The 111,968-nt window shown below is 61.8% G+C and carries 110 protein-coding genes (2 of these 110 running past the window's edge); 68 read left to right on the top strand and 42 right to left on the bottom strand.

Features of this window, described 5'->3' with window-relative positions:
- The 5 genes in view from nosZ to RBH20_RS04975 are tightly spaced (at most 30 nt apart) and all read left to right on the top strand, a layout consistent with a single transcriptional unit that may run on beyond the window.
- On the top strand, positions 1-1,663 hold the 3' portion of the coding sequence (nosZ, locus tag RBH20_RS04995; RefSeq protein ID WP_306706148.1) for a TAT-dependent nitrous-oxide reductase. It extends 317 nt beyond the left edge of the window; the window shows 1,663 of its 1,980 coding nt (coding positions 318-1,980); its start codon lies beyond the left edge, outside the window; its stop codon occupies positions 1,661-1,663.
- A gap of 30 nt (positions 1,664-1,693) precedes the next feature.
- A complete protein-coding gene (locus RBH20_RS04990; protein WP_306706147.1) occupies positions 1,694-2,485 on the top strand; it encodes a hypothetical protein in 792 nt (263 codons plus the stop codon).
- Positions 2,482-3,873 carry a nitrous oxide reductase family maturation protein NosD gene (nosD, locus tag RBH20_RS04985; RefSeq protein WP_306706145.1) on the top strand — a complete coding sequence of 464 codons (1,392 nt, stop codon included), beginning with the start codon at positions 2,482-2,484 and terminating at the stop codon, positions 3,871-3,873. The genes RBH20_RS04990 and nosD overlap by 4 nt, the downstream gene beginning before the upstream one ends.
- A complete protein-coding gene (locus RBH20_RS04980; protein WP_306706143.1) occupies positions 3,860-4,867 on the top strand; it encodes an ABC transporter ATP-binding protein in 1,008 nt (335 codons plus the stop codon). The genes nosD and RBH20_RS04980 overlap by 14 nt, the downstream gene beginning before the upstream one ends.
- On the top strand, positions 4,864-5,808 hold the full coding sequence (locus tag RBH20_RS04975) for an ABC transporter permease (protein WP_306706141.1): 945 nt from the start codon (positions 4,864-4,866) through the stop codon (positions 5,806-5,808). The genes RBH20_RS04980 and RBH20_RS04975 overlap by 4 nt, the downstream gene beginning before the upstream one ends.
- Positions 5,809-5,816: 8 nt before the next feature.
- Here the strand turns inward: RBH20_RS04975 and RBH20_RS04970 are convergent, their stop codons facing one another.
- The 3 genes from RBH20_RS04970 to RBH20_RS04960 all read right to left on the bottom strand — a co-directional run bounded on the left by RBH20_RS04970 (position 5,817) and on the right by RBH20_RS04960 (position 8,862).
- The gene (locus RBH20_RS04970) at positions 5,817-6,713 is read right to left on the bottom strand and encodes a hypothetical protein (protein WP_306706139.1); all 897 of its coding nucleotides are present in this window, start codon (positions 6,711-6,713) and stop codon (positions 5,817-5,819) included.
- A gap of 39 nt (positions 6,714-6,752) precedes the next feature.
- On the bottom strand, positions 6,753-7,856 hold the full coding sequence (locus RBH20_RS04965; protein ID WP_306706137.1) for a hypothetical protein: 1,104 nt from the start codon (positions 7,854-7,856) through the stop codon (positions 6,753-6,755).
- 172 nt (positions 7,857-8,028) lie between these two features.
- A complete protein-coding gene (locus RBH20_RS04960) occupies positions 8,029-8,862 on the bottom strand; it encodes an MBL fold metallo-hydrolase (RefSeq protein WP_306706135.1) in 834 nt (277 codons plus the stop codon).
- A 197-nt stretch (positions 8,863-9,059) separates the two neighbouring features.
- Here RBH20_RS04960 and RBH20_RS04955 point away from each other — a divergent pair, with 197 nt between their 5' ends.
- Positions 9,060-9,509, top strand: a complete 450-nt coding sequence (locus RBH20_RS04955) for a universal stress protein (RefSeq protein WP_306706133.1) — start codon at positions 9,060-9,062, stop codon at positions 9,507-9,509.
- Between the two features lie 112 nt (positions 9,510-9,621).
- Here the strand turns inward: RBH20_RS04955 and RBH20_RS04950 are convergent, their stop codons facing one another.
- Positions 9,622-10,020 carry a YlbF family regulator gene (locus RBH20_RS04950; protein ID WP_004593080.1) on the bottom strand — a complete coding sequence of 133 codons (399 nt, stop codon included), beginning with the start codon at positions 10,018-10,020 and terminating at the stop codon, positions 9,622-9,624.
- Between the two features lie 293 nt (positions 10,021-10,313).
- Between RBH20_RS04950 and RBH20_RS04945 the strand changes: the two genes are divergently transcribed.
- From RBH20_RS04945 to RBH20_RS04935, 3 genes are read left to right on the top strand one after another with little or no spacing between them, the layout of a single operon-like run.
- Positions 10,314-11,630: a methyl-accepting chemotaxis protein gene (locus RBH20_RS04945; RefSeq protein WP_306706130.1), complete on the top strand. Its 1,317-nt coding sequence runs from the start codon at positions 10,314-10,316 to the stop codon at positions 11,628-11,630.
- Positions 11,631-11,684: 54 nt separating this feature from the next.
- The gene (dph2, locus tag RBH20_RS04940) at positions 11,685-12,731 is read left to right on the top strand and encodes a diphthamide biosynthesis enzyme Dph2 (protein WP_306706128.1); all 1,047 of its coding nucleotides are present in this window, start codon (positions 11,685-11,687) and stop codon (positions 12,729-12,731) included.
- A gap of 3 nt (positions 12,732-12,734) precedes the next feature.
- Positions 12,735-13,616 carry a cytochrome-like protein gene (locus RBH20_RS04935; RefSeq protein WP_306706126.1) on the top strand — a complete coding sequence of 294 codons (882 nt, stop codon included), beginning with the start codon at positions 12,735-12,737 and terminating at the stop codon, positions 13,614-13,616.
- A 1-nt stretch (position 13,617) separates the two neighbouring features.
- On the opposite strand, the gene RBH20_RS04930 is transcribed toward RBH20_RS04935, so the two are convergent.
- Both RBH20_RS04930 and RBH20_RS04925 read right to left on the bottom strand, forming a co-directional pair.
- Positions 13,618-14,379, bottom strand: coding sequence for a hypothetical protein (locus tag RBH20_RS04930; protein ID WP_306706124.1), 762 nt, complete (start codon positions 14,377-14,379; stop codon positions 13,618-13,620).
- Positions 14,379-14,960 (bottom strand): LemA family protein, encoded by a 582-nt coding sequence (locus tag RBH20_RS04925; RefSeq protein WP_306706122.1) that lies wholly within the window; start codon positions 14,958-14,960, stop codon positions 14,379-14,381. Before RBH20_RS04925 ends, RBH20_RS04930 begins: the two co-directional genes overlap by 1 nt.
- Positions 14,961-15,181: 221 nt before the next feature.
- On the opposite strand from RBH20_RS04925, the gene RBH20_RS04920 reads away from it, so the two are divergent.
- The 5 genes from RBH20_RS04920 (at position 15,182) to RBH20_RS04900 (ending at position 20,957) form a co-directional block, all read left to right on the top strand.
- The gene (locus RBH20_RS04920; RefSeq protein WP_306706120.1) at positions 15,182-17,110 is read left to right on the top strand and encodes an ATP-binding protein; all 1,929 of its coding nucleotides are present in this window, start codon (positions 15,182-15,184) and stop codon (positions 17,108-17,110) included.
- On the top strand, positions 17,103-17,549 hold the full coding sequence (locus RBH20_RS04915; RefSeq protein WP_306706118.1) for a response regulator: 447 nt from the start codon (positions 17,103-17,105) through the stop codon (positions 17,547-17,549). The genes RBH20_RS04920 and RBH20_RS04915 overlap by 8 nt, the downstream gene beginning before the upstream one ends.
- A gap of 2 nt (positions 17,550-17,551) precedes the next feature.
- Positions 17,552-18,625: an ATP-binding protein gene (locus RBH20_RS04910; protein WP_306706116.1), complete on the top strand. Its 1,074-nt coding sequence runs from the start codon at positions 17,552-17,554 to the stop codon at positions 18,623-18,625.
- Between the two features lie 96 nt (positions 18,626-18,721).
- A complete protein-coding gene (locus RBH20_RS04905) occupies positions 18,722-20,287 on the top strand; it encodes an ATP-binding protein (protein WP_306706114.1) in 1,566 nt (521 codons plus the stop codon).
- A gap of 43 nt (positions 20,288-20,330) precedes the next feature.
- Positions 20,331-20,957 carry an METTL5 family protein gene (locus RBH20_RS04900; protein WP_306706112.1) on the top strand — a complete coding sequence of 209 codons (627 nt, stop codon included), beginning with the start codon at positions 20,331-20,333 and terminating at the stop codon, positions 20,955-20,957.
- Here RBH20_RS04900 and RBH20_RS04895 read toward each other — a convergent pair.
- Together RBH20_RS04895 and RBH20_RS04890 are read right to left on the bottom strand one after the other, a co-directional pair.
- Complete coding sequence (locus tag RBH20_RS04895) at positions 20,954-22,612, bottom strand: rhomboid family intramembrane serine protease (protein ID WP_306706110.1); 1,659 nt, start codon at positions 22,610-22,612, stop codon at positions 20,954-20,956. The genes RBH20_RS04900 and RBH20_RS04895 overlap by 4 nt on opposite strands.
- A gap of 115 nt (positions 22,613-22,727) precedes the next feature.
- Entirely contained in the window at positions 22,728-23,147 is a 420-nt protein-coding gene (locus RBH20_RS04890; RefSeq protein WP_306706108.1) for a DoxX family protein, read from the bottom strand.
- Positions 23,148-23,283: 136 nt separating this feature from the next.
- On the opposite strand from RBH20_RS04890, the gene RBH20_RS04885 reads away from it, so the two are divergent.
- Positions 23,284-23,634 carry a helix-turn-helix domain-containing protein gene (locus tag RBH20_RS04885; RefSeq protein ID WP_306706106.1) on the top strand — a complete coding sequence of 117 codons (351 nt, stop codon included), beginning with the start codon at positions 23,284-23,286 and terminating at the stop codon, positions 23,632-23,634.
- Positions 23,635-23,680: 46 nt separating this feature from the next.
- Entirely contained in the window at positions 23,681-24,007 is a 327-nt protein-coding gene (locus tag RBH20_RS04880; protein WP_306706104.1) for a hypothetical protein, read from the top strand.
- 1 nt (position 24,008) lies between these two features.
- Here the strand turns inward: RBH20_RS04880 and aglJ are convergent, their stop codons facing one another.
- Positions 24,009-25,055: an S-layer glycoprotein N-glycosyltransferase AglJ gene (aglJ, locus tag RBH20_RS04875; RefSeq protein ID WP_306706102.1), complete on the bottom strand. Its 1,047-nt coding sequence runs from the start codon at positions 25,053-25,055 to the stop codon at positions 24,009-24,011.
- A 249-nt stretch (positions 25,056-25,304) separates the two neighbouring features.
- Between aglJ and RBH20_RS04870 the strand changes: the two genes are divergently transcribed.
- Positions 25,305-26,147, top strand: coding sequence for a TrmB family transcriptional regulator (locus tag RBH20_RS04870; protein WP_306706100.1), 843 nt, complete (start codon positions 25,305-25,307; stop codon positions 26,145-26,147).
- Positions 26,148-26,249: 102 nt separating this feature from the next.
- Here RBH20_RS04870 and RBH20_RS04865 read toward each other — a convergent pair whose 3' ends face one another.
- Entirely contained in the window at positions 26,250-27,986 is a 1,737-nt protein-coding gene (locus RBH20_RS04865; protein WP_306706098.1) for a carbamoyltransferase C-terminal domain-containing protein, read from the bottom strand.
- Positions 27,987-28,204: 218 nt separating this feature from the next.
- Here RBH20_RS04865 and RBH20_RS04860 point away from each other — a divergent pair, with 218 nt between their 5' ends.
- Both RBH20_RS04860 and RBH20_RS04855 read left to right on the top strand, forming a co-directional pair.
- A complete protein-coding gene (locus tag RBH20_RS04860) occupies positions 28,205-28,780 on the top strand; it encodes a hypothetical protein (RefSeq protein WP_306706096.1) in 576 nt (191 codons plus the stop codon).
- Between the two features lie 2 nt (positions 28,781-28,782).
- Positions 28,783-29,895 carry a glycosyltransferase family 4 protein gene (locus tag RBH20_RS04855; protein ID WP_306706094.1) on the top strand — a complete coding sequence of 371 codons (1,113 nt, stop codon included), beginning with the start codon at positions 28,783-28,785 and terminating at the stop codon, positions 29,893-29,895.
- Between the two features lies 1 nt (position 29,896).
- Here RBH20_RS04855 and RBH20_RS04850 read toward each other — a convergent pair whose 3' ends face one another.
- A complete protein-coding gene (locus RBH20_RS04850; protein WP_058996385.1) occupies positions 29,897-30,868 on the bottom strand; it encodes an alkaline phosphatase family protein in 972 nt (323 codons plus the stop codon).
- A gap of 379 nt (positions 30,869-31,247) precedes the next feature.
- On the opposite strand from RBH20_RS04850, the gene RBH20_RS04845 reads away from it, so the two are divergent.
- The 3 genes from RBH20_RS04845 to RBH20_RS04835 are packed head-to-tail and all read left to right on the top strand — an operon-like array spanning position 31,248 to position 35,460.
- Entirely contained in the window at positions 31,248-32,633 is a 1,386-nt protein-coding gene (locus tag RBH20_RS04845; RefSeq protein ID WP_306706091.1) for a sulfatase, read from the top strand.
- Positions 32,630-34,072, top strand: a complete 1,443-nt coding sequence (locus tag RBH20_RS04840) for a polysaccharide biosynthesis C-terminal domain-containing protein (protein ID WP_306706089.1) — start codon at positions 32,630-32,632, stop codon at positions 34,070-34,072. Before RBH20_RS04845 ends, RBH20_RS04840 begins: the two co-directional genes overlap by 4 nt.
- Before the next feature lie 35 nt (positions 34,073-34,107).
- A complete protein-coding gene (locus RBH20_RS04835; RefSeq protein ID WP_306706088.1) occupies positions 34,108-35,460 on the top strand; it encodes a sulfatase in 1,353 nt (450 codons plus the stop codon).
- Here the strand turns inward: RBH20_RS04835 and RBH20_RS04830 are convergent.
- Together RBH20_RS04830 and aglG are read right to left on the bottom strand one after the other, a co-directional pair.
- Positions 35,448-36,641 carry a glycosyltransferase family 4 protein gene (locus RBH20_RS04830; RefSeq protein ID WP_306706086.1) on the bottom strand — a complete coding sequence of 398 codons (1,194 nt, stop codon included), beginning with the start codon at positions 36,639-36,641 and terminating at the stop codon, positions 35,448-35,450. The genes RBH20_RS04835 and RBH20_RS04830 overlap by 13 nt on opposite strands.
- A 3-nt stretch (positions 36,642-36,644) precedes the next feature.
- Entirely contained in the window at positions 36,645-37,580 is a 936-nt protein-coding gene (aglG, locus tag RBH20_RS04825) for a glucosyl-dolichyl phosphate glucuronosyltransferase (RefSeq protein WP_306706084.1), read from the bottom strand.
- Between the two features lie 96 nt (positions 37,581-37,676).
- Here aglG and RBH20_RS04820 point away from each other — a divergent pair, with 96 nt between their 5' ends.
- The gene (locus RBH20_RS04820) at positions 37,677-40,493 is read left to right on the top strand and encodes an oligosaccharyl transferase, archaeosortase A system-associated (protein ID WP_306706083.1); all 2,817 of its coding nucleotides are present in this window, start codon (positions 37,677-37,679) and stop codon (positions 40,491-40,493) included.
- Between the two features lie 133 nt (positions 40,494-40,626).
- Here RBH20_RS04820 and RBH20_RS04815 read toward each other — a convergent pair whose 3' ends face one another.
- The 4 genes from RBH20_RS04815 to RBH20_RS04800 form a co-directional block, all read right to left on the bottom strand.
- Entirely contained in the window at positions 40,627-40,806 is a 180-nt protein-coding gene (locus RBH20_RS04815) for an HEWD family protein (protein ID WP_004593110.1), read from the bottom strand.
- 128 nt (positions 40,807-40,934) lie between these two features.
- The gene (locus RBH20_RS04810; RefSeq protein WP_306706081.1) at positions 40,935-41,390 is read right to left on the bottom strand and encodes a hypothetical protein; all 456 of its coding nucleotides are present in this window, start codon (positions 41,388-41,390) and stop codon (positions 40,935-40,937) included.
- Positions 41,391-41,495: 105 nt separating this feature from the next.
- Complete coding sequence (locus tag RBH20_RS04805) at positions 41,496-41,939, bottom strand: acyl-CoA thioesterase (protein ID WP_306706079.1); 444 nt, start codon at positions 41,937-41,939, stop codon at positions 41,496-41,498.
- Between the two features lie 57 nt (positions 41,940-41,996).
- Positions 41,997-42,272 (bottom strand): PadR family transcriptional regulator, encoded by a 276-nt coding sequence (locus RBH20_RS04800; protein WP_004515723.1) that lies wholly within the window; start codon positions 42,270-42,272, stop codon positions 41,997-41,999.
- A 247-nt stretch (positions 42,273-42,519) separates the two neighbouring features.
- Between RBH20_RS04800 and RBH20_RS04795 the strand changes: the two genes are divergently transcribed.
- The 3 genes from RBH20_RS04795 to purM are packed head-to-tail and all read left to right on the top strand — an operon-like array spanning position 42,520 to position 45,794.
- Complete coding sequence (locus RBH20_RS04795; RefSeq protein WP_306706077.1) at positions 42,520-44,049, top strand: TraB/GumN family protein; 1,530 nt, start codon at positions 42,520-42,522, stop codon at positions 44,047-44,049.
- Positions 44,049-44,723 (top strand): metalloprotease, encoded by a 675-nt coding sequence (locus tag RBH20_RS04790; RefSeq protein WP_306706076.1) that lies wholly within the window; start codon positions 44,049-44,051, stop codon positions 44,721-44,723. The genes RBH20_RS04795 and RBH20_RS04790 overlap by 1 nt, the downstream gene beginning before the upstream one ends.
- 60 nt (positions 44,724-44,783) lie before the next feature.
- The gene (gene purM / locus RBH20_RS04785) at positions 44,784-45,794 is read left to right on the top strand and encodes a phosphoribosylformylglycinamidine cyclo-ligase (protein WP_306706074.1); all 1,011 of its coding nucleotides are present in this window, start codon (positions 44,784-44,786) and stop codon (positions 45,792-45,794) included.
- A gap of 27 nt (positions 45,795-45,821) precedes the next feature.
- Here purM and RBH20_RS04780 read toward each other — a convergent pair whose 3' ends face one another.
- The 3 genes from RBH20_RS04780 to RBH20_RS04770 all read right to left on the bottom strand — a co-directional run bounded on the left by RBH20_RS04780 (position 45,822) and on the right by RBH20_RS04770 (position 47,072).
- Positions 45,822-45,968: a hypothetical protein gene (locus RBH20_RS04780; protein ID WP_306706072.1), complete on the bottom strand. Its 147-nt coding sequence runs from the start codon at positions 45,966-45,968 to the stop codon at positions 45,822-45,824.
- Between the two features lie 119 nt (positions 45,969-46,087).
- Entirely contained in the window at positions 46,088-46,630 is a 543-nt protein-coding gene (locus tag RBH20_RS04775) for a CBS domain-containing protein (RefSeq protein ID WP_306706070.1), read from the bottom strand.
- Positions 46,631-46,700: 70 nt separating this feature from the next.
- On the bottom strand, positions 46,701-47,072 hold the full coding sequence (locus RBH20_RS04770) for a DUF555 domain-containing protein (protein WP_004515717.1): 372 nt from the start codon (positions 47,070-47,072) through the stop codon (positions 46,701-46,703).
- 273 nt (positions 47,073-47,345) lie between these two features.
- Here RBH20_RS04770 and RBH20_RS04765 point away from each other — a divergent pair, with 273 nt between their 5' ends.
- The 6 genes from RBH20_RS04765 to RBH20_RS04740 all read left to right on the top strand — a co-directional run bounded on the left by RBH20_RS04765 (position 47,346) and on the right by RBH20_RS04740 (position 52,010).
- Complete coding sequence (locus tag RBH20_RS04765; RefSeq protein ID WP_306706064.1) at positions 47,346-47,516, top strand: hypothetical protein; 171 nt, start codon at positions 47,346-47,348, stop codon at positions 47,514-47,516.
- A gap of 95 nt (positions 47,517-47,611) precedes the next feature.
- Positions 47,612-48,334: an archaeal proteasome endopeptidase complex subunit beta gene (psmB, locus tag RBH20_RS04760; RefSeq protein WP_306706062.1), complete on the top strand. Its 723-nt coding sequence runs from the start codon at positions 47,612-47,614 to the stop codon at positions 48,332-48,334.
- A gap of 191 nt (positions 48,335-48,525) precedes the next feature.
- Positions 48,526-49,326: an FkbM family methyltransferase gene (locus tag RBH20_RS04755; protein ID WP_306706060.1), complete on the top strand. Its 801-nt coding sequence runs from the start codon at positions 48,526-48,528 to the stop codon at positions 49,324-49,326.
- 44 nt (positions 49,327-49,370) lie between these two features.
- On the top strand, positions 49,371-50,738 hold the full coding sequence (locus tag RBH20_RS04750; RefSeq protein ID WP_306706058.1) for a phosphopentomutase/phosphoglucosamine mutase: 1,368 nt from the start codon (positions 49,371-49,373) through the stop codon (positions 50,736-50,738).
- A gap of 64 nt (positions 50,739-50,802) precedes the next feature.
- Positions 50,803-51,189: a cytidine deaminase gene (cdd, locus tag RBH20_RS04745; RefSeq protein ID WP_004962275.1), complete on the top strand. Its 387-nt coding sequence runs from the start codon at positions 50,803-50,805 to the stop codon at positions 51,187-51,189.
- Entirely contained in the window at positions 51,186-52,010 is an 825-nt protein-coding gene (locus tag RBH20_RS04740; protein WP_306706053.1) for a nucleoside phosphorylase, read from the top strand. The genes cdd and RBH20_RS04740 overlap by 4 nt, the downstream gene beginning before the upstream one ends.
- A 233-nt stretch (positions 52,011-52,243) precedes the next feature.
- Here the strand turns inward: RBH20_RS04740 and RBH20_RS04735 are convergent, their stop codons facing one another.
- Positions 52,244-53,413, bottom strand: coding sequence for an NAD(P)/FAD-dependent oxidoreductase (locus RBH20_RS04735; protein ID WP_306706051.1), 1,170 nt, complete (start codon positions 53,411-53,413; stop codon positions 52,244-52,246).
- A gap of 145 nt (positions 53,414-53,558) precedes the next feature.
- Complete coding sequence (locus tag RBH20_RS04730) at positions 53,559-54,092, bottom strand: Rrf2 family transcriptional regulator (protein ID WP_004515710.1); 534 nt, start codon at positions 54,090-54,092, stop codon at positions 53,559-53,561.
- A gap of 110 nt (positions 54,093-54,202) precedes the next feature.
- Between RBH20_RS04730 and RBH20_RS04725 the strand changes: the two genes are divergently transcribed.
- Together RBH20_RS04725 and rocF are read left to right on the top strand one after the other, a co-directional pair.
- A complete protein-coding gene (locus RBH20_RS04725) occupies positions 54,203-55,120 on the top strand; it encodes an NAD-dependent epimerase/dehydratase family protein (protein ID WP_306706048.1) in 918 nt (305 codons plus the stop codon).
- 63 nt (positions 55,121-55,183) lie between these two features.
- Positions 55,184-56,098 carry an arginase gene (gene rocF / locus RBH20_RS04720; protein ID WP_306706046.1) on the top strand — a complete coding sequence of 305 codons (915 nt, stop codon included), beginning with the start codon at positions 55,184-55,186 and terminating at the stop codon, positions 56,096-56,098.
- On the opposite strand, the gene RBH20_RS04715 is transcribed toward rocF, so the two are convergent.
- The 3 genes from RBH20_RS04715 to gyrB form a co-directional block, all read right to left on the bottom strand.
- Positions 56,099-57,145, bottom strand: coding sequence for an FAD-binding oxidoreductase (locus tag RBH20_RS04715; RefSeq protein WP_306706044.1), 1,047 nt, complete (start codon positions 57,143-57,145; stop codon positions 56,099-56,101).
- A 74-nt stretch (positions 57,146-57,219) separates the two neighbouring features.
- Positions 57,220-59,670 carry a DNA gyrase subunit A gene (gene gyrA, locus RBH20_RS04710; protein ID WP_306706042.1) on the bottom strand — a complete coding sequence of 817 codons (2,451 nt, stop codon included), beginning with the start codon at positions 59,668-59,670 and terminating at the stop codon, positions 57,220-57,222.
- Positions 59,667-61,595, bottom strand: coding sequence for a DNA topoisomerase (ATP-hydrolyzing) subunit B (gene gyrB, locus RBH20_RS04705; RefSeq protein WP_306706040.1), 1,929 nt, complete (start codon positions 61,593-61,595; stop codon positions 59,667-59,669). The genes gyrA and gyrB overlap by 4 nt, the downstream gene beginning before the upstream one ends.
- A 138-nt stretch (positions 61,596-61,733) precedes the next feature.
- Here gyrB and RBH20_RS04700 point away from each other — a divergent pair, with 138 nt between their 5' ends.
- Both RBH20_RS04700 and RBH20_RS04695 read left to right on the top strand, forming a co-directional pair.
- A complete protein-coding gene (locus RBH20_RS04700; RefSeq protein WP_306706038.1) occupies positions 61,734-64,124 on the top strand; it encodes a DNA topoisomerase VI subunit B in 2,391 nt (796 codons plus the stop codon).
- Position 64,125: 1 nt separating this feature from the next.
- Entirely contained in the window at positions 64,126-65,232 is a 1,107-nt protein-coding gene (locus RBH20_RS04695) for a DNA topoisomerase IV subunit A (protein ID WP_306706036.1), read from the top strand.
- Between the two features lie 27 nt (positions 65,233-65,259).
- Here the strand turns inward: RBH20_RS04695 and RBH20_RS04690 are convergent, their stop codons facing one another.
- From RBH20_RS04690 to RBH20_RS04660, 7 genes are all read right to left on the bottom strand, one after another.
- Positions 65,260-66,543, bottom strand: coding sequence for a PQQ-like beta-propeller repeat protein (locus RBH20_RS04690; RefSeq protein WP_306706034.1), 1,284 nt, complete (start codon positions 66,541-66,543; stop codon positions 65,260-65,262).
- A 135-nt stretch (positions 66,544-66,678) separates the two neighbouring features.
- A complete protein-coding gene (locus RBH20_RS04685; RefSeq protein WP_306706032.1) occupies positions 66,679-67,158 on the bottom strand; it encodes a hypothetical protein in 480 nt (159 codons plus the stop codon).
- A 98-nt stretch (positions 67,159-67,256) separates the two neighbouring features.
- Positions 67,257-68,003 carry an MBL fold metallo-hydrolase gene (locus RBH20_RS04680; RefSeq protein WP_306706030.1) on the bottom strand — a complete coding sequence of 249 codons (747 nt, stop codon included), beginning with the start codon at positions 68,001-68,003 and terminating at the stop codon, positions 67,257-67,259.
- 64 nt (positions 68,004-68,067) lie between these two features.
- Entirely contained in the window at positions 68,068-69,732 is a 1,665-nt protein-coding gene (gene ligA, locus RBH20_RS04675; protein WP_306706028.1) for an ATP-dependent DNA ligase LigA, read from the bottom strand.
- A 38-nt stretch (positions 69,733-69,770) separates the two neighbouring features.
- Entirely contained in the window at positions 69,771-72,218 is a 2,448-nt protein-coding gene (locus tag RBH20_RS04670; protein WP_306706025.1) for a type II secretion system F family protein, read from the bottom strand.
- A gap of 1 nt (position 72,219) precedes the next feature.
- Entirely contained in the window at positions 72,220-73,842 is a 1,623-nt protein-coding gene (locus RBH20_RS04665; RefSeq protein ID WP_306707474.1) for a type II/IV secretion system ATPase subunit, read from the bottom strand.
- A gap of 133 nt (positions 73,843-73,975) precedes the next feature.
- On the bottom strand, positions 73,976-74,476 hold the full coding sequence (locus RBH20_RS04660; RefSeq protein WP_306706023.1) for a TIGR04206 family protein: 501 nt from the start codon (positions 74,474-74,476) through the stop codon (positions 73,976-73,978).
- A 102-nt stretch (positions 74,477-74,578) separates the two neighbouring features.
- On the opposite strand from RBH20_RS04660, the gene RBH20_RS04655 reads away from it, so the two are divergent.
- Positions 74,579-75,004: a DUF5793 family protein gene (locus RBH20_RS04655; RefSeq protein WP_306706021.1), complete on the top strand. Its 426-nt coding sequence runs from the start codon at positions 74,579-74,581 to the stop codon at positions 75,002-75,004.
- Positions 75,005-75,019: 15 nt separating this feature from the next.
- Here the strand turns inward: RBH20_RS04655 and RBH20_RS04650 are convergent, their stop codons facing one another.
- Positions 75,020-75,802 (bottom strand): NAD-dependent deacylase, encoded by a 783-nt coding sequence (locus tag RBH20_RS04650; protein ID WP_306706019.1) that lies wholly within the window; start codon positions 75,800-75,802, stop codon positions 75,020-75,022.
- 222 nt (positions 75,803-76,024) lie between these two features.
- On the opposite strand from RBH20_RS04650, the gene sucC reads away from it, so the two are divergent.
- The 5 genes from sucC (at position 76,025) to RBH20_RS04625 (ending at position 80,893) form a co-directional block, all read left to right on the top strand.
- The gene (gene sucC, locus RBH20_RS04645; RefSeq protein ID WP_306706017.1) at positions 76,025-77,173 is read left to right on the top strand and encodes an ADP-forming succinate--CoA ligase subunit beta; all 1,149 of its coding nucleotides are present in this window, start codon (positions 76,025-76,027) and stop codon (positions 77,171-77,173) included.
- Positions 77,170-78,042: a succinate--CoA ligase subunit alpha gene (gene sucD / locus RBH20_RS04640; protein ID WP_170097961.1), complete on the top strand. Its 873-nt coding sequence runs from the start codon at positions 77,170-77,172 to the stop codon at positions 78,040-78,042. Before sucC ends, sucD begins: the two co-directional genes overlap by 4 nt.
- Before the next feature lie 43 nt (positions 78,043-78,085).
- The gene (locus RBH20_RS04635; protein WP_306706014.1) at positions 78,086-79,078 is read left to right on the top strand and encodes an ATP-binding protein; all 993 of its coding nucleotides are present in this window, start codon (positions 78,086-78,088) and stop codon (positions 79,076-79,078) included.
- A 245-nt stretch (positions 79,079-79,323) separates the two neighbouring features.
- Positions 79,324-79,560: a hypothetical protein gene (locus RBH20_RS04630; protein WP_004593153.1), complete on the top strand. Its 237-nt coding sequence runs from the start codon at positions 79,324-79,326 to the stop codon at positions 79,558-79,560.
- 262 nt (positions 79,561-79,822) lie between these two features.
- Positions 79,823-80,893 carry a HAMP domain-containing sensor histidine kinase gene (locus RBH20_RS04625; RefSeq protein WP_306706007.1) on the top strand — a complete coding sequence of 357 codons (1,071 nt, stop codon included), beginning with the start codon at positions 79,823-79,825 and terminating at the stop codon, positions 80,891-80,893.
- A 20-nt stretch (positions 80,894-80,913) separates the two neighbouring features.
- Here RBH20_RS04625 and RBH20_RS04620 read toward each other — a convergent pair whose 3' ends face one another.
- Positions 80,914-81,345 carry an SRPBCC family protein gene (locus tag RBH20_RS04620; protein ID WP_306706005.1) on the bottom strand — a complete coding sequence of 144 codons (432 nt, stop codon included), beginning with the start codon at positions 81,343-81,345 and terminating at the stop codon, positions 80,914-80,916.
- A 60-nt stretch (positions 81,346-81,405) separates the two neighbouring features.
- On the opposite strand from RBH20_RS04620, the gene RBH20_RS04615 reads away from it, so the two are divergent.
- From RBH20_RS04615 to RBH20_RS04595, 5 genes are read left to right on the top strand one after another with little or no spacing between them, the layout of a single operon-like run.
- Complete coding sequence (locus RBH20_RS04615; RefSeq protein WP_306706003.1) at positions 81,406-82,308, top strand: ABC transporter ATP-binding protein; 903 nt, start codon at positions 81,406-81,408, stop codon at positions 82,306-82,308.
- Positions 82,309-84,183 (top strand): PrsW family intramembrane metalloprotease, encoded by a 1,875-nt coding sequence (locus RBH20_RS04610; protein ID WP_306706001.1) that lies wholly within the window; start codon positions 82,309-82,311, stop codon positions 84,181-84,183.
- Positions 84,176-85,264, top strand: coding sequence for an ABC transporter permease (locus RBH20_RS04605; RefSeq protein WP_306705999.1), 1,089 nt, complete (start codon positions 84,176-84,178; stop codon positions 85,262-85,264). Before RBH20_RS04610 ends, RBH20_RS04605 begins: the two co-directional genes overlap by 8 nt.
- Positions 85,265-85,307: 43 nt before the next feature.
- Positions 85,308-86,285: an aldo/keto reductase gene (locus RBH20_RS04600; RefSeq protein ID WP_306705994.1), complete on the top strand. Its 978-nt coding sequence runs from the start codon at positions 85,308-85,310 to the stop codon at positions 86,283-86,285.
- A gap of 57 nt (positions 86,286-86,342) precedes the next feature.
- On the top strand, positions 86,343-86,636 hold the full coding sequence (locus tag RBH20_RS04595) for a hypothetical protein (protein WP_306705991.1): 294 nt from the start codon (positions 86,343-86,345) through the stop codon (positions 86,634-86,636).
- Positions 86,637-86,643: 7 nt separating this feature from the next.
- Here RBH20_RS04595 and RBH20_RS04590 read toward each other — a convergent pair whose 3' ends face one another.
- Positions 86,644-87,144 carry a macro domain-containing protein gene (locus RBH20_RS04590; protein WP_306705989.1) on the bottom strand — a complete coding sequence of 167 codons (501 nt, stop codon included), beginning with the start codon at positions 87,142-87,144 and terminating at the stop codon, positions 86,644-86,646.
- A gap of 119 nt (positions 87,145-87,263) precedes the next feature.
- Here RBH20_RS04590 and RBH20_RS04585 point away from each other — a divergent pair, with 119 nt between their 5' ends.
- The 12 genes from RBH20_RS04585 (at position 87,264) to RBH20_RS04530 (ending at position 94,826) form a co-directional block, all read left to right on the top strand.
- Positions 87,264-87,968, top strand: a complete 705-nt coding sequence (locus RBH20_RS04585) for a YqjF family protein (protein ID WP_306705987.1) — start codon at positions 87,264-87,266, stop codon at positions 87,966-87,968.
- A gap of 21 nt (positions 87,969-87,989) precedes the next feature.
- A complete protein-coding gene (locus RBH20_RS04580) occupies positions 87,990-88,664 on the top strand; it encodes a DUF2071 domain-containing protein (protein ID WP_306705985.1) in 675 nt (224 codons plus the stop codon).
- A gap of 80 nt (positions 88,665-88,744) precedes the next feature.
- The gene (locus RBH20_RS04575) at positions 88,745-90,130 is read left to right on the top strand and encodes a response regulator (protein WP_306705977.1); all 1,386 of its coding nucleotides are present in this window, start codon (positions 88,745-88,747) and stop codon (positions 90,128-90,130) included.
- 36 nt (positions 90,131-90,166) lie between these two features.
- Positions 90,167-90,961, top strand: coding sequence for an HAD-IIA family hydrolase (locus tag RBH20_RS04570; protein WP_306705975.1), 795 nt, complete (start codon positions 90,167-90,169; stop codon positions 90,959-90,961).
- Positions 90,962-91,027: 66 nt separating this feature from the next.
- On the top strand, positions 91,028-91,618 hold the full coding sequence (locus tag RBH20_RS04565) for a DJ-1/PfpI family protein (RefSeq protein ID WP_306705970.1): 591 nt from the start codon (positions 91,028-91,030) through the stop codon (positions 91,616-91,618).
- A 182-nt stretch (positions 91,619-91,800) separates the two neighbouring features.
- Positions 91,801-92,028, top strand: coding sequence for a zinc ribbon domain-containing protein (locus RBH20_RS04560; RefSeq protein WP_306705968.1), 228 nt, complete (start codon positions 91,801-91,803; stop codon positions 92,026-92,028).
- 2 nt (positions 92,029-92,030) lie between these two features.
- Complete coding sequence (locus RBH20_RS04555; RefSeq protein ID WP_306705963.1) at positions 92,031-92,201, top strand: hypothetical protein; 171 nt, start codon at positions 92,031-92,033, stop codon at positions 92,199-92,201.
- A gap of 155 nt (positions 92,202-92,356) precedes the next feature.
- On the top strand, positions 92,357-92,605 hold the full coding sequence (locus RBH20_RS04550) for an MTH865 family protein (protein ID WP_306705958.1): 249 nt from the start codon (positions 92,357-92,359) through the stop codon (positions 92,603-92,605).
- Positions 92,606-92,734: 129 nt separating this feature from the next.
- A complete protein-coding gene (locus RBH20_RS04545) occupies positions 92,735-92,884 on the top strand; it encodes a hypothetical protein (protein WP_004515676.1) in 150 nt (49 codons plus the stop codon).
- A gap of 82 nt (positions 92,885-92,966) precedes the next feature.
- A complete protein-coding gene (locus RBH20_RS04540) occupies positions 92,967-93,659 on the top strand; it encodes a metal-dependent transcriptional regulator (protein WP_306705956.1) in 693 nt (230 codons plus the stop codon).
- Positions 93,656-94,363 carry a TMEM165/GDT1 family protein gene (locus tag RBH20_RS04535; RefSeq protein ID WP_306705955.1) on the top strand — a complete coding sequence of 236 codons (708 nt, stop codon included), beginning with the start codon at positions 93,656-93,658 and terminating at the stop codon, positions 94,361-94,363. Before RBH20_RS04540 ends, RBH20_RS04535 begins: the two co-directional genes overlap by 4 nt.
- Positions 94,364-94,427: 64 nt before the next feature.
- Positions 94,428-94,826, top strand: coding sequence for a hypothetical protein (locus RBH20_RS04530; protein WP_306705954.1), 399 nt, complete (start codon positions 94,428-94,430; stop codon positions 94,824-94,826).
- A 75-nt stretch (positions 94,827-94,901) separates the two neighbouring features.
- On the opposite strand, the gene RBH20_RS04525 is transcribed toward RBH20_RS04530, so the two are convergent.
- The 3 genes from RBH20_RS04525 to RBH20_RS04515 are packed head-to-tail and all read right to left on the bottom strand — an operon-like array spanning position 94,902 to position 97,764.
- Entirely contained in the window at positions 94,902-95,876 is a 975-nt protein-coding gene (locus tag RBH20_RS04525; RefSeq protein ID WP_306705951.1) for a metal ABC transporter permease, read from the bottom strand.
- Complete coding sequence (locus RBH20_RS04520) at positions 95,873-96,676, bottom strand: metal ABC transporter ATP-binding protein (protein WP_306705950.1); 804 nt, start codon at positions 96,674-96,676, stop codon at positions 95,873-95,875. Before RBH20_RS04520 ends, RBH20_RS04525 begins: the two co-directional genes overlap by 4 nt.
- A 2-nt stretch (positions 96,677-96,678) precedes the next feature.
- Entirely contained in the window at positions 96,679-97,764 is a 1,086-nt protein-coding gene (locus RBH20_RS04515) for a metal ABC transporter substrate-binding protein (RefSeq protein WP_306705948.1), read from the bottom strand.
- 154 nt (positions 97,765-97,918) lie between these two features.
- Between RBH20_RS04515 and RBH20_RS04510 the strand changes: the two genes are divergently transcribed.
- The 3 genes from RBH20_RS04510 (at position 97,919) to RBH20_RS04500 (ending at position 103,081) form a co-directional block, all read left to right on the top strand.
- Positions 97,919-98,509, top strand: coding sequence for a winged helix-turn-helix transcriptional regulator (locus RBH20_RS04510; protein WP_306705946.1), 591 nt, complete (start codon positions 97,919-97,921; stop codon positions 98,507-98,509).
- Between the two features lie 129 nt (positions 98,510-98,638).
- Positions 98,639-101,275 (top strand): heavy metal translocating P-type ATPase, encoded by a 2,637-nt coding sequence (locus RBH20_RS04505; RefSeq protein ID WP_306705944.1) that lies wholly within the window; start codon positions 98,639-98,641, stop codon positions 101,273-101,275.
- Between the two features lie 51 nt (positions 101,276-101,326).
- Positions 101,327-103,081 carry an AarF/ABC1/UbiB kinase family protein gene (locus RBH20_RS04500; RefSeq protein ID WP_306705937.1) on the top strand — a complete coding sequence of 585 codons (1,755 nt, stop codon included), beginning with the start codon at positions 101,327-101,329 and terminating at the stop codon, positions 103,079-103,081.
- A 34-nt stretch (positions 103,082-103,115) separates the two neighbouring features.
- Here RBH20_RS04500 and RBH20_RS04495 read toward each other — a convergent pair whose 3' ends face one another.
- Positions 103,116-104,642 (bottom strand): cryptochrome/photolyase family protein, encoded by a 1,527-nt coding sequence (locus tag RBH20_RS04495; RefSeq protein WP_306705935.1) that lies wholly within the window; start codon positions 104,640-104,642, stop codon positions 103,116-103,118.
- Positions 104,643-104,812: 170 nt separating this feature from the next.
- Here RBH20_RS04495 and RBH20_RS04490 point away from each other — a divergent pair, with 170 nt between their 5' ends.
- Entirely contained in the window at positions 104,813-105,409 is a 597-nt protein-coding gene (locus tag RBH20_RS04490; RefSeq protein WP_306705932.1) for a halocyanin domain-containing protein, read from the top strand.
- Between the two features lie 21 nt (positions 105,410-105,430).
- On the opposite strand, the gene RBH20_RS04485 is transcribed toward RBH20_RS04490, so the two are convergent.
- Complete coding sequence (locus RBH20_RS04485) at positions 105,431-105,733, bottom strand: hypothetical protein (protein ID WP_306705926.1); 303 nt, start codon at positions 105,731-105,733, stop codon at positions 105,431-105,433.
- Positions 105,730-106,092 carry a helix-turn-helix domain-containing protein gene (locus RBH20_RS04480; protein ID WP_306705920.1) on the bottom strand — a complete coding sequence of 121 codons (363 nt, stop codon included), beginning with the start codon at positions 106,090-106,092 and terminating at the stop codon, positions 105,730-105,732. The genes RBH20_RS04485 and RBH20_RS04480 overlap by 4 nt, the downstream gene beginning before the upstream one ends.
- Before the next feature lie 316 nt (positions 106,093-106,408).
- Between RBH20_RS04480 and RBH20_RS04475 the strand changes: the two genes are divergently transcribed.
- On the top strand, positions 106,409-107,227 hold the full coding sequence (locus RBH20_RS04475) for a halocyanin domain-containing protein (RefSeq protein WP_306705918.1): 819 nt from the start codon (positions 106,409-106,411) through the stop codon (positions 107,225-107,227).
- A gap of 24 nt (positions 107,228-107,251) precedes the next feature.
- Here the strand turns inward: RBH20_RS04475 and RBH20_RS04470 are convergent, their stop codons facing one another.
- Entirely contained in the window at positions 107,252-108,025 is a 774-nt protein-coding gene (locus RBH20_RS04470) for a fumarylacetoacetate hydrolase family protein (protein WP_306705915.1), read from the bottom strand.
- A 163-nt stretch (positions 108,026-108,188) separates the two neighbouring features.
- Between RBH20_RS04470 and RBH20_RS04465 the strand changes: the two genes are divergently transcribed.
- The 4 genes in view from RBH20_RS04465 to RBH20_RS04450 are tightly spaced (at most 36 nt apart) and all read left to right on the top strand, a layout consistent with a single transcriptional unit that may run on beyond the window.
- Positions 108,189-108,923 carry a prephenate dehydrogenase/arogenate dehydrogenase family protein gene (locus tag RBH20_RS04465; protein ID WP_306705913.1) on the top strand — a complete coding sequence of 245 codons (735 nt, stop codon included), beginning with the start codon at positions 108,189-108,191 and terminating at the stop codon, positions 108,921-108,923.
- Positions 108,920-110,380, top strand: a complete 1,461-nt coding sequence (locus RBH20_RS04460; RefSeq protein WP_306705911.1) for a small ribosomal subunit Rsm22 family protein — start codon at positions 108,920-108,922, stop codon at positions 110,378-110,380. Before RBH20_RS04465 ends, RBH20_RS04460 begins: the two co-directional genes overlap by 4 nt.
- Positions 110,381-110,416: 36 nt before the next feature.
- Positions 110,417-111,226, top strand: a complete 810-nt coding sequence (gene surE / locus RBH20_RS04455; protein WP_306705908.1) for a 5'/3'-nucleotidase SurE — start codon at positions 110,417-110,419, stop codon at positions 111,224-111,226.
- 7 nt (positions 111,227-111,233) lie between these two features.
- Positions 111,234-111,968, top strand: the 5' portion of a protein-coding gene (locus RBH20_RS04450; RefSeq protein ID WP_306707472.1) for a DMT family transporter. The gene runs 189 nt beyond the window's last position; only the first 735 of its 924 coding nucleotides appear in the window; its start codon is at positions 111,234-111,236; the stop codon falls past the right edge of the window.

Here is a 111,968-nt window from a genome sequence, read left to right as displayed (position 1 = left end):
CTGGTCGGGCGGACATTCCGGCGAACTGCGGGTCATTGGCATCCCGTCGATGCGCGAGCTCACCCGCATTCCGGTGTTCAACACCGACTGTGCGTCGGGCTATGGCTTCACCGATGACACGAAAGAGCTGCTCGAAGAGGGCGGCGGGTATAGCTGGGGTGACAACCATCACCCGAACCTCTCGGAGACGGACGGCGACTACGACGGCGAGTATCTGTACGTCAACGACAAGGCCAACGGTCGCATCGCCCGCGTGAACCTCACGTACTTCGAGACAGACGCGATCACTGACGTCCCGAACATGCAGGCCATCCACGGCTGTACCGTCCTCTCCCCGGACACCAAGTACGTGCTGGGCAACGGCGAGTTCCGCGCGCCGCTACCCAACGACGGGACCGACGTGAAGAACCCGGACAACTACACGTCGCTGTTCGTCGCCGTTGACCCCGAGTCAATGGAGACCCAGTGGCAGGTCAAGGTCGACGGTAATCTCGATATCGTCGACACCGGCAAAGAGGGTCGGTGGGCCATCTCCTCGGCATACAATAGCGAGGAGGCTACCGACATTCAGGGCATGACGAAGGACGACCGGGATAACGTCAAGGCCTTCGACATCCCGGCCATCGAGCAGGCCGTCGAGAACGGCAACTACGAGGAAGTCAACGGCATCCCCGTCATCGACGGCACGCAGGGAAGCTCACTCAATCAGGGCGACCGCCCTATCGTGAAGTACATTCCGACGCCGAAAAGCCCTCACTGTGTCGAGGTCGGGCCGAACGGCGACTACGCCTTCATCGCGGGGAAGCTCTCGCCGACGGTGACCATGCTCGACCTGAACGCGTTGGCCGACTCCTCCGATCCCGAAGAGGTTGTCGCCGGACGACCGCGTGTCGGGCTCGGCCCGCTGCACACGACTTTCGACGGCAACGGCCACGCCTACACGTCGCTATTCATCGACTCCCAGGCGGTCAAGTGGGACATCGAGGCCGCTGTCGAGGCTGAGGAGGGGTCCGAAGACCCGATCATCGAGAAACAGGACGTTCACTACAACCCCGGTCACATTCAGGCGCTTGAGGCGATGACGACCGACCCGGACGGAGAATGGCTCATCAGCCTCAACAAGCTCTCGAAAGACCGGTTCCTCCCGGTCGGTCCGATCATGCCCGATAACGACCAGCTCATACACATCGGGCAAGGTGAAAAAGAGATGGAACTGGTCGCGGACCACCCGGCATATCCCGAGCCACACGACTGCGTGTTCGCCCATAAGGACAAGATCGACGCCAAGAAGGTCTACGACAAGAGCGACTACGACGAGACCTATATCACCGAGGAAGACTCCGGCGTCGAGCGCACGGGTGAGAACAGCGTCCACGTCAAGATGACGACCAAGCGCTCGGAGTACGGCCTGCCGGACTTCACGGTGCAGGAAGGCGACGAAGTGAAACTGTCCACGACCAACATCGAGGGCGTGCAGGACATCATCCACGGCGTTGCCATCCCCGAGCACGACATCAACTACGCTGTGGCGCCACAGGACACTCGTGAGGTTACGTTCACGGCTGACGATCCCGGCGTGTACTGGATCTACTGTACGTTCTTCTGTAGCGCCCTACACCTGGAGATGCGCAGCCGGATGATTGTCGAACCGGCGGAGGGGTAGCGACACAACCCACTTCGGAGGTGTTCAGCCATGCAACGACCCACCATCGACGACTTCCGTGAGATCCGGCGGGGTCTCCCCGTGGCAGCAGCAGCGCTGTTCGTCGCGGCGCTCGCGTTCCCGATGTGGCGCATCAGCGTCGACGCCGTCCAGTACCCCAGCACGACGCTCCGCGTCTCTCTGTACGCCTACCCCCACCTGACCGGGGATTTCATCGAGATGGCGCGGCTGAACCACTACGTCGGGTTCTACTTCCCCGACCCGGTGTTAGTCGAGCCGAACTTCCCCGTTGAGGAGAACGCCATCGACGTACCCGAGTGGGCGCTCGGGCCGGTCGCGTTCATCGGCGTGTCACTGCTGTCAGTATTCGTCGCTATCGCGCCGACCGTCAAGAAGCTCAAACGCGGCCTGAAATACCAGTTCGGCGGCACCGTGCTGGTGTTCACCGTGATGCTGGCCGACATCCAGTACCGGCTCTGGCAGGCCGGCCACACGCTCGACCCCGGCGCACCGGTGATGGGCGTTGCCGGCTTCACACCGCCTCTGTGGGGCCAGTACCAGGTCGCCAACATCACGAGTGCCTCCCGGTTCGGCCTCGGCGCGTACATGGCCGCCACCGCCGTTGGACTGCTCGCGGTTTCGTACTACTACCGCGATCAGGCAGTGACGTTCAACGAGCTCCCGGCCCGAATTCGCGACAGGGCCACCGGGCTTCCCGACGCCGTTCGGGACCGTGACGGCGACTCCGACGACGAGGAAGATGCCCCGCACCGCCCGACAACCACCGCGGCTGAGTCTGACCAACCAGAAATTCACTCATGAGCCCACTGTCCCACGATTTCGAGCGAGTGTTCGCCGTTGGGACCGCGGTCCTACTCGTGCTGTCGGTCATGGCTGTCGGAATGGCCAGCGCCGGCGAGACCGACGGAACCCACGATGACCTCGCCTTTGATCCCGACGTGCCAGATACGGACTCGTTTATCGCCCCGTCAGCCGACGGCACCGCGACAGTCGATGGCGAAACGTACGACAGCGCGCAGGCGGCGGTTGACGCCGCTGACCCCGGCGATACCGTCACGCTCGACGGTCGCTTTAACGAGACTCTCGTCGTCACGACGCCGAACGTCACTCTCTCCGGGAGCGGTCCCGGGTCGGCGCTGCTGCACGGCGACGGGGAAGGTGACGTTCTCGCCATCGAAGCACAGGGTGTCACCGTATCGGATCTCTGGGTCCGCAACAGCGGCTACAGCACCGCGACGAATGATGCCGCGATATTCGTCAACGCAAGCGAGGTCACTGTCCGTGACAGCCGCGTGACCGGCATGACCTTCGGCATCTGGCTTGACGGGGTCGACGACGCCGACATCCGGAACAACACCATCGTCGGCCGCGAGGAGATTACGCAGTTGACCAAGCGCGGCAATGGCATCCAGATCTGGAAGACCGAGGACAGCGTCATCCGGAACAACGACATCACCACTGTTCGGGACGGGCTCTACTTCAACTGGGCCAAGGACGTGAACGCGACCGGCAACACCATGTGGGACCTCCGGTACGGCGTCCACTACATGTACTCCGACGACTGCCACCTGCGGAACAACACCGCTTTCGACAACGACGTCGGGTACGCGCTGATGGTGTCGAAACACCTCATCATCGAGGACAATATCGCGGTGAACAACAGCGGGCAGTCCGGTCACGGCATCCTCGTCAAAAGCATCGACGACACGGACATCCGCGGGAATCACCTCGTCGACAACGAGAACGGGCTGTTCGTCTACAACTCCGTCAGCAACCGCATCGTCGGCAACCTCATCGTCGGCAACGACATCGGCGTCCACATCGCTGCGGGGAGCACCGACGGCACCGTGACCGAGAACAGTTTCATCCGCAACAACAGGCCGGTGCTCGCGGTGATGAGCGACCAGGTCCACTGGAACGAGAGCGTCGGGAACTACTGGTCCCGGGCGAACCCAACGGACATCGATGACGATGGCATCGGAGACACCCGCTATCAACCGGCCGGGGCTGTCCAGCAGGTGACTGCCGAAAAGCCCGCCGCGCGGGTATTCGCCAGCAGCCCGGCCTTCGATGCCGTTCGGCTGGCCGAGTCGTCCGTGCCTGTGGTCAAGTCGCCCGGCGTCGTCGATGCCCGCCCGCTCACCGAACCACCCCACGAGAACTGGAGGAGCTACTATGAACGTGATTGACGTCGACGACGTATCGAAAGCCTACGGTGACGTGCAGGCGCTCGACGGACTGAGTCTGTCTGTCGAGCAGGGGGCCACCCTCGGCGTGTTTGGCACGAACGGAGCCGGCAAGACGACGCTGTTCAAAATGCTCGCCGGGCTGAACCGGCCGGACGAGGGGAGTATCTCCGTCGCCGGTGCGGACCCCACCGACGGGACCACCGTCCGCGAACGAGTGCGCTATCTCCCCGAGCATGCCGGCTTCCCGCCGAGCCTGACCGGCCGCGAAATACTCAGTTTCCACGCCCGGATGCGCTCGGTGCCCCGCGAGAACCGGGACCACCACGTCAAGCGTATCCTGCACACCGTCGGGCTCGCGGACGCCGCGGACCGCCGGGTCGGCGGCTACTCCAACGGGATGAACCGCCGGCTCGGCCTCGGCACCGCGCTCGTCGGTGAACCGGCCGTACTGATACTCGACGAACCGACCGCGGGGCTCGACCCCAACGGTATCCGGGCATTCCACGAGGTCGTGGAGTCTCTGGCGTCGGAGACCGACGTGACCATTGTTTTCTCCTCGCACGCGCTCGGGGAGATTCAGCGGCTCTGCTCGGAGGCGGTCATCATCGCCGACGGACAGGTGGCGACTGCGGGCCCAGTCGAAGAACTTCGCCGCGCCGCCGCCGACGAGGTGACGCTGGCGCTGTCGCTTGCGTCCGAGGCGGCTGCGAGCGATGTGGCAACCGACTTCGAAACCCACGAGGCAGTGTCCAGCGTCAGTCGTTCAGGCGCGGACGTGACGGCACGGACCACGCCAGCGGAGGCCTACGACCTGCTGACCGCCGTCGGTGAGGGGTACGACATCGACCGTTTCGAGGTCCGGGAACCCGGCCTTGAGGCCGCGTTCCACGAGGCCGTCGAGGCGGACGACGGCGGCAACTCTGGCTCCGACAGCACAGCGGCGGCATCGGCTTCGGAAACAGCGTCCGAGGACTCAGGCGGTGAGCCAGCATGAGCGAAGACGACTCCTCGACGGACCCTGCCCCCGACGGCGGCGTCGTCGCAGTCGACGCGCCAGCCACCCGGTTGCACGACGGCGGAACCGAGATGGAGACGGCGACGGACGCGGCCGACAGATCGGCGCTCGAAGGACTTGCCGACAGCAGTCTACTCACCATCGCTCGTCGAGAGTACCGGCTGGCCGTCCGGAGCCGGTGGGCACTCGGCGTGGCGCTGCTGTTCGGCCTCTTTACCACCGCAGTCGTCCAGTTCGGGGCGAGTTCAGTTGGCCCGGGTCGCTTCGATGCAGTCATTGCAACCATCGCGGAACTCGGCGTCTACCTTGTGCCGCTGACGGCGCTGGCGGTCGGCTACGACGCCATCGTCGGTGCCGACGAGCGCGGCTCGCTCGAACTCATGCTCGCGCTTCCGGTGACGAAAGGCCGTGTCGTCGTCGGGACTGCCATCGGCCGAGCGGCGGTGCTGTCCGGCGCGATGTTACTCGGTTTCGTTCCCGGTGCGCTGTTGACCGTCCGCTACATCGGCCTCGCTAGCGTCGGCCAGTACGCGGCGGTCGCCCTTGTTGCGGTGTTGACCGCCTGTGCGATGCTTGGCGTGGCGGTGCTGATCTCGACGGTTGCGCGGACGAAGACGCACGCGCTCGGTGCGACACTGGCCATCTGGCTCTGGGTCGCGCTGTTGCACGACCTCGTCGCGCTGGGGGCTGTCGCAGGGTTCGATCTCGGATCCGGCGCTATCGCCGTGGCGATACTCCTCAACCCAGTGGACTGCTTCCGCGTGCTCGCGCTCTCACAGGTGGACGTGGTCGCCGGTGGTTTCGGCAGCGTCTTGACACAGGCCGGGCTGACCACGCCGATGGTCGCCGCGGGGCTCGTCGCGTGGGTCGTTGTACCCGTCGGCGTCGCTGCGAAGCTCATCCAGCGGCGGCGTCTCTGAAAACGGTTTTAGACCGACTGCAGCGCTGTTTCTTCTGGTTCCTCGAACAGACTGGCGACCTGTTTCGTCCTCTCGGTACGCTCGTGGGCGTTTTCCAGAAGTACGGTTTCACTGGGGAACAACTGCTCGCCCAGTTCAAGGCCATGGTCGCGCGCGGTCGACCCCGTGACGGTGAGGTAGACGCCGAGGCCGGTCGCCGCGATGTCTGCTTCCTCTTCGCCACCCTCAGTCGGATAGGTAAAGGAGACGCCATCGAGCGCGCTCGTCCCGAGGACGGCTTCGACGAGCCGTTCGTACCGCGGTGAGATACAGAGTTCGCCCTCGTAGTTGGTGACGAAGGACCGGTCGAGGGGACCGTCCTGTGTGTCCATAACCTCCGGCGTCGCCAGCAGCGTGTGGTACACCGTGTCGCCTAGCCCGGTCACGACCCGGACATCCGTGTCCAGCGGATCGATGCGGTCGTTGATCTCGTGGATAGCAGTCAGCGGTTCGTCCCGGAGCTGAACGACTTCTTCGAGTACGAGGTCGGCGCTGTCGAACCCGAGCGCAAACTCGTGTGTCCGGAGCGCCCGAAACGGTTCCTCGCGGCCGATCAGCTGGACATCACCGTGTTCGGTCGGCACGGTGACGCTGTCGAAGACGATCCGTCGCGGCATCCCGTCGCGGTCGTCCCGCAGCAGCGTGTATTCTGGCTCGTATGGCGCATCGAGCGAGGAGTAATCGCTAATGCGATGGTACACATCGGCGACCGCGTCCTGATTGCCCTTGGTGACGGCCTTCTCGTAGCGAAGCGTCGAGATGATATCGTCGGCCAGGTCGGTCGTCCCCGTGCGTCCGGCGAGTCGCTCCAGTACTGCTTCGAGAGGCCGGCCCTTGCGCGGAACGGCCACCCTCGTCGTCGTCATTATGCAGGCACAGACGGGGGATCGGTAAAACGAGTTCGGTTATTCGCCGCCGCCGATAACCGATGACAGCTGTTCGCGCCACTGTTTGAGCTCCTCGATCTCCGATTCGGTTTCGTCGATCCGGTCAGCGAGTTCTCCATCGTCGATCTCCTCGCGGACGGCTTCGATATCGTCTTCGAGGTCGTCAAGCTGCCCTTCGACGCTCTCGACTTCCTCGGAAAGGTCGTCGACCTGGTCGGAGGCCGAAGTGGCTGTGTCCGTCGCCGACTGGACTTCGTCCTGGAAACCCTCCAGAGCCTCCTCGAAAGAGTCGAGGCGCTCGCCGAACTCCTGAATCATGTCCTCGCCAGTGCCGTTCTCTTCGAGGAACTCTTCGAGGGCATCGGTGTACGCACGGAGGTCTGCGACATCGCTCTGGATGCGCTGGATCCGAGCGTCGTTGACGCCACCGGTGTCACTGTCGTTGTCATCTTCGGAGACGGCGTCGAGCGCACGCTTGAGGAGCTTCACGTCTTCGGGGGAGACGTTCTGGTCGCGGATTTCCTGTGCCATCGTCGCGACGACAGCGCCGGATTGGACCTCGGAATCTGCCGGCGCAGCGTTGCTCTCTTCGGGGGCTTCGACGCTTGATTCTGGGTTGTTCGGATCTGAGAGGTCCAGCGTCTCAATGTCCTCGTCGTCATCGTCTTCCAGACCGGGAACGCTGTCGGCGTCACCGGCGATGACATCCCGAACAGCCTCGTCGCCACCACCGACGAGGTCCTCCTCGTCCTCGTCCAGGGGCGGGTCCACACTCTCGATTTCGGGTTCCGTCAGGAACTTCTCGACGTCGTCGGTGCCCGTCGCACGGATGCCGTAGACGGTCGTGTAGTCGGCTTCGGCTTCGAGTTCCTTCTCGAAGGCGATCCGGTCTTCGTTGATGTCCCAGTACTCACTGCCGTACTCGGGATGGAAGCCCAGATCCTCGACTGCTACGTCGTCTGGAACAGTGTCGACCAGTCTGACTGTCACCGGGACGGACCGTCGCGAAGTGAGATTAAACGCTATCGCGGGCACGGGGAACTCGTCCGCTTCGAACCGCTTGGTCACTGTCACGCCATCGGCAGCGACAGTGACTTCGTCGTAGGCTTGCGAATTGCTCATGGTCTGTATGGTCTCAGCAATAGTATTAAAGGTACGTACCTGACCAACATTTACACCTTTTTTCTATACTGTAGTAGTTAATATAATTCTACAGACGTAACCTCAGTAACACGAACAGAGCGTGAGGGCAGAGAGATAGACGATCCGTCCGCGCGGCACTGGCAGACCGCTTTCAGTCTAGGTCGTACCGGTCGCCGATTTCAACGATTGAAAGTGCCGAAGGATACGCGAAGCTGTTGGCGTGGTTGTGCAGGACGGTTGGCTCCGTCGTCATCCCCTTCCACATATCCCAGTGGGTCGGGATGAGGGTGTCCAGTTGGAGTTCGTTCGCGGCTTCGATAATCATGTTCTCGTCGTTGTACCACTGGGTTCGCGTGGGTTCGCCGGTCTCCTTGTCGTCGATCAGCCCGACCGTCCCGAACGCGAGAACGCCGACGTCGATATCGTAACGTTCGCCGACAGACTCGAACTCGCCGGGGCGGGCGTCGCCGCCGTGGAAGAACGTGCCGGAGTCGTGTTCGAACACGTACGACACCGGGTGCTCAGCGTCGGGGTCATTGGCAGGTTCGACGTGAATTGTCAGGTCGCCGATTTCGAGCGTGTCCCCGTCCGCGACTTCGTGGAGCTGGTCGTCGGTGACACTGTCGTTCTCCAGCCACGCCTCCTCTTGGATAACGTCGTGACCGCTGTCAGTCGTGTAGTAGTCCGCGCCCGTCCCAGCGAGAATCGGGACCTGTGACGGTCCGTGGACGTGGTCGGTATGCTCATGAGTGCCCAGAACCGCGTCGCATTCGGTGATGTCCTCGGGGTTGAACGGGACCGGGATCATCCGGACGGTTCGCGGCGGGTCGCCAATGCCGAGATACGGATCGATGAAGACGGTCGTCCCGCCGCTCGATTTCACGATGAAGCCGTTACAGCCCAGATACCAGATTGCCAGTCCGTCAGGCGTCGCTGACTCCACCGCACGCGGGAGCCAGTCATCCCAGTCAGATTCGACTGTCATGTCGAGAGATGCCACGCCTGGTCGCTAAGATGTTTCGAAGACGCCGGACCGTCGGTCGCTGGCTGCTGTGCGGATACTTCGGCTGCAATTCGGACCCAGTTCTACGGTCACCTGTGGCGTTTCGTGATCGTGGCGCCTCTCGCTATCTGAGAACGGAGCCCTCGGTTTATTTCCCAACTGCGAGAAATATAACCTGTATGTACGATCACATCCTCCTCGCCTCGGATGGGACAGAAGCTTCAACCAACGCCGAGTCCCACGCGATTGCCCTCGCAGCAGAACATGGTGCGGCCCTCCACGTGCTGTATGTCGTTGACGAGGACGTGTACACGGCCTACAGCGGTGACGAATACGTCGACGAATCCGAAGGGCCCGAGCACGGCCTCGAAGAAACGGGTCAGGAGACGCTGGCCCGGATACAGGCCGACGCGGAGGCGTCCGGCGTTGACGTAACGACGACCCTGAAACACGGACGGCCGGCCGAATCCATCATCGAAACCGCCGATGAGGCGGATGTCGATCTGCTTGTGCTTGGGACGAAGCGGCGGCCAGCGGAGTACCGCAGTCTCCTCGGTAGCATCACGGACAAGGTGCTCAGGCTAAGCGAACGACCAGCGGTCGTGGTGAAAACCGAAGTCGAAGGGTAACCGCCCAGTCTACCGGATGTGTCGCTGACTGATGATAGCTGTCGGCGGCATCGGCAGCCTCGACCGGCGGCTCCAGAGTCGGCGAAAAGTACGACCGCGAGAAATACGAGGGTCAGTCCTCGCAGCAACCGCCGGCTTTCTGGCCGAAGTCCACGGCCAGTTCCTCGGACACGATCTCGTTGAGTTCCTGCAGGCGCAGTTCGAGTTCGTTCTGGGCCTCCAGATAATCACTCATTACCGGGATGTCGTGAAGTTCCTCCTGCTTCTGCTGGACCTTCCGGAGGTCCTCCTGAGAAGCGTTACCAGTCTGGCGGGCGAGCATGAACTCCTCGCGAATCTGCTCGAACTCTTGGATGGCCGCCTGCGCCTCGTCGTGGTTCTCGACGGCGTCTTTCGTCTCCTTGAATCGCTGGTACACCGGTAGTTCGGCGATCGCTTCGCCGAACTCTGTAGCGAGCGCTTCGACGTGGTCACCGTCGATGTCAGCGGCGGTATCGGTCTCGATACTCATCAACAAAACGTATGAACTCGGGCGGTATAGGCCTGCCGAAACCGGGTTGCTACAGGCAGGATATCGGTCCCTGGCAGCGTTCCGGCCGTGTTGTTGCTTGCATCGGACCGCCAGACTGGCAGTTGTTTAAGATTGAGTCGGGAATCCGTGTTTATCCCGGTCGTTGTGGTATGCAGGAGCGCCGCTATACTGGTCGGGCTGTGGCTTCGCTCCTGCTGAGATTCGCTCAATCCAGTTATCAACTGATGTAATCGGTCGAAAACCGTATATTAGTTTCTAAGATAGTTCTTACAATGGCAAAAACTGCATCTGAAGACGGTCTGCTACCGGAGTCCGTCGACGACAGCGGAGATTTCTGGCTCCACACGTTCGAATCACTCGTCGAGGACTTACCGGAAGCGGCGTTCGTGGTCGATGCGGACGGCGACATCACACACTGGAACGATACGGTTGAACGTATGCTCGGACTGCCGGCGAGCAAGGCGGTCGGGATGAACGCATACGACGTGTTCGGCACAGAGGGACAGGACGAGACGCTTGCTCAGGAGGTCATCAGAACGGGAGAGCCAGTCCGCGAAAGCGAGTTCCGCTCGGCCGAGCGACCTGACGGGACGATGGCACACGCGCGGGCGGTAGCAATTCCGCTAATGGGTCCTGGCGGCAATGCTATCGGTGCGCTGGAGCTACTGATCGATTTCAGTGAGATCGTCGAACAGCGTGAGGCGCTCCAGAACCTCCAGTCACAGATGGCGACAGACGTCGAGTCAGCGGTCGGCGAAATCGGCGACTCCGCCGCCGCCGTTACCGAGCAGTCCGACGAAATCAAGGAGATGGCTGGCGAGCAGTCCGACAACCTCGATGAGGTCCAGTCCGAAGTCTCCGGGTTCAGCGCGACCGTCGAGGAAATCGCCTCCAGCGCCGAGGAAGTGAGCAGCCAAAGCGGTGAGGCCAGGGAACTCGCCGAGGAATCCGTCGAGACGGCCGAGGAAACAATCGAACGCGTCGAGGATGCGACGGAGTCCGCCGAACAGGTCGCGTCGGACTCGACAGAACTCCGGGGCCATATCGAGGAGATCGATGAGTTCGTCGAGGTCATCAACGACATCGCGGACCAGACGAATATGCTGGCGCTGAACGCCAACATCGAAGCCGCGCGAAGCAACAGCGACAGTGACGGGTTCGCGGTCGTTGCCGACGAAATCAAAGAGCTGGCCGACGAGTCGAAACAGCACGCCGACGAGGTCGAGCGAATCGTCGGGGAGGTCCGCGAGATGGCCGACAGCACCGCCGAGAACGTCGAAGAGACGACGGGCGCGATTCAGCAGGCGCTCACTGACTTAGAGACGGTGCTCGACAACCAGCAGGCTATCGTCGACGCGACCTCAGAGACGGAACAGGGTATCGGCGAAGTCGCGGCGGCGACGGACGACCAGGCCGCAAGCGCCGAAGAGATTGCTAGCATGATCGATGAAATCGCCCAACGTGCCGCCGAGGTATCCGAGTCTATCGACGAACTGGCTGGCGCAAACGAGACCCAGCACCGGATGGCACAGGACTTAGAAGAGAACGTCGAGCGGGTCGAGCGCCGACTTGCCGAGATTATGGAGTGACTGTCGCTCATCGAAACACGGGGGTTATGCCGCTCGAACCGATACAGGGTTGCAATGAGTCAAGAGCGGACTGACGGCGACCTCCGGAACACTGGACTGTCGCTCAAACACGACCGCGAGTGGGATTACGAGCTCGAGCGAATCGTCGAAGCCGTCGAGGAGCGCGACGCCGAGAAGGTGGGACTGCAGTTCCCCGAGGGACTGAAGCGCCGCGGCCCGGCCGTGGCCGATGACCTGCGTGAGAACCTCCCCGACGACGTGACGGTGCTGCTCTCGGGCCAGCCCTGTTACGGTGCCTGCGACCTCGATACGTACATGATGCGCCGGACGGACGTGTTCGTCCACTTCGGCCACTCGCCGATGAAGGAATCGGACAAGATCATCTACGTGCCGCTGTTCTCCAACGTCGACGTCTTCCCCATCATGCAGCAGGCTCGCGAGGAACAGCTTGCTGATCCGGAAGAAGATCCCGACGTGGGGCTCGTGACGACGGCCCAGCACATGAACAAGTTCGACGAGATGCGTGAGTGGCTGGAGGAGCGCGGCTACAACGTGCACACACGGCGCGGCGACGAGCGGCTGACCCACGAGGGCCAGGTGCTCGGCTGTAACTACGCCAGCGCCGACGTTGACGCCGACCAGATGCTGTACGTCGGTGGCGGAAAGTTCCACCCGCTCGGGCTGGCGATGGAGCACCCCGACAAACACGTTGTCATCGCCGATCCCGTGAACAACGTCGTCACCGTCGCTGACACGGAGAAGTTCATGAAACAGCGCTACGGTGCAGTCCATCGCGCGATGGACGCCGAGTCCTGGGGCGTCATCTTCTGTACCAAAATCGGACAAGGCCGCTGGGATCAGGCCCAGGAAATCGTCGAAAACAACGAAAACGCCTATCTCATCACGATGGACGAGGTGACGCCGGACCGGTTGACGAACTTCGGGATGGACGCCTACGTTAACACTGGCTGTCCGCGCATCACCACCGACGACGGCCCGCAGTTCAAGAAGCCGATGCTCACGCCCGGCGAGTATGAAATCGCCATCGGCGAGAAGCCACTTGACTCGCTGGAGTTCGACACCTTCCACGGCACTTGGTGACCCATGGGCCGGAGGGGGGAACGCGAACCACTCACAGTCGCTGCCGTCGGCGCAATAGAGCGAGAGACACTTGAACTCGCCGTGGATGCCGTTGAGGAACACTTCTCGCTGACCCCGCGCGTCGATCATAGGCAGTTTCACACCGACGGAATCCCCGACAGCGCCCAGCCTACCGGTGATAGTGATCAGTACGACGCAGTTGAGCTGGCGAAATACGTAGCCAGTGAGACGGATGGCAGCCGAACGCTTGTTGTGACGAATCAAGATGTCTCACAAGGCCGGCGGCAGTCGCTGTTCGGAATTGGAATCCGGTACGGCCGGACATCGTTACTCTCGACGTTCCGTCTGGGTGGGGACAGGTTCGACGACCGGGTTCGAAAACTGGCTATCAGTGAGGTCGGGTACATGCTGGGGCTTGAGCTCTGTCCAAACGAGCAGTGCCCGTTCAGGAGAACAGACTCAGTTGCGACGCTGGATGCGGTCGACGAGTCTCCCTGTGAGGCCTGCCAGACGAAACTTGCCGAGGCCATCACGTCTGGCGATGCGACAGCGGACTCCGAGTCGGCAGATAATGGACGCACTGAGAAATCGGTGGGCCAATCAGATAACACACCGCAAGATCGTTCGACGGATCAATTGACACACCTCCTCGCTGGCACTGCTCGCTTCTGGACGTCAGTACTCGGCTACGGCGTCGCATTCATCGTGACGCTCCTTGTTCTGATTGGTCTGCTTGAAGAAGTCGTCGGATTCGCCATCACGGACTCGGATGCAGCTACCTGGGTGATTGTCGTCATCACTGCTGCTGTTGCATGGGTCGTCTACAGGAACTGTCGAGCGGGTATCAAGGTAATCAGCCGTGTAGTTATCGAGAGCATCCGGTAATCTACGCGCCGAGAAATATCTGTGCGATACCCGTCAGCCAGAGGAACACAGCCAGCGAAATGACTGCAACGGCGATGCCGAGCAGCCCGTTTTTCGCAAGCACGAACCGTCGCTCCCGGAGCAGTTCGTCCGGATCTTGGTCGGAGAGGAAAAACAACCCATCGCGGCCAGTCAGTACGAGCGGTTTCGATTGCTCCCCGGACAACGAGTTGTCCAGTTCAGCCGTCCCGTACGCATACACGGTATCGCCGGGTTCGATGTACGCCATCTCATAACGTCGGTCGTCACCGGCCCGCAGGTCCGGGATTTGCCAGTCGCGCTCAAAGCGCGCCAACTGATCGTCAGGCGAGGTGTGGCTCTTGCGCTTCTCGCTCCAACGACGGTCCTCGGAAACGTGGAAGTCGAACTCCGCGTTGCAGACCCGGACCGAGCCCTCATCAGTCACAATGTCGAACGGTACCGCTTCCGACTTGTTGACGTGTGTCCTGCTCGAATCGCCTCCCGTGTCCTCAATTTTGAGTTCGTAGGCAACACAGGCCTCGCAGTCGTACAGCGTTCCGATATGTCGACCAGCAGGTTCGATGCGACCCTGGACTGCTGTCGGACCAGCAGCAACTGAATCGAGTTCCGAAAGCGGTGTCGTTCGAATTGCGTGTTCTTCCTCGTAGCGGTCAAATCCCATCAGTATTGATCCGATTCCCCAGAGAACACCAAACCCCGAGAGTGCCAGAATACCGAGATACAGCAGAATGGCAAACAGCATCAGTTTTGAAGACGGTCACGTACGGAGAATTCCCCTTTTGCAGCCTCGTCAGCTTCAAATGAGTCACGAGGCTTGTATCCCCTATGAGCCGCGAGATACCGCTCTGGGATCTGTTGTAACAGCGCGTTGTACCGTCTCACAGTGTCGTTGTAATACTCCCGACGGTTTTCCAGCCGCTGCTCGATGGTTTCGAGAGCATCGCGAACGTCGTCGAATTTCTCGTCGGTTCGCAGTTCTGGCGTCTCCTCGGCAATCGAGTAGAACTCGCGGACAGATTCTCGGACGTCAACTTGGGCCATCGCTGCCTCCGCAGGAGTGCTTGCATCAATCGCGCTCTCGCGAGCCTCGACCATGCCAGCGAGAACGTTCTGCTCCATGGACATGTACTCGTCAGCGATTTCGATGAGGTTTCCGACCTGATCGTGACGGCGCTGAAGTAGCACTTCGACGTTCCCCCAGGCAGCGTCACAACTTTCGCGGGCCTCGACAAGATTGTCGTGTGCCCGTCGAAAGTACGAACCGACCAACCAGGCAGTGAGGAGGACACAGAACCCTCCAACGATGGATACATATAGCGCCATATTCCTTCAGGTTATCTTCCACCATGATATAATTTTACCGATATAATCGAGGACAGAAATAGTACGGTGAACCAAAATAAAGTGTTCATTGAATAGAATATAACCCCCCCAATCTTGGTGGACTCTACCTCGGCCCGCGTATCTATCGAATCAGTGGGGATAAGAATCACATATGATAACAGAGAGGGTACAGTCTTGTAGCCTGCTATCCCAACCTTCGTATGGCTTCTACGGAGGACACTGCTCTCTTCCGCGACGTGTTCCAGGCGAATCCGGACCCGATTATGGTCCACGACGCTGACACCGGGACAGTCGTCAGGGCTAACGAGGCAGCGGGTGCGTTGCTCGGGCGTCCTCCGGCGGATGTCGTCGGAATGCACGTCGGCGAGTTCAGCCCGCCGGGGTTTTCGACGGCAGACGCAAACGCTCTGATTACGGAGGCAGCCACATCGGGGTCGGCACAGGTCGAGTGGTCGACACAGGGTCCGGACGGTGAGAGCCGGCTGGTCGAAGTTTCGCTCGAACGCGCCGTCATCGACGACACAACCCGCGTTGTGGCGTTCATTCACGACGTGACTGAGATCCGCCAACAGGAGCGAAAACACACTGAACGGAGCAAGCAACTCCAGACGTTGATCGAGAACCTCCCAGTCGTCGTGTTCACACTTGACCCTGATGGCGTCTTTACCTACTCGGCCGGAAGGGGGCTGGACGAACTGGGGATAGAGCCCGGCGAGCTCGAAGGGGTCTCGGTGTTCGAGGCCTACAGCCAGTATCCGGACATCATCACCGCCGTCGAGCAAGCGCTGGACGGCGAAGAGGTCCGTGTGACCCAGGACCTCGACGGCCTCGTCTTCGAGACGTGGTATCGGCCGGTGTTTGACGACGGAGAGCTAACGCAGGTAGTCAGCGTCTCCCGCAACATCACTGACCTCAAACAGCGCGAAGCGCGCGTCGAAACACTCAGCGAGGCGACGAACGAACTGCTGTACACTCGGACGGAACACGCGGTCGCGGATACGGTGACGCAGATCGCACAGCGCATCATCGACCAGCCACTGGCGGCGATGTGGTCCTACGACAGCGACGACGACACCCTCTATCCGATCGGTGCAACAAGCGAGGCGGCAGACTTTGCGGCGGTGGAGACGGCATCTGACCTCCCACCGATGGGTCCCGAAAGCGACGAAAACCGCCTGTTCCACGATGGCAGTCCGACCGTCGTCGAGGACTACCAAGCGCTATCGAACCCATCAGTCCCTCAGACACCGCTGCGGACGGTACTGTTTCTCCCCCTTGAGGACTACGGGTTGCTGTGTATCGGCTCGCCGACTGTCGAATCCTTTGACAGCCACGAGCGGTTCTTGCTCGAGATTCTTGCGAGTACCGGGGCCGCTGCGCTGGACCGGGTCGAACGGGAGACGCGGCTCAAGTCCAAGCAGACGGAACTCGAACGATCGAACGAGGCACTTCAGCAGTTCGCCTACATCGCGTCGCATGACCTGCAGGAGCCTCTCCGGATGGTGTCGAGTTACGTCGACCTACTGGACAGCGAATACGGCGACGAGCTTGACGACGAGGCGGCCGAGTACATGGCCTTTGCCGTCGACGGGGCACGCCGAATGCAGGAGATGGTCAACGCCTTGCTCCGGTACTCGCGAGTTGAGACAAACTCGGGCGACTTCGAGGAAACAGACCCGGAGGTGGTGCTCGACCGGACGGTAGACGCCTTGCAGATGCGAATAGCGGAGGTGGACGCGACCATCACAGCGGAGTCACTGCCACCCGTCGAAGCCGATCCGAACCAGGTCGGGCAGGTGTTCCAGAATCTGCTGGAAAACGCCATCGAATACGCCGTGGAAGCCGACATCGAACCCTGCGTCGAGGTCAGCGCCGAAGAAGACGACGACATGGTGACGTTCACCGTCTCGGACAACGGACCGGGGATTCCGGCGGCGGACCACGAGGAGGTGTTCGACATCTTCCACCGCGCCGGAGCCCACGACACGGAGGGAACCGGCATCGGGCTGGCCGTCTGCCAGCGAATTGTCCTGCGCCACGACGGGCGTATCTGGGTCGAACCGTCAGACGACGGTGCGACGTTCAAGTTCACATTGCCTGCGGTGACGGAGGTGAGCGGCGATGACTGAGTCCAGTGAGGGGCGGCCGGTCGAGATTCTGCTAGCGGAGGACAATCCCGGCGATGTCAAACTGACCGAGAAAGCGCTTGAGAAGGGGAAAGTGCTGAACAACCTGCACGTCGTCAACGACGGCGTCGAGGCGCTGGCGTTCCTCCGGCAGAAGGGTGAGTACGACGACGCACCGCGGCCTGACCTGTTGTTGCTCGACCTCAACATGCCGCGCAAGGGAGGGCAGGAGGTCCTCGAGGAAATGAAAAGCGACGAGTCGCTCCGCCGGATTCCGGTCGTCGTGCTGACCAGTTCCGAGGCAGAGGAGGACATCATCGAATCATACGACCTCCACGCGAACGCCTACCTGACGAAGCCTGTCGATTTCGACGGCTTCGTTGACATCGTGAGTAGCGTCGAGGAGTTCTTCCTCACGGTGGTCAAGCGGCCGCCGAAATAACGATGTCTGAGACGATACAGCTCGATGTACTCCTCGTCGAAGACAACCCGGGCGATGCCCGCCTCGTCGAGCACCACCTGAATTCGCCGGCTGTAGCGCATTTCGTCGATGACGTGACGATTTCCCACGTCGAGTCGCTGGCGCCGGTCGACGAACAATCAGCGGCAGCCTACGATGTGCTACTGCTTGACCTTGGACTCCCCGAGTCAACAGGGCTCGCGACACTCGATCGGGCGACCGAGATGATAGATGAGGTGCCGATCATCGTCCTCACAGGCATGGAGGACCGGGAGATGGCCATCGAAGCGATCAACCGGGGCGCACAGGACTACCTGCCGAAGGCAGATCTGGACGGCGACCGGCTCGTGAGAGCACTCCGGTATGCAGTCGTCAGGAGCCGCCAGCAGCGTGCCATTCAGCGCCAGACCGACCAGATGGACTTCTTCAACAGCATTCTGCAACACGACATCCTCAACGGGATGAACGTCATCCGGGCGCGGGGCGAACTCCTCGAGGACACGCTCGACAGTGAGGAGCGCGAGTACGCGTCGACAATTGTCCAGTGGAGCGACGACCTCATCGAACTCACCGAGAAGGTCCGGTCGGTGCTTGAGACCGTCACCGAAGGCGGCGGGCGGGACCAAGAGCACCGGGAGCTACAGGCCGTCCTCGACGATGCGGCGGACCGCGCCCGGTCGGTCAGCGACGATTGTACCGTCACAATCCAGACACAGGGGGTCACTGTTGTCGCTGACGAATTACTCGATGACGTGTTCGGGAACCTCTTTCTCAACGCGGTCGAACACGGCGGCGACGACGTGACCATCGACGTGACGACGGCGGTTGCGGACGGCACCGTGACTGTCTGTCTCGCGGACGACGGAGACGGGATTCCGAGCAGCGCCGCTCGCCGTATCTTTGAGCGAGGCGAAAAGGGCTCCGAGTCCGGCGGCACTGGCTTCGGGCTCTACTTCGTGGACACGATGGTCCGAAGCTACGGCGGCGACATCTGGGTTGAGGACAGCGACCTCGGCGGGGCAGCCTTCTATGTTGAACTCCCGCGTGCAACTCTATAGGGATGGGCGATCGTCACACCATTATTGCTCGGCCGCATTTCAGCTTCTGAGAAACGGGTCCGAATCTTCAATTCCGGGGAGGTCGACTCACCTGCTATGGATGATCCGCTGGACGGGACCGAGGGTAGCGATTCGGAGGAGCGAGATCGCTATCTGGCAGCTATGCAGGACCTCACTGCAGCGATGGCGGCCAGCGGAACTACCTTTCAGGAGCGTGTAGAACCGGTCTTGGCCGTCGGGCGAGAGCATCTGGGGTTCCCGAACGGCCACATCACGGTCGTCTCCGGAGACGAACACAAAGTCGTCGCCAGTAGTGGTCTGCCATCAACGATTGCAGAGGGCGTCGAACGCCCACTCTCCAAAACATACTGTAAGCACACCCTCAACGACTCCGGGATTCACATCATCACTAACGCGAGCGAATCGATGGCGGCTGACCCTGCATACAAGGAGGCCGGACTGGAGGCGTACGTCGGCACGACGCTTCGGGCGAACGGGTCAGAATACGGGACGCTGTGTTTCGTCAACGATGATGAGGCGATTTCGGAGTTCTCGGACTGGCAGCAGACGCTGCTCAAGCATCTGACGCAGTGGGTCGAAGCGGAGATTGAACGCGAGATCGCTGTCGATTCACAAGAGGAGAGCCAGCGGCTGTTAGAAGCGACGTTCAACTCACCGGAGACATTCATCGGCATCCTTGAGGCCGATGGAACCCTCATCAGGGCAAACGAAACAGCACTCGGGTTCATCGAGGCTGACGCTGAAGACATCTCGGGAAACGCGATCTGGGAGACGCCCTGGTGGGACCACGATGCGACGACAGCACGCCGTTGTCGGGATGCTGTCGAGCGAGCGGGAGAGGGGGAGATGGTCAGGTTCGAGGCCGAGCATATCGGCATGGACGGCCAGCGTATCTCGACGTCCGTCGTGGCCCGACCGGTAACGGCCGATGGCGTTGTCCGAAAGATAATCGTCGAGGGGACAGATATCACGGACCTCAAGCGCCGCGAAGAGCAGATGGAGTTTTTCAATAGCATTCTCAGACACGACATCCTCAACGGGATGACTGTCATCGAAGCACGCGCAGAGACGCTTGCAGATACGCTCGACGGTACACAGGCGAACTACGCAGAGACGATTCTGGACTGGAGTCATGACATTGTCGACCTCACACAGAAGGTCCGGAGCGTCCTGAGCACGATGTCAAACGACGGGTTGACCGAGGCAGAGACGATCGAACTAGGGCCGGTCATCGAAGGGGCAACAAGAAAGGCGGCCTCGATGGACGGAAACTGTACGCTCAAAACAGACATCCACGACGGTATCGAGGTCGTGGCTGACGACCTTCTCGACGATGTTGTTGGGAACATCTTGACGAACGCTGTCGAACACGGCGGTCCAGACACCACAATCGAGGTAACGACAGAACGCGTTGGTTCGATGGTTCACCTTCACATCGCTGACGACGGACCCGGGATACCACCCGCAGAGCGCGAGGCAATCTTCGAGAAGGGGGAGCGTGGAACCGAGTCGACTGGGACCGGGTTCGGATTGTACTTCGTGTCGGTGATGGTCGATAGCTACGGCGGCGCCATCTGGGTCGAGGAGAGCGACTTCGGTGGCAGTGAGTTCGTCGTTGCACTCCCTCAGAATAACTACTGAGTATTTCCAAACGTTTTTGAATGAATCCTGCGTATATCGAGTAATGCCGACAAAGAGTGCGCTCGCCCAACAACTCGCCGTTGTCGCCGGGTTCGACAACCCGCGGGCCAGTCTCGAACAGTACCGGACACCGCCGGATCTGGCGGCCCATCTGGTCCATACTGCGGACCTCCAGGGCGATGTTCAGGGACAGACTGTCGTCGATCTGGGCTGTGGCACCGGGATGCTGTCGCTGGGTGCAGCGTTGCGGTCGCCGGCGCGGGTGGTCGGACTAGATATCGACCCCGCACCGCTGTCGACGGCGCGCGAAAACGAGCGGAAGGTCGGGTCGACGACGCCAGTGTCGTGGGTGCGAGCGGATGCCACCACAGCCCCGCTGTGTCCGCCCGCCGGAGAAACTACAGTCGTGATGAACCCTCCCTTTGGTGCACAGTCGGACAACGAACACGCTGACCGTCGGTTCCTCGAAACTGCCGCATCCATCGCGGGCGTTTCGTACTCGATTCACAACGACGGAAGCCAATCGTTTGTCGAATCCTTTACCGACGACAACGGCGGCGAGGTGACCCACGCTTTCGAGACGGAGTTCGACCTGCCGCGACAGTTCGATTTCCACGAGTCGGACCGGCAGGCGATTACCGCAGAAGTGTACCGCATCGACTGGACCTAGCTCCGCGCCGCTTGCTGGCGACGCTCCGCGATCTTGACACGAGTACCATCTGTCCGTGCGTACAGCTTCGAGCGGTTCCGCTCGAAGGTCAGCCCGCCGATCCGCGTCCGCGTCATGTTCGCTGGGAGCGGTGCCTGCCCGACCGTTTCGTTCCCCCGTGTTACGACCACGTCGAACCCGTTCTGCCGGGCCGCCACTGTCACGTTCCGTCCGTCGAGCATCACATCCGCCGTTGACGGCGCTGATGTGTACGCCGTCCGGGGCTGGCCGCCCTCGCGCCTGAGCTGGACCCGGTAGACGCTGGAATTGCCGAGTACTGACCAGTCCATTCGGTTCGCATACACCGATTCGCGCCAGGTCGGCCCGCCGACTGTGACCCGCTCCTTACCGTTGACGGCGAGCCGGCCCGGCTGGATAGCGGCGATCCAGACCTCCCGCTCTGCGCTGGCGACGATGACACCGCTTTCGTTGACGCTCGCCCCGCCCCGCTGTGTTGGGACCCAGATACCTTCGAAGTACGCATTCGGGACGTTCTCGTCGTAGGTCACGACGTAGTCTCTGATTTCGATTCCGTCTTCGGGGAGCTGGTCTGCCTGAAGGTCCACGACGTTGGTTGGGACGGCAGCGAGACTCAGTGCCCCGAGGACGATGAGCAGAACCATCACTGCGAGTGACGCCGGGCGGCGGTCGAACGACGGGTAAAAACTCCGGCCAGCACCGACGGTCGCCGCAGCAACGACGAGCGCCAGAACGAATACCAGCGCCGTTCCGGCCCACCGGAACAGCCGAAATCGGCCGCCGCCGAGCGGTATGTACACCGCCCACAGTCCCTGGGCGACGGCGAACACGAGCGTCGCAAAGAACACCCGCAGCGTGTCGGGGCGTTCGTCCCGACTCCGAAGTAGTGCGAGTGCCACGACGACGCCTGCCAGAATGCCGATGGCGTGCCCCTGAATAGCGATGTTGGACCACCACGGCGTCACAAAGCGGGTCTGACCCGAGGCTGTCGACACCGGATAGCGAAGCGCCGAATACAGGAGGTCGAGCACGCGGTTCCCGAGAAAGGCGCCGAGAAACAGCGTCGGCCGCGTCACGAGCGCGAACCCGGCAATGGCAAACACCACGCCCGAAAAGCCCACAATCGGCCCGATAGCGAACACCGCGGAGAACACGCCCACAACGAACATGGCGACGGGGACAGCCAGAATTCGGGTAAACGGGTTCGTCCGTAGCGACGTGAAGGTCTGAACCCCACGCTTGCGAGGGTAGTGTCCCCAGACGTACTCGGCGACCGTCCCGTACACCAGCGTACCCATGAGGTTCCCCGTGATGTGGCCCTGACTGCCGTGGGTGAACGCCCCCGTAAGCATCCCAAACGGGTAGAAGTACGACCACGTCCGGAACGGGGTTACAAGCGGGTTCCGTGGATGCCACCACGCGCCCTGCAGGAACAGGTACACCGCCGCGACACCCACAATCGTCAGCAGCGTTCCCCACGGGACCCCGAGGAAGAGTCGCGCCCGTATCTCGTCGCCGAGTCGCGCATCCGAGAAGCGTCGGACGGCAAGGAGGACAGCGATCACCACGGCGAAGACGACCGCTTCCTGCCACGGGAGCCATGCGGGCATGGCCGGCATCGGCAGCGACTGCATCATTCACGCACAGTTCAGGTACGGGACGGCTTATCGATGACGGCAGGTGTCACTCTCCAACAGTGACAAACAGGGAACGGGCCACGGTCAGGCAACTCTGTCCAGCGAATGCGTCACCTCAGAACAGAGACATACCGACGCTGTATGGCCACGACGTGCCGGCCACTGCAAGCAGTGACACCGCGCCGCCGGCGAGGGCGATGTTCTTGAGGAACTGCGTCATCTCGTCTTGCATCTGATCGTCCGGGACCGCCCAGAAGTTGTGCATCATGACGGCGGAAGCGACGAGGAACGTCGCCAGCGCCCCGGCCGCGATGACGGGGTACGCACCGAGGATGACGAGGACGCCGCTGACGAGGAGTAGCCCGCCGCTCCCGTAGACCGACGCCGCAGGTGCTGGGAGCCCCTTCGCCTCCGCGTAGGGGGCCATCTGCCCGGCGTTCTGGAAGTGGTTCAGGCCCATGAAGGCAAGTACCCCGCCGAACAGGAGTCGGCCGAGCAGGAACAGTTCGCCCGCCGCCGCAGACTCAAACGCCATCAGGCGCTCACCGCCGGAGCAGTCGTCGTTTCGCTACGAAGCTGTCGAACCGCGATTGGTGGTTTCATTACGTTACTTGGTTCGTATGCGAACCTATTTGTACGTTCCCGGACAACGAAGATACCAGATAGCACCGATGTCATCTGAAGTATTCACTGCCGCGGACGAGGAGGAAGAGAGCGGGCCGTGTGCCGTCATTGAGTCGCTGGAACAGATCGGGTCGCGCTGGCGCCTTGTCGTACTCCACGAACTCCAGAACGGCGAACAGCGGTTCAACGAACTCAAACGCGCCACCGACGCCAGCTCTCGCACCCTCTCGCGGGTCCTCGACGACCTCCAGGAGATGGGCTTTGTCGACCGGCGGCTCGAAGAAGACGCACCCGTCGCGACGTACTATCAGCTCACGCCCAAGGGCGAATCCCTCTGTCCGGTGTTCGCCGAAATCGAGGGCTGGGCCGAGGAGTGGCTGGCCGGTTGCGAAAGTTAAGCCGACAACGCAGACTTTTCTATCCCCCGGCCCCATCGGTTTAGCAATGGGAGTACGGCCACCAGCCGATAACAGCGACGAGCCAGACGTCATCGAGTTCGGTATCGCGGCACTCGACGCCCGCCTGTCGGACGTGGACATCGAGTATCCCGCGACCGCGAGGGAGGTCCAGGACGCCGCCGGACACATCGCGGTCCCGTTCGACGCGTCGGGTCACTCGATGACGCTATCCGAGGCGCTCGACGAGACGACCGCCACGGAGTTCGACAACGAGCAGGAGCTACTCAACGATCTCCATCCGATATTCGAGCGGAAACGGGAAGCCACCAGAAACAGTATTCTCTCCCAGCTACGCGCGCTGGTCCCGTTCTAAATTACTTGTCGGACTGGTGCGGAGATACCGCCGGCTCTGTCTCTGTGTCGCTGTCTTCGGTGCCCTCCGTGCCGCTGACCTGCTGGTCGTCAAACACGTCCGCCGACTGATTGCGGCTCTCGTGTGTGAGCTGGACGGCGATGTCCTCCAGCCGGCGCGTCTGTTCGCGGTTCACCGCCACGAGCATATCCGACAGGACGCCGAACATGAGAAGCTGAATCCCCAGTAGAATAGCGAAGGAGCCCACAACTGCAATCACCTCGTGTGAGATGCTGTTGACAACCCAGTCGTAGGCCACGTACGCCCCGAGGAGGAACCCGACTACAGTGCTCCCGAGGCCGACGCTCCCGAAGTAAAAGAGCGGATTATTGGTTTTTGCCATCTGGTACAGCGTCAGGATGATCGTCGCACCGTCTCGGAACGGGCGAAGGTTCGTGTCGGACTCGTCGGGACGGGGTTGATAGGTGATTGGTACTACCGCCGTCGAGATGTTGTGTTTGACACACTCGACGGCCATCTCCGTCTCGATACCGAAGCCCGAGGCCGTCAGCGAACTCCGCTGGAAGGACTGGCGCGTGAACGCACGATACCCTGAAAGAATATCAGTGAGGTCCCGTCCGTGAATCGTTTCGAAGGACCTGTTGATGATACGGTTGCCGACCTGGTTCAGCTTCGTCATCGCGCCGGGTTGCATATCCGCAAACCGGTTTCCGATGACGTGGTCGGCCTGGCCCGACAACAGCGGTTCGAGTAGCCTGTCCGCCTCGTCGGGCCGATAGGTTTCGTCGCCGTCGGCCATCAGGACGTACGGCTGCTTGATGTGGCGCGTCACCGCCTCCCTGACAGCCTGTCCCTTTCCCGAGCCAGACTGTTCAACGACTCGTGCGCCGACTGATTCGGCGAGATCCGGTGTCCCGTCAGTCGAACCACCGTCAATGACGAGGACGTTGTCGAACCCTTGCTCACGGAACCCGGACACGACCGACTCGATAGTTTCGGCCTCGTTGAATGTCGGCAACAGTATACAGACGTCGTCTCGGTCGGCCATCGACTCAACGTCATCCACGCGAAGGCAAATAAATGCGGGTCTGGACTCAGTCGTCGCGCTGCTCGCTCATGTGCTCCCAGACCTCTGCACAGCCACAGCCGTCTTCGATGTCTGCCAGGTGCTCGTCTTCTTCAGTCTGGGATGTCGCGGTCATGTTACTCACTCTGCGAGTAACTACTTGCCGCCACCCACTAATAGATTTGGGCGGCGGGCGACGCGTTTTACATCCCGTGCCACACATGGGCGTGTATGAGCGACCCTGCGGACGTGTTCGACCTGGTTGGGCTGACTGAATACGAGGCGACGGCGCTGGAACAGTTGCTCTCGCTCGGCCGAACGACGGCTCCGAATCTCGCCGAAGCGAGTGGCATCCCCAAGGCCCGCGTCTACGGCGTACTGGAGTCGCTGTCCGACCGCGGCTTCATCAAGGTGATACCCGGCCGCCCCAAGGAGTACCAGCCAAAATCTCCCAGCGACATCCTCGACCGGGCCGTCGAAAACCGCAGGCAATCATATGAATCGTTCGCCGCCGACATGGACTCCTACCGCGACGCCTTTCTCGCCGAGTACCAACCGCGGTTTGAACAGGCAAGCGAAGACATATCACCGACGGCCGAACTGTTCCACGTCGTCGACGTCGGCGAACCGAGCGAACGCGAGACCCGACGGCTGTACGACGACGCCGACGAAACGCTTCGGGTGATCACCAATAGCTTCGCCTATCTGGACAGTGTCAGCGAGGCGCTGGAAGACGCTCTTGAGAGGGGCGTTGACGTCTCTGTTCTCTTCCTGCACCCGGACAATCTTCCGCCGGAGAAGGCCGCAGTACAGTCGAATATCGTTGACCGACTGGCTACAAACTTCCCCGCCGTAGACGTACGCTTCAGCCCCGAGAAACTGCCCTGGCGCGGCACCCTGATGGACCCCAGTATGGACTACGAAGGCGGGGAAGCTATTCTGCTGGTCGAGGAACCCGATGTCCCCAACCACATGCGGCAGGCCGCCTTGACCGAGAACGGTTCCTTCGTCGCCGGGATGAAGCGGTACTTCGATTTGGTGTGGGAGTACGAGAGTGTCGCGGACTCCCAGTGAATCGAGCGAAAGTGGATAGTGACACGACTCGTCCAGAACTGAGTGGCTTGGTCCGTCAATCAGTGCCCTCGTGGGTGGCCGTAGACAAATTGCCGCCCTCGGTCACTTTTCGATCATCACGTCTTCGACGAACAGTACGTCGAGTCCCATGGAGTAGAAATCCCGTATCGCCTCCTGTGGCGACCGTACCATCGGTTCGCCGCTGTCATTGAAACTGGTGTTCAGAACGGCACCGACGCCAGTTCGGTCCTCGAACGCAGAGATAAGCGAGTGATACCGGGGGTTGGCATCCGCCGTCACGATCTGTGGCCGGGTGGTGTCGTCCGCCGGGTGTAGAGTCGCCGGAATCGCTTCTCTCGCGGCAGCAGTTGTCTCGTAGGTATCTATCATGAACCGTGCGGCCTTCGAGAGTTCGCCTTCGAGATACTGCTCGCCCGCCGAGCGCAGCATCGATGGGGCGAACGGTCGCCACTCCTCCCGGTGTTTCACGTACCGATTGACGCGGTCAAGCGAGTCAGGTGACCGCGGGTCCGCCAGTATCGACCGATTGCCGAGCGCCCGGGGACCGCCTTCCATTCCGCCTTGGAACCAGCCGACCAGCTCGCCGTCGGCGAGTCGCTCTGCAGCCCGTTCCGGTGGGTCATCTACTACGTCGTAGTCGACTTTCAGTTCATCGCAAACAGCTGTCACCTCCTCGGTGGTGTACGCCGTCCCGAAGTACGGGTGGTGCATCTCGGCGATACTGTCGCCTGCCTCGACGCTGTCGATGTAAGCGGCACCGAGTGCGCCGCCCGCGTCGTTGGCCGCAGGCTGGACGAACATGTCCTCGACGGCGTCTAGCTCCCGAATTCGTTTGTTCATCTTGCAGTTGAGTGCGACGCCGCCGGCCAAACAGACCTTCGACAGGCCCTCGCGCTCGAGATAGAACTCGGACAGTTGCGAGACGATGTCCTCGACGGCTCGTTGTAAGTGGAACGCGACGTCTTTGTGACGTTGCTCGATTTCGTCGCGCCAGTATCGCTGGTCGAACCCGAGGTCACGTTCTAGTTTCGCGACAGCGTCGCTGGGCTTACGATAGGTCAACGCCTCGACATCGTAGTGCCCATCCTCGACGGTGTAGTAGGACTCCACCACGGAACCGATGTGTTCATTCGGTTCTCCGTAGGGGGCCAGTCCCATGACTTTCCCTTCACCATTAGACCGACGGAAGCCCAGGAAGGCGGTGAAGTCACCGAAGAACCGACCCAGAGAGTTGAACCGCGGGAACGACTCCAACATCCGCAGTTGAGACCCCTCACCGTGGTACACGCCACCGGATAGGTGACCGCCGTAGTTGTCCAACGAGACGACCAGTGCTTCGTCGAATCCGCTGGGCAAAAACGCGCTCGTCGCATGGGTGTGTTGATGGTTGCGGCAGCGAATCTCGGGGAGTTCGGACTGGTCAATGTCGAAATGGGTGCTCAGTTTCGAGGCCGTCAGCGACCGGAGTTTCTCGTTTGTCAACTGCGTGCTCTGTTTGAGCGGTAACATGACAGTGTCGTAGAGCCGTTCGAAACGGCCCGATGTTGTCGAGTTGTACCCCCGACGGGCGAGACGGCCAAGCGCTTTCCGTCGGTTGTCGTAGTTCCGCGAAAGCGAAATCGTCGAGACATCGCGGATAGAGATAGACGCGATAGAGAGGACCTCTTCGATGGCTTCAAGCGGGAACTGCCCCTCGGCGTGTTTGTCCCGACTCATCCGCTCTTGTTCGACGAATGCCCGTACTTCGCCCCGCTCGACGAGACAGGCACTCGGGTCGTGATGTGACCCATCATTGGCGGGAACGATACCCAGATGCATACTTAGTTGGCTACAACACGAATATAAAAAACACTCTGTTTTCCTCGCCACCTCGGCGGTGTCGTCCGCCGTTTGCGGGCACTCTCGGCAGTCAGACGCCACACTGAGACGCCGCTCTCGTGTGGTTTGAACCACAACGGTTAAGAATTTTCCTGCGGCAAGGCCAGTAGACGCTTGATATCGCGAACTGCGAGCGTCCGCTTGGAGTGGGCCGTGGTGTGAGTTCACTCGCTGCAGTAACCGATGTCTGTCAGGAGCCCTCTGAAGCCTATCGGCCATGTAGACCAATGCTAGGGAAGATATTCAATACGTACCAGCTGTTTGGAACTGACGAGCCACCGGCCTCCGGCTCTTTACGGGAGCCGTTGACTTATTCGGCGTGGACGTGGCTCTCGAAAGACCTCCCGGAGACATGCTCTCTGAGCCTGTTCAAACGGTTAGAGGCAGTCGATTGGGACGGACTCATCATCCCCGATATGTGTTGGTACGACACGCTGTCGGAGATGGTGACAGACGCCGTCGTCGGCCATGCTCGGTCACCGGCGAGTGCGACGTGGGAGTTTATACAGGCCGTACAGTCGGTGGGGTTCGAAGATACCACCTATGTTTGTGCGAACCCGGACTCCGACCAGGGGTCGCCAAGCCCCAACTGCGAGCACGTTTCGGTCCACGATAGCGGTTGGAACGACCCGCTGGTGACGGTGCCGGAGGTAGTCTTCGAGCCCGAGACCTCTGTCGGGGCCGCCGACTACGTCTCGGACCGACTGGCGGCGTTGGGGTACGCCGAAGAGTGAACATGACCGGGACCAGCCCACGCGTCTGTTTCGTCGTCAACGCAGTCGGCGAGACGAGCGTCCCAGCCGATATCGCTACGGCGGTAGTGAAATACACCGACGCCGAGGTGGACATCCTCGCGTGGTTCGACGCCGAGTCCTTCGACGGCGACGACCGGGTGGGTGTCACCTGTCTTGACGCGCCGGACACGACGGTCGGGGCAGACGTACAGACCGTCAGACGCACCGCGGCGATACTCCGCGAGTACGATGTCGTGCAGGCTCACCACAACCACTCCGGGTCGTTCGCGAAGGCCATCGCACGGTGTCTCGGGGTCCCGTCGGTATCCCGAGAGGGGAACATGCGGAAGGGGTTCAACAGACTGGGGAGGGTAGCGAACGGATTCACGAATCCGCTGGCTGACCGCGTCGTCTGTAATTCACGGGCGGTATACGACTCGTTTACTCGCTGGGAGGACATCCTACTCCCCGAAGACCGTGTCAGGTTCATCCCAAACGGCGTTGACTTCGCCCGAATCGACGCCGGTCGAACAGTCGATTGGAGCGCCCGCGAGGTGGCCGGCATAGATGACGACACCGCTCTCGTCGGTACCGCGGGGATGCTCACCGAACAGAAAGACCAGGCGACGCTCGTCCGCGCGCTCGCTCTTGCCCGCGACCGCTCGGCCACCCCTATCGAGTTGGTCATCGCCGGCGACGGTCCGGAGGAAGACGCCCTCAGGAGAGTCACAGCAGAACACGGCGTCACCGACGCCGTCCACTTCCTCGGCTATCTCGATCGTCGATACGTCTACAAGATGCTCGACGAGATAGACATCTACGCGATGCCGTCGCTATGGGAGGGGTTCAGTGCCGCGGCCGTCGAGGGTCTGGCCACCGACAATGCGGCTGTCTTCTCTGAGATTCCACCGTTCACCGAGCCCTACAGCGACGTGGCGCTGTTCCACCCGACCGGGGACGCCACCCGTCTCGCAGACCATCTGGTCACGCTGGCCTCCGACATCGAACGACGCCAACGTCTCGCCACCGCGGGTCGAGAGCTGGTCCAAGAGAAGTACGAGATACGCACTGTTGCGAACGCGTATCGGGAGCTGTACGGCGAGCTAGTGGACTGAGTTACATATACCCGAGGTCTTCAAGTTGCGAGGTGACGGCGTCATTCTGCCCCATCGAGAGTCGCTGCCCGCGGCCGCTGCCGTCGTGGTCGTGGGCGTCCAGTTCGGACTCGATGGCCGCACGGACATCCAGTACGCTCCCGACATCGTCAACGAGACGGTTGTCCGTCGCCGCGACCATTGCCTCGTGGGTGTGGACGCCGTCCTGTAGCCCGTGGTCGCTCACGAGAAGAAGTTCATCGTCCTCGTGGAGGTCATCCCGCAGTTCACCCACGAACTCGTCGAGTTCGTCGTAGGCCTGCATCTGGAGAGTCGGCTGGTCGTAGGTGACGTGGCCGATAAGGTCAAGTCCGCTCGTGTACGCGAAGACCAGACTCTTTTGGCCGCCTCTGAGTGCTCTTCGCGCCCGGGCGAGGCGAATCATTGACATCTCCAGACACTGCTCGTAGAACGCTACTGGGTCGGATGAGGTATGACCACCCCGGGCGCTCTGGTCGCGTTCGAACAGGTCTCCGAGGTTCCGCCGAAGGCTGTGTTCTCGGTCCTCGATATCGGGATCGACAACGTAGTTCGGGATGCCGATGGTCGCGGCCTCACGACCGTCGAATACCGTCGATATCCCTTCGTTCTGGTAGTAGGTCGCTGGAACACGGAACGCGTCTTCGCCGGTATTGTTGAGCAGCCACGCACCAATTCTGGTTTGAATCCCGTCGGGAAGCAGGTAGCTCGCGGCCGCGCTCCCGTACCGTAGCAAGGGGTTCTCCCAGGCCACACCGTCCTCGAGTTCGAGCCCATGCTCTTCGGGAGAAAGACCGGTGATAATCGTCGGCCACAGTTCGTGGGTACTTGGCTCCCCTTCAACGCTGTTTATTGTCTCGATAGATCGGTAGCTATCGAGCGTGAGGTTCGGATGGTCCGCAGGGTCTACCAGCTCCGGATCCAGCGCGTCGATACCAAGAACGACCAGCACCATGATTGTCTTACTTCGGCTACGTGTATATTTAATACTTATTTACTTTGACTACTCAGCATAGCCCAAGGTCTCCAAACGGTCTTTGACAGTCCTGTCGTCGGCCGTCTCAGGCTGGGAGGACTCGAACTCGACCCACGGGACAGCCGTCAGTGGTCGAGTTCCCACCTTCGAGGGGTGTTCGTATATTGTTGCGCCGGCAGTCGTGGTGACGTGCTGGAGGCACACTTCCTGAGCCAGTAGGAAATTTCTCGCTAGCGCTGGTGTCTGCCGTCATGCTCTCTGGTGTGCCTCCGGCTCTCACAATACGTCAGTAATCCACCTTCTCCGTCTGGAACCGGAATATAAATTACTGGAGGGCAAATCAACAACGGTATACCGTATGTCGACGCCGAACATCGTCTGGATAACTCTCGACAGCCTTCGGTCGGATCACACGACGATCGGGGGATACGAGCGCGACACGACCCCGGAGATGGCCGATATAGCTGCTTCGGGCCACGGGTTCGATACGTGCATCGCTCACAGTAAATCCACACTGCCCTCCAGTGGCGCCATCTTGACTGGCTATGCTCCAACCCACACGAATATCGGCATCAAGGGGAACGCAGTCCCTGACAGCATTACTACTGTCGCGGAACGGTTCCAAGACGCCGGCTACCGGACGGCCTGCCTGTCGCGCAACTCCTATCTGAGCTCGGCGACCAATCTTGACCGCGGCTTCGATCGGTTTCAGTGGCTCGCGTCCTCAACAATTCATCAGGCCGGTGCAAAGACCCTCGCCTCGTACCTCTGGAACATCCGGAGCCACTCGGCCGGGCTGACGATGGACACGTCAAAACACGCGTCGCCACTGCTGATGAACGGTGTTGCGAAGCGATGGCTGGGCGACTTCGAATCCGAGTCCAAGCCATTCTTTTTTTATCTCCATTATAATGAACCCCACCGACCCTATTATCCGCCGGGAAAATACCTTGATACCTTTACTGATGATCTTGAAATGTCCGGACGTGAGGCCGCTGAACGTGCGCTCGAGATCCACTACAACCTCGATGAAATCATCGCAAACGGCTGCGAGCTGACCGATGAGGAGTGGGCCGCCCTGCGTGCGATGTACGACTCGGAAATCGCCTACACCGATGAGATGGTCGGTCAGCTTGTCTCGAATTTGCGCTCGCTCAACCTCGGTGACACCATCATCGTGATTACGGGCGACCATGGCGAATTATTCGGCGAGTGGGGATTGCTTTCGCACAGCTACGTCCTGAACGACGCCGTTACCCGCGTCCCGCTCGTTATTGACGGACTCGAGGATCCGTTAGCCGTCGGCGACGACGACATCATCCAGCATAGCGACGTAATGCGGACGCTGCTTGAAGTCGCCGGCGTGGACGGTTCAGATACCATCGGAGTCGACCTCCGTGAGGAAGGTCGTGAGTTCGCCGTTTCCCAGCGGGGCCCGAACACCTACGAAGAACTACTCACACACAACCCTGACTTTGATTACTCAGCGTTCCACACCGCGACGCTGAGCGGGCTCCGGACAGAGGAGTGGCGCTATCAGGAGAGCGAAGCAGGTTCAGAACTGTTCGAGGTAACCGATGAGGAAACCGACGTGCGTGAGGCGCACCCAGAGGTGGCCGAGTCGCTACAGTCCGATTTAGCGGACTGGATTGAGGCGAACGGCCAGCCAGTATCGGGGGGCCAACAAGAGGAGTTCTCTGGTGCGGTCCAGCGCCAGCTTCGGGACCTTGGCTACATGGAATGAAGCTTGGGAAAACCGCCTTCTCACACTTTGTCTCACAGGCCGTCGTCACGCTGGCCGGCTTCGCCGCAAGATGGCTCATTGCTATCGTTCTGGGTGCAGGCGGTCTTGGACAGTATTCTGTTATCGTCGCGCTGGGCTTCTTTTGGCTGGTAATTCCGGGTAACGCTGTCGCGAACGCGATGAAAAAACGGATTAGCGAGGGTGACAGTCCTGCCGGTTTCATCGGCGGCGGTATCCTGCTCAACGCGATTACGACTGCCGTGCTCGGCGTCCTCGTCTTGGCGGCCGGCGAACTCCTCGGAGGGATTGTCTCCCGTAACCGCGAGCTAATGCGGGTCCTCATCGATTACGACGTGGAGATCGTGGTGATGTTGATCGCGGCAGTGGCATACCGGACGACACAGGGAAGCTTGCAGGGACAGAAACGAGTCGCTGCGACAGGGTGGCTCAAGGCCGGCGAGCGCGTAACGCGGACCGCTCTACAGGTCGGGGCGCTTCTGGCGGCGATGGGGGTGGCCGGCATCGCGCTGGGCCACGCCTTGTCGCTAGCCATCGCCGCCGGGGCTGCTTTCCTGCTGAGTAAGCGGCGGCCGGCGCTGCCCACCGTTGATCAGCTCCGGAGCCTCATCGACTACGCCAAGTATGCGTGGATGGGGGCACTCCGAGGCCGAGTCTTCGGCTGGCTCGACACGATCTTTCTCTCGTTTTTCGTCAGTGCATCTCTCATCGGTATCTACGAGGCGGCGTGGGGTATCGGATCGATGCTTGCGATTGCAAGTTCTTCGATCAGCCAGACGCTCTTTCCTGAGGTTAGCGACCTGAGCACGGCGGACGGCTACGACCGCATCGTTCACTACCTCGACGAGGCACTGGCGTTCAGCGGTATCCTCGTCATTCCGGGACTCGTCGGTGCGGCCATCATCGGCGAACGGGTCCTTCGGTTCTTTGGCCCGGAATTCGGCCAGGGCGGGACGGTGTTGCTCATCCTCATTGCAGCATATCTTGCTGACGCGTTCGCTTCCCAGTTCACAAACGTCATCAACGGGGTCGACAGGCCTGACGCAGCGTTCCGTGTCAACATGGTTTTTATCGCCTCTAACGTGATTTTGAACGCAGTTCTCATCTGGCAATTCAGCTGGACAGGTGCGGCCATCGCTACCGCGCTGTCGTCGCTACTTCGAGCACTAATCAGTTACTGGGTGCTCGGGAACATCGTCGGATCCATCCAAATTCCGTACCGGACACTCGGCACTCAGGTCGCCGCTGCCACGGTGATGGCCGCTGCAGTCTCCCCCGTCGCCATGCTGATGCCCCCGGGTCGACTGGGGACGCTGCTGCTCGCCGGCTTCGGCGGGGTCGTCTACGCTGTCGTCCTTGTAATCATTTCGACGCGGGTCCGTGCGAAAGCTCGATTACTTATGCCGGAAACGACACTATAGCAATCCTTAATTGTGCCACTGGCGGACGCAGTAGCATGAACAACGTCCTCCTCGTTACTATCGATTCGCTACGAGCGGACCATGTGGGGTACCACGGATACGAGCGAGATACTACACCACAGATTGACGCTTACGCCGAAGAAAGCAGCACGTTCCTGAATGCCTTCTCTCATGTCGGCGGCACCCGTTTTTCATTTCCCGGCATCCTCTCGGGCGTGACGCCGATGATGTACGGCGGCCACGAACGCATTTCCGAGGAACAGACCCTTATTTCTGAAGTGTTCGACGATGCCGGCTACCGCACCGGCGGGTTTCACTCGAACCTCTACGTCTCCGGGAAGTTCGGCTACGACCGGGGTTGGGACGAGTTCTACGACTCGGCGCCCGACGAGTCAACTACCTCGAAGCTCCGCAAGTGGGCCAAGACGAACCTCGACGGCAGACTGCTCTCCCTCCTGAGGCGAGGCTATGATTTCCTCGAGTCCTCACAGGGTCTCAACGTCGGGTCCTATCACGTCCCGGCCGATGAAATTACAGACCGGGCGATTCAGTTCATCGAGGACAGCGACGATGAGACGCCGACGTTCGTCTGGGCACATTACATGGACGTCCACCATCCGTTCCTCCCACCCGAGGAATACCAGCGGGAGTTCCGGGACGAAACGGTGTCGGACAACGAATCGATCCAACTTCGCCGAAAGTTCATTGAGGAGCCCGAGGCAGTGACACCGGAAGAGCACCAGACGTTCATCGACCTCTACGATGCGGAGATACGGTTCAACGACGCAGAAGTCGGCCGTCTCATGGACGCCGTCAAATCAACGTGGGGAGACGACTACGTGATGGCGTTGACGGCGGACCACGGCGACCACTTCCTCGAGCACGGTTACTTCGGCGGCGCACGCCTCCTTGACGTGAAAAACCACGTCCCGCTCTTGATTAACGGCTGGGACGATACGGGAAGCTACGACGAGCTAGTCGGGCTGACTGACCTGCCCTGCACGCTCGTCGACACCGCTGGGCTCGATGTGCCGAACAACTGGTTCGGACAGAGCCTCCGGCGACTCGCTTTCGACGGGGAGTGGGATCGCAACGAGATTCTGGGCGGCTACCGCGATGACGACGGCGACGAACACGTCCGCGTACGTGAGCCCGAGTGGAAGCTCATTGCCCACGAGGACAAGGATGACGAGCTGTATGACCTGACAGCGGATCCTGAAGAGCAGGTGAACGTCATCGAGGACCATCCAGCTCAGGAGCGGCGGCTCCGCAAACAGCTCAATGACCACCGGCAACTCGTTCGGGCAACGGAGGCGGACGACGTCGAGCGCCCGGACATGGATGAGGATGTCAAGGAACGGCTCCGACGGTTGGGTTACGACGAGTAGCCGGCGACAGAACGAAGGATACCGCGGTATCGCTCACAGGCCGCATCGAAACTGTACTCGCGTTCGATCAGGGCGCGTCCGTTCTCGCTGATTGTTGCCAGATCATCTCTGTCGAGAATCCGCTCGATACCCGCCGCCAGTGCTGTGGGCTCGCGTGAGTTAATAGTGAAACCTGTCTCTCCGTCCCTAACCACATCCGGGACACCCGAGACTGGGCTGGCATATACTGGCGTTCCGCAAGCCAGCGCCTCCAGAATAGTCGTCGGGAGTCCCTCAGTCGGCTGGGAGGGCAAGATCAGGAGTTCGAGGTCATTCAGAGCGTGTGGGACCGCATCGTGGTCTACCCAGCCGGTCAATTCCACGTGACCGGCCTCAATCTCCGCGGCGAGGTCCTGTTCCAGCCACTCTCGGAGGGCGCCGTCCCCGACGAATCGGAAGGTGATGTCGTCGGGGAGTTGCGTGGCAACTGCTGCCAGTTCCCGGACGCCTTTTTCTTCGTCAAGCCGCCCGAGGAACCCGACGACGCGGTCGCGGTCAGCGTAGGGACGCTGGACGCGAAATTCGTCCGTCCGGACGTAGCGCGCCCCTGTCGGATACACGGTCGGAGCTTCCGGATGCAGGTCCAGCTGGCGAGCCATCTCCGGCGTATAGGTGATGACGCCGTGAGCAACGGCGAAGCCAGCTCGTTCGAGTGCACGGACGGCCCCAGCGAGTACAGCCGCCACCAAATCGGGCAACTGCTGTTCCCAGTTCAGCCGGAGCGTCAACGGCACGTCGCCGCGGGGTTCGACGAGGACAGTCTTCCCGAGTAACCGAGCCACAATAATGGGTAGCAGGTACGACGTTGCGCCGAAAAACAGGACCACGTCTTCGTCACGATCAGCAATAACGCGACACATTCGGAGTTGGTTCAGCAGAAACCGGAACGCGGCGGTGACGATGGAGTCGCCCGCGCCTTTCCGCGTGACTTCAACGAGTTCGTGCCGGTCGCGGATCTCAGAATCGACTGGCAGGTCAGCCGTCACGAGTGCGACCGATGTGATCGCAGAGAGGATATCCAGCAGGCTCCGTGTGGCGTTCTCGCCGGCCGCGGCAAGTGGGTGCGTGACGACACAGACGTTCGGCAGGTCCGCTTCCTGTGTTTCCGTCTCACACTTTTGCTGACGTGTTGGGTCCGTCATCTGTTACCTCCAGACAGTCATCCCGTACAGGTAGCCAAAGCCAACGAATGCCGTGAGGGCGAACAGGAACACGAACTGTAACACGCCGGCTACAGAGGGAGCGCGGATGAGGCCCCCGATCCTTTCGGGGGCAAACCGGAGCAGGAGGTCGCCGAGAAAATCGGACTCTTCACCGGTCGATTCCGGTACGAACACCTCCATGCCGCGTTTTGAGTAGCCTTGCCAGAACGCGCGGTCTAACAGCCACCCAGGGTCAGTTCGGTAGTCGAATATCTTGTGGGCGACGAGCGCGTCCGGGGTGTAGTACACACCTTTGTCGTATTCAGTTCGCAGGCGCGCACAGAGTTCCGTCTCGCCGCCCTGCAGGTTCTTTTCGCCCTGTCGACCGCCGATGTCGTCGTCGAAGCCGCCCAGTTCGAGAAACACGTCCCGGTTGAAGGAGATGTTCGAGCCGAAGGTGTTGCGAACGACGCCGGGTTCGTCGGGGTCGCCGTTCGGTCCGAATCCTCGGTGGGTCACGCCGATGAGCCAGTAGAACTCCGCCGGCAAGAAACTGGGTTTGCCGGCGACCCACGCTGGCGTCATCCGGCCGCCGACCGCGAGCGCGTCATGCTGTTCGTAGGCATCGACTAGCACCGCGACCCACTCCTCGTCAGCGATTGCGTCGTCATCAATGAACGCGACGACGTCTCCGGTAGCGACTTCGGCCCCGTTGTTCCGGCTCTCTAACAGCCCGACGTTTGCATCATTACAGTGAGTCAGGACATCGTCTCGGTCACCGAAGTCGGATTCGTACTGTTCGTACACTTCTCGGTTCCCATCCGAGACCAGTACGAGTTCTACGTCGCCGTAGGTCTGGGCTAAGATGCTCTCGGCCGCCGCTTGACAGTCGTCATATCGCTCCATCGTGTGCGTACAGAGCACGACCGAGACTCGCATGGTCGGTGGTGTGCCACCGGTGCTGTTAGGCGTTTCCATCCTGCGCTCGAATAGAGGTCAAAAGGCTTATGCGCGCCTTGGCAGTTTTTCCGTGCAATGAGTCAATCACGGGGCTATCTTGACGACAACCCCGAACTCGAGTCCGCCCTGGAGTGGGCCGAGCGCTGGTACCACGTTCCGGTCCTCCTGGTACTGCTCGGGTTCATGCTGTGGAATCGTGTCCGGAGTTGGCAGAACTTTATCGTTGACGGCGAAGTGCTCTTCAGCGGGAACGACGCTTGGTATCACTACCGTTCGACCCAGTACGTCGTTGATCACTGGCCCGCGACGATGCCGTTCGACCCCTGGACATATTTCCCGTACGGGACCAGCACCGGGCAGTTCGGGACGCTGTTCGATCAGATCGTCGCAACGGTCGCCCTGATTGTCGGTCTGGGGTCCCCTAGCGACCAGACCGTTGCAATGACGCTTCTGTTTGCACCTCCCGTATTCGGAACGCTCGTTGCGATTCCGACGTACCTCATCGGACGGCGACTTGGCGACCGCATCGGCGGGGTGACCGCAGTCACCGTACTCGCATTCTCGACTGGTACGCTCCTCCGACGGAGCATCGTCGGCTTCTCTGACCACCAAGTCGCTGAAGCGCTCTTCCAAGTACTCGGAGTCCTCGGCGTCATGGTGGCAGTTAGCGTCGCCGCGCGGGACAAGCCGATCTATGAGCAGTTCCTCGAGCGAGATATAGATGCACTCCGAGATACCATCAGCTGGTCCATGTTGGCCGGTGTGGCAATCGCGATGTACCTCTGGGTCTGGCCGCCCGGTGTGCTCCTTCTCGGGATCCTCGGTGTCTTCTTCCTGCTCCGGCTATGTTTGGAGTACGTTCACGACAGCAGCCCAGAACACACAGCCATCGCTGGTGCAATCACGATGGCGACTGCCGCCGTGGTGAGTGTGTCGAGAATCAACGTTCTGGAGATCACAGCAACCTCTCAGTCGCTGCTACAGCCGGGGCTGGCGTTGGCTGTTGGCTTCGGTTGTGTGTTCATGGCATGGCTGGCCCGATTCATGGAGCAGCGAGAGTACGGCCAGTACGTGTATCCGGCGACTGTGTTCGGAGTCCTCGCGTTTGGGGCCGTTTTGATGGCAGTATTGACCCCCGATCTGTGGAGCTTCTTCACAAACAACGTCATGCGGGTTATTGGGCTTACAACCAGTGAAACGGCCAACACTGTTGGGGAAGCCAGCCCACTGCCGGGCGCTGGTGTCCTATTCGAGGCGCACGGATTCGCTGTCATCGTTGCGGCGATCGGTGGTCTGTTTTTGCTCGGAAAGCAGTTCCTCTCTAACGATGCGCCCGCAGAAGAGCTACTCGTCGTCGTCTGGGCACTATTCATTCTGCTAGCTACGTTTACCCAGCGACGGTTCGCCTACTATCTCGTCGCGCCGATTGCAGTGCTGTCGGGGATGTTCGTCGGCCGGTTTATTCGCTGGTTCGATTTCAGTGCCGACGATGGCATCGAGTATTATCAGGTCCTGACAATTCTCACGGTACTTCTCGTCATCGTCGTCCCGCTGTTCGCGTTCGGTACGACGCCGGTCGAAGCGGGTTCGACCGGTCCCGGGCCGAGTATTCAGGGCTGGGACGAGAGCCTGCAGTGGATGGAAGGGAACACGCCTGCGGAGGGAGCGTACGGCTCCGGCGGTGACGCGACACTCGAGTACTATGGCACCTATGATCGACAAGAGGACTTCGACTATCAGGAAGGGCAGTACGGTGTTCTGTCGTGGTGGGACTACGGGCACTGGATTACCACCAGAGCAGAGCGCGTGCCGAACGCGAACCCGTTCCAGCAGGGAACTGAGACTGTGGCCCCGTTCCTAGTCGCACAGAATGAAACACAGGCGAACAGCATCCTCGACAGCGCAGACGAGGACGACGCGAAGACCAGATACGTCGCTGTCGACTGGAAGATGGCTGAAACCAACGGCAACCTCAATGGCAAATTCTTCGCGCCAGCGACGTACGCTGACGGCGTGGGGCCAGGAGACTACTACAGCCGAATGTACATCCAGTCCCAGGACGGCGGTGCCAGACAGATAACGTTCCAGCAGCAGGCCTACTACGAGACGATGACCGCTCGGCTGTACCGGTTCCACGGCAGCGCTAAAAACCCGCAGCCGGTTGTCGTCGACTGGGAGAACAAGCAGACACGCCAGGGAGGTCAGTACCGCGGTGCGCCGACCAACGAACAGGAACCAGAAGGCCAGCAACAGGGACGGGTCATCCGACAGTTCGAGAGCATGGAGCAGGCCCGTCAGTACGTCGAAGAAGACGCGACCTCACAGGTCGGTGGGTTCGGCGACAACCCATCTGAACGGGTTTCAGCAATGGAGCACTATCGGCTGGTCGGTTCAAGTGAGACTGAGGCGTTCCCGAACAACCCGCGGTATCAGTCCTCCGCTTGGGCAAAGATATTCGAGCGAGTCCCCGGCGCAACGATTGAAGGGACCGGACCGGCGAACGCGACAGTCCGGACCGCCGTCCAGATGCGCAACCCGGCCACGAACAAGACGTTCGTCTACCGCCAGCGGACCCAGACAGATCAGAACGGGAACTTCGAGATGACTGTTCCCTACTCGACCACTGGGTACGACGACTGGGGGACTGACGAGGGCTACACGAACGTGAGCGTCCGTGCCGAGACCCAGTATCAGTTCAGCGCAGTCGGGGCTAACAACGGCACCCGGACCGGCTTTACCGGCGCGACCGAGGTCACTGAAGGGCAGGTCATCGGCCAGGACGCCGCCGCCGCAACCGTCGAACTGGAACCGGTAACGATTCAGCAGGGCAATGAGACCAGCGGTGAATCGCGCGCACCGATGACCGAAGACGCAGCTGAAGCAGGAGCGTAGCGGAGTCCCAGCGGTCGTTCGCTGGCTGACCGATGTTTGATCTGCCCGAGACTCTTTGTAGATTCCATCAGCGGAGTACGTTCTAGCGGCGACACCTACCAGTCAAAAGGTCGATAGCAGCGGAGCGGCGAACTCACTCGGCCAGCGGATTGAACGTGCCGTTGATGTCCCACTCGTGGAGACAGTGTGGGTCGCCGGATTGTTTGGTCCCGTCGTCGGTGACGATACGCCAACTGTGTTGGTCCGGGTCCCACTCGTCGACCCGCCCACACCGCTCACACTCGCGTTTGCGTGGGGTGACGATTTCAGCCATATCTGGTGCAAGCGCGTGGGTGATTATCAGGCTGCCGGTCCCTGACTGGTCCATCGGAACGATTCACAGCCGACGATGTGAGAGTGCTGCACCGACGCTGACGCCAGGTAGTGCAACCGCTGCAGTGCTTAAAAGTCCGGGAGGTCGTCCGCGTCGACCTCCTCCGCTTCCCAATCGAGGTACTCGTCGGCCAGTACCTCGCAGACGACTTGGCCGAATTCGGTCAGTCCGGCGTTGATACCTGAAACAGTGCCCCAGGAGTCGATGTCCGGATGAATTTCCCGCTCGCGCCAGTCCTCGGGCAAGCCCGGGGCGTGGTAGCCGACGCGGCCCGCAAAGGAGTCCCAGAAGAAATCGAACTCGTCGATGAGTCCCAGATCCGTGACGATTGCCCACTGGTCGGTATCAAGCGACGCGTCAGCGGTCCACTCCTCGAAAGCGTCCGCCCACGCGCCGTCATCGAGGGCTTCGGCAAGCTCCTCACGTCGGTATTCGTCGCCCTGTACCTCCGCGTCATCGTACTCGTCGGCAGCGACGCCGGTGGACAGCTCCGGGCGCTCCGGCGTCTCGACATCGAGTGTCATAATCGTGGTATGCGGCGGAGCCGAATAAAGCTCATACTGTTGGCTGCTCCTTCCCGACGGTATTCCCACTCCATGGTGCAATACCTTTCACGTGACTACAGCAGATCAGCGGTTCGCTTCCCCGTCGAGGGCGCGCTGTCGCAGTTGTTCACCGCGGTCAGTCTCGGTCATCACGTCGGGGACAGGAACCGGGTTCCTGTCCTCGTCGACTGCGACGTACACCGAGTACGACTCCGCTGTCGACTCTGTCTCGCCGGTTCTGAGGTTCTCTCGGGCAACCTGGAGTCGAACTTTGACACTCGTTTCGCCAGTGTCGTAGACGAACGCCTCAATGAGGGCCGTATCTCCGACAGGGATGGGCCGTTTGAAGTTTACTTGGTCCATCCGTGCGGTAACGCAGGTTTCGCCGGCAAAACGCATCGCCGACATCGCCCCGAGTTCGTCCATCCACTTCAGTACGTTCCCTCCGTGGGTCGAACCGAGGTGGTTCGAATGGTTGGGCTGGACCATCCAGCGGTTCTCGATATAGGTTTCTAGTACCGTTGGCATGGCGCGAGGTTGGCCAGCACCGGGGTTGAGTCTGTCGAACGGAGTTGAAAAACGTGACTATGCCGAAACGTATTGTGCTTCCCACTCCTTCCGGGCGTCAAGTTCGCGCTGGCCACGCTTGGTCAGCGTGTAAAAGTTCGTTCGGCGATCGCGTTCGCCCTTCTCGATGAGTGCCTTCTCAACGAGCGTGTCGAGGTTCGGATACAGGCGGCCGTGGTTGACCTCGCTCTCGTAGTAGTTTTCGAGCTCTTCCTTGATCGCTAACCCGTGGGGCTCATCAAGGCCTGCGATGACGTACAGCAGGTCCCGCTGAAATCCAGTCAGGTCATACATCGTATATCGGATACAGTTCGACCCCGTACATATCAGTCTTTTGAATCAGCAAATCTATTACGTATTTACAAATACTGCCTCCGTCCAGTAGTTACCACGATGTCTGTGGCTGTATTAATACAAGAGTTGGTAATAGCTTCGGCACGTACAGAGAACATACAACGTCACGGACATGATTTTGGTCGCCGTTTCTCGGCGGTCATCCGGACCCGACAAGGGTAAAGGAAACGAATGTGTAACGCGGGTGATGACCGAACACGCGGAGTCGGCGGCAGACGAGTTCCCGGAACCGTCAGGGGCGGGACGCGTCGATGTCGTCGGAACCGCTCACGTTTCCGAGCACAGCGTCAAAGAAGTGGAATCAGCGATTGAGGAGTCCGAACCCGATATCGTCGCTGTCGAACTCGACGAGGGCCGGTATCGCCAGATCAAGGGGGAAACTCCTGATGATCTCGATGCGAGCGACCTCCTGCGCGGGAACACCGTCTTTCAGTTCCTCGCGTACTGGATGCTGTCGTACATTCAGACCCGGCTTGGCGATCGGTTCGATATCGAGCCGGGTGCGGACATGAAAGCGGGAATCGACACCGCCGAACGGCTCGGCCTCGGCGTCGCACTCGTCGACCGAGATATCCAGACGACTGTCCAGCGGTTCTGGGCGCGGCTGACGGCCGTCGAGAAACTCAAGCTCGTCGGCAGTCTCGCAGCCGAGATGGGGCCGCCGTTGACCGTCGGGCTGACCATCGGCGCTGTCTTCGGCGGGCTGTTTGCGGTCGTCGCCGGGGCCTTCGGCGGCCCGTTTATTGTCCCGAGTGGGGGTCTTTCAGTTTTGCCAGGGGGTCTCGGTGGGACCGTCGAGGGCTTGCTCGATACTCTGTTGCTCATCTGTACTGTCGCGGCCGGTATCGGGATTCCCATCGCCTCACTGTTGGTTCGGTTCCGCGGTGAGGCCGATGTCGAGGAGTTCGACATGGAGAAGCTGACCGACACTGACGTGGTCAGTGCGATGATGGAGGAGTTCCGTCAGTTCTCCCCCGGAGGCGCAGAGGCGCTTATCGACGAACGCGATGCATTCATTGCCCACCGACTTATCGCCCTCCGTGAGGCCGGCTATCACGTCCTTGCCGTCGTCGGTGCGGGCCACCGTGAAGGCATTCAAAACTATCTCGACAACCCGGAGACGCTCCCACCGATGGAGTCGCTCACCGGAACCGAGGGCGGGCGTCGCGTTTCGCTGTACAAACTCGTCGGCTACGGCTTCGGCGTCGTCTTTCTCGTCTTCTTCGGTCTGCTCATCCTCGGCGGGGCAAGTCAGGCTGTCCTACTGCAGCTGTTCGTCGCGCTAGTCGCCGTTAACGCGGTACTGGCCGGCGGGCTGGCGAAGGTGGCCGGCGCACACTGGTCGAGCGCGGCTGCTGCCGGCGCGTTCGGCTGGCTGACGAGCCTGTTTCCGCTGCTAGCCGCCGGCTGGTTCGCGGGCTACGTCGAACTGCGGTACATCTCCGTCAATATCAGCGACATTGCGACGCTCAATGAGATACTCAATGACCAGGAATCACCGGTTATGGACCTCGTCAGCCGGATGCGTGCAGTACCGCTGTTCCGCCTGATTCTCGTCGTCGCGCTGACGAACGTCGGCAGCGCAATCGCCTCCTACGTCGTGTTCCCGGTTCTGATTCCGTATATCTCCTCGGACATCGGCGGGATGCAGGGTGTCTCGAACCTGCTCTGGCAAGGTGTCCGCGAAGGGACCCAGATACTTGTGGGGGTGCTCTAATGGCGGGTCGACGACGGCGACCCACCACGGAGCGAACTATCGGTGGCCTCAGCTTCAGCCAGCGCGAACTCCGGGACCTCCTCGTCGCCTGGCTTGCACTCGGACTGGCGTTTACATTCTTCCTTGAACGACAGTTCCGCCGCATCGTCTTCGGCCAGTTCGGCGGCCTCTCGGGTGCCGAAATCGCCAGCACGTTCGCGATCAGTCTGCTGACCGTCGGCGTCGGCTTCCTGTTACACGAACTGGCTCACAAGGTTGTCGCCGTCCGCTTCGGACAGATCGCTGCGTTCAAGGCCGATTACCGGATGCTCGGGTTTGCAGTTCTGGGCGGCCTCGCTGGCTTCCTGTTCGCCGCGCCGGGGGCGGTCGTCCACCGTGGTCGACTCACAGCGAAGCAACATGGCCTCATCGCCGTCGCCGGACCGGTGACGAACCTCGCGCTCGCTGTCGTGTTCCTCGTTCCGTTCGTCGCGGCACTACTGTTGAGCACGGGTGGCTTCCTCTGGGAAGTCGCCCGGATGGGTCTGCAGATCAATCTCCTGCTCGCTGGCTTCAACATGCTTCCTTTCGGCCCGCTCGACGGTCGAACGGTTCGGGAATGGAGCACGCCGGTGTTTCTCGCCGTCGCAGTGCCGTCGATTCTGCTCGGGGTCGGCGCGCTGTTCGTCCTCTGAGCGGCCGGAGCGCTCCGCCGGAACGACGCTCTTTTGCCTGCGCCACGCACGCTCTCGGGTATGACCGACAGTGAGTCCGAGGCTGACGACGCCGACAGCGAGGAGGGACTGACCTACGCGGAAACTGGTGTGGACATCGACGCCAGCGAGGCGGCCACGAAGGCGCTCATCGGTGCAGCCGGCGAGTTCGAGGGCGACTACGCGGGACTGGTAGACATCGGCGACCAGTACCTCGCACTCGCAACGGATGGCGTCGGCACAAAGCTCCTTGTCGCCGAGGCCGTCAACGACTACTCGACAATCGGCATCGATTGCATTGCGATGAACGCCAACGATCTCATCGCGACCGGTGTCAAGCCGGTCGCTTTTGTCGATTACCTCGCGGTCGAAACGCCCGACGAGGAGACGAGCGAGGATATCGGCACGGGGCTCCGGACAGGAGCCAAGCGGGCCGACGTGGCGCTTGTGGGTGGCGAAACCGCTGTGATGCCTGACGTGATCAAGGGACTGGACATCGCCGGGACCTGTGCCGGACTGGCACCGAAAGACGATGTTTTCCCCGGCGAGGCCGAGCCCGGTGACGCTATCGTCGGCTGGCCGTCCTCCGGGATTCACTCCAACGGCCTCACGCTCGCTCGCGAGGCAGTCACGCAGGACCACAACTACACCGACTCGTTCCCGCCGAACCCTGACAAGACCATCGCCGAGGCACTGTTGACGCCGACGCGGATCTACAGCGAGGTGCTTGCGCCCCTTCGAGCCAGCGAGACCCATGCGGCCGCACACGTCACCGGCGGCGGCTGGACAAACCTCACCCGGATGGGGAGCTACCGGTACGAGATTACCGACCCCTTCGAGGCCCAGCCCGTCTTCGAGTTCGTCCAGGCGGAAGGTGAAGTCTCTGACGAGGAGATGCACCGGACGTTCAACATGGGGACTGGGTTCGTCGCTGCGGTCCCCAAGGCCGATGCTGCGGAGATTGTCGCCGACAGCGAGGACGCTCGCGTGATCGGCGAAGTGGCTGACGGGGATGAGACGGTTGCGATTCGCGACCTCGAACTCACCGAGTAAGCGATCCGTGGCGCTGACAGAAGCCGATCAGGCGGACAAGATGTCTTTGCCGGCAGTCTCCTCCGCAATCCGAATCTGGAGCGCCTGTCGGATGTGGTATCTGGCAGCCTCGCTTTCGGCGTTCTCGAGGGCCTTTTCGAGTTCGGCATACAGCGGGTCGCTGGGATTGGCCATGTGTGTATATCTCTCATTGGTGAGAATAGATATATAGCCCTGACACTGTTTTCGGTATTAAGTCCCTCCTACGGGGAGTACGGGGCAACTATCCTGATTTGCGTTTGTGAGAATTGGAGTTAGCTGACCGTACGCGCGATATCCGCTTCGGTTATGACACCGATAGTTTCCCCATCTTCAACGACCATCACAGCGGCATTGTGGTTCAGGTAAGCGTCGACTTCGTCAATGGGTGCGTCGGGCTCAACTGTTGCGATAGATTCGTTCATCACTTCAGCCACTGGGAGGTCGCCGACGTTCTCTTCGGGTCGCTGGCGGATGTCGGAGTTACCGATGAGTCCCTGCGGTGCCCCATCCCGAATGACGGGAACCTGCGAGTACCCTCTCTCGTCCATCAGGTCTTTGGTCTGGTGGACGGAGTCGTCGGGTGCGACGCCAACAACGGGAGAGTTCATCAGATCGCGGGCCTTGATGATGCCGCCTTCGGCCTCTTCGAGGGCGGTCACGATCCGCCGAAGCGTCGACAGCCGCGGGTCCACATCGCCACCTTCGATACGAGCGATAAGGGGTTGAGAGACGTCAGCCCGTTCCGCCAGTTCGCTCTGAGTTAGCCCAAGTTCGTTGCGGCGCTCCCGCAGATCCTGTGGCGTCGGTAAGTCCATATCCGCTAATTACCAGAGGTAATATAAAAAGCCCACGGCTACTGCGGCGGGCGACTCACGTGGAACGGTATTATGCTTCGGCTTCGGCTTCGTCCTCGTCGGCTTCGGTCTCGAACACCTCAACGACTTTCAGCGGGACATCCCGGAGTGCGCCGCCGATTTCGCTCTTGGCAATCCGCTGAGCGTGTTCGGGGGATTCGGCGTTGAAAACATCCATCTCGAGTACCAGTCCGACGAGTGCCGTGTCGGCCGCAATGAACGCCGAGTCGAACGGTTCGCCACAGGCCGGGCAGCCGGTCGCGCCGACTTCGACCTCAACGTAGTCCATCTCGGCCTCGTTGAGCCGCTTCCCCGCTTCACTCACTGCTACACCGATAGCGTCGTCAATGTCGTCTACGTCACGAACCAGCCAGGCTGCTTCCATCGCCACGAGGTAGTTCATACACTAGCTCTCGTGGTCCGACTATTCGATAGTTTTGATTCGCCGCTGTTGCGCACGTCATCATTACTATCTCTATAACTTATGCAAACCAGCCATCTGACCCATACCCCAATTATATCTGATCAGGAGATCGGTCGGGCACCAGTCCTGTCTTTCAGGCATCTCGATAAACCGCAAGACAGCGGCCGATTAGCCAATCACGATCAATGATCTGGAACTGAAATGTGGCGACAAGACTTATATACCAGACCCACTCTGGATGGACCGAGGAAGATGGTAGCTCGACTGTACACCGCAACGCTGTTCGCACTGTACCAACTCACCCTGCTGCTGGGCATCATGCTGCTGCCGGTGGCGATGTTCACGGAGCAGTTCGGACTCCGACTGCCGATGGACCGGGCCGTGTCGGGACTCAATGAGGCATACGACCAGGCGAGCGCGTAAGACGAAGCAGCTGACTGAAGACCTGCCCGCAGTGGTTGCGGCCAAGTCCATCAGGAAAAGAGGTTTTATCAGCACCCGACTAGTACCTCACAGTAATGCGAGATATGACTCCGGGGCCGGATCTTTCTGGACCCCAGGCTACCGACGAGTTCCAGAGTGACCCGTACGCGCCCGAAGTCGGCGAGCTCCTCGAACAGTCCGCACAGGATTCGGAGAAGGTGAACAAGACCGGGACGACCACCATCGGCATTAGTACGTCTGATGGCGTCGTCATCGCGACGGATATGCGCGCCTCACTTGGCGGTCGCTTCGTTTCGAACAAGAATGTCCAGAAGGTCGAGCAGATTCACCCCACGGCGGCGCTCACTCTGGTCGGGAGCGTCGGCGGCGCACAGTCCTTCATCCGGACGCTTCGTGCGGAGGTCAACCTCTATGAAGCACGGCGCGGTGGAGATATCAGCATGAAGGCCCTCTCGACGCTGGCTGGCAACTTCGCCCGCGGTGGTCCATTCTTCGCGATCAACCCCATCCTCGGCGGCGTTGACGACGATGGCCACCACGTCTACTCCATCGACCCGGCTGGCGGCGTCATGAAAGACGACTACACTGTCACCGGTTCCGGGCTCACCGTCGCATACGGGACCCTCGAAGACCGCTACGAGGAAGACATGACCAACGACGAGGCCAAAGAAGTCGCTGCTGCCTCCATCAAGGCTGCTGCCGAGCGTGACACCGGCTCCGGCAACGGCATCTACCTCGCTGATGTCACCGCTGACGGCGTCGACATCAACGGCTACGACTTCGACGAACTGCTGTAGCCACACGAAACAATCGTTACGGTCGGGTCTCGGCCCAGACGTTTTTCGTGCCGAGGTCGGCTTTGTTTTACCGCAGTGAGAGACTACGAGACGACGACTGGGGCACTCTGTCTAAGCTGTAGATATACGCAACGGTGTAATGTGACCATGAAACGACAAGTATAGATAGTTGGTCTGAATAACTTTTCTAAATGATATCTTCAGACGTCGTCGTTCAGCTTGCATCCCAGACCGGCTTCAAACCGCTACTCAACCGGTGTTACAATCAGTATCGTGAAGTCTCGTACCGCCTTGCTGGCGATACATACGCGGTCACAGTCGGTGATGTCAGCACAGAGTTCCTGATACCAACCTACAATGAGTTTACTGACCTCTGGAAGATAGACGAACGGCCGGTACTCGCTGATCTGCTGGGGGAACTCCGGCCCGACGACGTGTTCTACGATATCGGGGCTAATATCGGTCTGTATGCCTGTCTGGCATCGGAGGTGACCGACAATCCGGTCATCGCATTCGAACCACACCCCGACAACGCCGAGCGGTTGCGACAGAATATGCAACACAACCGCGCCGATATTTCGCTATTCGAACACGCGATGGTCGATGAGGACGGTGAAGCCGAACTCTCGATTACGCTCGAAAAGATTGGTTCAGCCGGGCATTCGCTGGTGACGACAGCGACAGAGCACGAGACAATCACAATTAGCAAGCGACACGGCGACGAGTTCATCGCTGACAACCACCTCCCGACACCGACTGCGATCAAAATCGATGTCGAAGGGACGGAGGGCGCTGTTCTCAATGGTCTGTCGTCGACGCTCGACCAGCCCTCATGTCGGCTCGTGTACTGTGAAGTCCACGGAAACCGACTCGAGACCAACGGCCACTCCGTTGCTGGCATCCGGAGTCAACTGGAGGGACATGGCTTTGCTGTGACCGAACGGGTCATCCGTGACGGCAAGGGCGACACATTCCTTATCGGGAAGAAGTGAGGGCCGAACGAGAGAATTATACGGTCGGCTTCCGCATCGCCGGTATGGAACTGTTCGGGACCGCGGGGATCCGCGGTGATGTCGTATCGAAGGTGACGCCGGACCTCGCGCTGCGCGTTGGACAGGCGACTGGCCGAGACGGCGAGACGTTCGTGCTAGGGTACGACGGTCGCGTGACCTCGCCAGCCCTCGCTGACGCGATGGCCGCGGGACTGCAAAGCGCCGGCGCGCGAGTCGTCAGAATCGGCCGCGTGCCGACGCCGACGCTGGCGTACGCTTCGCAAGGTCGACGCGGTGTGATGATTACCGCGAGCCACAACCCGCCGACGGACAATGGCATCAAGGTATTCGCCGATGGCACCGAGTACGGCGACGACGACGAGACGCGCATCGAAGGGCGAATTGAGGACGGCTCGACACCGACGGCCTGGCGCGACTGGGGCGACACAGAATCGGTCGATTACCTCGACGAGTATCGAGGCGCTGTCGCCGACTACGCCGAGTCGCTTGGTGGCGACCCAGCAGGGCTCACGGTGGCAGTCGACTGCGGGAACGGGATGGCCAGCGTGGCGACGCCACAGGTCCTCCGGGAACTGGGTGCCGACGTACTCGCGACGGAGGCGAACGTCGACGGGACCTTCCCCGGCCGCGAGAGCAAGCCGACGCCGGAGACACTGGCCGATTTCCGCGAGTTCGTCGCCGAGTCCGACGCCGACTTCGGGTTCGGCCACGACGGCGACGCCGACCGTATCGTCGTCGTCGACGCCGACGGTGATGTCATCCACGAGGACACGATACTCGCGATGCTGGCCGAACACTACACGCGTGCCACGGACGTTTCGGACCCCGTCGTCGTGACGACGCCCAACGCCTCCGGCCGCATCGACGAACGGGTCGAAGCCGCTGGCGGCCGCGTCGAACGCATCCACCTCGGCTCGCTCCACGTCGGTATCGCCGACGTTCGCGCGGACGCGACCGACGAAACCGAGGTCGTCTTCGCCGCAGAACCATGGAAACACATCCACACCGCCTTCGGTGGCTGGATCGACGGCGTTGCCAGTGCGGCCGTGCTGACGCGCCTGTTCGCCAAGGAGAGTGTGGGTGACAGGCGGGCCGTCATCTCCGAGCGGCCCTATGAGAAGGTAAGTGTGGAGTGCCCCGACGACGCCAAAGCCGAGACGATGGAGCGACTGGAATCCGACCTGCCGGATGCGTTCCCCGAAGCCGATGTCTCGACCGAGTACGGCGTCCGGCTCTCTTTCGATGACGGGTCGTGGACGCTCGTCCGGCCGAGCGGCACCGAGCCGTACGTCCGGGTTTACGCAGAGAGTGACGATATCGACGCGCTGGTTGCGGACACCACACAGGCAGTCCGTGACGCCGTCACGGCTGTCAGTGCCGCCGACGCCTGACGCCTGAGCACCGACTGCTACCGAGACCGATAGAATTTCTACACGGCCCTTCGACGCCCAGTGCATGGAGGACCTCCTCGACGCAGCGAGAGACGCCATTGACGAGGCGTACGCGCCGTACTCGGAGTACACGGTCGGCGCGGCGCTCGAAACGAGTGATGGCAGCGTCTACACCGGTTGTAACATCGAAAACGCCAACTACAGCAACAGCTTGCACGCCGAGGAAGTGGCCATCGGTGCGGCTGTTAGCGACGGGCACCGGTCGTTCGAGCGCGTCGCTGTCACCTCTGGCAAGCGTGACGGCGTCACCCCCTGTGGGATGTGCCGCCAGACGTTCAGCGAGTTCTGTGACGAGTCGTTCGAGATCATCACCGACGGCGACGAGCCGACGGTGTACGAACTCGGGGAGCTCCTGCCGACGACAATCACCAGCGACCACCTCGACAAATGACAAGCGACAGTGAAGACCCGAACGATGACGTACAGTACCATCTGGAAGTAAGCGATGACGACGTGGCCGACAGCGTCCTGCTGCCGGGGAACCCCGAGCGGGTCGAAAAGGTCGTCGACTACTGGGACGACCACGACATCGTCGCCGAACACCGTGAGTACCGCACGGCGACGGGCACCCACGACGGGACACCCATCTCCGTGACCTCGACGGGTATTGGTGGCCCATCAGCCGCTATCGCGCTTGAAGAACTGGCCCGCGTCGGCGCTGACTCCTTTATCCGGGTCGGCTCCTGTGGGGCTATCCAGGAGGAAGCCAGCATCGGCGACCTCGTCATCACGACTGGCGCGGTGCGACAGGAAGGGACCAGCAAGGAGTACGTCCGCGAGGATTACCCCGCCAGCGCCGACCACCGGATTGTTTCGGCGCTCGTCGCCGCCGCCGAGGAACTCGGCTACGACTACCACCTCGGCGTCACCTGCTCGACGGACAGTTTCTACGCCGGGCAGTCACGCCCCGGGTTCAAGGACTTCGAAGCCAGCGGCAGCGACGAACGCATCGCGGCGCTCCAGGAAGCCGGCGTCCTCAACTTCGAGATGGAGGCGGCAACGATTCTCACGCTCGCGAACCTGTACGGCCTGCGGGCTGGTGCTGTCTGCACGGTGTACGCTAACCGCGTTACCGGCGAGTTCCGCACCGAAGGAGAGCGCAAAGCAGCCAAGTGTGCCAGCCTTGCTGTGTCGTATCTGGCGGAGATGGACACCGCTGTCGAGGAAGCCGATGCCGACGGCTGGCACGCCGGTCTGTCTGTCGACCGCTAGGCTTCTCGACACCCGATAGCCGCGAGCGGCCGCTGCTGCAGTAGTAGAAGTAGTGCGGCAGCGGATGCTGTGCAGTCGCGGCGCAGTAGGAGACAGCATACCGCGCGCCGTTGGCGAGCGGTTTCACTTCTCGCGACCAGCGGGAGCGAGAAGGTCGTTTTTAGCGTAGATTTTTGCGAACCCGCTCCCCGCAGCGCCGGAGGCGCGAGGAGAGGGGATGAAGTAAAAAGGTACTACATATCGGGCCAGGCCTTGGCGGCCCGGCCGACACCGGTCATGTCGTTGATCCAGCGGGCGGCAATAGCTTTCTTCAGCAGTTTCGCGGGCATCCCGCCGAAGGTTTCGATAGGCACATTCACCACGTCGTGGGCGACAGCCTTCTCGCCGACCGAAACGACCGTACCCTTGTCCTTGTGGGTCCAGGTCTTCAGTGGCTGCTCTCGCACGGCGCGTGCAAGGTTCTCGCCCGCGACTTCCGCGGCTTGCCAAGCGGCCTGGGCGGTCGGCGGAGCGGGCTGGTCGCCCGGCTGGTCGATCAGTGCCGAGTCGCCGATCGCGAAGACGTGTTCGTCCTCGGTCTGGAAGTTCCCTTCCGCGTGGACGCGGTGGTTGCGCTCGTCCTTGTCTAGATCGACCTCTTGCATGCAATCGCGCCCGGTGATGCCGCCCGTCCAGACCAGCACGTCGTAGTCCAGTTCGTCCTCGTCGCCGATATAGACCGTCTCCTCGTCGACTTCGCCGATGAACTCCCCGCACTTGATGTTCACGTCAGCGGCTTCCAGACGCTTGCGCAGGGCACCCTGGAGTTCAGGGTCGCTGTTTGGCAAGACTTGGTCGAGACCTTCGACAAGGTGGATGTCGATGGGCGCGTTGTGTTCGTCACGGAATTCGGCAACCTCGCCGGCGGTCTGGATGCCGGAGAGGCCAGCACCGCCGATGACGACCTGCGCTGGGTCGTTCGTGGACGCTTCGCGGGCGGCTTGTTGGATCTTGTCGTGGATGTCGAGGGCGTCGTCGAGACTCTTGAGCGTCAGGGCATACTCTTCGAGCCCTTCGATACCGAAGAAGGCCGTCTGGGAACCCAGCCCCACGAGGAGGTAGTCGTACTCGACGGTGTCGGAATCGGCGAGGTCTACTTCCTGGGCGTCGGTGTCGATACCAACGACCTCGTCCTGAATGAATGCGGTCGAGGGCTGTTTGATTTCGTGGACGGGGATGGCGATATTCTCCTGCACGCTCGGGTCCCGGATGCAACGATGGGACTCGTGTAGGACCAGATGATAGTCTGTCTCAGAAATCCAGGTGACATCAACGTCCGTCTGACCGTCTAGCTCGTCCTCGAAACTCTTTATTGCCCCTGCGCCGGCATACCCCGAACCGAGCACGACCACGTTCTCCGTCATATCGGAGACTCCGCAACCGACTGATACAAACCCTTTGAAATCCCTCTCAGCGGGGGAACAATTCCTAAGCAATACTCATCGTCAGGGCGGTACGATGCGGCCCCGATGACCGCAGAAAAACAATTCAAAAGACCAGTGAGGCGTATTAGTGCTCCGGCTCGCCCGCCGGTGCCCGCATATCGTCGATAGCGAGGATGAGTTTGTTGTTGGTGTCGTCCTTGCCCTCAAGAGTCCCGATAATCTGGAGCTTCGACAGCGGTGTCGGCCCAACTGTCACCGAGTCACCTTCGTGGAATTCGGACATCGTGCCCTGGAGCTGAATCTCTGCGCGGCACTCCTCGGGGTGGTGGACGCTGGTCAGGTCGATCTCCTCGACGTTCGAGTGTTCGACAAGTTCGCCGTTGTGGCGTAGCGGGACCTCCGCGGCTTGGTCCATGTCCTGAATCTGGAGCGCATCGTAGGCGTTGGCGGTGGGCTTGTACCCACCTTTGGGCCCGGGGACGCCCTCGACGAGCTGCAGGGCTTTGAGGCTCTGCATCTGGTTTCGAATCGTGCCGGGGTTCCGGTCGACTTTCTCGGCAATGTCCTCGCCTTTCACAGCGCTTTCACTTTCCCGATAGAGATTTACCAGTTCCTGCAGAATGTTCTTTTGACTGGGTGTCAGTTCGATAGATGACATAATGCCCTGTTCGGTACAGCCGTCCTTAAATGCGACGGTAAACCCTCTGGAACCGTCTTAGAATCGCGGAAAACGTTAGTACTTTATTCCGGCGCTGACCTGACACAGATATGGAAAATCAGCGCGTTCTGGTAACTGGCGGTGGGGGGTTCATCGGGGCAAACCTCGCGAACAAACTGGCCGAGAACAACGATGTCGTCGCCCTAGATGACGGCTACCTCGGCACGCCGGAAAACGTATCAGAAGACGTAGAGTATGTCGAACAGAGCGTCCTCGACGACGACCTGCCGACCGACGTAGACGTCGTGTTCCACCTCGCAGCGCTCTCCTCCTATGCGATGCACGAGGACAACCCGACCCACGGCGCTCGCGTGAACGTCGAGGGGTTCGTCAACACCGTCGAGCAGGCCCGGGACGACGGCTGTGATACCATCGTCTACGCCTCGACGTCCTCCATCTACGGCAGTCGGACCGAGCCCTCGCCAGAAGACATGGACGTGACGGTCAACACCGGCTACGAGGCCTCGAAGATGGCCCGGGAGACGTACGCCGAGTACTTCCAGAACCACTACGACCTCACGCTGGCCGGGATGCGCTTCTTCTCGGTGTATCAGGGCTACGGTGGCGCGGAGGAACACAAGGGCGAGTACGCGAACGTTATCGCACAGTTCGCCGACGACTTGGCCAGCGGCAACGCACCGAAACTGTACGGTGACGGCGAACAGACTCGCGATTTCACCCACGTCGACGACATCGTCCGCGGACTTGTCCTGGCCGCCGAACACGAACTGAACGACGTGTACAACCTCGGTACCGGCGAGGCCTACGACTTCAACACCGTCGTCGAGATGCTGAACGACGAACTTGAAACGGACATCGAGCCGGAGTACGTGGAGAATCCGATTCCCGAGGACGTGTACGTCCACGACACCTGTGCCGATTTCTCGAAGATGCACGAGGCGACGGGCTGGGAACCGGAGACCAGCTTCGAAGAAGGCATCGAGCTGGTCTGTGCGCCGTATACGTAGGGAACCGGTGACGGTCGTCGTCCCAACGCTGGGTCTTTATTCGCCGCCCGTGGAGGCGATAGTATGGAACAACAGGTTCGCGTGCTCGGCGTGCCGATGGACCTCGGTGCCGACCGGCGCGGTGTCGACATGGGACCATCAGCGATACGGTACGGCGGCCTCGCCGACCAGTTGTCGGATATCGGTATCGACTGCATCGACGGCGGCGACATCGCTGTGCCACGACCGGAGGAGCGCGACCCCGATGCTGGCGGGCTGGACAGTGGGCGCGCGAAGTTCTTCAGGGAGACGAAAGAAGTCTGCGAGGACGTGACGACGGCGGTCGATGCGACCCTCCGAGAGGGACGATTCCCGCTCGTTCTGGGCGGCGATCACTCTATCGGCGTCGGGACCATCGCCGGCGCGGCCCGCGAGGACGAAGAGCTGGGCGTTATCTGGTTCGACGCCCACGGCGATTTCAACACACCCGAGACGACACCCAGCGGGAACATCCACGGGATGTCGCTGGCGGCTGTCCTCGGTCTCGGAGTGTTCTCGGATCACGAATGGGCGCACACGCCAGCGGTGAGTGAGGAAAACGTCGTCATCGTTGGTCTTCGAGACGTGGACGATGGCGAACGCCGGCTGATCGAAAACAGCGATATCACGGCATACACGATGTCGGATATCGACGCCCGGAGCGCGCCAGAGGTTGTCGACGAGGCGCTTGATATCGCGACTGACGGGACGGACGGAATACACGTCTCGCTCGACCTCGACTGGCTCGACCCGACGGAGGCCCCCGGCGTCGGGACGCCGGTCCGGGGCGGCGTCTCCTACCGCGAAGCCCACATTGCGATGGAGTACGTCGCCGAACATCACGACCAACTGCGCTCGATGGAACTGGTCGAGGTGAACCCGATTCTCGACGAGCACAACCGCACTGCCGAACTGGCCTGTGAACTCGTCGCCAGTGCCTTCGGCAAGCGCGTGCTGTAGCTATCCGAACCCTTCGTACTGCATCTCGGAGTCGGGGACCCCGACGCTCCGGGCGGCCCGGACCAGCGTCGACACCATCGCGCTGATGCCGCACGCGTACAGTTCGACGTTCGTCGGGTCGATGCGGGCGTCGACGCCCGACTGGGGTGGCTGTTCCTGGACGGCGTCGAACCGTGCCGGCAGGTCCGCGCCGGCCAGCGCGTTCCGTGCCACGTGTCTGACGAACACCGACTGGACGTAGTCGGTCGCGCCGTCCCAGTCGGTTAGCAGCGGTTCGCGCGTAAGCGTGGGGACGAAGTGGAAATGGTCGTACTTGGCGTCGAGTCGCCGGAAGTGGACCCGGTGAGGCAGGTCGTCCGCCCAACCACAGCCGAGGAACAGCCAGATGTCGCGGGGCTCGCCGTCGACCACGTCCCGCCCCTGTTCGAGCGTGTAATCGATCATGCTCTTGAACGGTGCGACGCCGGTCCCCGTCGCCAGGAAGACCATGTCACGGCTTGACGGCGGGTCCAGTACCATGTCGCCGTTCGGCCCGCGAACGACGACTGGCTCACCCACGTCCACGCGTTCAAACAGCCTGCTGGTCAGTTTCCCGCCGGGGACCAGTCGGATGCAGAACTCTAGTTCGTCCTCACTGGGGGAATTCGCCAGCGAGTACGCTCGTGGCGTGTTCCGGAGCCTGAGCGTGACATCCTGGCCAGGTGCAAAATCCAAGTCCACGTCGGGTTTGACACGCAGTCGCAACAGCGATGGATAGGGACGGTCGAAGCGCTCGGCCAGTGTCTCGATCTGCGCGAGTCGCCGTTCCGATGCCCCTGCGTCACGAACGCGGTCAAGCAACGCCGACCACCGAATTGTCGACCCGTTCCGGGCGGCCGCCACCCACGACCGGTCCCCAACGGGTGCGATCTGGTCACGGACCGCCGCTAGCACCTCGTTGTTACGGTTGCGATCCATCGGTTCGACGAGCGTCACCCGTGCGTTCTCGGTGACCAGCGGCAACTGTGCCGCCCGGTCGTGCTGTGAGAGATGCCGGGGCAGGTCCATGGGCGGGGTACGTCGTCGATACGGGTATGTCTATGCCACGGACATGGCAACCAGATGGAAAAGATCGCTCGTGGCTACTGGTCGGTCTTTGCCGGGACGACCGTTACGCTCGCCACGCGGTCGTCGTCTTCGAGTCCCATAATCGTCACACCCTTGGTGTTCCGGCCGACCTGCGACACGTCGCCGGCGCGGATGCGCATGATCTGGCCCTGTTCGGACATGATGACCAGATGGTCCTCGTCGGTGACCGCCTTGGCCGTCGACACGCGACCGTTGCGGTCGTCGGTTTTGATGTCAATGAGTCCCTTGCCGTAGCGGGACTGGGTGCGGTACTCGTCGAGTTTGGTCCGCTTCCCGAAGCCGTGTTCCGTGACGGTCAGCAGCGACCGGGGGTCGTCGTCGTCGGTGGCAACCATCCCTGCAACCTTGTCGTCGCCCTGCAGTTTGATGCCGTTGACGCCGCGTGCGGAACGACCCATCTCGCTGACTTCGCTCTCGCTGAAGCGGATGGTCATGCCGGCCTCCGTGGCGATGACGAGGTCGCCAGTGCCGTTGGTGACGTCCACGTCGATGAGTTCGTCGCCGTCTTCGAGCTTGGCGGCGATAATACCCGTCGAGAGGATGTTCTCGAACTCCGAACAGCAGGTCCGCTTGACATAGCCGTTCCGGGTCACCATCGTGATGCACTCGTCGTCGCCGAACTCGTCGGTCGAGACGACGGCGGTCAGTTCCTCGCCGTCGTCTAAGTCGATGAGGTTGATGGCGGACTTGCCCCGTGCGGTGCGGGACATTTCCGGGATCTCGTAGGTCTTGAGCCGGTAGACCTGTCCCTGATTGGTGAAACAGAGCAGGTAGTCGTGGCTGTTGGCCCGGAATACCTTCGAGACGCGGTCGTTCTCCTTGGGGTCAGCGCCGATTATCCCCTTGCCGCCGCGGTTCTGGGGATCAAAGTTCTCGACCGGCATCCGCTTGATGTAGTCGTCCTCGGTGATGACGACGACGCAGTCTTCTTCGGGGATGAGGTCCTCGTGAGTGACCTGCCCCTCGTCCTCGATGATGCTCGTCCGGCGGTCGTCGTCGTACTCGTCTTTGACTTCCTGGAGTTCGTCGGCGATGACGCCATCGAGCTTCTTGCGGCTGTTGAGGACGGATTCGAGGTAGTCAATCGTGTCCTGTACGTCCTCGTACTCGTCTTTGATTTCGGCCGCTTCCATCGAGGTGAGCGAGCCAAGTTGCATCCTGACGATATGGGCGGCCTGATCCTCCGAGAACTCGAAGGACTCCTGCAGCCCAGTGCGAGCGGCGTCGCGGTCCTCGCTGTTACGGATGAGTTCGACCACGTCCTCGACGTTCTCGAGTGCCTTCAACCGGCCTTCGAGGATATGAGCACGGTCCTCGGCCTCGGCGAGGTCGTACTCTGAGCGCCGGCGGACGACCTCGCGACGGTGATCGATGTAGTGCTGGAGGCTCTCTTTCAGCGAGAGGACCTTCGGCTGGCCATCGACCAGCGCGAGGTTGATGACGCCGAACGTGGATTCGAGGTGGTGGTCGAGCAGCCGATTTTCGACTACGTCGACGTTCGCCCCGCGCTTGAGTTCGATGACGATACGGACGCCGTTGCGGTCGGACTCGTCGCGGAGGTCCGAGATGCCCTCGATTTTCCCCTCGTTCACGTCGTCAGCAATGCGTTCGACGACGCGGGCCTTGTTCTCTTGGTAGGGAAGTTCACTGATGATGATGCGACCCTCCTCCGGGTCGACCTCGTACTCCGCGCGGACCCGTAAGCGGCCGCGGCCAGTCGCATACGCCGAGTAGATGGCGTCGCGGCCGACGATGTTGCCGCCGGTCGGGAAATCCGGCCCCTTGACGTGTTCCATCAGGTCCTCGACGGTACACTCGGGATTCTCCAGCAGGTGGACCGTCGCGTCGACCAGTTCGCCGAGGTTGTGCGGCGGGATGTTGGTCGACATGCCGACAGCAATTCCGGAAGACCCGTTCAACAGAAGATTCGGGACCTTCGACGGCAACACGTCGGGTTCCTGCAGGCGGTCGTCGTAGTTGCTGGAGAAATCAACGGTGTCCTTCTCGATGTCTTCGAGCAGTTCCTCGGCGATGGGGGCCATCCGCGCCTCCGTGTACCGCATGGCAGCCGCCGGATCGCCATCCATCGAACCGAAGTTCCCCTGCCCGTCGATCAGCGGATACCGCATCGAGAAGTCCTGTGCCATCCGAACAAGCGTGTCGTAGATGGCCGAGTCGCCGTGTGGGTGGTAGTCACCCATCGTGTCGCCAACGATCGAGGAGGACTTCCGATGAGCGGTGTTCGAGGAGACGCCCATCTCGTGCATCGCATAGAGGATGCGCCGGTGAACAGGTTTGAGACCGTCCCGAACGTCTGGGAGCGCCCGTCCCGCAATGACCGACATCGCATAGTCGATGTAGGACTGCTCCATCTCGTCCTCGATGCGGACGTGCTTGATCTGCTCTGCCGGGGCGTTCGCATCGTCTGTGATGTCGGAACTCATATGTCGACCCACTCCGCTTCAGGCGAGTGTTCCTTGATGAATTCCTTGCGCGGTTCGACAGCGTCGCCCATCAGGATGTTGAACATTTTGTCCGCGGCCGCGGCGTCCTCGATGGTAATCTGCTTGAGAATCCGGTTGTCAGGGTTCATTGTCGTCTCCCAGAGCTGATCGGGGTTCATCTCACCGAGGCCCTTGAACCGCTGAACCTGAGTGGGGTTCCCGTTACACTTCTCTTCGATGATTTTGTCGCGCTCCGCGTCCGTCATCGCGTCGTAGGTGTCTCCACGGTAGCGAATCCGGTACAGCGGCGGCTGGGAGGCGTAGACGTAGCCCGCTTCCAGCAGCGGCTTCATGTGCCGGTAGAACAGCGTCAACAGGAGTGTCCGGATGTGTGCACCGTCGACGTCTGCGTCCGTCATCAGGATGATCTTCTCGTACCGCAGGTCCTCGATGTCGAATTCGTCACCGATACCGGTCCCGAGTGCAGTGATGAGGTTCCGTATCTCGTTGTTCTCTAGAATCCGATCCAGCCGATGTTTCTCGACGTTCAGAATCTTCCCTTTAATCGGGAGGATCGCCTGGAAATCCGGGTTGCGGCCCTGTTTGGCGCTGCCGCCCGCGGAGTCACCCTCGGCGATGAACAGTTCGGCTTCCTCGGGGTCCCGCGTCTGGCAGTCAGCCAGCTTTCCGGGCAGTGCGGTCGAGTCGAGTGCCGACTTCCGCCGAGTGAGCTCCTCGGCCTTCTGTGCAGCCTTCCGTGCTTTCGCGGCTTCGACAGCTTTTCCGACGATGGCCTCGGCCGTATCGGGGTTCTCCTCGAAGAAGGTCGCCAGCCCGTCGTGCATCGCCGATTCGACGATGCCACGGACCTCGCTGTTACCGAGTTTCGTCTTGGTCTGACCCTCGAACTGCGGGTCGGGATGTTTGATAGAAATGACGGCCGTCAGCCCTTCGCGGATGTCGTCGCCTTTGAGTGTATCGTCCAGATCTTTCAGCAGATTATTGTCGGTCGCATAATCGTTGATGACCCGTGTAAGTGATGTCTTGAATCCTGTGAGGTGTGTCCCGCCCTCGCGTGTGTTGATGTTATTGGCGAAAGCATGGATCGAGCCCTGCAGATCATCGGTCCCCTGCATGGCGATTTCGACTTGAACTGGCCCCTCCGCGATTTCCTCCTTGTCCTCGAAGTAGATGATATCCCGGTGGAGCGGGTCCTTGGTTTCGTTCAGGTATTCGACGAACTCACGGATGCCGCCGTCGTAGGCGAACGTCTCCGTGTCGCCGTCGCGCTCATCGTGGATAGAGATGGCAACACCGGAGTTGAGGAAGGCGAGTTCGCGCAGTCGAGACGAGAGTGTCGAGAACTTGAATTCGCCGGTTTCGAATATCTCGTCATCGGGCCAGAAGCGGACCGTTGTGCCCGTCTCTTCGTCGGGTTCGAGGTCACGGACCTCCTTCAGGTCGTACTCCGGCTTGCCGTGGTCGAAGCGCTGCTTCCAGAGCGCGCCGTCGCGCCTGACTTCGACTTCGAGCCACTTCGAGAGCGCGTTGACCACACTCACCCCGACCCCGTGGAGTCCGCCAGAAACCTGGTAGGACTTGTTGTCGAATTTCCCGCCGGCGTGGAGAATCGTCATCACGACCTCAACGGCCGGGCGGCCATGCTCTTCGTGGGTATCGACGGGGATTCCCCGTCCATCGTCGCTGACAGAGACGGAGCCGTCGTCGTGAATCGTTACGTCGATGTTGTCACAGTAGCCGGCGAGCGCCTCGTCGATCGCGTTGTCGACCACCTCATAGACAAGATGGTGGAGGCCACGAGCGTCCGTTGACCCGATATACATCGCGGGTCGCTTCTGGACGGCTTCCAGCCCTTCGAGGGTCTGGATCGACTTTGCGCCGTACTCATCAGACTCTCCTGACATAGGAACTTACCCGTCCTAATAGAGGGGGACGTATAAAGCTCCCGCACGCGCGCGGGAGTGCGATTTCGGGGGCAGCGTTCACTTTCACTCTGGTGGCGATTACCTTTTAAGCCCGACGCGGGTACGTACCGCACGACAATGACCTCGTATCAGTCGCGACTCGGCGAGGGCGAAGGGATCGCCGAGGAGTTGGCCGAATCCCAGCGGGCCATCTCCATCGCCGAGTTCTTCGAGAAGAACAAGCACATGCTGGGCTTCGACTCGGAGGCCCGGGCGCTCGTCACGGCCGTCAAGGAGGCCGTCGACAACGCGCTTGACGCCTGCGAGGAGGCCGGTATTCTCCCCGATATCTACGTCGAGATTCAGGAGTCCGGCGACTACTACAAGCTAGTCGTCGAGGACAACGGCCCCGGGATTACGAAGGAACAGGCGCCGAAAATCTTCGGGAAGCTCCTGTATGGCTCCCGGTTCCACGCCAGAGAGCAGAACCGCGGACAGCAGGGGATCGGGATTTCCGCGGCTGTACTCTACTCTCAGCTGACTTCGGGCAAGCCCGCAAAGATAACGTCCCGGCCGAAGGGGCAGGACGAGGCGCAGTACTTCGAACTCATCGTCGACACGGACACCAATGAACCCGAAATCAGCGTCGACGAGACGACGACGTGGGAGCGCCCCCACGGGACGCGAATCGAACTGGAAATGGAGGCCAACATGCGGGCCCGGTCGACGCTGCGGGACTACATTCAGGACACCGCTGTTGTCAATCCCCACGCCCGCGTTGAGTTCGACGAACCGGGGCTAGACGAGTCCCTGAAGTTCGAGCGGGCCGAGCGCGCGGAACTCCCGGACGAGACAGAAGAGATCCGCCCGCACCCCCACGGCGTCGAACTGGGGACACTCCTGAAGATGCTCGAAGCCACCGATTCGTACTCCGTGTCTGGCTTCATGCAAGAGGAGTTCACCCGCGTCGGCGGGAAGACGGCCGACAGCGTCATCGCGAACTTCAACGACCGCCACTATGGCCGCGGCATGGCCTGGCAGCCGCCGAAGGTCAACGAGGACGCCGACATCGAGAGCGCTGTCGAGGATGCCGTGGCGAACAAGGGTGCTGAGACTACTGCGACGTTCGCCGCCGCCGTCTCCGATGCTATCCACGACCGCGACCGGGTCGCGTACCACGAGGTCGAATCCATCGTCGATTCGGCGGCCGAAGACGCCGAAGCGGACGGCGACACGACGTTCGGTGCGACAGTTCGAAAAAACGCCGTCGAAGCCGCCTGGGATGCCGTCAGCGATACTCTATCGAGCGACCTCTACGCCCTCGTTGATGAAGTGACAACGAAACGTAAGGACGACGCCGCAATCGAGGGGCTGGCGAGCCGACTGGCCGACAAGTTCGACGACGACGGCCGCCACCGGCTAACCCGCGACGAACTCCGTGACTACATCGACCGCGCAGCCGACATGACCGAGGAGCAAGATGACGCCACCTTCGGTGAGACGGCCCGCGAGAACGTCTTCGAAGCGCTCTGGATGGCCGCTGAGGGTGTCCCGGAGGAGCCGCCAAAGGTCTCCGATATCGCCGACGACCGCGATACCGCGAGTGAACTTCTGTCGGCGATGCGCGAGACGGACATTATCGCACCGCCGACGGACTGTCTCTCCCCCATCAGCGCGGAACTGGTCGAGGAAGGACTTCGGAAGGAGTTCGACGCGGACTTTTATGCCGCCTCGACGCGGGATGCGTCGGTCCACGGCGGCGACCCGTTCATCGTCGAGGCGGGTATCGCCTACGGCGGTGAACTCGAAAGCGAGGGAACCGTCGACGTGATGCGGTTCGCCAACCGCGTACCGCTGGTATACCAGCGCGGGGCCTGTGCGACGACTGACGTTGTGAAGTCCATCCGCTGGCGCAACTACAATCTTGACCAGCCCGGCGGCTCCGGCATCCCGAAGGGACCGGCCGTCATCATGGTTCACGTCGCCTCGACAAACGTGCCCTTCACCAGCGAGTCCAAGGACGCCATCGCCAACGTCCCCGAGATGGAAGACGAGATCGAACTCGCCATCCGGGAGGCCGCTCGCGAACTCAAGAGCTACTTGAACAAGCGCCGCTCGATGCAACAGCGCCGCGAGAAGCAGGACAAGCTCGCGACCATCCTGCCGGAGATGGCCGATAAGCTCACCGAAGTCACCGACAACGACGAGCTGCACATCGACGACTCGCTGGCCCGTATCATGAACAACGTCCTCGTCGAGCGCGAGGTTGAGGACGACACGGTCCGGGTCCGCATCGAGAACAACGACGACACGAACGCGGACGTGGAACTGACCGACATCGTCACCGCCGAACCACAGGTCACCAACGGCGCATCGGTCGTCGAAATGGACGGCGAGTGGTTCGTCAAGTGGTCTCCGACAGTGGCAGCCGGCGAGACCGCTGTCCTTGAATACAGCGTGACCGACGAGGCCGAGTTCACCGTCTCGGTCGACGGTATCGAAGAGGAGAAACTCACGGTGAACGCCTGATATGAGCACCGACTCAGACACCACACCCGACACCGAGGAAGCGCGCGAGCAACTCATCGACCTCGCGGCGGACTTCTACGACCAGTTCGCCGACGGCGAGGTCCCGACAATGACTATCCCGACCCGGACCAAGTCCAACATCGTCTTCGACGAGGACGAGCAGGTCTGGGTGTACGGTGACCGGAACTCCACCCGGTCGGCAAAGACGATATCCGGGGCCGAGAAGATTCTGAAGGCCGTCTACACCATCGATTTCCTCTCCCAGCAACTGGAGGAAGACCGCTCATCGACCCTGCGTGAACTGTACTACCTCTCTGAGTCCTGGGACCTCGACGAGGCCCAGTTCAACACGCAAGATGAGTCGAACAACCTCATCGAGGATCTGGAAATCGTCTCCGATGTCAAGCGTGAGGACTTCCACATGCGCCCGGAAGAATCCGGAGCGAAGGTAATGGGGCCACTGCTCCTCCGCGAGCAGACCAACCGCGGGGACCGCGAAATCCACTGTCAGGACGACGTGGGGCAGGGCGGCTACCAGATCCCGAACAACCCCGACACCATCGAGTTCCTCGACAACGACGCGAAGTTCGTCCTCTGCGTAGAGACCGGTGGCATGCGCGACCGACTCGTCGAGAACGGCTTCGACGACGAGTACGACGCGCTGGTCGTCCACCTCGGCGGTCAGCCAGCGCGGGCGACCCGACGGCTCATCAAGCGCCTCCACGACGAACTCGACCTCCCGGTTACGGTGTTCACTGACGGTGACCCGTGGTCGTACCGCATCTTCGGGTCGGTCTCCTATGGCTCTATCAAGAGCGCGCATCTCTCGGAGTATCTGGCGACGCCCGAAGCGCAGTTCATCGGCATCCGCCCGGAGGACATCGTCGAGTACGAACTGCCGACGGACCCGCTGGCGGACTCCGATGTCAACGCTTTAGAGAGCGAACTGGAGGACCCGCGCTTCCAGACCGATTTCTGGGAGGAGCAGATCGAACTCCAGCTCGACATCAACAAGAAGGCCGAGCAGCAGGCGCTCGCGTCTCGGGGGCTCGACTTCGTGACGGAGACGTACCTGCCCGAACGGCTGGACGAGATGGGCGTGCTGTAGACGCGGCATCGGCGGACGGCTTTCCGGCTATTCTAGCGCGTACACAGTGTCTTCTGCAGCGACGTACGCCCATTGTTTCCCGAAAGACAGGTCGGTCAGCTCGCGTTCAACATCGAACGCCCACTGTTTCGTCTCAGCGTTCATATCGAGCGCAAACTTGAACCGATTCCGTGGATCGCCGTACGCCCATGAGTCCACGTACAGTGTATCAGACACGACTGCCGCCGGCACTACCCCTTTAACATTCGTCTCCGGCCTCCACGTCCAGTCCAGTTCGCCGGTACTACTGTCGTGACCGCGAACCACGTCGCCACCCGTATAGAGAGTCCCGTTCTGAACCGGGGCCTGTTGGACGTACCCAGACTGGTCCGTTCGCCACCGTTGCTCGCCAGTCGTCGGGTCGAGCGCGGCGACGTGTGTCCCACCAACGTAGAGCGTCCCGTCGTGGAGCGTCGTCGATGCGATGGACCCTTCTCCGTGGGTCCAGAGCGTCTCGCCAGTGTCGGCGGCCACACCGAGTAGCGTGCCGTGGGTCTCGTCCACATCAGCGGCGTAACAGAGGGTGCCGTCGGTGGCAACCATCGTCTGGAAGTAGTAATCCGAAACGTCAGTGGCCCACCGTTGCTCACCGGTCTCAGTGTCGTACGCGTAGAATCGGCCGCGCGAGGCCACGTATATCGTCCCGTTATCCAAAACTGCCCCGTATTGGTCACCGACTTCGCCGGACCATTGTACCGACCCATCAGAAACAGCGAGCGCGTAGAGCGTTCGCCCCTGCTTCGACGGGGCGTCGGTGTTCGTCCCGACGTACACCATATCCTCGGTCGCGCCAAGCAGCTCCAGCCACCACTCTCCGGGAGCGAACGTCCACTGCTTCGAACCAGTTTCGGTGTCGAGTGCGACGACGATGTGATCCTTGTACAGCCCCTCTTTCCCGCTTACGACGAATACGCTGTTCCCGACGCGTATCGGCTGCGAGCGGATGCCATCGCTCGCGTCGTACGACCACTGCTGGCTCCCGCCTGCAGTTGCGAGCGATTTGACGGTTCCCGACTTTGTGCCGACGTAGACGCTGTCGTCCGTACTGGCTGGTTGGGCCGTGACTTTAGATTCAAGCGACTGCTGCCAGGCGACAAACGATTCCGTTTCCTTGCTCTGTGTGGGGGTGGCAGTCTCAGTCTTTGATTCCGTCATTGCCTCGGTTTCTGTCGGTGTTGTCTCTCTAGACTCGTTCGAACCGAGGCAGCCAGCGGTTGCCAGTCCGAGGGTCGCGGCACAGCCACGAAGGTATCGCCGACGAGAGGAGGGCATTGACAATCTAACTCCAGTCGCTCGGTAAGTACTTTCTGTCGAGTGAAATCAGTGCAGTCGGAGGCGTATGATCGATCCACTATCTGAGTAGCAGCGAACCCGATTGTGTTTGGCCTGATTCTGCGTGGCGACGAATCAATCGTGATTGGCCGACTGCTTCTGGGGCGGTAGTTTAAGCAAAGAACGGACAGATCGCTGGAAAGAGTTCCGTATCTGCTTCCCGACGGGCGTAAACACCAGCGTCGCAGCGAGACAGATCGAACTGAACTGGAGCACAGCCGTGGCCCACGGTGTAGAGGGCGGAACGAAGAGAAAGATGGTGCCGAAAAGCAGGACTATGTTGATGACCTGTTCAGTAACGAAATACCCGAAACTGGCCGCGAGTGAGGGTTGAAAGCCGGCTATCCAGAACAGCACGACGACGACCGTTCCGAACAGCAAGCCTGTCCCCATTGTCGATAGCGGAAGTTCGACCTGAATCGCATCAGCCACCGTAGCGCCGAGAGACCAGAGGGACGACCCAGTGAGGACCCAGACTAGCAGTAGGTGCCCAAATGAGGGCGCTCGATCAGTCGAGGACCGTGCCTCTCCTGCTCGTTTGCTGGAGCGCTCCATCACAGTCGTGTTCCTATGAGCGATTTAATACTGTTTTGACTGACAGGTGAAGTTGGGTGCCCGTCGTCTCAGGTCACGTGGTCTGGCTGTTGCACCAGCTAGCTTTCGTCCAAGACGACCGGGACCCCGCGTTTGGCGACGTCCTCGGCAAACGCACCGGAGTCCGCTTCCAGCGACTCAAACGTGTTGTAGTGCATCGGCAACACGAGGTCAGGGTCCATCTCTTCGGCGAGATCAGCGGCCTCGTGGCGGTTCATCGTGTAGTTCTTGGCGATAGTGGGGACGAACAGCGACACGTCGAGTTCGGCGTGGCCGTCCAGTACGTCGGTGTCGCCGGGCCAGAACACGCGGGTGTCGTCCAGCGAGACGAGGAAGCCACAGCCGATGCCCCTCGGGTGGATGGGGCTGCCGTCGTCTTTCACATTCCGGCCGTCTTCGTGGTTGTACGCCGGCATGGTCCAGATTGGGACATCATCGACCAGCACGTCGGCCTCCATCGACACCTTGCGGACCTCGTAGTCGAGATCGGCGAGGCGGTCGAGGTCGCGGTCGGTGGCGTGGACGTTGATACCCTCGAACGCGACGACAGTGGCGTCCTCACTCGCGACGCGGCGGATGCCATCGGGGTCGTAGTGGTGGATGTGAGTCACACAGACGATGTCGCCGTCCTCGGGGGCGTAGTCCTGCGTCGGCGGGTGGCCGATGCCGGGCGTGTCTGGCTCCCACTCTCCGGTGAGGACGCCGTACCGACCGGGGTCGAAGTAGACGACCGTGTCCTCGCCTTCCAGCCGCAGGGTCGCGTAGCCGAGCCACTCCGCAGTGATGCCGTCGTGTCTGACTGTCATGAACGGTTGTTCTTGGAGACGCCCATTACGCGTGTCGGTCCGTCTCGAAACAGCCCCAGTGGCGCTACTGTGACTCGGCTAGCCGCTCGACCCGCGCCAGCGAGTCGGCGCTGTCAGGCGTCTTGTCCGCGCGGACCGAGAGGAACCGCGGGAACCGAAGCGCGTAGCCCGAGGCGTAGGACTGCGAAGCCTGTATCTCCTCGTAACCCACCTCGAAGACGACCGCCGGTTCGAGAGTTACGTCGCGGCCATCCTCGCGTCGGATGTGGGTTTCGAACCGCTCGGTCAGGTCGTCCAGTTCCTCGTCGGTGATACCGGTCGCGACGTTGCCGACGGTGGCGTAGCTGTCGTCAGTTCGGACAGAAAGCTCGAATGAGCCGAGCACGTTCGCCCGGCGACCCTCGCCCCACTCCGCGCCGGTGACGACGCAGTCAAGCGTCTCTACGTCGGGTTTGCGCTTGCGCCAGTGCTTGCCCCGCTTCCCTGGCGAGTAGGCTGCGGTCGGGTCTTTCAGCATGATGCCCTCCCGTCCGGCGGCGAGGGCCGCCGTTTCCAGGTCTTCAATCTCATCGGGGTCGTCCGAGAGCCACATCTGGGAAACGACATCGTTGTCAGCCGGGAACAGCGATTCGAGGCGGTCATGTCGGGTCTCCAGTGGGGCGTCGAGCAGGTCCTCACCGGCGGCGTGCAGACAGTCGAAGGCGTGCAGGCGGACAGCCACGTCTTCGCGTGCCGCGGCCACATCGTGTTTCCGGCGGAAGCGCCGCAGCACCTCCTGAAACGGGAGCGGGTCGCCGTCGGCGTCGACCGCGACCACTTCGCCGTCGAGGATTGCCGGTGCGTCCAGCGTCGACTCGACGGTATCGACGACCTCCGGGAGCGGGTCTGTGACTTCCTCCATGTTCCGAGAGAACAGCCGCGCGTCCTCGCCGTCGAAGTGGACCTGCACGCGAGCGCCGTCGTACTTCCACTCGACCGCGGCGCGGTCCCAGTCTTCGAGCGCGCCAGCGACCGTGCCCGCCTGTGCCAGCATCGCCTGAACGGGGCGACCGATTTCCAGCGTGATGGTCGCCAGTCCGGACTTGCCCTCGTCGCGGGCCACTTCGGCGACCATGCCATAGTCGTTTGACACCTGTACGGCTCGTTCGACGGACTCGACCGGCACGTCGAAGGCCGCCGCGACGGCGTCCCGAACCGTCCCCTCGCCGACGCCGATACGCATCTCCGAGAGGACGAGTCGGGCGAGGTAGCCGGCCTCCGTCGACGAGCACCGCGAGAACAGGCCAAAGAGAATGTCGACTTTTGTCCCTTGGCTTCCGCTGCCGTCGACAGCGGCCAGCTCCCGTAGCTCGGCGTCGAGTTCCGCGACGGTCAGCGCGTCGTCTCCTCCGCCACCAGCGCCGAACGCGGCGAGTCCTTGCTGACCGCCGAGATCGTAGCTGGCTGCGACGGCTCCGATCTCACCCATGTCGGCCAGGCGCTTCTCCACGTCGTCAGCGCTGATGTTCTGACCGGCCGCCCGGGCAATCGCCTCGTAGCAGAGCCGCGGCCCGATGTCGAGCGTGCGGGACTCGTAGGCCGGAAACACCCGACCCTGGACGAAGCGAGCGAGCGTCGAGAGGTCCGGCCCCGCGTCGGTGAACAGGTCGGTCACCGCCTCGGTTATCGCGGTGTCGGCGCTCTCGGCTTCTATTGCTTCGGCACGGTCGGCGAAGGCGGCGAACTCCATCAGCGCCTCCTACCCGATTGGGCACTGTAAATCCAGCGTCACTCGACCGTGTACTCGACGGTGACGTTCTCGCCAGCCGTCGACGACGCATATGGCCGGTCTGGAGCCCCCGAACTGTCGCCGAAGCGGTAGTCGAGTTGCTGGTTCCCGTTGGTGTCCTGATGGGCGACGAGCACGAGCGACTGGCCGGTTGACGGCGGCCTGTCAAGCGTTATCTGTACGTCACTGTGGGACCCCGAAGGGAGGTATTCAGAGGTCCCTAAGACTTTGCCGTCCTCCTCGAACCCCCGAACGATGATGAATCCGCCCTCCGAAAGAGACGCTGATTCGACCGTTATCTGGTCACCGGAAACGGCTGGGCTGGTGACCGTCATCGACGCGACCGGCGAGGACAGCAGGATGAACGCGATGTACGCGACACCCAGCAAAATTGCGGCGTGTTTCGCGCCGTCCTTGAGCGTGCCCTCACCGAGTTGGCCGCCAATGAAGCCGGTCAGGACTGCCTGAATGAGGGCAGTGTGGAAGAAAACAAGCGTGTACGCGGCCTTATCGACGCGGCCGAAGCGAGCGAACTGGTCGACGCTGACGCCGAGACGGTTCGATTCTCCGGCCGGCGTCGGCACACTGGAGGGCAAACTCGGGACGAGCACTTCCTGCACGGCGACGATGATGACCAGAAACACCAGGAAGGCGACGTAAATGACGACGAGGTAGGTGAGCATTTGCTGGCGTCGCCGTCGTTTCAGCCGGAGGTCGGCCCGCGACTGGGTCGCCGCGATGCGGAACACCTGGCCGAGCTGGCCCGAGGCGTGCATCGCGTGGGTCAACAGTGTCACGATGCGCGTAATCGCCGTCGTCTGGACCCGGCGACCGAACCGGACGAGCGCGTCATCGACGTTCGCGCCCATCCTGATGTCAGCCCAGATGCGGTGCATCTCTTCGGTGAGCACGCCGAGGTCACTGCCACGAACACGGCGGAGGCTCTCCACGACGGTCATCCCGGCTTCGTTCAGGCTCGCCAGCCGTTCAAGCAGATCCGGCGTCGCGTCCTCGATACGGGACAGCCGCTGGGTGTAAATGAACCGAACTAGCGCGAACGGCCCCAGGATAAGGAGGACTGACTGGATGACGAGGTCGTCGAGGAGACGGATGTTGACCGTCGACGCCTGAAACGCCGCCGGGGCGCGGACGACCAGCAACACTACTGCGACGGGCACGGTGAGATAGAGGACGTACACCGGGTTCCAGACCAGCGATTGAATCGGAGAGCTGAGCAGTTCGCGAAGCGATTTCACGCGGTCATGGAACCTGAGCCGGTGCCAGTTCGCCTCGTCGGCTGGGACGACGCCGCCGTCGGTCAGGCTGAGAGGGCCAGACCCCAGACTGGGTTTCCCCAGCGTCGCCGTTTCGTACCGGTCCAGAATATCTGTCGTCCCTCCGTTCCCGATGCCCAGCGACTGGAGCTTGCTATCGAGATACACCATGAAGCCGACGTTAGCCAGCGGGATGACGAGATACGCCATCGACTGCAACAGCCAGAGCGTGTCCGTCGTCGTCAGGCCGAACACAAGGAGAATCGTCATCAGGAAGAGGACGGCGGCGACGAACACGGTGACGTACGCCTCGGCGACCGTGGCCAGCCGCTCCAGTAGGTCTTCCTGCCGCTCAGCGGCCTGCTCCTGATGGCGCTCGTACTGCTCGCGGAGGAACGGGGCCAGCGACTGGCCGCTCTGGAGGACGCTGGAGAGGTTCTCGGTGAACGTCTTGAACTGTTCGCTGGGAGTCCGCCGGGAGACGTGTTCGAGCGCCGTGATCATGTCCCGGCCGAACAGGTCCATCTCCCGGACGGCGACACCGACTTCCTTCGCCGTGTCGCCGTAGATTTCCTGGTTTCGGGCCAGCACACGCATCACGTCGGGGAAGGACATTCCACCGCGGGAGAGCGCGTACATGAAGGCGATGGTGCGGGCCATCCCCTCGTCGATGTTCCGGCTCCGCACGTCCGCCTGATTTTTCAGTCGCTCCCAGCGGTAGAGGTACGTGAGTCCGGCCGTTGCTGCACCCGAAAGCACGCCGCCGCCGATGAGGATGTAGAGCGTCTGTGTCGGCGTCAACACGAGCTCGAACGTGCGCAGGCCGAAGGCAGTCACCATCGTCGAGGGGAGTCCCTGTGCGAGGTTCACCAGTGCCGGCAGAATCAGCAGAAAGCCGCCGATAGCGTACGCGCCAGTAATAGCGCCCCCAACGGCTCCGACACAGGCGTACACCAGCGTCCTAGCGGCGTAGCCGCGGTACGTCTCATCGACGTATGCGGCTTCGAGCTGGCGTTCGCGTTTTGACGACTGGCCCACGTACCGGCCGAAGAGCCGTCGGGACAGCCGCGTGACGTTGCGGTCGAAGCGCTCGTTGACAGTGCTGTAGCCGACCAGCCCAAGAATTCCGACGACGACGGCGAGCGGTGCCAGACCGAGCGGGTTCAGCGCCATGTCAGGCTATCGCGTCGTCGTCGATGTTTGCTATGACCTGCTCTTTGTCCGCGTAGTACTTGTTGACCATCGCCGTGAACTTCCGGTAGTCGGTGATGCCTTCGGACTGGAGATAGCGGAGGAACCGCTGGCGGTTGCGGAGTTCGGTCAGGAGTTCCGACTGCGTCCAGCCGCGCTCCTCCCTGATTTCGTCCAGTAGCTCGCTGTTGTTCTCGGAGAAGCGGTCCTCGGTGGCTCGCCAGTTGTACGTCGTCGAGTAGTCCAGTTCACCGGTCCGCTGGTCGATGCCCTCGATTTCGGCGAGCGTCTTTGCACGGCGGACGCGCTCGTCACCCGAGCGGGCCAGCACCTGCACACAGAGGATATCGAGGCTCTGAACCATCGGTCGTGGGACGTTGATCGGCTCGTTCTCCAGCCGATTGATGACCGTCTGGACCGAGTCCGCGTGCATTGTCGAGAAGGTCGTGTGGCCAGTGTTCATCGCCTGGAACAGCGTGATAGCTTCCTCGCCACGAACCTCGCCGACGATGATGTACTCGGGACGGTGCCGCAGCGCGGACCGTAGTAGGTCGTACATCGTGATGTCCGAATCGTCCAGTCGCTCACGGGTGACCGAGGAAAGCCAGTTATCGTGATACAGGGATAGCTCACGGGTGTCCTCGATTGAGAGTACTTTCGACCGGGGCGGGAGAAACATTGCCAGCGCGTTCATCGACGTGGTCTTGCCGGCCGCCGTGCCGCCGGCGAAGATGAGCGACTTGTTGGACTCGATTGCCAGCCAGAGATACGCCAGCATCTCGACGGAGAATGTGCCGTACTCCAGCAATTCGATAGGTGTGAACGGCTCGTCGGCGTACTTCCGGATGGTGAACGCGGAGCCGCGCGGGGTCACTTCTTCGCCAAGCGCCAGTTCGATACGGGAGCCGTCCGGGAGCGTCGTCGAGACGACGGGGTCCGAAACGGAAACGTGTCGCCCCGAGCGCTGGGCCAGCTGGATGACGAAGTCGTTCAGTTCGTCGGCGTCGTAGACGATGTTCGTCTCGATGTCCGTGTAGCCGTCGTGGTAGACGAAGATGGGAAGGTTCGCCCCGTCACAGGAGATGTCCTCGATGTCCGGATCGTGCATCAGAGGGTCGATGTGTCCGTAGCCCTGGAAGGAGCGATGCAAGTAGTAAAACAGGCGGTAGAACGTCTCTGGCTCGATGACGACGCCATACTCCTCCAGTCTTGCTTCGAGTTCCTCGGCGAGGACGCGCTCCGGGTCGGTGTCCACATCGTCGCGGTAGATGAGCGGGATGCGGATATCCTCGAACAGGCGGTCGAGCAGTTCTCGCTCGATGTTGCTCAGCGACGGCTCGACGACGTGATACAGGTGTTCGTCGCGGTCGGGGTCGTGGTTGATAGAGGCGAAGGCGAAGGGAGCATTCAGCCAGTAGCGGTCGACCTCGTTGTAGCCGTCCAGCCCGTCGAACTCGACCAGTGTCCCGTGGCGACTGGGGTCGTAGTTCGCCGTCGGAACTGCTGACCCGCTCAGCACCGTCGCGGTCCGCGAGAGCCACGACTGGATGTGGCCGAGCGGGTCCGAAACGAAGTCACCGGGTTCGGGAGATTCTGGGTTCGACATCGGTGGGTCAGTGGGGAGCACACGGTGCTCCGCGGAATATACCTCTGCTATCGTATCCACCTACTTAAATTCGCTCGCCAAATTATCAGGAGTATAATCGCCAGCGGTCGGACGAACGGGACCGGACTGGCTGTCACGCGCGGTCGACGGTCAGCAGCAGATAGGCGAACACGAGCGCGACAAGCGCCCCGATGGGGACGGTGATGCCGGGAAACGACGTGATGAACAGCCCGCTGGCAGCGAGCGTGAGGACGCCAACAAGCCCGAGTAGCCCGCCGAACACTCGTACCGGGTCCACAGGAAGGGCGGCCTCAACGCGGTCCTCAGCGGCGTAGTAGTAGAGGCTGAGACCGAGCGGGAACAGGAAAACGAACAGGGCTGCGACCCCGAGTGTTCCGGCGAGCGTGAGCGGGTCCGACTCCTGGAACGCGGCGACCTGCCACGCCCAGAGAAATGGCCGCTCTCCGGGGAGGGTCGCTCCGAAGATGAACTGGAACCGGAACGGGAGAAAGCGAAGCCCGACGACAGTGACCCCCTCGATCTCGAACAGCGACACCGACCACGGAGCCAGTCCCACGAGCCACGTCGCAAGCACCGCGAACTCGCCCGCGTACTCTGATTTCACCCAGGCCATACTACTGTCAGAGGGTAGGCCGGTCCGGTAAAAGCTACCGATACCAACAGTCGGTGCGCCGTTACGTTCATTTGGCCGGGCCACGTACCTGTAAACACCGGAATGAGGCGTGATTACTTCACCGTCGACATCCAAGCTTCGGCCACCGACAACGACGACCCCACGATCGCGATTGTATACGATGGGCCGACAGGAGAGCTCCGTGAACGCCTCAGCAAAGTAGACGGCGGCACACTCGATGGCGAGGAGATCGACGTGACCTTCCGCCGCCAGCCAGAGAGCGACGGCGTGCTCTCGCTGACGAACCGACTCACCGGCGAGTACGTCTTCGAGGCGACAGCACCGACGGCGGACATCGACGCACTTGTTTCCGCTGCGGACGCCCAAGAAGACCCACAGTTTACAGTCCGCCTCACCGACGGCGAGGGCGAGTCGCGGACCTACGAGCTACGGACGCTGCTCGTCTACGACCACGATGGGAGCCTCCTGCGCGGGCAGAGCCTGATACCCGGCAGCGTTGAGCTGTAAGCCGTCTCCGCGCTGCTAGACCCGCTTACCAATCGCCGGAAGAACCTGCGTGACATCCGCACGAAGCACGTGCGCCGCATTCGTGTCACGCGGCGTCTCCTCGTAGTTTATTACGACCAGCGTGCTGCCCGCTTCTGCCGCGATTTTCGGCAGGAGCGACGCCGGCTGGACCGACAGGGACGACCCCACAGCCAGAAACACGTCGCTGTCCCGGGCGAGGCGCTGGGCTTCGTTCATCGCCACGTCGGGCATTGGTTCGCCGAACAGCACCACATCGGGCCGGTAGACGCCGCCACAGTCACAGCGCGGCGGCAAGTCGCTGCTTTCGGCGGCCTGTTCGAATACCGCTTCCGCGTCCCGTCGGTGGCCACAGTCGTCACAGACCACGCGCCGATGGGTTCCGTGCAGTTCGACGACCCGGTTCGTCCCGGCGGCGTCGTGCAGCCCGTCGATGTTCTGCGTGAGCACGGCGTCGAGGTGCCCCGCAGATTCGAGTGTCGCCAGTGCCTCGTGGGCGGCGTTAGGTTCGGGATCTATGTCGCCGTAGATAGCCTCCCGAAGCGAGAGCCGGTCCGCCCAGAAGCCCGCTGGGTCGGCATCGAGCCGACGGCGGTGGAAATCCGCCGGATCGTGGCGTTCCCAGATACCGTCGTCACCTCGAAAGGAGGGGATGCCCGACGCTGTCGAGACGCCTGCACCGGTGAGCGCGACAGCAGTTTCGGCGGTGCGAAGCGCATTAGCCACAGCATCAAGCGTATCGCCATCAATATCGTCGATTCCGTGCCTGTCGTCGGCCATGTGCTCGCTTTGGAGTCTGAGGCTGTGGGTCTATCGGATTGAACCCGACAGCGAGGACACCCGCGGACGCGCCCTCGTGTTCTGAGTCTCCGTACTGCATCCATGGCACTGCGTACGCACAGCTCGCTCTCGCCACCCACAGTAAACTGGGACTAGCCCCGCTTGGTCGCAGGAAGAGAAACGGACGGATTTAAATCGCCACCGCTCGCCTTTCTGCATGACATGCGCTTGCACGAATACCAGGCGAAGCAAGTCTTCGCTGACGCGGGCATCCCGACGCCCGCCTCGCAGCTGGCCAAGACAGTAGATGAGGCCGTCGACGCGGCCGAGGAAATCGGATATCCGGTCGCCATCAAGGCACAGGTCCACGTGGGCGGCCGCGGTAAGGCCGGCGGCATCAAGCTCGTCGAGTCAAAGGAAGAGGCTCGCGAGGCCGCCGAGGACATCATCGGGATGGACCTCAAGGGCTACCACGTCTCGACGGTGCTCGTCGAGGAAGCCGTCGACTTCGTTAACGAGCTGTACGTCGGCGTGACGATGGACCGCGGCGAGGGCCGCCCGGTCGCAATGGTCTCGACGAAAGGTGGCGTCAACATCGAGGAGGTCGCCGAGGAGGACCCCGACGCCATCGCCCGCGAGCACATCGACCCCGCGTTCGGAATGCACCCGTTCCAGGCCCGGAAAGTCGTCTACGAGGCTGGCGTCGACCGCGAGGTCGCAAACGACGTTGCGAGCGTCCTCACGACGCTGTACCAGCTCTGGGACGACCGCGACGGCGCCGACACGGAAATCAACCCGCTGATGATTACCAGCGACAACGAGGTCATCGCGGCCGACGCCGTCATGAACGTCGACGGTGACGCCCTGTTCCGCCAGCCCGAAATCGCGGAGATGGGCGAGGAAGCAGCAGAAGGCGACGAACTCGAACAGAAGGCCGACGAGTACGGCTTCGACTACGTCCGACTCGACGGCAACGTCGGTATCATCGGCAACGGTGCGGGCCTCGTGATGACGACGCTGGACCTCGTCGATTACTACGACGGCGAGCCCGCCAACTTCCTCGACGTTGGTGGCGGCGCGAAAGCCGACCGCATCGCCAACGCGCTCGATATGGTGTTCTCCGATGAGAACGTCGATTCCGTCGTGTTCAACATCTTCGGCGGTATCACCCGTGGCGACGAGGTCGCCAACGGCATCAATCAGGCGCTGGAGCAGTTCGACGAGATTCCGAAGCCAGTCACCGTCCGACTCGCGGGGACCAACGCAGAGGAGGGAATGGAGATCCTGAACGAGGATCTGGTGACAGTTGAGCATACGCTGGAAGACGCCGTCCAGCGTGCGGTTGAGTACGCAAAGGAGGTGGAAGCATGAGTGTTCTAGTCGACGAAGACACGCGCGTCGTTGTACAGGGAATCACCGGCGGTGAAGGGAAGTTCCACACCGAACAGATGCTGGAGTACGGCACGAACGTCGTCGCCGGCGCAGTGCCCGGCCGCGGTGGGCAGGAAGTCGCCGGTGTGCCGGTGTTCGACACCGTGCAGGGCGCAGCTCGCGAGGCCGACGCGAACGCCGCCGTCGTGTTCGTCCCGCCGGCCTTCGCCGGCGACGCCTGCTTCGAGGCGCTCGATGCGAAGGGTATCGACCTCGTGGTCGCCATCACTGAGGGCATCCCGACGCAGGATATGGCCCGGGTCTACCGCAAACTGCAGGAGACCGACACGCATCTCGTCGGTCCGAACTGCCCCGGCGTCATCACGCCCGGTGTCGCCAAGCTCGGTATCCTCCCGGGGAACATCTTCTCCGAGGGGAACGTCGGTCTCGTCTCCCGTTCGGGGACGCTGACCTACCAGGTCGTCGACAACCTCACCAACCGCGGTATCGGCCAGTCGACGGCCATCGGTATCGGCGGCGACCCCATCATCGGGACGGACTTCATCGGCGCGCTCGAACAGTTCGAGGCCGACCCCGATACCCACGCCGTCGTGATGTGCGGCGAAATCGGCGGCGAAGACGAAGAGGAGGCCGCGCGCTTCATCGGCGAGCACATGGACACGCCGGTCGCCGGCTTCATCGCCGGCCGTACCGCGCCACCCGGAAAGCGCATGGGTCACGCTGGCGCTATTGTCTCCGGCTCCGGTACCGGGACCGCACAGTCGAAGATCACCGCGCTAGAGGACAACGGTGTTCCAGTCGGTGACACGCCTGAGGAAGTCGCCGACCACGTCGAAGACCTGCTGTAGGGCACCGTCGGTTTCTTATCGCCTGTTTTCGTAGTGTTACCAAATGACGCCTGCTCGTGGCACCGTCTATCTCGTGGCCGGTACCGAAGCGACTGATCTGGCTAAGACACTCTCCGAAGCACTGACCACGGACAGGACAACAGCCGAGGCCGCCCGAGACACGAGCACTGTACAGGACCGGCTGAACGACGGGGACGTCAGAGGTGTCGTTCTCGGTGACGACGGTGAGTACGACGGGGTTGCGGTATTCGAGGAACTGCGGGCAGGCGGGGCCGAGATTCCGATTGTGCTTGTCGGGACCGACCCCGAGCCGGACCGGGTCACCGAAGCGCTCCGGGCCGGCGTCACTGATTATGTGACCGCAGAAGCGCCGGCATCCCTGCTAGCCGCGAAACTTGAAGCGTACGCAACCCGGTGGCCGACGGACTGGCGGGTCGGTGCCGGACAGTGGGACGAGATTTCGAGCGGCATCTCCCACGACGCGAAGAACCCACTGAACGTTGTCATGGGCCGGTTAGAGCTACTGGACATTGGTGAGCCCCATGAAGACGCATTGCTTCGGTCCGTCGACCGAGTCGAGTCGCTGCTGACCGATCTCTCTCGCATCGGAAGCGTCGCGTGTCCCGTCTTAGAAACCGATTCGCTTGCACTGGCTGACGTAGCCACTGAAGTCTGGGCCGCAGAGAGCTACGAGAATGCGACGCTGGAAGTGGTGACTGACGTGTCTGTCGACGCCGAAAACGACCGACTACAGTTACTCCTTCGCGAGCTGTTCGACAACGCGGTCACACACAGCAAGGAACCCGTAACCGTCACCATCGGTGCCACCGAGGCTGGGTTCTACGTGGCCGATGACGGCCCGGGGATTCCCGAATCGGACCGCAGTGAAGTGTTCGACCAAGGTTTCGGGACAACGCGGGAAGGAGAGGGATACGGACTGTTCCTCGTCGACACGGCGGCGAGAGCCCACGGGTGGACCGTGTCGGTCGGCGAGAGCAAATCTGGTGGCACGCGGATCGACGTGACGACAGCCTAGCCGTCGAGGCATCAAAGACATGTGGACCTCTTGGAGACAGTGGCTACGGTGTCTGACACCGAACTGGCTGTTGCCGAGATGTGTACATCGCTAGTCAGTTCTGTCAACCATTACTGTCCAAGATGTGAGATGTATGTGATGCCGAAAACCGACGGACGGCGGCCGACCCGAACCTTCCGTCAACGGAAAGAAGCGGCCGTGAACGTTCCGGTATCGCTATAAGGGATGAATCAGTATTTCCGAATATGCCTCATATTTGTCGGAACTGTAAGCGGACCTTCGGCACAGAACTCGAACTCGAACTCCACCGCGACACATGTTCGGACGGACAGCTCTACTGTGACGAATGTGGCGACCGATTCACCGAACGAGCGGCCACGGAAGATGGCTGGCACTATCGATGTCCGAATGACGACTGTGACGGCACCGGCATCGACGACGACATTCATAAAGTATCGGACGCACGCGTGACCAAGCAGTAGCTGGCAAAGAACAGGCCGGGACGGCAACTGTCGGACGACAACGCCGGAGCAGATGTCGAACGCCCGTTCAGTTGGCCAGCAGCGGTAAATGCACGCCTAACAAACCAATGCGGAAGTGACAGACCCAGATCGCCGCTCAGATCGCCTGCCAGCCCTTATTCAGGGAGTTGGGTGGTTCCTCCTGCTCGGAGGCGTGGGTACCTATTTTTATTTCTCTGACGCTGGACTGCCAGTCCTTTTTACTGCAGATTTTGTGGTCAGTATGCTGGTAATCGTGCCGTTTGCAGCGGCGATCATCGTCGGCGGGTTCTGGCTCGGCAACTCGAAGATCGGTCCGGATCGGTATCGACGTATCGGGGTCTGGTTCGCTGGCGGACTCGTCTCTTTTCTACTGTTGAATGTGGTGATGATTTTCACCTGGCCGACAGGGTCGCTGGGTGAAGACATCGGCTGGGCACTGTTCGCGGCTGACGTCGGCGGCGCTGGTGGCCTCATGATGGGTATCTTCGAGGCGCGAGCGATATCCCGGGCTGTCGAGGCCGAGCGACATCGACTCCACCGGGAGGCCATCGAGCAGCGCAACGAACGGCTCGACGAGTTCGCCGCCGTTGTGGCACACGACCTCCGGAACCCGCTCAACGTCGCGTCCGGGCAGGTCGAACTCGAGCGAATGGACCGCGACTCGAAGCACCTGAAGGCGGCTGCAACAGCGATGGACCGAATGGAGACACTCATCGACCGGACCCTAACGCTGGCCCGGAGCGGGCACGTCATCAGCGAGACGGAGACCGTTGCTCTCGGGGAACTGGTCGACAGCTGCTGGGAGGCCGTGCCGACGATGGGCGCGACGCTAGAAAACGAGGTGACAGCCGTCATCGACGCCGACCCGGATCGGCTCCGCCACCTGTTCGAGAACCTGTTTCGGAACGCTGTGGAGCATGGTTCTACAGGCAGTCAAACGGGGTCCGATGACAGTGTCGAGTACGGGTCCACAGGCGGGCAGTCACCGTCAGCGGACACCCTCGACCGTGGCAGTGCTGACCTGACGATTCGTGTCGGCGAGATGCCTGAGGGATTTTACGTTGCCGATAACGGCTCCGGAATCCCGTCGGAAAAGCGTGATGCGATACTCGACGACGGCTACACTACCACCGACGGCGAAGGTGGGCTGGGGCTGGCAATCGTCCAGCGCATCGTTGAAGCCCACGGCTGGGAGATCGACGTGACTGAAAGCGACGGGGGCGGGACACGCTTCGAGATTACGAACGTCACGGAGACGGATGGATTCAACGGAGAGGCCTACACGCGCTCGAAGACACCGATACAGCCCTGATGAGTCAGCGCGGTCGCTGCCTATGCCTCGCGTTGCTGTGCCAGAGCGGCGATCCGCTGGCACGCTCGGGCACACACCGGGGCGTAGCCAGTCGCCAGCGGGGGAATTTCGAATCCGACGACGGAGCCGCCAGCCCGTTCCTCAGCGAAGTGACCAGTCGCTGGGAGCCGTGCAACGTTCCACGTCCAGCGGTACGGCGTACACGCTGTCACTTCAAACGGGAGCCACACCGCACCAGCAACGCGAACGCGGCCGGTCGTCCCGTCGTCGATATACCGGGTCACTGTTTCGACGGCTGTGACAGATGGCCCCCAGTCTGCCCAGCAGTCGGTGTCGGTCAGGACGTCCCACACAATGTCGACCGACGCGTCGACGTCGTGCCGGACGAGAAGGCGTCGTCCGTCCGGTGTTTTCTCAAACGAAACGCTGCTCGTTCCCAGTTCGAGTGCCATTATCAGAAGCAATAGGCCGGAGCCAAGGTATAGGTTAGTTCACTCATAATCAATCGGCAGATGATTGACGCCCGTGATATTCGGAAGGAGTACGGCGGTTTCGTCGCTGTACAGGGCAGTTCGTTTTCGGTCGACCGCGGCGAAGTGTTCGGTATCATCGGGCCAAACGGGGCCGGCAAGACGACGACGCTGAAGATGCTTGCGGGCCTGCTGGAGCCAACGAGCGGCTCCGCCGAGATAGCGGGGCTCGATACTGAAACCGCGGAGATGCGCCAGCAGCTGGGCTTTCTGCCCGAGGAATCACCGCTGTACGAGGAGATGACGCCGATCTCCTACCTGAAATTCTTCGCCGATCTGTACGACGTGGACCCAGATGTGGCCGAGGAACGGATGCACGACACGCTGGACGAACTGGAACTCGAACACCGCGACCGGAAGCTCGGCGACATGTCCAAAGGAATGAAACGGAAGGTCGCCATCGCCCGCTCCCTTATCAACGATCCCGACGTGCTCATCTACGACGAGCCGGCGTCGGGGCTGGATCCGCTGACGACGAACTACGTCATCGAGTTCACTGAACAGTTAGCGAAGGAGGGCAAAACCATCGTTTTCTCGGCGCATAACCTCTTTCACGTCGAATCGATCTGTGACCGGGTCGTCATAATGAACGAAGGGGAGATCGTCGCTCGCGGCGATCTCGACGAACTCCAAGCCGAGTACGGCCACACGCGGTATCACGTCTACACGACAGTCGACGTGCCCGACGCAGTGCAGGAGAACGGATCGTACAAGCGGGTCGTCGAGAGCATGGACGCCGTCGAAGCAACGCGGGAACAGGCGGAGTCAAACGGCGGTGATGTGGTGGACATACGGACGGAAGAGTCCAGTCTGGAGGAGGTGTTCCTCAACGTCGCCGAGGCCGGCACTCGCGGCACGCGGTACGTCGAGGAGGACGCGGAGTAGATGCAACTGGATAAGCTCCTGCGTGTTGCGAGGTGGGAGGTGACAAAAAACGCTGGTGGCGTCGACAAGCGAACCATCGTCGTGATGGCGCTTTCCCTCGTTGCGATGGGGGCGGTCGCAGCAATAGCCGTCAGTGGTGGCACCGGTGCGGGGATGGACGACGGCATCTACCGGATCGGCGTTGACGACGACAGTCCGTACTACGGCGTCGCAGCCGATGACTCGACGTTCGATATCCGTGAGCCAGACCCTGCTGCCGTCGAGCGACACCAACAGGAACTCCTGTACCGGGGGACCCAGCTACAGAGCGTTCCACGGACGGCCAAAGAGCGGGCCGCACTCACTGAACTCCGCGACAGCACGGCGCAGTACAACGACCGTACACTCGCTCAGGATGACAACCAGACCGCCGCCTTCCCCGTTTCTGTGACGCTTGTCTACGAGCAACAGTCGGGAAGCAGTCAGCTTGACCCCCGGAGTGACGACAGCAGCGATGGGTCGAGTTCCTCGGACGGCAGTGAGACAAGTACCGGCGGCAGTGGTGACGGTTCGGACACGGGCGGTTCTGGTGGGTCAGCCGCGAGCGGCGGGGGTGACGGCGGAACCGCCGGCGGCAGCGGTGCGAACCTCGGCGCTATCGGCGCACGATTGACCGGCGACGTGCAGGGCGGCACCCCCTCTGACATTTCGCCGCCGTTCCCCTTCGAATCGCTCGTGCTCGCTTTCCTCTACATCGTGCCGATGAACTTCGTCATCCAGGCCTACGGCTCATCGATGCTCTCAGAACGGTTGAACCGCCGCGGTGAACTCCTGCTGGTGACGCCAGCCTCGCGGGGCGACATCATCGGCGGCAAGACGCTTCCGTACCTCGCGGGCGCTGTCGGGGTGGCGACGCTCATCACCGCTGCGCTGCGGTTCGGGAACATCGCGCCGGCAGGGAGTTATGTCGCGGTGCTGGCAGTGATCCCGCTCGTCGTTCTCTTCCTCTCGGCGACGTTCTGTGGGGCGATGTTCGCCCGCTCGTTCAAGGAACTCACCTTCGTAACGGTGACGATAACGGTGACGCTGACATCCTACGCGTTCGTCCCGGCCATCTTCACCGACGTGACACCGATCGCGCTCATCTCGCCGCTGACGCTGGTCGTGCTCGACCTGACTGGCCAGTCGGTCGGGCTCTCGTCGTTCGTTTTCTCGACGGTCCCGCCGCTGCTGACTGGACTGGTGCTATTCGGTCTGGGAGCCGGTCTCTACCGGGAAGAAGATATGTTCACTCAGCGGCCGATTCCGCTGAAAGTGCTCGATGCGCTGGCCGGTGGTATCAACTCCCGCCGGAGCGCGCTGAAGATGAGTATCGTCCTGTTGCCACTGGTCATCGTCGCCGAACTGGCAGCCATCGCGTTCCTGTTCGTCCTCGATTCGGTGTCGCTGAACGTCTTCGGGACGAACCAGTCGCTCGGTATCGTGCTGGTGCTCGGCGTCATCGTCATCATCGAGGAACTGGCAAAGAGCCTGCACGTCTACGCCGGCTACGAGCACGCCCGTTACGAGCGGACGCTCTGGTCGGCACTCGGCATCGGTGCGCTCTCCGGACTCGGCTTCTTCATCGGGGAAAAAGGGATGCTTATCGCTAGGCTCTCAGACCTGGAAAGTCTCCCCATTGGAGAAGCCGCTCTGCAGGGCGCAACGTTGCCCGCCGGCCTGCCGCTGTGGGTTGCTGGGCTCCTGTTCCTGCTTCCGCTGGCGTTGCACACGGTGACGGCGGCCATCTCATCCGTCGGCGCGAGTCGCGGGCGACGGGCCTACGTCGCTGCGCTAACCGTGGCTATCGTGATTCACTTTGCCTACAACTTCACGGTGGTGAGTACCCTTGTCTGAGGACCGCCCCCTCTGGCGCGACCCACGGGTCGTCGTGGCCCGGCGGGACATCCGGTCGCTCTCCCGCGAGAAAACGATCGTGCTGGCGTTGCTCATTCAGCTATTCGTCGCGGGGTTCTCATCGTTCCTCGTCGTCGGTCTCACGTCGCTGTACGACCCAAGCTCGGTCGCAGCCGGTGAGGTGGAGATGGCCGTCACCGGCGATGCCCGCGAGGAACTGGAGGCCGCGGCCGCTGAACAGGACGGGACCAGCGTCACGGCCTTCGAAAACGAGGCCGCCGCACAGCGGGCGTTCGACCAGCGTCAGGTAGATGCAATACTGCGCGGTGAGTACGTGCCGTCGACACGCGGGCCGGGGGAGCAGATACAGGTCACTGCCGTTGTCCCCGAGGGAAGCATCCGGTCGACGCTCATCGTCGTCGAAGTACGCCGGGTCCTCAGCGGCTTAGAGCGCCAGGAGCGACTGGAGCGGACGCCGTATCTTGACAAACCGCCCGTACCGCTCCCAGACACTGTCAGCGCGAGCCAGTACTTCGGGTTCACCTACACCATCCTGATTCCGCTGTTGCTGTTCCTCCCGCCGTTCATCAGCGGCTCGGTGGCCGTCGACACCGTCACCGAGGAGATCGAGCGCGGGACGATGGAACTGCTCCGTGTGGCCCCGGTGTCGCTGCTTGACATCATCGACGGGAAGGCGCTCGGGATGGTGTTGCTTGCCCCCGCACAGGCGCTCATGTGGCTTGCGCTGCTGTCGACGAACGGTATCGCCGTCTCGAACCCGGCGGCGATTCTGCTATTCATCACGGCAGTCACCGTCGTCGTTGTGACGCTCGGGGTCGTGCTGGGCATCACGCTCCAGAACCGTCGCCCGGCGCAGCTGCTGTTCTCGGTGCTTACCCTCGTGCTCTTTGGCGGAGCCGTGCTCCTCCCGGAACACCCGGCAACGACGGTGGCGAAGCTTGCGGTCGATAGTCCAACCCTACTGACCTACAGCCACGTCGGCGGGGCGGTCCTGCTTGCGGTCGCCGGCTACGCCGCCGCCAGAGTGTACATCGGGCGATTCGCAGCTGAGTCACTGTAACCGACGGCGAACCTTTTTCGCCAGCGCGAACGCGAACCTGAGTATGGAGTACACGACACTCGGGTCGACTGGCATGGAGGTCAGCCGGCTCTGTCTGGGCTGTATGAGCTTCGGAACCTCGGAGTGGCGCGACTGGGTGCTCGACGAAGACGAGAGTCGCGAGGTTATCGAGCGGGCCATCGACCTCGGCATCAACTTCTTTGACTCGGCCAATATGTACTCGATGGGCGAGTCCGAGCGCGTCCTCGGGACCGTCCTCGACGACTACGACCGCGACGGGCAGGTCGTGGCGACGAAAGGGTACTTCCAGATGGACGAGGACAACCCCAACTCCGGGGGGCTCTCGCGGAAAGCCATCGAGCAGGAACTGTCGAACTCGCTGGACAGGCTCGGAATGGACACCGTCGACCTCTATCAGATCCACCGCTGGGATTACGACACGCCCATCGAGCAGACGCTCCGGGCGCTGGACGACGCCGTCAGACGGGGCCAGGCGCGCTACGTCGGCGCGTCGTCGATGTGGACCCACCAGTTCGCAGACGCGCTTCGGACGAGCGAACGCGAGGGGCTGGAACGGTTCGAGACGATGCAGAACCACTATAATCTGCTGTACCGCGAGGAGGAGCGCGAGATGCTGCCGCTGTGTGACAAAGAGAACGTCGGCGTCATCCCGTGGAGTCCGCTGGCCCGGGGCTATCTCACCCGTCCACACGAGCAGGTCGAGGAGACGGTCCGAGGTGAGACGGACGATTACGCCCGCGAACACCCCTACTACGAGGGCAACGGCCGTGAGGTCAACGAGCGCGTGCAGGAACTGGCCGACGAGTACGACGCCTCAATGGCACAGATAGCGCTGGCCTGGGTGCTCGACAAGGAGTGGGTTGACGCACCGATTATCGGCACGAGTAGCCTCGAACACCTTGAAGAAGCCGTGGCGGCGCTCGAAATAGACCTCTCGGAGAGCGACGTGGAGTGGCTGGAAGCCCCCTACGAGCCAGTTCGGGTATCAGGCCACGAGTAAGCCGCCGAAACGGTTAATATGTTGTATGATTAATTGCTAGCTTGAGGAAAGGTAACAATGACCAACGCTCGGGGGCCGAGCAGTGAGACACTTGAGGAGACGACGGACAGTAGCACCTGCGTCTGCTCGATAGGCACCGCGGTCGAACACTACATGACCGGGATACTGGGGCTCGTCGCGACGCTTGTCGTCGGTGTGCAGGCGTATCCGTGGCTTCAGTCTGCCGCCGATACCACAGCGTATCTCGGGTCGACGTGGCTGGTGTTTAGCCTCGCCGCCATATGGCTCGTCTGCTGGATCGCACTGGAAGTCGCCTGGGAATGGCGTGCCGGGCGCGTGCACTTGCTGTAGCGGACAGTCAGTCGCGAACGCCAGCCGCGACTCGTTGCATCCCTTCGAAGTCGTCGTCGGAGTAGGCGATGAGTCGCACGTCTGTCATGGAGTCAGGCTGGTACTCGTCGATAACAGCGCAGATGATGCTGATCCCCTCCTCGAAGTCGAAGCCAGCGATGCCACACCCGATGGCCGGGAAAACGACTGACTCACAGTCCAGCGCGTCCGCCTCCGTCAGTGCGTTTCGGGTTGCGTTCCGGATGCTCTCGGCAGTCGACTGGCCGCCCGGTGGCATCGCGGCGGCGTGGATGACGTACTCAGCGTTGAGGTCATAGGCGTCGGTCGTGGCAACACCACCGAGGTTGACCGGCCCTTTCGCGACGGCCTCGTCGTTCAGGCCCGACCCAGCTGCGCGCTTGAGCGCTCCGGCAACGCCGGAGCCCATTCGTAGGCTGGTGTTCGCCGCGTTGACCAGTGCGTCCGCCGACTGTGCAGCGATGTCGCCCTGGATTACCTCGAACTCCATACGCGATGCTGGGAGTGGGACTGACAAAGTTTTAGTGCCGGTGCGGCCGGCCACTTCTGTTGGTATCTGTCACCGCACCCCACGACAGGCAGAAACCGGTCTAGTCCCTACAGATAGACATGGACCTGCTGACGATGACATGGCGGGACGTGGGGTTCATGCACTGGCCAGTCGAGCCTGACAGTGTCCAGAGGACACTGCCGGACGGGCTCGATGTCGACACGTACGACGGGCAGGCCTGGCTCAGTGTGGTCCCATTCCAGATGGCGGACATCAGACCGCGCGGCAGTCCGATCGGGCGGTCCTTCGGCGAGCTAAATCTCCGGACCTACGTGATCGCCGACGGGACGCCGGGGGTGTACTTCTACAACCTTGACGCCGACGACCGTCTCAGCGTGACGCTGGCCCGGCGGCTGTTCCAGTTGTCCTACTACCAAGCGTCGATGCAGGTCCGGACAGGCGGCGACAGCGTCGAGTTCCGGAGCCGTCGAACCAGTTCACGGGCACCGTCGGCGGATTTCCACGCCACCTACGAGCCGACTGAGCCGCCGTCGACACCCGAACCGGGCTCTGTGGAGTCGTTCCTGGTGGAGCGGTACCGCTTCTACGCCGCGAGTGACAACGGGACGGTGTATTACGCCGACATCGACCACGAACCGTGGCCGCTCCAGCGTGGACAGGCAGATATCCAGACAAACGGTCTGTTCGCCGCGTCGGGGTTCGACAGACCCGACGGCGACCCACTCGTCCACTACTGCGCCGAGATTCCGGTGACTGCGGGGCGGCTCCACCGGCTTGACGGGGTCGCCCAGTACACTGATTAGCGTGTCGGCCCCAGTGAGGATGTGGTTGCCCTCCGTCCGCTACAGGTCCCGTTAGACGACGTGTGCTTCTGTCACTGGCCGGTCTCCGAAGCAGCGGTGCAGGCGGCAGTCCCCGACTGGCTCACCGTTGAGACGACCGACGGCGACGCCTGGGTGTCGGCCGTTGTGGCAACTGTCGACCGCGTCGAGACGTTTGGTATCGAGGTCGCTGGGCCGTCTGAGTTGCTCACGGTTCGGACCTATGTCCGCGGCCCGACCGGTCAACGCGGGGTCTGCGTGCTCGGGTTGTTCGGTGACGACAGGCGGACGGCGACAGCGGTCTCGGAACTGTTTCGCATCACGGTTGGTGATGCTGTCCCGCGAACGCTCCCGACGGCCGACCGCCGACGTGTCCTCGACGCTGGCGACCGCCGGTTGTTCGAGTGTCGGTACACGACTGATGGTGAACCAGTAGCGATTCCACCGGACTCGCTGGCCTCCTTCCTCGTCGACCGGCAGCGTTACTTCACAACGGGGCGCTTTGGGACACAGCTCGTGGGCAGCGTCGGCCATGACCCGTGGCGACTCGACCGTGTTGACGCAACTGTAACCGGCTCTATGCTCAAATTGTTTGATATATCAGCCTGTAACTCGGCCCCACTGGTCCATCACAGTCCTGGCCTCCGCGTTTCGATTGCCCCACCGGTACCGCTTTAGCCGGGACCAGCGGGCAACCTAGCTCCCTTGAAATATAAGTACGGACAGACCGTTTGGGGAACAAGGACCCTGCCGCCCATATGACATCTGAAACTAATATACGAACGCTTGTTGTTGACGACAGCGATTTTTTCGCGGAGATGACCGCTGATACGCTCACGCAACAACACGGCATTGAGTCCGTCGCGGCAAACAGCGCTGCGGAAGCGCTGGAACGGCTCGACGGGGGCGGGTTCGACTGCGTCGTCAGTGACTACGAAATGCCCGAAATGGACGGGCTGGAACTCCTTGAGGAGATCAGAGAGACAAACCCGTCTATCCCGTTCATCCTACTGACCGGGCGTGGGGACGAAGAGACGGCGAGCGCTGCTATTGCGGCGGGCGTCGCCGATTACCTCCTGAAGCTCGAAGTCGTCGAAGACAAACAGTACGGTCGGCTGGCAAACCGGATCCAAAACGTCGTTTCGCAGGAACGTACCCGCAAGAAGTTCGAGTCACTTGTTTCGGACTCACCGGACGGTATCGTCCACCTGACGACGGACGGAACCATCCTCTCAGTGAATCCCTCGATGGCACGCAGACTGAGTGCCGACCCTGATGCGCTCGTCGGCCAGAAACTGAGCGCAGTGATGGACAGCGAGGCGGCCAGCCAGCGTCTCGAAGCCGGGAAAAGCGCGGTCGAAAACGGGACCGCGACACGCTCTGAGGACGCCGTCGGCGGCCGACATTATCACAATCAGTATATCCCCGTCGACAGCCATCGCAAGTCAGATACCTTCCAACTGGTCTCACGCGATATCACTGAACGTGTCGAACGCCAGCGCGAACTGGAACGCCAGAACGAGCGACTCGAAGAGTTCGCTAGCGTCGTCAGTCACGACCTGCGGAACCCGCTGAACGTCGCTCAGGGCGCTGTTGACCTGCTCACGGAGCCAGACGATAGCGAGGAGGCCGAACTGGTCGCCAAGATCGACCGGTCGCTGGACCGGATGGGCTGTATCATTGAGGACGTACTCACGCTGGCACGGCAAGGCCAGACAGTCAGTGACCCACAGGAGACGGAGCTGTCAACGCTGGCGTCGACCGCGTGGACTTGGATCGAGGCGGAACAGGCCTCCATGTCGGTCGAATCGAGTACGAAACTCGCCGCCGACAGCGGGCGCGTCCAAGACCTGCTGGCGAACCTGTTTCGGAACGCCATTGAACACAACGACGGCGACGTCGAAATAATGGTCGGACTACTGGACTCCGGCGACGGCTTCTACATCGCAGACAACGGCGAAGGTGTCGAAGGCGACGCTGATGACGTGTTCGAGATGGGCTATTCCTCGACGAAGGACGGGACTGGATTCGGTCTAGCTATCGTCGAGCAAGTGGCTGAGGCCCACGACTGGGAAGTGTCACTGGTCGAGAGCGACAGCGGCGGGGCGCGATTTGAAGTGACAGGCGTCGAACTGTACAACTGAGACGGACTTTTCACTGCCGGGTTCCGAGTAGTGGTAATGACAGTTTCGGGGGCTATCATCGACCTGGACGGAACGGTATACCACGGAGACACGCTGTTGCCGGGTGCGGCGTCGGCAATTGATGTGTTCAGAGAGTGCGGCCTGGGAATCTGCTTCTTCTCGAACAACCCTATCCACGACGGGAGCGAGTACGTCGAACGACTACGGGGGATGGGTGTCGACGCCCGCGAGGGCGAGGCCTGTTCCTCCGGCGTCGTCACTCGCGAGTACCTCAACACGTCCCATGCGGGTGACGACGTGTTCGTCATCGGGAGTGACCCGCTCCGCAATATGGTCATGGGGACAGAGGCACAACTGGTCGAAGACCCTGCCGAGACTGACGTGTTACTGGCCTCCTGGACGGACGGCTTCCACTACCACGACATGGTCGACGCGCTTCGGGCCGTCGACGACGACACCGTCTTCCTCGGGACTGACCCGGACCGGACGTTCCCTGGAGAAGACGGCGCCCCCGTCCCCGGTTCCGGGGCGATAATCAACGCCGTCGCCGGCGTCATCGAGCGGGATCCAGACCGGATACTCGGTAAACCATCAGAGATTGCCGTTCAGGCGGCGCTGGAACGGCTGGACTGTGCCCCGGCAGAGTGTGTTATCGTCGGCGACCGACTGGAGACAGATATCGCGATGGGCGAGCGGAACGGGATGACGACCGTTCTCGTCCGGACTGGCGTCTCCAACGAGAAGTCGCTGGAGCGGAGCGCTGTGACGCCCGACTACGTCATCGACTCGCTGGGGGACATCGAAGAAGTGCTGGCGTCGCTCGACGCGTGACACAGAGTTGGTAATTCACCTGCGACTTTATTTTGACGGCGACTGTAGCTTTCAGTGGTGTTTCCAATGGGCAAAGACATCCTCATGATCGCCGGCGATTTCGTCGAAGACTACGAAATAATGGTGCCGTTCCAGGCGCTGCAGATGGTTGGCCACGAGGTCGACGCGGTATGTCCCGACAAAGCGGCCGAAGAGACAGTCAAGACAGCGATACACGACTTCCGCGGCGACCAGACCTACATGGAGTCCCGCGGCCACGACTTCGTCCTGAACGCGACGATGGCCGACGTGACACCCAGCGACTACGACGCACTCGTCGTCCCCGGCGGTCGCGCCCCCGAGTATCTCCGGACGTATGACGAGGTGCTAGACGCGGTACAGCACTTCTTTGCAGAGGACAAACCGGTCGCAGCGTTGTGTCACGGGCCGCAGATTCTCGCCGCCGCCGACGTACTGGACGGCTACGAGATGACGTCGTACCCGGCCTGTCGCGCCGAGTGTGAGGCTGGCGGGTGTTCGTGGGTCGACGAGGTGGTCACCGACGGCAACCTCGTCACCGGGCAGGCCTGGCCCGACCACCCCGAGTGGCTTGCGCAGTTCATGGCCCTGCTCGGCGACGAGGTGTCCCACGGCGAGCCGATTCCCGCTGACGACTGAGGTCACACAGTTTTGGAGGGATTCATAACAAACAAATAACGTGGGCGTTTCCCTCCGTTGAGGCGGGTGGGAACTGGCATAGTGCACCATTACGTTCGCCCGCCTCGTTTTACAGCGGTCATCGTAACTCTCGACAGGGTAGCACCAGATTTGTTACACAGGGGCACAAAACGTCGACTGCAATGCCCTCCAACACTTCACCACAGGACGGCGACCGCGGCTGTCCGAAGTGTGGTCACACCGGCACTGACGTGGGTAGCATCTCGACCACGGGCGGCGGCCTCTCGAAGATGTTCGATATTCAGACCAACCAGTTTCAGGTCGTCACGTGTACAAACTGCGGCTACTCGGAGCTGTACCGTGACACCGGGTCTGGCGGGAGCGACCTGGCAGACATCTTCCTCGGCTAACGATGCCTGCCACGACCGGGCTGTTCCTCGTAGTCATGTTGCTCGCGGTGGCCGCACCGCTGGCCCTGTACGCGCTGGTCCGAAGCGAACACGACCAGCACGTCGAGACGGACCGTGAGACTGCCGAACGGCTTGCCCGGCGCGATACGGACGACGAAAGTCGAGTCCGGTGAGTTACCCGGGCCCGTCGCGTTGGGGTCGGGGTGAGTCGTTCATACATCGGCACAGCACCACGTCCAGAACATCGCACTCCTCGAATAAACTCCAAACAATGGGAAAGTGTACCGATGTCGAACCTTTTATCATAATACTCGCACAACGTCCGACCATGGTTGACAAAGAAGACCTCCGCTCACAGTTCGTTGATGCGTTCGGGGAAGCAGACTATCCGATTTCCAGTCCGATGGACCTCGTCCCAGCACTTCCGGGCGGCCCGTCGACGAAGTTCGAGTCTGGCGACTTCTCGATGACAGCGATGGAACTGAACACGAAGCTCAACGGGGAGTTCCCATACGAGAGTGTCGACGACTTCGTCGACGACGTCATGGCTTCGCTCGAAGATCAGGATCTCATCTGAGCGGGCCACACTGGCTCCCGGCCGCTTCACCGGTTTCGCGAGATAACTCGTGAGAGCCTCGGACGAACGAGTCGGTAGCCGTTCCCACATACCCTTGAGGTTTATCAGGGCAACGTCCCTAGTCAGTACATGGTCGGTTTGCCGGGGATCGAGACGCTCGTTCGGACGTTCGGACCGTTTCTCATCCCCGCAACGCTGTTCGTTCTGGGTGCCATCGGCTATCTGTTCCTGTGGCTCCTGACCCGGAACCGACGCGAAACCTACGCTGCCGACGAGTGACAGCGGTGGGTTGGATGTGGTCGGCGCGCACAAGTTTGTTGGAATCGCCAATCTTTTGGGTTAGATCCGTCTAATTTGGTGTATGCTGAGTGCCAAGATGGAGGATTATTTGAAGGCCATCTATCGCCTTGAGCGGGACGGCGACCCGCCGATTGCTCCGTCTACTATCGCCGAGATGCTGGACGTTACGGCACCGACGGTCACCAGTATGGTCGAGAAGCTGGCTGACCGCGGGCTGATCGAGCGCGAGAAGTACAAGGGCGTGCAGACAACGCCGGAAGGCGAGACGGTAGCGCTGGAGATTATCCGCCACCATCGCCTGCTTGAGACGTTTCTCACCGAGCAGTTGGGGTACGACTGGGCCGAGGTCCACGAGGAAGCGGAGGTCCTCGAACACCACATCAGCGAGGAGTTCGAGCGCCGGGTCGCGGCTGTCCTCGACGAACCGGAGTTCGATCCTCACGGGGACCCGATTCCCAGCGACTCGCTGGACCCCATCGACGACGACTCCGCGACGGCGCTGTCAGAACACGGCGAAGGGGGGCGACTTGAAGTTGCACGAGTCCGGGACCGTGATCCCGACGAACTCACGTATCTCTCCGACGCCGGCATCACGCCGGGGACCGTGCTGACTGTCGAGGAAGTCGCTCCCATCGGGATGGTGACGGTCCAGCTAGAGAGCGGGTCGTCGGTGTCGCTCCCGGACCACATCGCCGATGCGATTCAGGTCCGCGCACCGGATACGCAGGGCGAAGACGGAGTGAGCCAGGCGTGAGCGACGCGACGTGGCTGACGGTGGTGGCAATAGCAGCCGGTGCACAGCTTGCGGTCCTTCCCGGCGAGAAAGTTCAGTTCATCATTGCCGGCCTGTCGACCCGGTTCAATCCGTTCCTCGTTGTCAGTGCCGCGGGCACCGCCTTCGCCGGCTGGACGGCGCTTGAGATCTGGTTCGGCTCCGCAATCACGTCTGTACTGCCGGGAATCGTCCTCGAAAGCCTCACCGCCGGAATGTTCCTGCTGTTCGCGATACTACTGCTCCGCAGCGCCCCGGCAGCCGGTGCAGAGCAACAGGAGCCCGCGTCCGGCTTCACCACTGACGGCGGACAGCTAGACGTTCGCGTTCCCGTTGTCGACTGGCAAGTGCCGAACAAACTCGGCGGCTTCCTGCCCATCTTCGCGATGATGGCCTTCGGCGAGTTCGGCGATAAGACCCAGCTCATTACAATCACGCTCGCCGCCCAGTACAGCGCCCACGCCAGCGCTATCTGGACCGGTGAGATGCTCGCCATCATTCCAGTGAGCCTCGCCAACGCGCTGTTCTTCCACCGGTTCGCCCACCGTTTCAACCTGCGGAAAGCGCACTTCGTCGGCGCAGGGCTGTTCCTGTTTTTCGCCGCGGACTTCGCCCTGAGCGTGACGATGGGAATCTCGCTGTGGGAAACGATGGTCTCGTCCATCGCGGCGCAGATGGGTGCCTGAGACGAACGGCCTGGCTGATTTGAGCGACAGAAGACTTTTGCAAAACGCCCGACAGTACCGGATAATGCCCTCCAGACGTAGCCTTCTCACAGCAGGAACACTCGTTGCACTCTCGGGCTGTGCAACACTCAGTCCTGCGAGCGCTCGACTCGCCGGCGTGCGGCTAACGAACACCGGTTCGGCGACACAGGAGTTCGAATTCACAGTCACAGTCGACCGCGAAACGGTGTACGAGGAGACACATACTGTCAGGGCTGCGGAGGACGATGCAACCGTGGAACTGGACGATTCGCTTCCGGACAGACAGGGCCCGATAACGATCGCGACGACCATCGCCGGGACCGATATCTCGGAGGAGACGACGTTCGACGACGACAACTGTTACGACGTCATTGTCGAGTACACCGGTGACAACGTAGTCCACTGGCAGAGCGGGAGCAGCGACTGTGATGCATTCCAGTGACTCGCCCAGAGGCCAGCGCTTCGTCGCCAGCCGTGGCTCTCAGTCGCGACCAGCGAACCCACTAGAGGTCGTTGTTCAGTCCTGACTGATGCTGTCGAGTTCCCGCGTCTCATCCGGAGCGCCCGTCTGTCGGACTTTCCCGGCAAGGACCGAGAGGACGTAGATCCCCACTGCGACGAGAACGATGACGCCGCCGGCTGTCGCACCGGCGTAGTACGAGATACCGATGCCGATCAGGACGGCCAGTTCGGCCAGTACAATCGAAACTAGCAGCGATTCCGAGAAGCTCCGGGACACCTGCGTCGCGCCGGCGACCGGGACGACCAGCATGGCCGCGACGAGAATGACGCCCATGATCTGCATCGCACCGACGACGACGAGCGCCGTCAGCATCACCATAATCCGGTTGTACCAGGCGACCGGCAGTCCGGAGACGGCGGCGGCGGTCTCGTCGAACGTGACGTACAGCAACTGGTTGCGGGTGAGTGCAACCGTTGCGACGATGACGCTGAACAGTCCGAGCATGATGACCGCGTTCTCGGCGGACACCGTCGAGAGGTTACCAAAGAGGTACTGATTGATACCGACGGCCAGACCGCCAGCGTTGAGGCTGATGAGGACTGTTCCCAGCGCGAACCCCGTCGAGAGGACAATCGCCATCGACACGTCGTTGTAGGCGTCGGTTGCCTCAGAGATGAGTTCGATGAGCAACGCCGCGATAACGGCCACGACGACGGCGGTGAGGTACGGCGAAATGCTCAGTTCAAGAACGGCATTGAGAAACAGCCCGACAGCGACGCCGGCAAAGGCCGTGTGGGCAAGTGCGTCCCCGATGAGGGCGAGCTGGCGGTGGACGAGAAAGGTCCCGATAAGCGGCGCGATGACGCCGACGCACAGCCCGACCAGTATCGCCCGGTACATGAATGTGTACTCGGGGTTGATGAGCTCCAGCCCGGTCAGATGGTAGAGCTGTGTCAGGAGCAAGTACCACAGTTCCAGGATCGGGACGAACGCCTCGTAGACACCGCCGGCGGCAACCGCGAGCGTCATCCGTTGCCTCCGGTCAGCGACCGCGCACCTGTCCCGAACGCTCTGGACAGCGCCGCGCTGTCAGTGAATTCCGCCGACGGCCCGTCGAAGTATATTTCGCGGTTCAGGCAGATGACACGCTCCGCGTGTTCAGTGACGGCTTGGAGGTCGTGTTCGATGAGCAGGACGGTAATACCGTTGTCGTGGAGCGATTCGAGCAGTCCGTAGAAGGCGTCAACCGATTCCGTGTCCACGCCGACAGTCGGCTCATCCAGCACGAGCAGGTCGGCCTCACCCGCCAGCGCCCGGGCGATGAACGCGCGCTGGCGCTGCCCGCCGGAAAGCTGGGTGATTCGCCGGTCGGCGAACGCCGACATCCCGACCGTGTCGATGGCTCTATCGACGATACGCCAATCGGCCGCGGAGAGACGCCCAAACCCGACGTGTGGGAACCGGCCCATCTTGACCACTTCGCGGACGGTTATGGGCATCTCCCGGGTCGTCCCGGCACGCTGTGCGACGTAGCCAACTCTGGCACCGTCGTCGAACGCCGTCGCGTCGACGCCAAACAGCTCTGCTGTCCCGCTGTCCGGTTCCAGAAGCCCGAGCAGCAACTGCATGAGCGTCGACTTGCCGGACCCGTTTGGGCCGACCACGGCGACGTACTCTCCGGCATCGATACTGACACTGATATCTTCGACAACGGGCGTGGACGTGTACCCGAACGACACGTCTGCGAGCTCAACGACGGAGGGCCCGCTCTCGTTTGATTCGGTCGTTGCTTCGTCAGCACCGTCTCGGTGGGATGAACGCGTTGTCATTTTCATTCGAAGTTCCGCCAGTCCTCGCTCCAGCCGTCGGGCCCCGCGTCTTCAGGTGCCGTGTTGCCCAGAACGACCTCGAACGTCGGCATGTTTATTCGGTAGGCGATTTCCTCGTACCCCCAGCCGTTTGCGACCCACTCCTTACGGACGCCAGCATACGGTGTCACGGGGTAGTAGGCTTTGACTGGTGTCTCGGCAAGTAGCTGCTTTGCAGGCTTGCGCGTCTCAAAGACGCCGGCCCCGATGTACCGGATGTCGTTATCCGCGATGACTTCTTTTGCCTCGGTGATGTCCGTGGGCTTCACATCACCACTGGCCGCGAGATTGACCACGAGTGGGCGCATCTCAACGCCGTAACGTGAGCCGATGTACTGGAAGGCGTTGTGCGCCGCGAGCTGGACCACGTTCCTGTCTGCCCGGTCGAAAATATCGGCGTAGTCCGCGTCAATGCGGTCGAGAACGTCCGAGTTGTACGTCTCGGCGTTGTCCCGAAGCGTGGCTTCGGCGTCCGGTGCGAGCGCGACCAGCCCCTCGGTAATATTGTTGACCGACTGTTTTGCGCGTTGTGGGTCAAGCCAGAAGTGGGGGTCGCTGGCTCTGTTCTGTCCGACACCCTCTTCGTCGCGGTTGAGACTCGCCGCGAGCGATTCGAGTTCGATACCCTCGCGGACGTTGATGCGGTCGGTATCGACGTTGTCGTCTTCGAGCGTCTGAATCGCGCGGTCGGCCCACGGCTGGAAGTCTGGGCCGACGTGGATGAACGCGTCCGCGTCGATTATTTCCCGCGTGATGCTAGCGTCCGGTTCCCAGCCGTGGCCGTGCAGTCCGGTCGGGATGAGGTTCTTGACCGTTATCGGCGTCCCGCGTGCGACCTTCCGAGCGAAGTCGTAGAAACTGAAGAACGACGCGACCGCGACCGGTCCGTCCGCACCGCTGGGACTGTCGCTGCTATTCGATCCCGCTTCCGTCCCGCCGCCGGTCAGACAGCCGGCAAAGCCGGACGCAAGAACTCCAGCTCCGGCACTGAGTGCCTGCCTACGGGTGACTCTATACGGCTTATCGCCACAGAGTTGGTTAGTTGCCATGTGTTGCTTGCTATCGGAGAAGAATATAATAGTTTTCATCTAACTATAGAATTAGACTCATCTAATTTTTCGAGGCACCCATGCCTGAAATCCGCTCTGTGTCACAGACACGGGCGGACACAACACATAAACCGGCGCTCGAAGTTGGTCCGATATGCCCGGACTCGACGACACAGACCACGAAATCCTCCGGTTGCTGCTCGAAGACGCCAGGCGGCCCTACAGTGACATTGCCGAGCGGGTGGACCTCTCGGCCCCTGCAGTCTCCGACCGAATCGACCGACTCCTCGAAATGGGACTGATACAGGGCTTTACCGTCGATGTCGACCGCTCACTGTTACAAGCCGGCGTGCCAGTCCTGATCGAGATAGACGCAAAGCCGGGTCGGGCCGCCGATATCGCCGGGGCGGTCAGCGACGCCGACGCCGTTGAGCGAGTCTATCGGACCGCCGGCGGTCGGGTCGTGCTGGCGGCGACCGTTCCGCAGTCCGACGCGAGCGAACTCCTCGCCGAACACGTCGACCTCGGGGACGTGGACCGCTACGAGGTGCGGATGATTGCGGACAGCGAGTGGACCGTCGGGCTTGGTGCGGCGGAGTTTGCGCCCGATTGTGCGGAGTGTGGCAACACCGTCGATGAAGAAGGTGAGCAACGCACGCTCGACGGAGAGCGGTACTACTTCTGCTGTGGGTCCTGTGCAGAGCGGTTCGTCGACCAGTACGAGTCACTGAAAGATGGTGCCTGAACCACGACACCTCCTTTTGATTGCTGACTTTCCGGCTGTATAGGTTTGGATACCAGTCTAATGGCCTATTTTGAGGTTCGAATAAAAGGGACAAACCGCATGAATACGGGGGGCGTATAATGAAACAAGATGAGTAACCGGACCACTCGGCTCGAACTGACGGGGATGAGCTGTGCCAACTGTGCGGGCACTATCGAGGAGTCGGTGGGCGAGCTGGACGGGGTCACGTCCGTCGACGCGAACTACGCCACCGACGAGGGGAGCGTCGAGTACGACCCTGACGTGGTGTCACTGGCCGATATCGTCGCCGCCGTACAGGACGCCGGCTACGGCGTCGCAACGGAGACAGTGACTGTCGGCATCACCGACATGTCGTGTGCAAACTGCGCAGACACCAACGAGGAGGCGCTGGAAGGGACCGCGGGCGTCATCGACGCCAGCGTGAACTATGCCACCGACGAGGCCCAGGTCACGTACAATCCGGCCGACGTGTCGCGTTCAGACCTCTACGACGCTATCGAATCTGCCGGCTACACTCCCGTAAGGGAGAACAGCGGGAGTGCAAACGGTGGGGACGGCGACAGCGGTGAGCAGTCCGGCGCTGACCGCCGTGCTGCCGCGCGCAACGAGGAGACGCGCAAACAGCTCCGACTCACGCTGTTCGGAGCGGTACTGTCGGCCCCGCTCTTGCTGTTCATGGCGGACCACCTGTTCTCGCTCGGCCTCGTCGGCGAGACGGTTCTAGGCGTGCCACAGGGTTGGGTTGCCTTCGCGCTCGCGACACCGGTCCAGATGCTGCTGGGCAAGCCGTTTTACGAGAACGCCTACAAGGCGCTGGTCAACAACCGGCGGGCGAACATGGACGTGCTCATCGCCCTGGGTTCCTCGACGGCGTACGTCTACTCGGTGGCCGCGCTGTCCGGACTGATCGCGAGCACGGGGCTGTACTTCGACACGGCCGCGCTGATCCTCGTGTTCATTACGCTCGGTAACTATCTCGAAGCCCGCTCGAAGAGTCAGGCCGGGGCCGCCATCCAGCAACTGCTCGAGATGGAGGCTGACACGGCAACGGTCGTCCGTGACGACGGCAGCGAGGAAGAGATTCCCATCGACGAAGTGGGGGTCGGCGACCGGCTGAAAGTCCGGCCTGGAGAGAAGATTCCGACGGACGGCGTCGTCGTGGACGGCGATTCGGCGGTCGACGAGTCGATGGTGACCGGCGAGTCCGTCCCGGTCGAGAAAGGCGAGGGCGATGAGGTCATCGGCTCGACGGTGAACCAGAACGGTGTCCTCGAAGTCGAGGCGACGAAGGTCGGCTCGGAGACGGCTATCCAGCAGATAGCAGAGCGTGTCCGGCAGGCCCAGTCGCGCCAGCCGGACATCCAGAACGTCGCCGACCGCATCTCGGCGTACTTCGTCCCGGCAGTCATCGGTAACGCCGTCCTCTGGGCGGTGCTGTGGGCGGTCGCGCCGGAGACGCTGGCCGCCGTCGTTGACGCGCTCCCACTGTGGGGACTGGCCGCGGGCGGTCCGGCCGGCGTCGGTGTGAGCGAGTTCGCCGTCGTCGTGTTCGCGTCCGCTGTCCTGATCGCCTGTCCCTGCGCACTCGGGCTGGCAACGCCCGCTGCGACGATGGTCGGAACAGCAATCGGCGCGCGCAACGGCGTCCTGTTCAAGGGCGGCGACGTGCTCGAACGCGTCCACGAGGTCGACACTGTCGTCTTCGACAAGACGGGGACGCTGACGAAAGGCGAGATGGAACTCACGGATGTGGAAGTCGTCGGACCGGCCGCCGACGGAGGGACGCTCCGACCCGAGCGCGAACTGACAGAAGAGTTCATCCTCGAAGTCGCCGCCAGCGCCGAACACGCCAGCGAGCACCCACTGGCTGAGGCCATCGTCGACGGCGCACGCGACCGCGGCATCGAGGTCGAAGACCCCGACGAATTCGAGAACGTCCCCGGACAGGGCGTGAAAGCGACGACGCGTCACGGTCACGTCCTCGTCGGCAACCGGAAACTGCTGTCCGAGGCCGGTGTCGACACCGCGCCGGCAGAGGACCGGATGGACGCCCTCGAACGCGAGGGCAAGACGGCGATGTTGGTCGCGCTGGCCGAGGATGCGGATGGTGACGGCACCGAGGGCGACAGTGACCCGGACTACCGTCTCATCGGTATCGTCGCCGACGCGGACACGGTCAAGGAGTCCGCGAAGACCGCCGTCAGCGGCCTGCGCGAGCGCGGACTCGGCGTCTGGCTCATCACCGGCGACAACGAGCGGACTGCCCGCGCGGTTGCCGAAGAAGTCGGTATCGACCCCGACAACGTGATGGCCGACGTACTGCCGGAAGACAAGGCCGACGCGGTCAACGACCTTCAGAGCGACGGCGACCAGGCGATGATGGTCGGTGACGGCGTCAACGACGCGCCGGCGCTGGCGGCCGCGACCGTCGGTTGTGCCATCGGCTCTGGGACCGACGTGGCAATCGAGGCCGGGGACGTGACCCTGCTTCGGGACGACCCCGCCGACGTGGTGAAGGCCATCCGGATATCCGAGGCCACGCTCCAGAAGATCAAGCAGAACCTCTTCTGGGCGCTCGGATACAACACCGTGATGATTCCGCTGGCCTCGCTGGGACTCCTCCAGCCGGCACTTGCCGCCGCGGCGATGGCTGCCTCGTCCGTGTCGGTGCTCGCAAACAGCCTCGCGTTCCGCCGGTACACACCGGATTCGGCGTACCGGCTGTTCGGATTCCTCCGTCGCTGACCGGAACCGTCTCCAGCAGACTCATTTGTCGCCGGGCCTCATCTACGAACAGTGACTGCTGAGGAGCGTGTCGCCGACGAGCCGACGGGAGAGACAGTGTCACAGCCGGGCGGTGTCGGCGTTCGACTCCGGGCGCTCTGGCGGGCGCTCGTCATCGTCTGGCAGTTCGTCCCGCTGCTCTGGCAGTGGGGTCGGGACCGGAAACGGTTCCTCCTGTTCGGTCGGTCCCGGTCAGTGGCCCCCGAGACGCGGACGCGGCGCGCCCGCTACCTGAAAGACACCTTTGTCGACCTCGGCCCGGCGTTCATCAAACTCGGGCAGATGCTCTCGACCCGGCCCGACGCCCTGCCGCGGGCGTACGTCGACGTGCTCTCGGAACTGCAGGACAACGTTCCGCCGGACGCCTGGGCGACCATCGAGCCTGTTATCGAACGAGAGCTTGGCGACGATATTGACACGCTGTTCGGGGAGTTCGACACGACAGCCATCTCCGGAGCCTCGCTTGGGCAGGTGTACGAGGCGCAGATCGACGGCCAGCGGGTCGCTGTGAAGGTGCTCCGTCCCAATATCAGGACGCGTGTCGAATCCGACCTGCGCGTGCTGTCGACGTTGCTGCCGGTGCTCACCTACGGCGCAGACCCGGGCCAGGCATTCACGCTGGAAAATCTCACCGAGGAGTTCGCAACGACTGTCCGCCGGGAAATGGACTACGACCACGAGGCGCGAATGCTCCGCGAAATCGGCGACAACTTCGCAAACGACGACGACATCGCCATCCCAGACGTTGTCAAGAGCCACTCGACGGACCGCGTGCTGACGATGACATACCTCGACGGGGTGAAAATCGACGACGTGGAGCGACTTGACGAACTGGGCATCGACCGCCCGGCGCTCGTCCGCCGCCTCGAAGAGGTGTACATCCAGATGATCGTCGAGGACGGCCTCTTCCACGCCGACCCCCACCCCGGAAATCTGGCGGTCCAGCCCGACGGGACGCTCGTCTTCTATGATTTCGGGATGACTGGCTACCTCGGTCCCCGAACACAGGACCAGCTGCTTGAGTTCTACGTCGGACTGGCGACCGACGACGTGGACCGTGTGATGGACGCCTTCGTCGAGATGGGCGCGCTGGACCCGATGGCCGACCGCGACGTGATGCGGGAAGCGTTCGACATCGTCATCGAGCAGTTCCGCGGCGAGGATATCAGTGAGTACCGTATCGAACAGCTCGTCGGCCAGTTCGAGGCGCAACTGTACGAGTTCCCGATGCGACTGCCACAGGACCTGGCGCTGGTGGTCCGTGTGACAACAGTACTTGAGGGCGTCTGTCGGACGCTCGACCCCGAGTTCGACTTCATCGAGATCATCTCGGAGTACGTCATGGAGCAAGGCGCCGGGGACGACGTTCGGGAGCAGATCAAGACCGAAATCCAAGAGACGGTGACGGACGGGACCCGATCAGCGGTGCGAGCAGCGCCGAAGCTAGAGGGCGCACTCGACAGAGTCGAGCGCGAAGAACTGCTTGTCAAGACCGTCCTGGAAGACTCCGACGGACTGAGCCGGGTGCTCGCCAAGCGGCTCCTGCTCGGTATCGTCGCTAGCGCCGGCGTGCCGGTGAGTGCCTATCTCTACACCGTGAGCGGACTCCAGCCTGCTGCCCTCGCACTGGGCGGGAGCGCGGCCGTGATCGGAATTCTCGCGTGGTCGTTCCGCCGACGCCGCGGGCCGGCGCTGTCCTCACCACAGTTCACCCGTCACGAGATGCAACAGCGGCAGGCAACTGACGCCGCGGACGGAGACGAGTAACCAGTGCCGACGGTCTCCCACGAGACAGCGGCGCTCAGAGTTCGCCTTCGGCCGCCATTTTGCGGATCTCTTCGGCCCGGTCGCGTATCTCCGTGAGTTCCTCGTCGCCTTTGTTGTCGACGTGGCTGTACATCAGTCCCATCCGGTGGTTCGACCGAAGCGTGTCTTCGTTGCGGTCGAGGAAGTCCCAGTACAGCGCGTTGAACGGGCAGGCTCCGTCGCCGGTGGTCTTCGTCTTGTAGTACGGACAGCCCGAGCAGTAGTCGCTCATTTTGTCCACGTAGTTCGCCGATGAGGCGTAGGGTTTGGTGGCGAACACGCCCGCGCCGTACAGCCCCATCTCGACGACGTTCGGCGTTGTCACCCAGTGGAAGGCGTCGACGTAGCCGGCGTGGAACCAGCGGTTCAGTTGCGCCGGTTCGACGCCGTAAATGAGCCCGAAATTAGCGAGAATCATCAGCCGCTCGATGTGGTGTGAATACCCCCGCTCCCGGACTCCGTCCACCACGTCGGAGAGACAGGCCATGTCGGTGTCGCCGTCCCAGTAGAAGTCCGGTAGGGCCTCGCTCGCGTTGAGCTGGTTCGCCTCGGCCAGGTCCGGCATTTCCCTACGGTAGACGTGCCGGAGGAACTCACGCCAGCCGAGCACTTGCCGGACGAACCCCTCGACGCTGTTCAGCGGCGCGTCGCCGTCCTCGTAGGCAGCGATAGCGCGTTTGATGACCTCGTCGGGACCGAGAAGTCCCAGATTGAGCGACGTGGAAAGCAGGCTGTGGCTCATTGCCCATTCGTCTTCCAGCACCGCGTCCTGATACGGCCCGAACTCCGACAAGCGGTTCGTGATGAAGTGGTCCAGCGCGCGGACGGCCTGCCGGCGAGTAACGGGCCAGCGGAACGGCTTGGGGTCGGTCCAGTCACCGCCGTACGGCCGCTCGTCGTAGCTTCCCTCGAACGTCGAATCGACCCACTCGATAACGTCCTCGGTCACGGCATCCGGCTCGAACCGCGGTGGCTCCGGTGGCGTCCACTCGTCGGGTGGCGTCTCACGGTTCTGGTCGTCGTAGTTCCACTCGCCGCCGACGGGGCCACCGTCCGCCATCAGGTAACCCGTCTCCCGGCGCATGAACCGGTAGAAGTCCTCGTGACGGTAGCGACCGTCGCCACGCCACTCGTCGAACTGGGATGGTGAGCAGAGAAAGCGTTCGTCGGCGACAAACTCGACGGTTCCGCCGGCATCGGCGACAACCGATCCGAGACGCGCCTGTGCAGACTCAGTCTGTGGACGGTGGGTTACGAGCGTGTCGTCAGGGTGGGCCTCAAAATGTGCCGTCAGTCCGTCCTCGAAGCTCTCTGTCTGGTGGTAGTAGACTGTTCGGCCATCGTCTTGGAGTTCGTCGCGGAAATGCCGCATTGCACTGAACAGCAGAATCAGCTTGTGTGGGTGGTACGGTAGTTTGCGGGCGAACGACTCCGATTCTATCAGAAGCACCGGTTCGTCAGGCCGTTGAGCGACGGGTCCGGATCGCCGGATGAGGTGGTCACCGCGAAGCCAGACAGTCATCGGTAGACGGACACTCCCATTAGTTCCAGTACGGACCTGTATCAGCATCAATCCCCGTCCGAACTGTGTTGGTATCCCGGGACAGCAGGGCGGTCAAAACCTCAATAATTGTTTCTTGACAAGCGACAGAAACGACTCGCTTATACGTGCACAGTCATAACTTTAAATGCATGACAGACGACCTCGACAGACGGACGTTCATCCGCACGACGGCGGCCGTATCAGGCGCTGGACTCCTTGCTGGCTGTGGCGGGTCCGGCGGCGATGGTGGCGACGGCGAAACGGAAGCCGAAGAGATGGAGGCCACCGGAGGCGAGGAAATGGAGTCCACCGAGGCTGAGGAGATGGAGTCCACCGAGGCCGAGGAGATGGACACCGAGAGCAGCGGTGGAATGGAGACTGTCGAAGCGCCGGGCGAGGTCGCGGACTACGTCGGCGAATCGTCGAACTTCGATGGCTCCATGGTCGTGATGACCGACCAAGACGAGGTCTCCGTCTCTGTTGGGGCCGAAGGCAACGGCGGTGCGTTCGCCTTCGATCCGCCGGCAATTAACGTCTCGACCGGAACGACGGTCGTCTGGGAGTGGACCGGCCAAGGGGCCGGCCACAACGTCAAGTCCGAGGGCGACGGCCCGCTCGACTCGGGTTCGGCAGTCTCAGAGGAAGGAAACACCTACGAGTACACGTTCGAAGAAACCGGCACCTACCTCTACAACTGTGTCCCGCACAAGGCGCTCGGGATGGTCGGCGCAGTCGTCGTCGAGTAACGGATAGCTGTCCGGCAGATTTTATCGGGTCACTAGCGCGGAGCGACTGGTGACGTACAGCGAATACGTGATGACCGCGAAGCCGACCGCAGTGAGCGCGTTCTCGAAGATCAGTGCAGCGTTGGTACTCAGACCGAACAGCTGGTCCGCGACGCCGGCGATGAGCGACCCGACAGTAACGGTCGCGAACCCGACGGCGAGATATGTGAGTCCGGTCGCCCTCGTTCTCAACGCTGCGCGAGCGGCAAAGTAAGTAATAAGCCCGCCAAGCAACACTGTCACAGTCTTGAATCCGATGACAATGAGTGGGATATCTCCGTTCATAGTTCCTCACTGACGCGTGACCATAGGAGTGCGAGCCGGTCACTCGGCCGTTCCTCAGCCGGCAGAACGTTAACCTCGAGCACGCCATCGTCGTCGACACCGACAAACACACCGTCACAGTCCCGGACGTACGCCGTCGCGTGATGGCCATCGGGACGCACCTTTGTTTCCTCGGCGACCAGCTCAGCCTCACTCAACTGTTCGAGCTTCCGGTAGGTGCTTGTCTGGGGCAGATCACAGACCGAGGCAACCTCCTTGGCTGGCAACGGCTCGTCGAGCACCCTGAGTATGTCGCGACAGTCAGGGTCGGCGAGGGCGTCGAACAGCGCCTGTGTCTTGCTCGAGTCGTTGTGTGCCACGGCGGACCCTTCAGGGGACGTGTGGAGGTAGTTCTGCGGGCGGTTCGATCTCGATATGACGGGCCAGCGATGTGAAACCTGTGGGATATTGCGCCCACGATATCCCGCGGTGCCCCGACAGCCGCTTCCAGTCAGTGTCGGAAACATAAACCACCCTTAGATAAAGGGCGACTGTTTGTTTCCAGAATCTGGAAAGGGCACACCCACTTTTCTATCACCGAATAACAACAACTAGCTTGCTATGCAACGGCCCTCCACTCGCAGACAGTTTCTTACAGGCACAGGGTTGACAGCGCTTGCCGTTACCGCCGGGTGCGTGTCTTCGGGAAGTAGTTCAGAACCAGCAGCCGAAACCGGAACCGAAACCGCGACGGCAACTGAAACTGCGACACCAACCGAAACACCTGAATCGACGCCCGAGTCGCTTGACGACTGGCTTGATGATGCCAACGGCTACGACGGCGAACCCCGCAGGTTCGGCCCCCAGTCCCGGCCAACGATCTGGGTTGGTCAGGAAACGGACGGCGGACTGGCGTTCGACCCGCCTGTCATTGAGGTTCCACCAATGACAACAGTTCGATGGGACTGGACTGGCCACGGTGGCCAGCAGAACGTCGTCGCACTCGATGGTACCTTCGACAGCGGCCGGACAAACGCGCAGTCCGGGACAATGTATCACTACATTTTCGAGGAGACCGGCGAGTATCGCTACGTCTCTGAACCCCATCGCGACGATGGGATGAAGGGTGCGATTATTGTGAAAGAGCCACCGTCCTCAGGTAACGACACTGTCGACGAGTGGCTCGCAGCGGCGAGTAACTTCGATGGCACCATTGCCGACCGTACCGACACTGATACTACAACTGTTACAGTCGGTGCCGAGGGTAATGGTGGTCAGTTCGCATTCGACCCCCCTGCCCTGAAAATATCAACTGAGACGACCGTCCGCTGGGACTGGACAGGTGACGGTGGTCCTCACAATATCGTCTCGAAAGGCGATGGCCCGCTCGACTCGGAACTCGTCACCGACGAGGGGAGTGCCTACGAGCACACCTTCGAGGAAACTGGAACCCACCTGTACTCGTGTAAACCGCATAAGGGCCTGGGGATGAGAGGCGCAATCGTCGTGGAATAGCGTCGGAACCAACCGACTGGCCGCCTATGGAATTTTGACGCTGTGTTTGAGCGTCCCGATACCTTCGATTTCGACTTCGACTTTGTCGCCGTCCTCCATCGGGCCGACCCCTTCTGGCGTCCCTGTGGCGATGACATCGCCGGGCTCTAGGGTCATGTACGAAGTTATCTCCGCAATTAGCTTGGGGACGGAGAAGATGAGGTGCTCGCGGGAGGAGGACTGTTTCGTCTCGCCGTTCAGTCGGAGTTCGATGCTGGCGTCCTCCGGGACGTGCTCCGGTGTGGCCACGAGCGGGCCGATCGGGCAGGCGTTGTCGAAGGCCTTCCCGCGGACCCAGTTCTGTTCCCGCCGCTGGTCGTCGCGGTTGGAGATGTCGTTGACGCAGGTGTAGCCCGCGACGACGTCCATCGCGCCCGATTCGCTGACGTTCCGGCATTGCTCGCCGATGACGACGCCGAGTTCGGCCTCGTAGTCGATGCGTTCCTTCCCCGAGGGCATCGTGAGGTGCTTGCCGTGGGACGCGACGGCGTTCGGGGCTTTGAGAAACAGCATCGGCCGGTCCGGGACGTCCGAGTCCATCTCCTCGGCATGGTCGGCGTAGTTGCGCCCGATACAGACGACTTTCGTCGGCTCGCAGGGCGGGAGGATGTCTACCTCGTCGGGGTCATAGGATTCGTCGCCGAACGCAATACGGCCGTACGGTCCGGCGGCGGCGGTGACGACGGGCTCGCCGTCCTCGACGGTCCAGCGACCGCCGCGAACGTTCCCCCCAGTATCACGGAATCGAACGCGCTTCATGTCACCGTTCTCTCAGGGCCGACGGATAAGCGTTTAGGAGGGGGAAACCGGACCACAGCGGGCTGTTCGACGGCTGTCTACCCGACTATCGTCACCTGCGGTGTCGCGGCGAGCAGGCGTGTGACCGAACGGCTTTTGAGACGGGACGGGCTACGCTGGGCCGATGAACGTCCTCGTCGTTGGCGCCGGCGCGATGGGCCAGTGGTTCGCACGTATGGTCCAAACCCACGCCGACGTGACCGTCGCCTTCACCGACCTTGACCAGTCGGCCGCTGAAGCCGCTGCGAACGCGGTCGGCGGGCGCGCTGTCGCCAGCGACGCGGCTGAGACTTTCGATGTTGTCTGTATCGCGGTGCCGATGCCCGTCGCCGAGACGGCTATCAACGAGTTCGCGCCGTGTGCTACGGATGCAATCGTTGACGTAACGGGGAGCATGGCAGGCCCTGTCGCAGCAATGCGGGACGCGATGCCCAATGGCCAACGACTCAGCCTGCACCCACTGTTTGCCCCCGAGAATGCGCCCGGGAACGTCGCCGTCGTCGCCGACGCGTCGGGTCCCGACGCCGAGGCTGTCGTCGACGCACTCACCGCAGCCGGGAACAACTGCTTCGAGACGACGGCGGCAGAGCACGACGAAGCCATGGAAACGGTCCAGGCCAGCGCCCATGCCGCCGTACTCGCGTTCGCGATGGCCGCCGCCGACGTGCCTGACCGGTTTCAGACGCCGATTTCGGCAGGCCTGTTCGACCTCGTCGAGCAGGTCACCGGCGGCGACCCGCGGGTGTATTCCGATATTCAGCGGACATTCGACGGCGCGGACGCGGTCGCCGACGCCGCCAGCGAACTCGCCGACGCCGACGCAGATACCTTCGAGCGGCTCTACGAGCAACTCTCATGAACCAGGACACACGCCAGCAGATACGCGACAACGCCCAGTACCTCCGGAACGTCCGGCCGCTGGACCCAGAGGAGCTACACGAATATGTTGAGGGCCAGCCCCACCCCGCCGTCGTCAAGCAGGTACTTCGAGAGGAGGCGTTCGACCTTGGCATCGTCGAACAGGAAGACGGAACCTTCGTCCCGGCGCCCGAGGAACGGCTCTCGGTGGACTTCGACGGCGTCGACCAATTCCCCGACAGCTACGAACAGGAGGTCATCGACCTGCTGACAGAGTGGGGCGGGCTGGAGTGGCACAGCGGTGACAGCGGTGACGAACTCAGGGAACGCATCCGCGACATCAAGGAGCGGTACCTGCAGGGGCAAGCCGTCGAATACGACGAGCTGAGCGCGCTTGGCTACGCCGTCTACCACCTGCCAGACTACTACGCCGTGGCGAAGTACGTCCTCGCAGACCTCGCCGCTGACGGCCTGCTCCCGTCACAGCTCCGAGTGCTGGACGTGGGGGCCGGCGTCGGTGGCCCGGCGCTCGCCCTGCGCGACCTGCTCCCCGACGACGCCCTGCTGGACTACCACGCCGTCGAGCCGAGTGCCGCTGCGGACGTGCTAGAGAGCCTATTGGACGACAGCGGCCAGAACGTCCGCTGGGAGATCCACCGAACGCTCGCCGAGGAATTCGACCCGTCGTCGCCACTTGTCGGCGACGACAGCGGTGGCGGTGCCGATGACAGCGACACCGACACCGAGGGCTACGACCTCATCATCTTCGGCAACGTCCTCAGCGAACTCGACGACGCGGTGGCGACCCTCTACCGGTACGTCGAGGCGCTTGCCGACGACGGGACGTTGCTGGCGCTGGCTCCGGCCGACCGGAACACGGCCATACAGCTCCGAACCGTCGAGCGCGAGGTGGCTGACGGCGGCCCGGCGACGGTGTACGGGCCGACGGTGCGGCTCTGGCCCCACCAGTCTCCCGACAGCGAGTCGTGGTCGTTCGACCGGAAACCGGACATTGAGGTGCCGACCATGCAGCAACGTCTCGATGACCCCGCGGGCGGGACGGGCGAGTTCGTCAACACGGACGTGCAGTTCGCCTACAGCGTTCTGCGAACCGACGGCAAGCGAGAGCACGACGTGACGCCGGACCGGGGCATCCACGCACCGATGGCCGACGCCGAGAACTACGTCACTGACCGGGTGAACTTCCTCGGCGTCAAACTCAGCCACGACCTCGCCGAGCGGGAGGGCGCAAATCCGCTGTATCTGCTTGGGGACGGGAGTCAGAAGGTCGATCACTTCGCCGTGCTCACCGAGGCGTCGATACTGAACGAGGACATCCGAAAAGCCGACTACGGCGACCTGCTGTCCTTCGAGAACGCGCTGGTGCTGTGGAACGACGACGAGGAAGCGTACAACGTCGTCGTTGACGGCGAGACAGTCGTCGACCGGGCCCGCTAGCGGTGGGCTTTTCTCGCAGACGGCCCCACGGAGCGTATGGACGAGCCGACGATTCTGCTGACGAACGACGACGGCATTGAGAGCGCCGGCCTCCGGGCGGTGTACGATGGTCTCTCGACAGTCGGCGACGTGACCGCTGTCGCCCCGGCGGAGGACCAGAGCGCGGTTGGTCGGGCTATTTCCCACGAAGTGACCGTCCACGAGCACGAACTCGGCTATGCCGTCGAGGGGACGCCTTCGGACTGCGTTGTGGCGGGGCTCGAAGCGCTCGTCACCGACACCGACCTCGTCGTCGCGGGCTGTAACCGCGGGGCGAACCTCGGCGCGTACGTTCTCGGCCGCTCAGGGACCGTCAGCGCCGCTGTTGAGGCCACCTTCTTCGACGTGCCGGCAATGGCCGTCTCGATGTACATCCCGGTCCGCGAGGACGCCGCCTTCGCCGATATCGAAGCCAACGGCGACAGCTACGACGAGGCAGCAAAAGCGACGACCTACCTGGCCGACCACGCTGTCGACGCCGGTGTGTTCGAGCAGTGCGACTACCTGAACATCAACGCCCCCGTTGCCGAGTGGGGCGACGCACAGATGGCGGTCACACGACCGTCCCACCTCTACGAGATGGACGCTGTGCAGGATGGTGACGCTGTAACGCTCCACGACCGGATCTGGGAACACATGGCCGAGGGCGACATCCCCGACCCCGAGGGGACCGACCGCCGTGCCGTCGTCGACGGAAAGATCAGCGTCTCGCCGCTGACCGCCCCCCACACGACGGAACACCACGAAGCACTCGACGCCATCGCAGAGACGTACGAACCGGGCGACGACAGTGGGGCGGCTGACTGAGCGGACGATGCGGTTCCGCAACGCCATCCTCTTCGTCGCGCTCGCAGTCGCCTGGGGCAGCGCCTTCACCGCGATCAAGGCAGGGCTAGAGTACTTTCCACCAATCCTGTTTGCGGCGTTCCGGTACGACCTCGCCGGCCTGTTGATGCTCGGCTACGCGGTGTACGCTACCGACCAGTGGGTCCCGAAGAGCCGGACCGACTGGATCGTCGTGGGTATCGGTGGGTCACTCCTGATCGCCGCGTACCACATCTTCCTGTTCGTCGGTGAACAGGGAACCACCAGTGCCGCTGCCGCTATCGTCGTCAGCCTCTCACCGATTCTTACGACCGGGTTCGCGCGTGCGTTCCTCCCGGATGAACGGCTCACAACGCTGGGCATCGTTGGTCTCCTCGTCGGGTTCGTCGGTGTCGGCGTTCTCAGCAACCCCGACCCGGGGAACCTCCTCGACCCCCGAACTGTGTCGCTGTTTCTGGTCTTCCTTGCGACCACGTCCTTTGCCCTCGGGAGCGTGCTGACCCGCCGGTTCGACGACAACCTGGAGATAGAGACGATGGAGGCGTGGTCGATGCTGCTCGGTGCGGTGCTCATGCACGGCATCAGTTTCGGTGTCTCCGAATCGGTTGCCAATGTTCAGTGGACTGCTGAAGCCGTGCTGGCCCTGCTGTATCTGGTTGTCGTCGCCAGTGCGCTCGGCTTCCTCATTTACTTCGACCTTCTGGAGCGGCTGGGCCCCATCGAG

It is taken from the genome of Haloarcula sp. H-GB4 (assembly GCF_030848575.1).
Classification (GTDB): domain Archaea; phylum Halobacteriota; class Halobacteria; order Halobacteriales; family Haloarculaceae; genus Haloarcula.
Note: the sequence above shows the minus strand (reverse complement) of the source record. Positions and strands in the feature narration are given on the sequence as shown.

What these genes read in the sequence shown, in the direction of transcription:
- RBH20_RS04620 (WP_306706005.1), bottom strand. Translation starts at nt 81,345, where the DNA reads ATGGCACTCGAACTGGGAACGAGCAGCGTTTCGTTTGAGAAAACACCG.
- dph2 (WP_306706128.1), top strand. Translation starts at nt 11,685, where the DNA reads ATGAGTCAAGAGCGGACTGACGGCGACCTCCGGAACACTGGACTGTCG.
- RBH20_RS04885 (WP_306706106.1), top strand. Translation starts at nt 23,284, where the DNA reads ATGTCATCTGAAGTATTCACTGCCGCGGACGAGGAGGAAGAGAGCGGG.
- RBH20_RS04615 (WP_306706003.1), top strand. Translation starts at nt 81,406, where the DNA reads ATGATTGACGCCCGTGATATTCGGAAGGAGTACGGCGGTTTCGTCGCT.
- RBH20_RS04595 (WP_306705991.1), top strand. Translation starts at nt 86,343, where the DNA reads ATGACCAACGCTCGGGGGCCGAGCAGTGAGACACTTGAGGAGACGACG.
- RBH20_RS04550 (WP_306705958.1), top strand. Translation starts at nt 92,357, where the DNA reads ATGGTTGACAAAGAAGACCTCCGCTCACAGTTCGTTGATGCGTTCGGG.
- RBH20_RS04555 (WP_306705963.1), top strand. Translation starts at nt 92,031, where the DNA reads ATGCCTGCCACGACCGGGCTGTTCCTCGTAGTCATGTTGCTCGCGGTG.
- RBH20_RS04990 (WP_306706147.1), top strand. Translation starts at nt 1,694, where the DNA reads ATGCAACGACCCACCATCGACGACTTCCGTGAGATCCGGCGGGGTCTC.
- RBH20_RS04965 (WP_306706137.1), bottom strand. Translation starts at nt 7,856, where the DNA reads ATGAGCAATTCGCAAGCCTACGACGAAGTCACTGTCGCTGCCGATGGC.
- RBH20_RS04725 (WP_306706048.1), top strand. Translation starts at nt 54,203, where the DNA reads ATGGAAAATCAGCGCGTTCTGGTAACTGGCGGTGGGGGGTTCATCGGG.
- aglG (WP_306706084.1), bottom strand. Translation starts at nt 37,580, where the DNA reads ATGCGAGTCTCGGTCGTGCTCTGTACGCACACGATGGAGCGATATGAC.
- gyrA (WP_306706042.1), bottom strand. Translation starts at nt 59,670, where the DNA reads ATGAGTTCCGACATCACAGACGATGCGAACGCCCCGGCAGAGCAGATC.
- RBH20_RS04600 (WP_306705994.1), top strand. Translation starts at nt 85,308, where the DNA reads ATGGAGTACACGACACTCGGGTCGACTGGCATGGAGGTCAGCCGGCTC.
- RBH20_RS04630 (WP_004593153.1), top strand. Translation starts at nt 79,324, where the DNA reads ATGCCTCATATTTGTCGGAACTGTAAGCGGACCTTCGGCACAGAACTC.
- RBH20_RS04610 (WP_306706001.1), top strand. Translation starts at nt 82,309, where the DNA reads ATGCAACTGGATAAGCTCCTGCGTGTTGCGAGGTGGGAGGTGACAAAA.
- RBH20_RS04690 (WP_306706034.1), bottom strand. Translation starts at nt 66,543, where the DNA reads ATGCCCTCCTCTCGTCGGCGATACCTTCGTGGCTGTGCCGCGACCCTC.
- RBH20_RS04540 (WP_306705956.1), top strand. Translation starts at nt 92,967, where the DNA reads ATGCTGAGTGCCAAGATGGAGGATTATTTGAAGGCCATCTATCGCCTT.
- RBH20_RS04900 (WP_306706112.1), top strand. Translation starts at nt 20,331, where the DNA reads ATGCCGACAAAGAGTGCGCTCGCCCAACAACTCGCCGTTGTCGCCGGG.
- RBH20_RS04735 (WP_306706051.1), bottom strand. Translation starts at nt 53,413, where the DNA reads ATGACGGAGAACGTGGTCGTGCTCGGTTCGGGGTATGCCGGCGCAGGG.
- RBH20_RS04980 (WP_306706143.1), top strand. Translation starts at nt 3,860, where the DNA reads ATGAACGTGATTGACGTCGACGACGTATCGAAAGCCTACGGTGACGTG.
- RBH20_RS04470 (WP_306705915.1), bottom strand. Translation starts at nt 108,025, where the DNA reads ATGAAGCGCGTTCGATTCCGTGATACTGGGGGGAACGTTCGCGGCGGT.
- RBH20_RS04530 (WP_306705954.1), top strand. Translation starts at nt 94,428, where the DNA reads ATGCCCTCCAGACGTAGCCTTCTCACAGCAGGAACACTCGTTGCACTC.
- RBH20_RS04520 (WP_306705950.1), bottom strand. Translation starts at nt 96,676, where the DNA reads ATGACAACGCGTTCATCCCACCGAGACGGTGCTGACGAAGCAACGACC.
- RBH20_RS04955 (WP_306706133.1), top strand. Translation starts at nt 9,060, where the DNA reads ATGTACGATCACATCCTCCTCGCCTCGGATGGGACAGAAGCTTCAACC.
- RBH20_RS04830 (WP_306706086.1), bottom strand. Translation starts at nt 36,641, where the DNA reads ATGACGGACCCAACACGTCAGCAAAAGTGTGAGACGGAAACACAGGAA.
- ligA (WP_306706028.1), bottom strand. Translation starts at nt 69,732, where the DNA reads ATGGAGTTCGCCGCCTTCGCCGACCGTGCCGAAGCAATAGAAGCCGAG.
- RBH20_RS04795 (WP_306706077.1), top strand. Translation starts at nt 42,520, where the DNA reads ATGACCGAACACGCGGAGTCGGCGGCAGACGAGTTCCCGGAACCGTCA.
- RBH20_RS04930 (WP_306706124.1), bottom strand. Translation starts at nt 14,379, where the DNA reads ATGCTGTTTGCCATTCTGCTGTATCTCGGTATTCTGGCACTCTCGGGG.
- RBH20_RS04820 (WP_306706083.1), top strand. Translation starts at nt 37,677, where the DNA reads ATGAGTCAATCACGGGGCTATCTTGACGACAACCCCGAACTCGAGTCC.
- RBH20_RS04935 (WP_306706126.1), top strand. Translation starts at nt 12,735, where the DNA reads ATGGGCCGGAGGGGGGAACGCGAACCACTCACAGTCGCTGCCGTCGGC.
- RBH20_RS04920 (WP_306706120.1), top strand. Translation starts at nt 15,182, where the DNA reads ATGGCTTCTACGGAGGACACTGCTCTCTTCCGCGACGTGTTCCAGGCG.
- RBH20_RS04575 (WP_306705977.1), top strand. Translation starts at nt 88,745, where the DNA reads ATGACATCTGAAACTAATATACGAACGCTTGTTGTTGACGACAGCGAT.
- RBH20_RS04805 (WP_306706079.1), bottom strand. Translation starts at nt 41,939, where the DNA reads ATGCCAACGGTACTAGAAACCTATATCGAGAACCGCTGGATGGTCCAG.
- RBH20_RS04495 (WP_306705935.1), bottom strand. Translation starts at nt 104,642, where the DNA reads ATGACTGTCTGGCTTCGCGGTGACCACCTCATCCGGCGATCCGGACCC.
- RBH20_RS04505 (WP_306705944.1), top strand. Translation starts at nt 98,639, where the DNA reads ATGAGTAACCGGACCACTCGGCTCGAACTGACGGGGATGAGCTGTGCC.
- RBH20_RS04590 (WP_306705989.1), bottom strand. Translation starts at nt 87,144, where the DNA reads ATGGAGTTCGAGGTAATCCAGGGCGACATCGCTGCACAGTCGGCGGAC.
- RBH20_RS04895 (WP_306706110.1), bottom strand. Translation starts at nt 22,612, where the DNA reads ATGATGCAGTCGCTGCCGATGCCGGCCATGCCCGCATGGCTCCCGTGG.
- RBH20_RS04975 (WP_306706141.1), top strand. Translation starts at nt 4,864, where the DNA reads ATGAGCGAAGACGACTCCTCGACGGACCCTGCCCCCGACGGCGGCGTC.
- RBH20_RS04945 (WP_306706130.1), top strand. Translation starts at nt 10,314, where the DNA reads ATGGCAAAAACTGCATCTGAAGACGGTCTGCTACCGGAGTCCGTCGAC.
- aglJ (WP_306706102.1), bottom strand. Translation starts at nt 25,055, where the DNA reads ATGGCCGACCGAGACGACGTCTGTATACTGTTGCCGACATTCAACGAG.
- RBH20_RS04740 (WP_306706053.1), top strand. Translation starts at nt 51,186, where the DNA reads ATGACAAGCGACAGTGAAGACCCGAACGATGACGTACAGTACCATCTG.
- RBH20_RS04880 (WP_306706104.1), top strand. Translation starts at nt 23,681, where the DNA reads ATGGGAGTACGGCCACCAGCCGATAACAGCGACGAGCCAGACGTCATC.
- RBH20_RS04840 (WP_306706089.1), top strand. Translation starts at nt 32,630, where the DNA reads ATGAAGCTTGGGAAAACCGCCTTCTCACACTTTGTCTCACAGGCCGTC.
- RBH20_RS04565 (WP_306705970.1), top strand. Translation starts at nt 91,028, where the DNA reads ATGGGCAAAGACATCCTCATGATCGCCGGCGATTTCGTCGAAGACTAC.
- RBH20_RS04680 (WP_306706030.1), bottom strand. Translation starts at nt 68,003, where the DNA reads ATGACAGTCAGACACGACGGCATCACTGCGGAGTGGCTCGGCTACGCG.
- RBH20_RS04650 (WP_306706019.1), bottom strand. Translation starts at nt 75,802, where the DNA reads ATGGCCGACGACAGGCACGGAATCGACGATATTGATGGCGATACGCTT.
- RBH20_RS04490 (WP_306705932.1), top strand. Translation starts at nt 104,813, where the DNA reads ATGACAGACGACCTCGACAGACGGACGTTCATCCGCACGACGGCGGCC.
- RBH20_RS04915 (WP_306706118.1), top strand. Translation starts at nt 17,103, where the DNA reads ATGACTGAGTCCAGTGAGGGGCGGCCGGTCGAGATTCTGCTAGCGGAG.
- RBH20_RS04855 (WP_306706094.1), top strand. Translation starts at nt 28,783, where the DNA reads ATGACCGGGACCAGCCCACGCGTCTGTTTCGTCGTCAACGCAGTCGGC.
- RBH20_RS04910 (WP_306706116.1), top strand. Translation starts at nt 17,552, where the DNA reads ATGTCTGAGACGATACAGCTCGATGTACTCCTCGTCGAAGACAACCCG.
- RBH20_RS04870 (WP_306706100.1), top strand. Translation starts at nt 25,305, where the DNA reads ATGAGCGACCCTGCGGACGTGTTCGACCTGGTTGGGCTGACTGAATAC.
- RBH20_RS04815 (WP_004593110.1), bottom strand. Translation starts at nt 40,806, where the DNA reads ATGGCTGAAATCGTCACCCCACGCAAACGCGAGTGTGAGCGGTGTGGG.
- RBH20_RS04775 (WP_306706070.1), bottom strand. Translation starts at nt 46,630, where the DNA reads ATGGACTTACCGACGCCACAGGATCTGCGGGAGCGCCGCAACGAACTT.
- cdd (WP_004962275.1), top strand. Translation starts at nt 50,803, where the DNA reads ATGGAGGACCTCCTCGACGCAGCGAGAGACGCCATTGACGAGGCGTAC.
- RBH20_RS04525 (WP_306705951.1), bottom strand. Translation starts at nt 95,876, where the DNA reads ATGACGCTCGCGGTTGCCGCCGGCGGTGTCTACGAGGCGTTCGTCCCG.
- RBH20_RS04750 (WP_306706058.1), top strand. Translation starts at nt 49,371, where the DNA reads ATGGAACTGTTCGGGACCGCGGGGATCCGCGGTGATGTCGTATCGAAG.
- RBH20_RS04730 (WP_004515710.1), bottom strand. Translation starts at nt 54,092, where the DNA reads ATGTCATCTATCGAACTGACACCCAGTCAAAAGAACATTCTGCAGGAA.
- surE (WP_306705908.1), top strand. Translation starts at nt 110,417, where the DNA reads ATGGACGAGCCGACGATTCTGCTGACGAACGACGACGGCATTGAGAGC.
- RBH20_RS04560 (WP_306705968.1), top strand. Translation starts at nt 91,801, where the DNA reads ATGCCCTCCAACACTTCACCACAGGACGGCGACCGCGGCTGTCCGAAG.
- sucD (WP_170097961.1), top strand. Translation starts at nt 77,170, where the DNA reads ATGAGTGTTCTAGTCGACGAAGACACGCGCGTCGTTGTACAGGGAATC.
- RBH20_RS04625 (WP_306706007.1), top strand. Translation starts at nt 79,823, where the DNA reads ATGCTGGTAATCGTGCCGTTTGCAGCGGCGATCATCGTCGGCGGGTTC.
- RBH20_RS04970 (WP_306706139.1), bottom strand. Translation starts at nt 6,713, where the DNA reads ATGACGACGACGAGGGTGGCCGTTCCGCGCAAGGGCCGGCCTCTCGAA.
- RBH20_RS04665 (WP_306707474.1), bottom strand. Translation starts at nt 73,842, where the DNA reads ATGTCGAACCCAGAATCTCCCGAACCCGGTGACTTCGTTTCGGACCCG.
- RBH20_RS04865 (WP_306706098.1), bottom strand. Translation starts at nt 27,986, where the DNA reads ATGCATCTGGGTATCGTTCCCGCCAATGATGGGTCACATCACGACCCG.
- nosD (WP_306706145.1), top strand. Translation starts at nt 2,482, where the DNA reads ATGAGCCCACTGTCCCACGATTTCGAGCGAGTGTTCGCCGTTGGGACC.
- RBH20_RS04685 (WP_306706032.1), bottom strand. Translation starts at nt 67,158, where the DNA reads ATGGAGCGCTCCAGCAAACGAGCAGGAGAGGCACGGTCCTCGACTGAT.
- RBH20_RS04570 (WP_306705975.1), top strand. Translation starts at nt 90,167, where the DNA reads ATGACAGTTTCGGGGGCTATCATCGACCTGGACGGAACGGTATACCAC.
- psmB (WP_306706062.1), top strand. Translation starts at nt 47,612, where the DNA reads ATGCGAGATATGACTCCGGGGCCGGATCTTTCTGGACCCCAGGCTACC.
- gyrB (WP_306706040.1), bottom strand. Translation starts at nt 61,595, where the DNA reads ATGTCAGGAGAGTCTGATGAGTACGGCGCAAAGTCGATCCAGACCCTC.
- RBH20_RS04660 (WP_306706023.1), bottom strand. Translation starts at nt 74,476, where the DNA reads ATGGCCTGGGTGAAATCAGAGTACGCGGGCGAGTTCGCGGTGCTTGCG.
- RBH20_RS04715 (WP_306706044.1), bottom strand. Translation starts at nt 57,145, where the DNA reads ATGGACCTGCCCCGGCATCTCTCACAGCACGACCGGGCGGCACAGTTG.
- RBH20_RS04770 (WP_004515717.1), bottom strand. Translation starts at nt 47,072, where the DNA reads ATGAACTACCTCGTGGCGATGGAAGCAGCCTGGCTGGTTCGTGACGTA.
- RBH20_RS04545 (WP_004515676.1), top strand. Translation starts at nt 92,735, where the DNA reads ATGGTCGGTTTGCCGGGGATCGAGACGCTCGTTCGGACGTTCGGACCG.
- RBH20_RS04765 (WP_306706064.1), top strand. Translation starts at nt 47,346, where the DNA reads ATGGTAGCTCGACTGTACACCGCAACGCTGTTCGCACTGTACCAACTC.
- sucC (WP_306706017.1), top strand. Translation starts at nt 76,025, where the DNA reads ATGCGCTTGCACGAATACCAGGCGAAGCAAGTCTTCGCTGACGCGGGC.
- RBH20_RS04585 (WP_306705987.1), top strand. Translation starts at nt 87,264, where the DNA reads ATGGACCTGCTGACGATGACATGGCGGGACGTGGGGTTCATGCACTGG.
- RBH20_RS04635 (WP_306706014.1), top strand. Translation starts at nt 78,086, where the DNA reads ATGACGCCTGCTCGTGGCACCGTCTATCTCGTGGCCGGTACCGAAGCG.
- RBH20_RS04800 (WP_004515723.1), bottom strand. Translation starts at nt 42,272, where the DNA reads ATGTATGACCTGACTGGATTTCAGCGGGACCTGCTGTACGTCATCGCA.
- RBH20_RS04780 (WP_306706072.1), bottom strand. Translation starts at nt 45,968, where the DNA reads ATGGCCAATCCCAGCGACCCGCTGTATGCCGAACTCGAAAAGGCCCTC.
- RBH20_RS04485 (WP_306705926.1), bottom strand. Translation starts at nt 105,733, where the DNA reads ATGAACGGAGATATCCCACTCATTGTCATCGGATTCAAGACTGTGACA.
- RBH20_RS04960 (WP_306706135.1), bottom strand. Translation starts at nt 8,862, where the DNA reads ATGACAGTCGAATCTGACTGGGATGACTGGCTCCCGCGTGCGGTGGAG.
- RBH20_RS04890 (WP_306706108.1), bottom strand. Translation starts at nt 23,147, where the DNA reads ATGGCGTTTGAGTCTGCGGCGGCGGGCGAACTGTTCCTGCTCGGCCGA.
- RBH20_RS04950 (WP_004593080.1), bottom strand. Translation starts at nt 10,020, where the DNA reads ATGAGTATCGAGACCGATACCGCCGCTGACATCGACGGTGACCACGTC.
- RBH20_RS04790 (WP_306706076.1), top strand. Translation starts at nt 44,049, where the DNA reads ATGGCGGGTCGACGACGGCGACCCACCACGGAGCGAACTATCGGTGGC.
- RBH20_RS04465 (WP_306705913.1), top strand. Translation starts at nt 108,189, where the DNA reads ATGAACGTCCTCGTCGTTGGCGCCGGCGCGATGGGCCAGTGGTTCGCA.
- rocF (WP_306706046.1), top strand. Translation starts at nt 55,184, where the DNA reads ATGGAACAACAGGTTCGCGTGCTCGGCGTGCCGATGGACCTCGGTGCC.
- RBH20_RS04845 (WP_306706091.1), top strand. Translation starts at nt 31,248, where the DNA reads ATGTCGACGCCGAACATCGTCTGGATAACTCTCGACAGCCTTCGGTCG.
- RBH20_RS04755 (WP_306706060.1), top strand. Translation starts at nt 48,526, where the DNA reads ATGATATCTTCAGACGTCGTCGTTCAGCTTGCATCCCAGACCGGCTTC.
- RBH20_RS04905 (WP_306706114.1), top strand. Translation starts at nt 18,722, where the DNA reads ATGGATGATCCGCTGGACGGGACCGAGGGTAGCGATTCGGAGGAGCGA.
- RBH20_RS04515 (WP_306705948.1), bottom strand. Translation starts at nt 97,764, where the DNA reads ATGGCAACTAACCAACTCTGTGGCGATAAGCCGTATAGAGTCACCCGT.
- RBH20_RS04670 (WP_306706025.1), bottom strand. Translation starts at nt 72,218, where the DNA reads ATGGCGCTGAACCCGCTCGGTCTGGCACCGCTCGCCGTCGTCGTCGGA.
- RBH20_RS04700 (WP_306706038.1), top strand. Translation starts at nt 61,734, where the DNA reads ATGACCTCGTATCAGTCGCGACTCGGCGAGGGCGAAGGGATCGCCGAG.
- RBH20_RS04925 (WP_306706122.1), bottom strand. Translation starts at nt 14,960, where the DNA reads ATGGCGCTATATGTATCCATCGTTGGAGGGTTCTGTGTCCTCCTCACT.
- RBH20_RS04460 (WP_306705911.1), top strand. Translation starts at nt 108,920, where the DNA reads ATGAACCAGGACACACGCCAGCAGATACGCGACAACGCCCAGTACCTC.
- RBH20_RS04850 (WP_058996385.1), bottom strand. Translation starts at nt 30,868, where the DNA reads ATGGTGCTGGTCGTTCTTGGTATCGACGCGCTGGATCCGGAGCTGGTA.
- RBH20_RS04695 (WP_306706036.1), top strand. Translation starts at nt 64,126, where the DNA reads ATGAGCACCGACTCAGACACCACACCCGACACCGAGGAAGCGCGCGAG.
- RBH20_RS04810 (WP_306706081.1), bottom strand. Translation starts at nt 41,390, where the DNA reads ATGACACTCGATGTCGAGACGCCGGAGCGCCCGGAGCTGTCCACCGGC.
- RBH20_RS04835 (WP_306706088.1), top strand. Translation starts at nt 34,108, where the DNA reads ATGAACAACGTCCTCCTCGTTACTATCGATTCGCTACGAGCGGACCAT.
- purM (WP_306706074.1), top strand. Translation starts at nt 44,784, where the DNA reads ATGACCGACAGTGAGTCCGAGGCTGACGACGCCGACAGCGAGGAGGGA.
- RBH20_RS04510 (WP_306705946.1), top strand. Translation starts at nt 97,919, where the DNA reads ATGCCCGGACTCGACGACACAGACCACGAAATCCTCCGGTTGCTGCTC.
- RBH20_RS04655 (WP_306706021.1), top strand. Translation starts at nt 74,579, where the DNA reads ATGAGGCGTGATTACTTCACCGTCGACATCCAAGCTTCGGCCACCGAC.